Here is a 112,512-nt window from a genome sequence, read left to right as displayed (position 1 = left end):
GCGCCTGCTGCAAAGAACCGAACGCCTGGAACTCAAGGCACCCCGCGCCTTTTTGCGAACCATCGCCCGTGGCTTGGTCATCGACCATTGGCGCCGTGAGGAAATCGAGCGCGCCTACCTGGAAACCATCGCCCACTTGCCCGAAGCACACACCCCGAGTGCCGAAGCGAGGGCGCTGGTGCTCGAATTGCTGGAAAGCATCGCCCGCATGCTTGAAGGCCTGAAGCCGAAAGTGCGTCAGGCCTTTCTGTTGGCGCAGTGCGAAGGACTTACCCACAGGCAGATTGCCGAGCAGATGGGCTTGTCCCTGCGCTCGGTGGAGCGTTATGTCGCTGATGCGCTGTATCACTGCTATGCCTTGCGGTATGAAGCGTGATGCCTGTGGATAACTCGTCACTTCACCGGCGTGGCGAACCTCGTCAGAAGGTGGTCAAACAGGCCATCAATTGGCTGCTGCGGCTGCGCAACAACGCTGCCAATCCACGGTTGCGCCAGCAATGCGATGTCTGGCGCGCTGAGCATTTTGAACACGAATTGGCGTGGCAGCGGGTTCAGTCTCTGCAAGCCGAGTTGAGCAGGAATCTGCGCGCAGTGCCCGGCGCTCAAGTCGCGTTCAATACGCTGGAAAACAGCGCTCAGGGATTGGGACGACGACAAGCTCTGAAGTTGCTGTCGGGAGCATTGCTGATGGGTTCTGCGGGATGGCTGGGCAAGGATGCGGTGGGTTGGCAGCAGTGGACCGCCGACTTCGCCACCGCCACGGGCGAGCGACGTGGTTTCCAGTTGCCCGACGGCACACGCCTGGAGCTCAACACCGCCAGCGCGGCGGATCTCGATTACACCGCGCAGCAACGGCTGATCAAACTGACGCGTGGCGAGATCATTGTGACCCGCGGCGGGATCGACGAAGCGTCTTCATTTGATCGACCGTTGCGGGTGCACAGTCGTCACGGCGTGTATGAAGGTGTGGGGGCGCGGTTCATCCTGCGTCAGGAGGATGACTGCACACGACTCAGTGTCACCAGCGGCATGGTTGCGATTCATTCACCGCGGGCCGCCGACGGTGAGCCGATCCGGGTGCAGGCCGGGCAGAGTTATTTGATCGATCACCACCAGGCGAAGCTGGCTCCGTCGCTGGATATGGATGCCGGTTCGTGGGTCGACGGCCTGATTGTCACTCGCAACATGCGCCTGGGGGATTTTCTCAATGAAGTCGCACGTTACCGGCACGGTTATCTGACGTGCTCAGCGGACATTGCCGACTTGCGACTGTCCGGAGTCTTCCGTCTGGAGAACACCGATAAATTGCTGGCCATCCTCCCGCAGACTCTGCCCGTGCAGTTGCGGTATCGCACTCGTTGGTGGGTGACGCTGGAGCGGCAAGTCTGAATTATTTTTGGCGGGTTTTCCGTGCAAGACCGGCTTAGTCAGTAAGCACTTCAACTCTGACTTCAGCGACTTCCTACGGAAACCTACAATGACTGTGCGCGCCATCGGTAAGAACATTCCTTATTTCACTGCCGACACCTGCATCTTGCGACACGCCGTTCGCGCAGCGCTGTTCTCTAGCGCGCTGGGTGTCGGCTTGTTGCCAACACTTACCGTTGCGGCGCAGGGCAGTGAAGTCAGCAGCCATCGCTACACCATTGGCGCCGGTCCATTGAGCGATGTGCTCAATCAGTTTGCGCGTCAGGCCGGCATCACGCTGTCGACAACGCCGGCACAAACCAGCGGGCGTCAGTCTCCGGGTGTGCAGGGCGACTATTCGACCGATCAGGCGCTGAATCATTTGCTCAGCGGTTCGGGCCTGGAGGCCGCGAGCCAGGATGGCAGCAGTTATGTGCTGCGTCCTGCCGCTGAAACTGTAGCGCTGGCGCTGCCCACCACCGACATCAAAGGTTTTGCCCTCGGTAATGCATTGGGGAGCATGGACGGCTACAACGCGACTCACAGCCAGATTGCCACCAAGACCAGTACCGCGCTGCTGGAAACATCACAAAGCGTGTCGGTGGTCACCCGCGAGCAAATGGACGATCAGGGTTCGCAAACCGTCTCCCAGGCCATGCGCTACACCCCGGGCGTGCTGACCAACCCTTATGGCGCAACCCACCGTTATGACTACGTGGCGATGCGCGGCTTCAACGACGGCTCGGTGGATAACATCTACCTCGACGGCCTCAAATCCATGGGCGACAGCGGCACCTACAGCACCATGCAGGTGGACCCGTACTTCCTGGAGCGTGTGGATATTCTCAAAGGGCCTTCATCGGTACTTTACGGTCGCAGTTCGCCGGGTGGCCTGGTGGCGTTGACCAGCAAGAAACCGCTGTATGAGCCCTATCATCAGATCCAGACCACTGTGGGCAGCCAAGGTCAGCGCGGCATGGGTTTCGACTTCAGCGGCCCGGTGGATGACGACAAGCGCATGGCCTATCGTCTGACAGGGTTGGCGTATCAGTCCGACACACAGTTCGATCACAACAAGGAAAAGCGTTTCGCCTTGGCGCCTACGGTGAGCATCGACTTCACCGAAGATACCTCGCTGACCTTACAAGCCTATCTGCAACACGATCCCGACGGCGGTTATCACGGCGGCGTGCCGGCCGACGGCACAATTCATCAGCGCAACGGCAATCGCATCTCACCGCACTTCTTCGAGGGCGAGCCGGGCATTGATGGGTTTCAGCGTGATCAGCAATCCTTCGGTTATCAGTTTGAGCATCGTTTCAACGACGTCTTCACTGCACGGCAGAACTTCCGCTATCTCGATTCCAAGGTGAAGATCGATCAGGTCTACGCCTATGGCTGGACCACACCGAGCAGTAATGAGTTGAATCGTTATTACACCGGTGGCGACGAGAAACTTCATGCATTCATCGTCGATAACATGCTGCAAGCGGAGTTCTTCACCGGTGCAACCAAACACACGGTACTGATGGGCGCGGACTACCAGCGGCGCAAGACGGTCGTCGACTGGACCAGCGGCGCTCTTGCGCCGATTGATGCGTTCAACCCGGTGTATGGCAATTCGGACATCGACTTCTATGGCGCGACCAGCTATCTGCGTCGCCTGGAACAAACCGGCGTCTACTTGCAAGACCTGATCGAGATGCGCAAGTGGCGCTTCTCCCTCGGCCTGCGTCAGGACTGGGTCGAGACCTCCGATGAAAACCGACTGGCTGAAGCGCAGCGCCCCGTGGGCACCGAAATCAGCGACAAACGCACCAAGCTGACCGGTCGTGCTGGTGCGTTGTACCTGTTCGATAACGGCATTGCGCCTTATATCAGCTACTCAGAGTCCTTCAACCCGAATTCCTATTCGGACAGTGCCGGCAATCCTCTGGCACCGACCGACGGGAAGCAATGGGAAGTGGGCGTGAAGTATCAGCCACCGGGCACCGACAACTTGTTCACCGCGTCGCTGTTTCGCATCGATCAGGAAAACCTGGCGACCAAGCTGCCGCAAGAAAACTTCTACCGCGCTGTAGGTGCCGTCCGCTCCCAAGGCCTGGAACTGGAAGCGCACATGCAACTGACTGACCACTTGAAAGTACTCGGCAGCTACACCTTTACCGACATCGAATACTCGAAGTCCATGGTCAGCACCCTGAGCACGGCCACCGATGTCATCGAGAACAAGGGCAACTCGCCGACCCAGGCGCCGCGGCATATGGCTTCGGTATGGGCAGACTATAAATTCGACAGCGCAGCACTCGATGGCCTGCGACTGGGCGGTGGTGTGCGTTATGTCGGCTACAGCTGGGCCGATGCGGAGAACACCATGAAGGTGCCGTCGTACACGTTGTTTGATGCGTCAGTCGGCTATGACCTGGGCAGAATCGGGCTGAAGGGTATGGACGTACGCCTTAATGCGAACAATCTGACAAATGAGTCCTACGTTGCTTCCTGCGCCAGCCTGAACTTCTGCTACCTGGGCGAAGAGCGCAACGTCGCCGCCACGGTGAGTTACCGGTTCTAATCACTCGTTATTCCTGCAAAGCCAGCACCTGATTCCAGGGGCTGGCTTTGTCGTCTCTGGAGGAACACTTCATCGCTACATCGGTCTGGCCACGGCGTTATTTCTGCTGATGGCAGGGATCACAGGCTAGGACAGGAGATCGCGGGCAGGGCACCTGGGGAGAGCGTTTTTACAGGCTGCAATTGCCGGTACACGGCGGGCGAATCATTGGGTTCACTGGGCAAGTCATGATTGCCGTGTTGGGTGTTTTGATTGCAGTGCTGTCGGTGACCGGGATTTATATCTGGTGGCGCAAGCTACTGGGTCGCAGAAGCAGTAGGGAAGCTTTTAGAACTCCAGAACGACAAAACCCCTGTCTGCGTTAGCAGACAGGGGTTTCGGAATTCAATCTTGACGATGACCTACTCTCACATGGGGAAACCCCACACTACCATCGGCGATGCATCGTTTCACTGCTGAGTTCGGGATGGGATCAGGTGGTTCCAATGCTCTATGGTCGTCAAGAAATTCTGTGACCAGCCCGTTACAGCCGTAACGTGCCAGCAAAATTGGTGACTTCTACTAAAACAAAACCCCTACCTGCATACGCAGATAGGGGTTTCGGAATTTAATCTTGACGATGACCTACTCTCACATGGGGAAACCCCACACTACCATCGGCGATGCATCGTTTCACTGCTGAGTTCGGGATGGGATCAGGTGGTTCCAATGCTCTATGGTCGTCAAGAAATTCGGTAGCCAGGTCGTGGGCCTTTGCAGGTTCACGCTCCAGCGAATGGGTAGGTGATAGCTTTCGGTGTTTTGTGCTGCTTTTGTGAGTACAGTCGAACTTTCGGTTCGTTTCGTCTTCACACACCGCAATCTGGTGCCCTTTCGAGCTCACAAATTGCTTGGGTGTTATATGGTCAAGCCTCACGGGCAATTAGTATTGGTTAGCTCAACGCCTCACAGCGCTTACACACCCAACCTATCAACGTCGTAGTCTTCGACGGCCCTTCAGGGGACTCAAGGTCCCAGTGAGATCTCATCTTGAGGCTAGTTTCCCGCTTAGATGCTTTCAGCGGTTATCTATTCCGAACATAGCTACCCGGCAATGCCACTGGCGTGACAACCGGAACACCAGAGGTTCGTCCACTCCGGTCCTCTCGTACTAGGAGCAGCCCCTCTCAAATCTCAAACGTCCACGGCAGATAGGGACCGAACTGTCTCACGACGTTCTAAACCCAGCTCGCGTACCACTTTAAATGGCGAACAGCCATACCCTTGGGACCGGCTTCAGCCCCAGGATGTGATGAGCCGACATCGAGGTGCCAAACACCGCCGTCGATATGAACTCTTGGGCGGTATCAGCCTGTTATCCCCGGAGTACCTTTTATCCGTTGAGCGATGGCCCTTCCATACAGAACCACCGGATCACTAAGACCTACTTTCGTACCTGCTCGACGTGTCTGTCTCGCAGTCAAGCGCGCTTTTGCCTTTATACTCTACGACCGATTTCCGACCGGTCTGAGCGCACCTTCGTACTCCTCCGTTACTCTTTAGGAGGAGACCGCCCCAGTCAAACTACCCACCATACACTGTCCTCGATCCGGATAACGGACCTGAGTTAGAACCTCAAAGTTGCCAGGGTGGTATTTCAAGGTTGGCTCCACGCGAACTGGCGTCCACGCTTCAAAGCCTCCCACCTATCCTACACAAGCAAATTCAAAGTCCAGTGCAAAGCTATAGTAAAGGTTCACGGGGTCTTTCCGTCTAGCCGCGGATACACTGCATCTTCACAGCGATTTCAATTTCACTGAGTCTCGGGTGGAGACAGCGCCGCCATCGTTACGCCATTCGTGCAGGTCGGAACTTACCCGACAAGGAATTTCGCTACCTTAGGACCGTTATAGTTACGGCCGCCGTTTACCGGGGCTTCGATCAAGAGCTTCGCGTTAGCTAACCCCATCAATTAACCTTCCGGCACCGGGCAGGCGTCACACCCTATACGTCCACTTTCGTGTTTGCAGAGTGCTGTGTTTTTAATAAACAGTCGCAGCGGCCTGGTATCTTCGACCGGCATGGGCTTACGCAGTAAATGCTTCACCCTCACCGGCGCACCTTCTCCCGAAGTTACGGTGCCATTTTGCCTAGTTCCTTCACCCGAGTTCTCTCAAGCGCCTTGGTATTCTCTACCCAACCACCTGTGTCGGTTTGGGGTACGGTTCCTGGTTACCTGAAGCTTAGAAGCTTTTCTTGGAAGCATGGCATCAACCACTTCGTGTTCTAAAAGAACACTCGTCATCAGCTCTCGGCCTTAGAATCCCGGATTTACCTAAGATTCCAGCCTACCACCTTAAACTTGGACAACCAACGCCAAGCTGGCCTAGCCTTCTCCGTCCCTCCATCGCAATAACCAGAAGTACAGGAATATTAACCTGTTTTCCATCGACTACGCTTTTCAGCCTCGCCTTAGGGACCGACTAACCCTGCGTCGATTAACGTTGCGCAGGAAACCTTGGTCTTTCGGCGTGGGTGTTTTTCACACCCATTGTCGTTACTCATGTCAGCATTCGCACTTCTGATACCTCCAGCAAGCTTCTCAACTCACCTTCACAGGCTTACAGAACGCTCCTCTACCGCATCACCTAAGTGATACCCGTAGCTTCGGTGTATGGTTTGAGCCCCGTTACATCTTCCGCGCAGGCCGACTCGACTAGTGAGCTATTACGCTTTCTTTAAAGGGTGGCTGCTTCTAAGCCAACCTCCTAGCTGTCTAAGCCTTCCCACATCGTTTCCCACTTAACCATAACTTTGGGACCTTAGCTGACGGTCTGGGTTGTTTCCCTTTTCACGACGGACGTTAGCACCCGCCGTGTGTCTCCCATGCTCGGCACTTGTAGGTATTCGGAGTTTGCATCGGTTTGGTAAGTCGGGATGACCCCCTAGCCGAAACAGTGCTCTACCCCCTACAGTGATACATGAGGCGCTACCTAAATAGCTTTCGAGGAGAACCAGCTATCTCCGAGCTTGATTAGCCTTTCACTCCGATCCACAGGTCATCCGCTAACTTTTCAACGGTAGTCGGTTCGGTCCTCCAGTTAGTGTTACCCAACCTTCAACCTGCCCATGGATAGATCGCCCGGTTTCGGGTCTATTCCCAGCGACTAGACGCCCTATTAAGACTCGCTTTCGCTACGCCTCCCCTATTCGGTTAAGCTCGCCACTGAAAATAAGTCGCTGACCCATTATACAAAAGGTACGCAGTCACCCAACAAAGTGGGCTCCCACTGCTTGTACGCATACGGTTTCAGGATCTATTTCACTCCCCTCTCCGGGGTTCTTTTCGCCTTTCCCTCACGGTACTAGTTCACTATCGGTCAGTCAGTAGTATTTAGCCTTGGAGGATGGTCCCCCCATATTCAGACAAAGTTTCTCGTGCTCCGTCCTACTCGATTTCATGACTAAGAGATTTTCGCGTACAGGGCTATCACCCACTATGGCCGCACTTTCCAGAGCGTTCCGCTAATCTCAAAGCCACTTAAGGGCTAGTCCCCGTTCGCTCGCCACTACTAAGGGAATCTCGGTTGATTTCTTTTCCTCAGGGTACTTAGATGTTTCAGTTCCCCTGGTTCGCCTCTTAAGCCTATGTATTCAGCTTAAGATAACCATCTTATGATGGCTGGGTTCCCCCATTCAGACATCTCCGGATCAAAGTCTGTTTGCCGACTCCCCGAAGCTTTTCGCAGGCTACCACGTCTTTCATCGCCTCTGACTGCCAAGGCATCCACCGTATGCGCTTCTTCACTTGACCATATAACCCCAAGCAATCTGGTTATACTGTGAAGACGACATTCGCCGAAAATTCGATAATACTCAATTAAGAGCAACTCACAAATTTTACCTTAGCCTGATCCGTTACCAGTGAAAGTAACGTCCAGTCTATCTTTCTATCACATACCCAAATTTTTAAAGAACGATCTAGCCAAAGACTAGAAATCAACATTCACCATCATCACAATGGAATGCTCATTTCTAAGCTTTCAACAAACAGAAGCAGTAGTGGTGGAGCCAAACGGGATCGAACCGTTGACCTCCTGCGTGCAAGGCAGGCGCTCTCCCAGCTGAGCTATGGCCCCGTATTGCTACAGGTTCCCACACAAAAATTGGTGGGTCTGGGCAGATTCGAACTGCCGACCTCACCCTTATCAGGGGTGCGCTCTAACCAACTGAGCTACAGACCCAATTTCGGGCTGCTTCTTATCGTCTTCTTCAATGAATCAAGCAATTCGTGTGGGAACTTATGGAGCAGCTGATGTCGTCGATTAAGGAGGTGATCCAGCCGCAGGTTCCCCTACGGCTACCTTGTTACGACTTCACCCCAGTCATGAATCACACCGTGGTAACCGTCCTCCCGAAGGTTAGACTAGCTACTTCTGGTGCAACCCACTCCCATGGTGTGACGGGCGGTGTGTACAAGGCCCGGGAACGTATTCACCGCGACATTCTGATTCGCGATTACTAGCGATTCCGACTTCACGCAGTCGAGTTGCAGACTGCGATCCGGACTACGATCGGTTTTCTGGGATTAGCTCCACCTCGCGGCTTGGCAACCCTCTGTACCGACCATTGTAGCACGTGTGTAGCCCAGGCCGTAAGGGCCATGATGACTTGACGTCATCCCCACCTTCCTCCGGTTTGTCACCGGCAGTCTCCTTAGAGTGCCCACCATTACGTGCTGGTAACTAAGGACAAGGGTTGCGCTCGTTACGGGACTTAACCCAACATCTCACGACACGAGCTGACGACAGCCATGCAGCACCTGTCTCAATGTTCCCGAAGGCACCAATCCATCTCTGGAAAGTTCATTGGATGTCAAGGCCTGGTAAGGTTCTTCGCGTTGCTTCGAATTAAACCACATGCTCCACCGCTTGTGCGGGCCCCCGTCAATTCATTTGAGTTTTAACCTTGCGGCCGTACTCCCCAGGCGGTCAACTTAATGCGTTAGCTGCGCCACTAAGAGCTCAAGGCTCCCAACGGCTAGTTGACATCGTTTACGGCGTGGACTACCAGGGTATCTAATCCTGTTTGCTCCCCACGCTTTCGCACCTCAGTGTCAGTATCAGTCCAGGTGGTCGCCTTCGCCACTGGTGTTCCTTCCTATATCTACGCATTTCACCGCTACACAGGAAATTCCACCACCCTCTACCATACTCTAGCTTGTCAGTTTTGAATGCAGTTCCCAGGTTGAGCCCGGGGATTTCACATCCAACTTAACAAACCACCTACGCGCGCTTTACGCCCAGTAATTCCGATTAACGCTTGCACCCTCTGTATTACCGCGGCTGCTGGCACAGAGTTAGCCGGTGCTTATTCTGTCGGTAACGTCAAAACACTAACGTATTAGGTTAATGCCCTTCCTCCCAACTTAAAGTGCTTTACAATCCGAAGACCTTCTTCACACACGCGGCATGGCTGGATCAGGCTTTCGCCCATTGTCCAATATTCCCCACTGCTGCCTCCCGTAGGAGTCTGGACCGTGTCTCAGTTCCAGTGTGACTGATCATCCTCTCAGACCAGTTACGGATCGTCGCCTTGGTGAGCCATTACCTCACCAACTAGCTAATCCGACCTAGGCTCATCTGATAGCGCAAGGCCCGAAGGTCCCCTGCTTTCTCCCGTAGGACGTATGCGGTATTAGCGTCCGTTTCCGAGCGTTATCCCCCACTACCAGGCAGATTCCTAGGCATTACTCACCCGTCCGCCGCTCGCCACCAGGTACAAGTACCCGTGCTGCCGCTCGACTTGCATGTGTTAGGCCTGCCGCCAGCGTTCAATCTGAGCCATGATCAAACTCTTCAGTTCAAACATCTTTGGGTTTTTAAGAAACCCTAAACTTGGCTCAGCAATCGTTGGTTACATCTTTGATTTCTCGCGGAGTAACTTGTGATGCTGATAATCTTGTTGACTATCAGTCTGACTCCACAAGCACCCACACGAATTGCTTGATTCAGTTGTTAAAGAGCGGTTGGTTAAGATCTTTCGTCTCAACCGAGGCGCGCATTCTACAGCAGCCTCTGTTGCTGTCAAGCGGTTATTTTCAGAAGTTTTCAAAGTTTCCTTTGCAACTTCAACCACTTGCGCTTCCGATCTCTCGTTAGCGGGAGCCGAATTCTACAGCGTTACTCGCTGCTGTCAACACCTCTTTTTCTCCGCTTTCGACCGAGAAGATCGAACCGTCAATCAAGCCAAACAACCCTGCCTGATCAACTCCTTCTGGGCTTCGATGACCTGAAGCAACTCGCTGCCGAAAACTGCGTAACTCTTTGTTTACCAAGGAGTTTTCCGTTTCGACTGCGCCGGAAGTGGGGCGAATTATAGACTTCCAGAATCTGCCGTCAACCCCTAATTTGTCGTTTCAATCAATAACTTGCAGAAAGCCAGAAAACAGGCCGATTCCCTTCTATATAAGAGAGCAAAACCACTCCCTCTATATAGAAGAAGTCGTCAGAGCACCCCCGCCACTTTGAAAGCGGCGACCGCATCGGCGTCCAGACCCAACACCCGCTGTAAAACCTCCAGCGTGTGCTCGCCCAATAACGGAGGCGCATTACGATATTCCACCGGCGTCTCCGACAGACGAATAGGGCTCGCGACCTGCGGCACCATCCCTGCCAGCACATGGGGCAGCTCGATAGCCAACCCACGCGCCTTGACCTGCGGATCGGCAAACATCTGGGCCAAGTCATTGATAGGCCCGCATGGCACGCCGGCCTGCTCCAGTTGCAGCACCCATTCAGCCGTGGTCTTGAAGACCGTCGCCTGGCGGATCAGCGGAATCAGCACCGCACGATTCGCCACTCGCAATTTGTTAGTCGCAAAGCGGGGATCATCCGCCCACTGAGGCTGTCCAGCCACCTCCGCAAACTTGCGGAATTGCCCGTCGTTACCCACGGTGAGGATGAAGTCGCCATCCGCCGTAGGAAAATCCTGATAAGGCACGATGTTCGGATGTGCATTACCCAGGCGCTTAGGTGCATTGCCTGTAGTCAGATAGTTCATCGCCTGGTTGGCCAGGCACGCCACCTGAACATCCAGCAACGCCATGTCGATATGCTGACCGCCACCGTCATGATCCCTATGAGCCAGCGCTGCAAGGATCGCCACTGTCGAATAGAGCCCGGTAAGGATATCTGTCAACGCCACACCGACTTTCACCGGCCCTGCGCCCTCATCGCCTTCAGGTCGACCTGTCAGGCTCATCAGCCCACCCAAGCCCTGGATCATAAAGTCATAACCCGCGCGCTTGGCGTAAGGGCCCGTCTGGCCAAACCCGGTAATCGAGCAATAAATCAGATTCGGATTGATGGCCTTAAGCGACTCATAGTCCAGCCCGTAAACCGCCAGGCCACCGACCTTGAAGTTCTCGATCAGGATGTCCGACTTGGCCGCCAGGTCACGCACCAGCTTTTGCCCCTCTGGACGCGTGAAGTCGATGGTCACCGATTGCTTGTTGCGATTGGCCGACAAGTAATAGGCGGCCTCGCTGGTGTTCTCGCCATAGGCGTCTTTCAGAAAGGGAGGGCCCCAGGCGCGCGTATCATCGCCATTACCCGGGCGCTCAACCTTGATCACTTCGGCGCCAAGGTCCGCAAGGATCTGCCCGGCCCAAGGCCCGGCCAGCACCCGCGATAAATCCAGTACCCGTAGATGCGAAAGCGCGCCCATGGACGTTCTCCTATTAATAGAACGCCTGGATGCCGGTCTGCGCGCGACCGAGGATCAGTGCGTGGACGTCATGCGTACCTTCATAGGTATTCACCACTTCCAGGTTGACCAGGTGGCGAGCGACGCCAAACTCATCGGAAATGCCGTTGCCGCCCAACATGTCACGCGCCATGCGCGCGATGTCCAGGGACTTGCCGCAGGAGTTGCGCTTCATCATCGAGGTGATCTCGACTGCCGCAGTGCCTTCATCTTTCATACGCCCCAGACGCAGGCAGCCTTGCAGCGCGAGGGTAATTTCGGTCTGCATGTCGGCCAGTTTCTTCTGGATCAGCTGAGTAGCGGCCAATGGACGACCGAACTGCTGACGATCCAGGGTGTATTGGCGAGCGGTGTGCCAGCAGAACTCGGCTGCGCCCAGGGCGCCCCATGAAATGCCGTAGCGTGCGGAGTTGAGGCAAGTAAAAGGGCCTTTCAAACCGCGGACGTCAGGGAAGATGTTCTCTTCAGGGACAAACACATTGTCCATGACGATCTCGCCGGTGATAGATGCACGCAGACCCACCTTGCCGTGGATAGCCGGAGCGCTCAGGCCTTTCCAGCCCTTCTCCAGAACGAAACCACGGATGTCGCCCGCATCATCCTTGCCCCATACCACGAACACATCGGCGATCGGGCTGTTGGTGATCCACATCTTGCTGCCGGTCAGGCTGTAGCCGCCTTCCACTTTGCGTGCACGAGTAATCATCGCACCCGGGTCGGAACCGTGGTTAGGCTCGGTCAGACCGAAGCAACCAATCCACTCGCCCGAGGCCAGTTTCGGCAGGTACTTCTGCTTCTGAGCTTCAGTGCCGAATTCGTTGATCGGCACCATGACCAGGGAGGACTGCACACTCATCATCGAGCGATAGCCGGAGTCGACACGCTCGACTTCACGAGCGATCAACCCGTAGCTGACATAGTTCAGGCCACTGCCACCGTACTGCTCGGGAATGGTCGCACCCAACAGGCCCACTTCGCCCATCTCGCGGAAGATCGCAGGATCAGTCTTCTCATGGCGGAAAGCTTCAAGAACACGCGGTGCAAGCTTCTGCTGAGCGAATTGCTCGGCAGTGTCGCGAATCATGCGTTCTTCTTCGGTGAGCTGTTGATCCAGCAGCAGGGGATCGATCCAGTTGAAGCTAGCTTTACCGCCCATGAGTGTGTCCTCTCGAATCGGGTCAAATAACGTGGACTGATCCTAGGCGCGGTTTGGCGTTACGGCAAACGAGGATTTCGCATACTGTTGTGTTAATTTCTCACTCCGTAACGTCACGAGATAGCCTATATTCGAAGTATTAGTGAGGTTGAAGTACATGCGCCGGAAAATCCCTAGTACCACCGCCCTGATCAGCTTCGAAGCGGCAGCGCGCCACGAAAGCTTTACCAAAGCGGCGCAGGAGCTTTCGCTCACCCAAGGCGCCATTTGCCGACAGATCGCCAGCCTGGAGGAGTTCCTCAGCGTCGAACTTTTCCGACGCTCGCGGCGCGGAGTGAAGCTGACGGAAGCCGGACTTTCCTACAGCCGCCGTGTAGCCACCCAACTCGACGCGGTCGAACGAGACACCTTGTCAGTGATGGGGCAACAGGGCACCAACGTGATCGAACTTGCTGTGGTGCCGACCTTTGGCACTCAGTGGCTACTGCCACGGCTCAAGGACTTCCAGCACAAACACCCGGAGGTGACGGTCAACCTCACCAACCGCACACGCCCCTTCCTGTTTGCCGATACCGACTTCGATGCCGCGATTTATTTCGGCGATGCGGATTGGTCGGGTACCGAATCACACAGACTGATGGGCGAAAATCCGATGCCGGTGTGCAGCCCCACGCTGCTGGGCACAAAAACCAGCCTGACTCCCGATCAAATCGCCGAACTGCCCTTACTGCAACAAACCACGCGCCCTTATGCCTGGCGCCAGTGGTTCAACTCTCAGCACCTTAATGTGCCGCGAGACATGACAGGACCGCGCTACGAGCTATTCTCCATGCTTGCCCAAGCGGCGATGCACGACATGGGGATCGCGCTGATACCGCCATTCCTGATTCAACGCGAACTGGCGGAGAAGCGCCTGGTGATAGCCAACGCCCAAGCGCTGTCGAGCATCAAGGCCTATTACCTGATGATTCCAGAGCGAAAGGTCGAATCGGCGTCTTTACGGGCATTCCGCGATTGGCTAGTCACCCAGGCACAAAGCTACAGCCTAGAGGGATAAAGGCTTACGCTCACTAGCTGACCCCGTAGTCAGCAAAACAAAAGCCCTACAGATATACGTATTTGTCGCATATTCGTAGACTGTACCGACAAGCAGTACAAACGTCCCACAAGCGCCTGAATACGTGGCTTTGAGCCTTCATTTCGGGGATATGACACCTCATTCACCGTAACAATTTGTAATTTCTTAAAACCTGCCAAAAACCCTTACAAGTCACGTTCTACAAGGGATTGAACCGGTTAGTTGCGACATTCGGTCACGGGGTGACTTGTAGTTAATTTTCCGTCACCCGTCATAATCCCTTGAAGGGCACAAAGTTCGCCTGCAAAATGCCGCGCCCCGCCCAGATTTGGCGGGATCGTGCTGATCGGCCGCCCCAGCCGCACCATCCGAAGTGCCTGGGTTTACTCAATAAGATCACGCAGGAGATTTGACGTGCACATTGGTGTTCCTCTCGAAACCCAGACGGGTGAAACCCGGGTTGCTGCAACCCCGGAAACCATCAAAAAGCTGATCGGCCAGGGTCACAAGGTCACTGTTCAAAGCGGCGCCGGCATTAACGCCAGCGTTGTCGACAGTGCTTATGAAGCGGCAGGCGCAATGATTGGCAGCGCCAACGATGCGTTTGGTGCCGAGCTGATTCTCAAGGTGGTCGCCCCCAGCGACAGCGAGCTGACGCTGATCAAGAGCGGCACCGTTGTGGTGGGCATGCTCAACCCGTTCAGCAATGAAACCATTGCCAAGCTGGCTGAGTGCGGCATTACCGCTTTCGCACTGGAGGCCGCACCGCGCACCTCCCGTGCTCAAAGCCTGGATGTGCTGTCCTCCCAAGCGAACATCGCCGGCTATAAAGCCGTGTTGCTGGCCGCTCACCACTACCCCCGCTTCATGCCAATGCTGATGACGGCTGCGGGCACCGTGAAAGCGGCGCGCGTGCTGATTCTGGGTGCCGGCGTTGCGGGTTTGCAGGCGATCGCCACGGCGAAACGTCTGGGTGCGGTGATCGAAGCGTCTGACGTGCGTCCTGCGGTAAAAGAGCAGATCGAATCCCTCGGCGCCAAGTTCGTCGACGTGCCATATGAGACCGATGAAGAGCGCGAATGCGCTGTCGGTGTCGGCGGCTACGCCCGGCCAATGCCCGCCAGCTGGATGCAACGTCAGGCCCTGGCCGTGCACGAACGCGCCAAGCAGGCTGACATCGTCATCACCACCGCACTGATTCCGGGCCGCAAGGCACCGACGCTGTTGAGCGCGGAAACCGTGGCGCAGATGAAACCAGGCTCGGTGGTCATCGACCTCGCGGCAGCCCAGGGCGGTAACTGCCCGCTCACCGTGGCCGACCAGGTCGTGGTCGAGAATGGTGTGACCATTTGCGGCCCGACCAATCTGGCCGGCGCAGTCGCGGCAGATGCTTCGGCCCTGTACGCACGCAACTTGCTGGACTTCCTGAAGCTGGTCTTCAACAAAGATGGTCAGTTCGAGATCAACCTCGAAGACGACATTGTCGCCGCGTGCCTCATGTGCCGCGACGGCCAAGTCATCCGCAAAAACGCCTAAGCAGGGATTCAGACGATGGAAGAGCTTATCTCCCCCGGTATCTACAACCTGATCATCTTCGTGCTGGCGATTTATGTCGGTTATCACGTGGTCTGGAACGTGACACCTGCACTGCACACGCCGCTGATGGCGGTAACCAACGCGATCTCGGCGATCGTCATCGTCGGCGCCATGCTGGCGGCGGCTTTGACCGTGACGCCACTGGGCAAGACCATGGGCACCCTGGCGGTGGCTCTGGCGGCAGTGAACGTGTTTGGTGGCTTCCTGGTGACCCGCAGGATGCTTGAGATGTTCAAGAAAAAAGCCCCGAAAGCCGTAAAAGAAGAGGCGCCGAAGTAATGAGCATGAATCTTGTAACGACGCTCTACTTGATCGCGTCGATCTGCTTTATCCAGGCCCTTAAAGGCCTGTCGCACCCGACCACATCGCGACGCGGTAACGTGTACGGCATGCTCGGCATGGCGCTGGCGATCCTCACCACCGTGGGCCTCATCTATAAGCTGGGCGCTGAGCTGGCCACCGCTGGCATCGGTTACGTCATCGTCGGTCTGCTGGTCGGCGGCACTGCCGGTTCGATCATGGCCAAGCGCGTTGAAATGACCAAGATGCCGGAACTGGTCGCCTTCATGCACAGCATGATCGGTATGGCTGCGGTGTTCATTGCCATTGCTGCCGTTGTTGAGCCGCAATCCCTGGGCATCGTCAAGCAACTGGGTGATGCGATTCCTGCCGGCAACCGCCTGGAGCTGTTCCTCGGCGCCGCCATCGGTGCAATCACCTTCTCCGGCTCGGTGATCGCCTTCGGCAAGCTGTCGGGCAAGTACAAGTTCCGCCTGTTCCAGGGCGCACCGGTACAGTTCAGCGGCCAGCACAAGCTGAACCTGGTGCTGGGCCTGGCGACACTGGCGTTGGGCATCACCTTCATGCTGACCGGCAACCTCAGTGCCTTTGCACTGATGCTGGCCCTGGCCTTCGTGCTGGGTGTGCTGATCATCATCCCGATCGGCGGCGCAGATATGCCGGTGGTGGTGTCGATGCTCAACAGCTACTCCGGCTGGGCAGCGGCAGGTATCGGCTTCTCGCTGAACAACTCGATGCTGATCATCGCTGGCTCGCTGGTGGGTTCGTCCGGTGCGATCCTCTCGTACATCATGTGCAAGGCGATGAACCGTTCCTTCTTTAATGTGCTGCTCGGTGGTTTCGGCAACACGCCGGACGCTGCTGGCCCGGCGGGTTCGAAAGAAGCACGCCCGGTGAAGTCCGGTTCGGCTGACGACGCGACCTTCCTGCTGACCAACGCCGACACCGTGATCATCGTTCCGGGCTACGGCCTGGCGGTGGCACGCGCCCAACACTCACTGATGGAGCTGGCGGAGAAGCTGACTCACCGGGGAGTCAACGTGAAGTTTGCGATCCACCCGGTCGCCGGCCGGATGCCAGGGCACATGAACGTCCTGCTGGCCGAAGCCGAAGTACCTTACGAACAAGTGTTCGAGATGGATGACATCAACTCCGAGTTCGGCCAGGCCGACGTGGTGCTGGTGCTCGGCGCCAACGATGTGGTCAACCCGGCGGCGAAGAACGATCCGAAATCGCCGATTGCCGGCATGCCGATTCTCGAGGCTTATAAAGCCAAGACCGTGATCGTCAACAAGCGCTCGATGGCCAGCGGCTATGCCGGTCTGGACAACGAACTGTTCTACCTGGACAAAACCATGATGGTCTTCGGCGACGCCAAGAAAGTTATCGAAGACATGGTCAAAGCCATCGAGTAAAACCTACGGAAGCAGCAATACCCAAAACCTCAGCCTTTAGTAGGCTGGGGTTTTTTATTACCTGCAGAAACCCGACCAAAGGCTCTAAATCAAGGGTCTGCATTCGACCATGGTAGCGGGACGGATTTTTTTCAAATCACTAGACTGCACACCTTGCTTCCGTTGCCCGAGATAACCATCCATGTACCGTGATCGTATTCGCTTGCCTTCGTTGTTGGATAAGGTGATGAGCGCCGCTGACGCTGCCGCTCTGATTCAGGACGGCATGACCGTCGGCATGAGTGGTTTCACTCGCGCTGGCGAAGCCAAAGCCGTACCCCACGCATTGGCCGAGCGCGCCAAAATCACCCCGCTGAAAATCACACTGATGACCGGCGCCAGCCTGGGCAACGACCTCGATAAACAGCTCACCGAAGCCGGCGTATTGTCACGGCGCATGCCATTCCAGGTCGACAGCACGCTGCGCAAGGCGATTAATGCCGGCGAAGTGATGTTCATTGACCAGCATCTCTCGGAAACCGTGGAGCAACTGCGCAACCAGCAGCTCAAACTGCCGGACATCGCTGTAATTGAAGCCGTAGCGATCACCGAACAGGGCCATATCGTGCCGACCACTTCAGTCGGCAACTCGGCCAGCTTTGCGATTTTCGCCAAACACGTGATCGTCGAGATCAACCTGGCGCACAACCCGAACCTCGAGGGTTTGCACGACATCTATATCCCGACTTACCGCCCGACCCGCACGCCGATTCCGCTGGTCAAGGTCGACGATCGCATTGGCAGCACCGCCATCCCGATTCCGCCGGAAAAGATTGTTGCGATCGTGATCACCAATCAGTCCGACTCGCCCTCCACTGTGCTGCCGCCAGACGTCGACACCCATGCCATCGCGGATCACCTGATCGACTTCTTCAAGCAAGAGGTGGCCGCAGGGCGCATGACCAACAAGCTCGGCCCGTTGCAGGCCGGCATTGGCACCATCGCCAACTCGGTGATATGCGGCCTGATCGACTCGCCGTTCGAAGACCTGACCATGTACTCCGAAGTGCTGCAGGACTCGACCTTTGACCTGATCGACGCGGGCAAGCTGAGCTTTGCTTCAGGCAGTTCTATCACCTTGTCGAGCCGACGCAACGCCGACGTTTTCGGCAACCTGGAGCGCTATAAAGACAAACTGGTGCTTCGCCCCCAGGAAATTTCCAATCATCCCGAGGTGGTCCGGCGCCTGGGCATAATCGGCATTAACACCGCGCTGGAATTCGACCTGTACGGCAACGTCAACTCAACCCATGTCTGCGGCACGCGGATGATGAATGGTATCGGCGGTTCGGGGGACTTTGCGCGCAATGCGCACCTGGCAATCTTCGTCACCAAATCGATCGCCAAGGGTGGCGCTATTTCCAGCGTGGTGCCGATGGTCAGCCACGTCGACCATACCGAGCATGACGTCGACATCCTTGTGACGGAGATTGGTCTGGCGGACTTGCGGGGCTTGGCGCCGCGCGAGCGAGCACGGGTAATCATTGATAACTGTGTGCACCCGGATTATCGCCAGGCACTGGATGACTACTTTACGGCGGCTTGCGCATTGGGCGGACACACCCCGCATATCCTGCGCGATGCCCTGAGCTGGCACATGAACCTGGAAGAAACCGGGCGAATGCTGACGGTCTGATCCAGGTAAAAAACAGCTGACGCAAACACAATTGCGTCAGCTGCTCCTTGCAACATTCCGTTCTGTAAAAAACTGTACTGCTGTACCGGTCTTTTCCTACCGTATTTGCCTACCAAATCAAGTCAAAACACGAAAATCGCACCACTTTAGAGCGGACAGGTACAGTTGCCTCAATTTCGACCAGTACACCCCCTATTAACAGTTAACTGGTCCTTCACAATACAGGTGAACTGTATCTACAGAGACTAGCCAAACGAGAGGATCATTGGCATCAGTTAAACCACTACCTAATCCCGCCACAAGCGGAAGGATGTCAACCATGGAACGTACACTCAGTTCCGAACTGTTCTTCGAAGATACCGCTGCAAAAACCCAGGCTTCCATGCCTCTTCGCGTTATTGCCAACCTGATGCTGTGGCAGCGCCGCATCTCCAGCCGCCATCAATTGGCTCGTCTGGATTCGCGTCTGCTGGCTGATGCCGGGATTAGCGAAGCACAACGCTACGAAGAGCTGAGCAAGCCGTTCTGGCGCTAAGTTAGCGTCGCTGGCTCTGACCCACCGGGTCCACCGCCAGCACTCCAAATTGAAAAAACAAAGCCCGTCGTGGGAAACCACGACGGGCTTTGTCGTTTTCGGCCTTCGTCAGTGCCGGTACAAAAGGAATAGCTGGCGAAAGGTACAGTTCATAAAATTTGTAAATTGCATCAGTACAATTTCATGACGGTGTATCTGTAGGTCCAGAAATGAAGGGCTCAACATGGAAGTCTTGACTCACCGGCAAAAGGATTGCGCCATGAATAACCTACTGAATGTTTCCGCTCCCGCCCCTCAAACGAAGCCTCGATTCGAAAGGTTCAAACGAATGCTGAGGGTGCTCGCCGCCAGCCTTGAGAGAGCTCGAACCCGGCGTTTGCTGGGCCAACTCAATGATCAGCAACTCTCAGACCTGGGCATCAGTCACGCGGATCGGCTCAATGAATTGGATAAACCGTTCTGGCGCTAGGGTCCAGCTTTATCAGTAGGGGCTATTCGAACCGATAAAAGCAGGCCTAATATCAAACCAGAACGTGGCGAGCGCTGTACGACAGGCGTCTGATCCAACAGCTACCTCATCACCTTTCAATCGGTTATCCAAAGGAGTTACACCATGTCCCGTCTTCGTCTGCTCAGCGCTGCAGCCCTGCTTGCCGTGGCTGCCAATTCCCACGCGACCAGCTTTATCGTGACCACGGATGCCGTTGTCGGCGCTCTGAAGTCCAGTTCCGATGCAACCTCCGATGTCACTTCTTCCTTTCGCGATGACAAGATCGTACGCGCTGCCCGTGACGACGCCGCCAGCTTCGTCGCCAGCGAAGGCGCCATTCGTGGCGTGAAACTGGAAAGCGCACTCGACCACATTCGCCACCAGGCTCCTCAGCTGAACGCCACTGATGCACAACTGGCCCAAGCCATCCTGACGATCTAAGCGGCACTTCTCACATGGGACACGACGGTCGTGTCCCAATGTTTCAGCGCTGGCTCTAGCCCGGGCATTGCGCTAGCCTTTGGACTCGCTTTCAGCAATCGAGTCTCATGGATTTTCTTTCAAAACGGTTTTTCGCTTCAGTATTTCTCGCGGCCTGCTGGTCGGGCTCGGCCTATGCCTACGACGCGTTCAACCTGTCGACACAAGGCATCGTGGTCACCGGTTACGCCACCAGCATGGTGACCGCCGCCCCCTTCGACCGTAAGCTGCTGATCGCGGCACACGATGACGCTGCGGCGTTCATCGCCAGTGACGGCCAACTACGCGGGGCACAACTGGAATCCGCGCTGATTTACCTACGCCGGACCCAGCCAAAACTTCATGCAAGCGACCTTGAACTGGCGCAGGCAATTCTCGTCCAATAGTTATCCTTTGTCCTTGCGGAGTCGTTCCATGCGTAGCCCTCTGATTGCTGTTGCCCTTGGCCTGCTTTTATTGGCCGATGTGACCCAGGCGCACACCCTGGTCGCCACCAGTAACATCATCATCAATGCCACCCAGCGCACGCTCGATTTTACGTCCGATACCACCACCTCGATCCGTGATTCGAAGATCATCCGTGAAGCCCACGACGATGCGGCCAGTTTCGTTGCCAGCGACGGCGACATCCGCGGTGCGCACCTTGAAGCGGCCATCAACACGTTGCGCACGCGCGTGCCGGAAGCTCGGGATGCCAGTGATCAGGTGCTCGCCGAAGCCATCCTCGCACTGTGAGGTTGCCAAGCGCCTGGCTGCTGGCCGGGCTGATGTTGCTACTCTGCAACACGGCCCAGGCTGGCCTGGAATTACGGCTCAAGACCGAGGGTTTGAGCCCCGAACAACAGCAAGCCAGTCAGGCGTTGCTCGATGAAGCCATGCAGGCCTTGCCGCCACGCTTCATCGAGCGGCTGGACCGGCGTATTCACGTCGGCTGGACCGACGACATGCCGAGCAATGCCTATGGCCAGGCATCGCTGGTGTCCGAACTCGATCTGAACCGCAACTTGCTTGCCAGCCTCACGGACGGCAGCGCCGCCACCAAGAAAACCTATCGCCCCCATGGCACCGTCCGCCGCGAAATGCTCGCCACGGTGTTGCATGAACTCACCCACCTTTACGACCGTTCGCGCCTGTGGCCGGACGCGGAGCGCACGCTGATCCAGCGCTGCACCCGGCGCAACAACAGCTCAGGCCTGGTTGGCATTCCCGATCAATGCCGTGGTCAATCCGACCGCCGCTTTACCCTTAGCGATGACCCGCGCCTGCTCGACCTGGCGGGCTGGCCGCAATACGTCGGTCGCCGTGGCGAACGCGAACAGCACAACCGGCAAATCGCCCGCAGCCCGGACATCTACGAAACGAGCAGCCCCAAAGAGTTCGTCGCGGTCAACATGGAGTATTTCCTCCTCGACCCGAGCTATGCCTGCCGTCGCCCCGCGCTGTATCGCTACTACAAAGAACATTTCGACTGGGCACCCGCCGCCAAAGACACTTGCGGCAAGTCCTTTGCCTTCCTCAATGCCGGCAACGACTTCGCCAAACAACCGCTGGGCCAGGTCGATCCGGAACGGGTGTACGCCGTCGACTATCTGCTGGCCGAAGCCAATCAGAACTGGGTCAGCCGCTGGGGACACAGCATGTTGCGCCTGGTGATCTGCGCACCGGGTCGCCCCCGCGGGCCAGACTGCCGTCTCGATCTCGACCAGCATCTGGTCTTGTCCTACCGCGCCTTCGTCGGCGACGTACAGCTCTCGAGCTGGGATGGATTGGTGGGCAAATACCCGTCGCGGCTGTTTGTGCTGCCGTTGGCCCAGGTGATCGACGAATACACCAAGACTGAACTGCGCAGCCTGGCCTCGGTACCGCTGAACCTGTCTCGCAACGAAATTGAAGACGTGGTGGAACACGCCGCAGAGATGCATTGGAGTTACGACGGCAATTATTATTTCCTCTCCAACAATTGCGCGGTGGAAGGCCTGAAATTGCTGCGCAGCGGCAGCAACAACGCGAAACTGGTCGGGCTCGACAGCATCATGCCTAATGGTTTGCTGGAAGTGATGAAGGGCCGCGGACTGGCGAATACCAGCGTGCTGGATGACCCCCGCGAAGCGCTGCGCCTGGGCTATCGCTTCGATTCCTTTCGTGATCGTTATCAAGCGATGTTCGAAGTGTTGAAGAAGCACTTGCCGATCAAGCAGGAGAAAGTCGAAGACTGGCTAGCCTTGAAAGCGGAAGAGCGTCGGCAATGGTTTGAGCAGGCTGACTTGCGCACCAGTGCTGCATTGCTGTTGCTGGAGCAGGCAAGCTTCCGTCAGCAGTTAGTGTTGGCCCAGGATGAAGTGAAACAGCGTTATCTGGGCGCTCGGGAGTTGAAGAACGGCGGCATGGACAAGGCGAACGCGACCTTGCAGCAGATTCTCGCCAATAGCGGCTTCCTCAGCCGTCCGGCGGAGCTGCTCGGCACCGGCGGGTATGGATTACCTCAACCGAATGAATGGCAGCGCCTGGAATCGGAAAGCAACCTGCGGCAGAAACAGCTTCAAGTGCTGACCGGCGATCTCGACAAGGAAGTCAGAGCGCTGCTCGAACCGAGCCGGGCGGCCGAGATGGCGGCCAATGAAGCCAACCTGAAGCAGGTTGGCGAACATTTGCGCAAATTGCATAAAGCCGCGGGCGGATTGGAGTTGCCATAAACAAGAAGGCTTCGTGGATGATCCACGAAGCCTTCTTTTTGCCCGTACTTTAAATCAAAGCACGCCTTCCAGAATTTAATAGACGCTCTAATTCCTCTGTATCAGAAACTTTACCTTCAGCTGACGCGGGCCTTACGCACGCCTTCAGCCAGCGCCGAGCAAAGACTCAGCACGCCATCAACCGCCTGTTCCGGCGTGGTGGCATTGGCGATGTGATCGATCAACGCCGAACCCACCACGACACCATCGGCCAAGCGCGCGATGGCTGCGGCCTGTTCCGGTGTACGAATACCGAAACCGATGCTGATCGGCAGATCGGTGTGGCGACGCAGGCGGGCAACGGCCTCTTCAACATGCTCCAGGGTCGCCGCGCCCGCACCGGTCACACCGGCAACAGAGACGTAGTAGACGAAACCGGAGCTGCCATTCAGGACCGTCGGCAGACGCACATCATCAGTCGTCGGCGTGGTCAGGCGGATGAAGTCCAGTCCCGCTACCTGAGCCGGGTCGCACAGCTCGCCGTTATGCTCCGGCGGCAGGTCGACCACGATCAAGCCATCAACACCGGCTTCGACGGCGTCGGCAATGAAACGCGGCACGCCGTACATGTGAATCGGATTGAAGTAACCCATCAACACCAGCGGCGTCTCGGTATTGCCTTCACGGAACTCGCGAACCATTTGCAGGGTTTTCACCAGGTTCTGCTTGGCGCCTAAGGCCCGGATGTTCGCCAACTGAATCGCCGGGCCGTCGGCCATCGGATCGGTGAAGGGCATGCCCAGCTCGATCACATCGGCGCCAGCACCGGGCAAGCCTTTGAGGATCGCCAGGGAAGTGTCATAGCTTGGGTCGCCGGCGGTGACGAAAGTCACCAGGGCTGCACGATTCTGTTCCTTGAGTTCGGCAAAACGCGTTTGCAGGCGGCTCATCAGTGTTTCTCCTGCTTGGACTGCTCTTGTTGAGAGTTTTCCATGTGGTGCATCACGGTCTGCATGTCTTTGTCGCCACGGCCGGACAGGTTGACCACCATCAAGTGATCTTTCGGCAAGTTCGGTGCGCGCTTGAACACTTCGGCCAGGGCATGGGCGCTTTCCAGTGCAGGAATAATTCCTTCCAGACGGCAGCATTTGTGGAACGCATCGAGGGCTTCGTCGTCGGTCACCGAGGTGTACTGAACGCGACCGATGTCATGCAACCAGGCGTGTTCCGGGCCAATGCCTGGATAGTCGAGGCCGGCGGAAATCGAGTGAGCGTCGATGATCTGGCCATCGTCGTCCTGCAACAGGAAGGTGCGGTTGCCGTGCAACACGCCCGGAACACCGCCGTTCAGGCTGGCGGCATGCTTGCCGGTTTCTATACCGTAACCGGCGGCTTCCACACCAATGATCTCGACGCTTGTGTCATCGAGGAACGGGTGGAACAGGCCCATGGCGTTGGAACCGCCACCGATGCACGCCACTAAACTGTCCGGCAGACGACCTTCCTGGGCTTGCAGTTGGTCACGGGTTTCCTTGCCGATAACGGCCTGGAAGTCGCGAACCATGGCTGGATAAGGATGCGGGCCGGCCACGGTGCCGATCAGGTAAAAGGTGCTGTCGACGTTGGTCACCCAGTCACGCAGGGCTTCGTTCATCGCGTCTTTCAGGGTGCCGGTCCCGGCGACAACCGGGATCACTTCGGCGCCCAGCAATTTCATGCGGAATACGTTGGCTTGCTGACGTTCGATGTCAGTGGTGCCCATGTAGATCACGCAATCGAGGCCGAAACGCGCTGCCACGGTAGCTGTTGCCACGCCGTGCATGCCGGCGCCGGTCTCGGCGATGATGCGTTTCTTGCCCATGCGCCGCGCCAGCAGAATCTGGCCGATGCAGTTGTTGATCTTGTGCGCGCCGGTGTGGTTCAGCTCTTCGCGCTTGAGGTAAATCTTCGCCCCGCCGCAGAACTCGGTCAGACGCTCAGCGAAATAAAGCGGGCTTGGACGTCCGACGTAGTCGCGCTGGAAGTAGGCCAATTCTTCTTTGAACGCCGGGTCTTCCTTGGCCAATTCGTATTCACGGGCCAGGTCGAGGATCAACGGCATCAGGGTTTCGGCGACGTAACGGCCGCCGAACGAGCCGAACAGGCCGTTGGCGTCGGGGCCGTTGCGCAGATTAGTCTGGGTCATGGGTCGCTCCAGTGGGATTCGTGAGATGACAATGACGGTCACTCTACCCCTGACGCCCCAGCCTGAAAACCGATAAGATCGCCACAACCTGTCAGGAAAACTCACAGATCCCATGAGCCACGACCTTCCCCCGCTGAACGCCCTTCGCGCCTTCGAAGCCACGGCACGGCTGAACAGCGTCAGTCAGGCTGCCGAACAGCTGCACGTCACTCATGGCGCGGTCAGCCGGCAACTCAAAGTGCTTGAAGAACACTTGGGCGTGAGCCTGTTCATCAAGGATGGACGCGGCCTGAAACTCACAGATGCAGGTATCCGATTGCGCGATGCCAGCGGTGAAGCCTTTGAGCGTCTGCGCACGGTTTGCGCGGAGCTGACCCAAAGCACCGCCGACGCACCGTTCGTACTGGGTTGCTCGGGAAGTTTGCTGGCGCGCTGGTTTATTCCTCGTCTGGGACGATTGAATGCAGATCTGCCGGACCTGCGCCTGCACCTGTCGGCCGGGGAAGGCGATCTCGATCCGCGTCGGCCGGGGCTCGATGCCTTGTTGGTGTTCGCCGAGCCGCCCTGGCCGGCGGACATGCAAGTCTATGAGTTGGCCAGCGAGCGAATCGGCCCGGTGATGAGCCCACGCTTCGCGGGTTATGAAAGGCTGCAAGGCGCGCCGGCTACAGCGCTATTGAATGAGCCGTTGCTGCACACCACCTCGCGCCCACAAGCCTGGCCGAGCTGGGCACAGCAAAGTGGCCTCGACGCCAAGGGGTTGAAGTACGGTCAGGGTTTCGAGCATTTGTATTATTTGCTGGAGGCTGCAGTGGCGGGCCTGGGGGTGGCGATTGCACCTGAACCGTTGGTGGCCGAGGACTTAAAGGCCGGTCGCCTGGTTGCGCCTTGGGGATTCAGTGAAACCCCGGCGCAACTGGCTTTGTGGCTACCCAAGCGCGCCGCGGACGGGCGCGCTCGGCAGTTGGCGCAGTGGCTCAAGGCTGAGCTGCGCCAGGCAGATTAGTCGCCGCGCTTGAACAGCAGGTACGCCGCGAGCAGACCCAACGCACCCACAGCGACGCCCGCTGTAGTCCAAGGGTGTTCCTGGGCGTAGTCCCGAGTGGCAATCCCGGTTTCACGGGTTTTGACTTTGACTTCTTCATACGCATCGCTGAGCAGATGGCGCGAATGCTTCAGCGCGTTCTCGGCGTTGCCTTTCAGTGCTTTCAGGGTGTTACGCGACTCGTCCGAGGCGTCGTCTTTCAGGTTTTCCAAAGATTTCAGCAGACTCTCGATCTCGGCTTCCATGCTTTGCAATGAGGCTTTACGTAAAGAGGTGTTGGCCATGGTGGCTCTCCTTCATTGGTGATGAGTAGCGTGTGTTGGTTGGGACTTCAGGGGTTCGAGAAAGTGCAGTAAATCTGAACTTCTGCGATGCATGACCCGACAGAAGTAATACGAAAAATCACTGCTAGGCTGTATTTCACACCCTGAGGAGAACGCCATGACTGACCATCACACCTACAAAAAAGTCGAACTGGTTGGCTCGTCCACCAGCAGCATTGAAGATGCAATCAACAACGCGTTGGCCGAAGCCAATAAAAGCATCAAGCATCTGGAATGGTTTGAAGTGACCGAAACCCGCGGGCACATCAAGGACGGCCAGGCTGCCCACTTTCAGGTGACGCTCAAAGTCGGGTTTCGGATTGCCAGCAGCTGAGTTTGAGCCGGTGTTCTGAACTTGCGCACTGGCCGCGTGCCATAGGGAATGGCAAAGCGCTACATGAGTACGTCCGGCTGATGGCTGGATGCTCCCTTTGATCCGACCAGGGAATGCGACCGATGAAGCATTTTATTTTAGCGGTAGGTTTGTTAAGCCTTGCCGGAACAGCGTTTGCTGAAGGCAAGTCGTGCGAGGAACTGAAAGCCGAAATCTCAGCGAAACTTGATGCCAAGGGCGTTGCGGGCTATTCACTGGAAATCGTCGATAAAGGCGCTGCTGCCGGCGGTAAAGTCGTCGGCACCTGTGAAAAGGGCACCAAGGTCATCGTCTACACGAAGTAGGCTGATTCCTGCACAAATCAAAAAGCCGACGCACTGCGTCGGCTTTTTTGTGGGCGGCGTTTGAGTCTCAGCCCTTCATGACCTGCGCCAGCAGCTCATAGGAGTGCACGCGATCCGCATGTTCGTACAGGTCGCAGGTGAAAATCAGCTCATCGGCCTGAGTCTGCTCGATCAGCACCTCAAGTTTGGCGCGGATTTTCTGCGGACTACCCACCATCGCAAGACCGAGGAAATCTCCCACGGCCTCTTTCTCGTGTGGCAGCCACAGGCCATCCATGGTTTTCACGGGCGGGCGTTGCACCAGGCTTTGGCCGCGCATCAATGCCAGGATGCGCTGATAGACCGAAGTCGCCAGGTAATCCGCCTGTTCGTCAGTATCAGCGGCCACCAGCGGCACGCCGAGCATCACGTAGGGCTTATCCAACACCACTGAAGGCTTGAAGTGATTGCGGTAGACGCGAATCGCCTCATGCATGAAGCGCGGTGCGAAATGGGAAGCGAAGGCGTAGGGCAAACCGCGCTCACCGGCCAATTGAGCGCTGAACAGGCTAGAGCCCAGCAGCCAGACAGGGACGTTGGTGCCGGTGCCCGGCATCGCGATGATCCGCTGGTCCGGCGTGCGCGGGCCGAGGTAACGCATCAGTTCGGCGACGTCTTCCGGAAACTCGTCGGCACTGCCGGAACGTTCGCGGCGCAAGGCGCGGGCGGTCATTTGATCGGAACCGGGAGCGCGGCCCAGCCCCAGATCGATCCGCCCTGGATACAGACTTTCGAGGGTGCCGAATTGCTCCGCGATCACCAGCGGCGCGTGGTTGGGCAGCATCACACCGCCAGAGCCGACACGAATGGTCGAAGTGCCACCCGCCAGGTAGCCGAGCAGTACCGAGGTTGCCGAACTGGCGATGCCGTCCATGTTGTGGTGTTCGGCGACCCAGAAGCGGTTATAGCCGAATTTTTCGACGTGCTGCGCCAGGTCCAGGGAGTTGCGCAGCGACTGGGCCGCGCTGCCGTTCTCTCGCACGGGCACCAGATCAAGGGTCGAGAACTTGATATCGGACAGTCGTTTCATATGCCTGCTTCTCCAATTGTGGGCGCAGGTTTTTTCTCGCGAACGAAACCTGCCGAATCTATAAGCGTGCTTCATGCAATGTGGGCATATACCCGAGTTTCAATAGCCAGAAGAAAATTTCCTACGAAAACGGTAGGACTAATCAGATCAGGTGAACTTTGCACCGCCGTCTATCCTCAGAACCCTAGCAACCGAAAACCACGAAGGTGCGACATCTCGCACCGGATCTTGAGGAGGCAGACATGGCTATTACGAAGAAAGCATCGGCTCATTGGGAAGGTGACCTGAAAACCGGTATCGGCTCGATCTCCACTGAAACCGGTGTGCTCAGAGAAGCACCGTACGGCTTCAAGGCTCGTTTCGAAGGCGGCAAAGGCACCAATCCGGAAGAGCTGATCGGCGCAGCCCATGCGGGCTGCTTCTCCATGGCGTTTTCGATGATTCTGGGCGATGCCGGGCTCAAGGCTGACAGCATCGATACCAACGCTGAAGTCACTCTGGATCAGGTCGACGGTGGTTTTTCGATCACTGCGGTGAAATTGATCCTCAAGGCGAAAATCCCTGGGGCCACTCAGGCGCAGTTCGAGGAACTGAGCAACAAGGCCAAAGAAGGCTGCCCGGTGTCCAAAGTGCTGAACGCGAAGATCAGTCTGGATGCGACGTTGGTCAGCTGATAATCAGGCGCTGAATGGACTGACGCCTTCGCGAGCATGCTCGCGAAGGCAATCTTGTAAGCGACACATCCCAACGGTTAAACATGCGCTTTGTGAGTGATGTCAGAACTCGCTTTGCCAAACTGTGGTCGAATAAATGACAGCAGCTAAAACGCAGCCTCCTGCGCGCTGCCTCAATGGAGCTTCAACCATGAAACGTTTTGCCTTGGCGATTATCTGTTGTGCGCTGGCCACCTCGGCCCTGGCGGCACCGAAATCCTGTGAAGAGCTCAAGGCCGAGATCGAGGCCAAAATCCAGGCCAATAACGTCTCGTCCTACACCCTGGAAATCGTTACCAATGACGAAGTACACGATCAGAACATGGTCGTTGGCAGCTGCGAAAACGGCTCCAAGAAAATCATCTACCAGAAAAACGACCGCTGATTCATCTCACGGGACGCAATAGGCCTGCCGATCTTCAGCGACGATCTCCCGCTTGGCGTTGAACAATCGGGCCCCGGGGGTGAACGCTATCGAACGGCCCTCCAGCACATAGCGCTGGCCGGCCTCGAAATGATCGTAGTTGATGGTCAGGTAGCACAGCCGTTCCACGGGGGAGCTCATCATGCCCATCCCCCCACCACCGGGGACTTCAAAGTCGAATCTGACCACCAGCTCATGGCTGCCGGGCGTAACCTGGAAAAAACGCCCGTCGCGCATGCGCTGCTTGTCCAGTCGCTCCGCCATCAGCAATTTATAGTTGGGGAATGGCGTCGAGAACTCGATCCAGGCCATCTGCGGATTTACCGCCGGTAACGGACTCTGACAGCCAGCAACCACACTTGCAGCGAGCAACAGCATCAACCTGCGCATGATGAATGTCCCAAAGGATGGTCATCCAGCATAGCGCTGATCAGCTGCGTTGGCAGCCCGCCGGTGTGCCCTGGCCAATCACTTTTCGTTGCTGATCATAGAGCTTTGCCCACGGCCGGAAGCCAATATTCCCCGCTTGCAGCTGATAACGCTCACCGGCATTGAAGTCGTTGAATTTCACATTCAACTGGCAATCACGCCATAACGGTTGCGCGTCGGGCCCGATGTTGGTGGGCTGGACCGGAAACTGGTAACGAACCGTCAGCTCATGACTGCCCGGATGAACCTCGAAATAGCGCTTGTCGGAGGAGATCTTGTCATCGACTTCAAGCGCTTGCAGCGCGGTGTCTTCTTGCTTTGATTCCAGGTCGATCCACGCTTGAGCCGGATCATGGTGAGGTAATCCAAATCCAGCACAGCCGGTCAGCATCAACAAGCCTCCCGTTAGCATCAACTTGCGCATGGCGGAGCTCCAGTCAGGCGGGATAGTCTTGCGGGCAGACTTTCCAGGGATGATTTTATTTTGATCAGGCCGCTTCCAAGCCTTGGGTTACTTGATCGCGTTTTGCGCGTTTTGTTTCCGGGTGTGTTGCTTTTATTGCTCGGCGGTTGCGCGGGCGTCAGCTATTACAGCCAATTGGCCAGTGGTCAGCTGCAATTGCTGCGGGCCAGGGAGCCGGTGGCCGAGGTGCTTGCCGATCCGTCTCGCGATCCGATGCTGCGTGCGCATCTGACCCAGTCGCAAAAGGCCCGGACATTCGCCAGCCAACAACTGCATCTGCCGGATAACCAGAGCTACCGGTTATACGCCGACATTGGCCGACCGTTCGTGGTCTGGAACGTCTTTGCCACGCCGGAATTTTCCCTGACACCGCAAAACCATTGCTTCCCCATCGCCGGTTGCGTTGCCTACCGCGGTTACTACAGCCAGAGCGCTGCTCGCGGCGAGGCTGCCTTGCAGCGTTTGCAAGGTATGGACGTATCGATTGGCGGCGTCGAGGCCTATTCGACGCTCGGCTGGTTCAACGATCCGATTATCAGTTCAATGATGGGCTGGGGCGACGAGCGGCTGGCAACGCTGATCTTCCACGAGCTCGCTCATCAGCGCTTCTATGTGAAGGACGACACCGAGTTCAACGAGTCTTTCGCCACCTTTGTCGAGCAGGAAGGCACCCGGCAATGGCGCGCATCGCGCGGTCTGGCACCCGACAACGGTGCGCAGGTGCAGCAGCGGGACCAATTCATTCAGTTGGTTCTGGACACTCGTACGCGGCTTGAAAAGCTCTACGCCCTGCCGCTGCCCGCCGAACAGATGCGCCATCGCAAAGCGGCGGAGTTCGAACGACTGCGCCGTGAGTATCGGCAACTGCGCGACAGCCGATGGGCCGGGGACAAACGTTACGACGCGTGGATCAATGCACCGATGAACAATGCCCGGTTGTTGCCGTTTGGTTTGTACGACCAATGGGTGCCGGCGTTTGCGGCATTGTTCAGGCAGGTGGGTGGGAATTGGGTGAGGTTTTATGCGGCCGTCGAGCAGCTTGGTAAGTTGCCGGTGGTTGAGCGCAAGGTGGCTTTGAAGGCATTGGCTGGACCATATAAATTCGGCGGCTGAGCGGGCCTCTTCGCGGGCAAGCCTGCTCCTACAGGATTTATGTAGCCTCACCTGGCTCCTGTAGGAGCGAGGCTTGCCCGCGAAGGCGTCTTCAGACCTCACAACCAGATCGCATCCCACAGCGGATAATCCCCAACCCTCTCGACCAAGCCGACTCGCAACGGATTGGCGACGATGTAGCGAGCAACCGCCTGTAGATCCTCTTCCTTACGAATGGCGCGATCGTGATAGCCATGTTGCCAAACCGGACCTTGGCGTCCTGCCAAGCGATTAAGCGTCACTGCGATACGTGATTTGGTTCGAGCCATCAACTTGGGTAACTGGGTATTCTGTAACTCGATTAGCCAATGAAAATGATCGGGCATGACGACCCAGGCCACCAGTGACGTCGCAAACCCTTCTCGCTCGGCAGTTCTCAGGGCGTCTACTACCAATCGCCCACTCTTGAAGTCGCGGAATAACGGTTCCCGATTCAAAACCACGGCGGTCAGCAGGTAGATCTGCCCCGACTCTGAATATCGTCCAGTGCGTAATCGATGTGCATGTTTTAACTCTGGCAAAGATGATCCTCCTTGATCGTGACCTCAGCCTTTGAGGCTAGGACGATTAGAAGGGACTTGAGTGATAACTGTTGCTCAGGATGTGTCTGGAAGGACGCCTTCGCGGGCAAGCCTCGCTCCTACGGACCACATCGACCTGGAGCGAGGCTTGCCCGCGAAGGCGATCTAATTAGCGCTGCAAAAACGCCTGATGCATCTCTTCCAGCGTTTCGAAGTGATAGGCCGGCGCTTCTGCGCTCAATTCTTCCCGGCTGCCAAAACCATACCCAACCGCCGCCGCATCCAGCCCGTTGCTGCGCGCGCCGATCAAGTCGTGCTTTCGGTCGCCGATCATCAGGGTGTTGGCCGGGTCCAGGCCTTCTTCGGCCATCAGGTGGGCAATCAACTCGACCTTGTTGGTCCGTGTCCCGTCCAGTTCGCTGCCGTAAATCACTTTGAAGTGCTTGGCGAAGTCGAAGTGCCGGGCGATTTCCCGGGCGAAAATCCACGGCTTGGAGGTTGCGATGTACAACTGTCGCCCTTGCCCGCTGAGGGTTTCCAGCAGCGCGGTGACACCGTCGAACACATGGTTTTCGTACAGACCGGTGACCTTGAAGCGTTCGCGGTAGAAGTTCACCGCTTCCCAGGCCTTGGGCTCGTCGAAGTCGTAGAACTGCATGAACGCTTGCAACAACGGCGGGCCGATGAAGTGTTCGAGTTTGGTCAGGTCGGGTTCATCAATGCCCAGCTTGCTCAGGGCGAACTGGATCGAACGGGTGATGCCCTCGCGCGGGTCGGTCAGGGTGCCATCGAGGTCGAACAGTACGGTTTGGTAGTGCATGTTGAATCCTGAATAAGGGCGCAGGGTCAGAGCTGGTCGTAGCCTTCAGCCAGATGCAAATTCTTGAGCTTCACGTAATTCGCCGCGCTGTAGGTGAAAAAGGCATTTTCCTTGTCCGTCAGCGGCCGGATTTGTTTCACCGGGCTACCCACATAAAGGAAGCCGCTTTCCAGACGCTTGCCCGGCGGTACCAGGCTGCCGGCGCCGACAATCACATCATCCTCGATCACCGCGCCGTCCATGACGATGCTGCCCATGCCGATCAAAATCCGGTTGCCGACGCTGCAGCCATGCAGCATGACCTTATGCGCAATGGTCACATCGTCCCCGATCAAGCAGGGAAAGCCATCGGGATTGAACGGCCCGGCGTGGGTGATGTGCAGCACGCAGCCATCCTGAACACTGGTGCGCGCCCCGATTCGGATGCGGTGCATGTCGCCACGAATCACCGTCAACGGCCATACAGAGCTGTCTTCGCCGATTTCGACGTCGCCGATCACCACCGCCGAGCCGTCGACAAAGGCGCCTTTGCCCAGCAGCGGCGTGTGGTTCTGATACTTGCGAAGGGTCACGATAGGCTCTCTCTCTTTTGCTGATAGCTGCGGTGAGCGTCGATTGTAATTAAGATGGCCGCATGTTTCTTCCAGCCAAGGTGCCAACCGTGAGCGTGAACAACCCTCTTTTGCAGTCCTACGACCTGCCGCCGTTCTCGGCGATCCGTGCCGAACACGTGCAACCGGCCATTGAACAGATCCTGGCTGACAACCGTGCCGCCATTATCGAGATCCTCAACACCCAGGGCAAACAACCGACCTGGGCCGGCCTCGTGCTGGCGATGGACGAACTGAACGATCGTCTGGGCGCGGCCTGGAGCCCGGTCAGCCACTTGAATGCCGTGTGCAACAGTGCTGAATTACGCGAAGCCTACGAGTCCTGCCTGCCGGCCTTGAGCGCCTACTCCACCGAGCTGGGCCAGAACCGCGAGTTGTTCGAAGCCTTCGAAGCCTTGGCCAACAGCCCGGAAGCCGCCGGTTTCGACGTGGCGCAGAAAACTATCCTGGAACACGCCCTGCGAGACTTCCGTCTGTCGGGTATCGACCTGCCTGAAGCCGAGCAAAAGCGCTACGCCGAAGTGCAGAGCAAATTGTCGGAGCTGGGCAGCCGCTTCTCCAACCAGCTGCTCGACGCGACGCAAGCCTGGACCAAGCACGTGACCGACGAAGCCACCCTCGCCGGCCTCACCGACTCGGCCAAGGCGCAAATGGCCGCGGCTGCCCAAGCCAAAGGCCTGGACGGCTTCCTGATCACCCTGGAGTTCCCGAGCTATTACGCGGTGATGACCTACGCCCAGGACCGTGCCCTGCGCGAAGAAGTCTACGCCGCCTATTGCACCCGTGCGTCGGACCAAGGCCCAAACGCCGGTCAGAACGATAACGGCCCGGTCATGGAAGAAATCCTCGACCTGCGCCAGGAACTTGCAAAACTGTTGGGCTTCGCCAGTTTCTCGGAACTGAGCCTGGCCACTAAAATGGCCGAATCCAGCGATCAGGTACTGAGTTTCCTGCGCGACCTTGCCAAACGCAGCAAACCGTTCGCCGCTCAGGACCTGGAACAGCTCAAGACCTACGCCGCCGAACAAGGCTGCCCGGACCTGCAAAGCTGGGACAGCGGTTTCTACGGCGAAAAGCTTCGCGAACAACGTTACAGCGTTGCCCAGGAAGCACTGCGCGCTTACTTCCCGATCGACAAAGTGCTGGGCGGCCTGTTCGCGATCGTTCAGCGCCTGTACGGCATCGAGATTGCCGAGCTGAAAGGCTTCGACGCCTGGCACCCGGACGTTCGCCTGTTCGAAATCAAGGAAAACGGCCAACACGTCGGCCGCTTCTTCTTCGATCTCTATGCCCGCGCCAACAAGCGTGGCGGTGCCTGGATGGACGGCGCCCGTGACCGTCGCCGCACCATCAGCGGCGTACTGCAAAGCCCGGTGGCCAATCTGGTGTGCAACTTCACCCCGGCCGACAGCGGCAAACCGGCCCTGCTGACCCACGATGAAGTCACCACCCTGTTCCATGAATTCGGTCATGGCCTGCATCACCTGCTGACCCGCGTCGAACACGCTGGCGTATCGGGCATCAACGGCGTGGCCTGGGATGCGGTCGAGCTGCCAAGCCAGTTCATGGAAAACTGGTGCTGGGAGCCGGAAGGCCTGGCGCTGATCTCCGGTCACTACGAAACCGGCGAACCACTGCCGCAGGACCTGCTGGGCAAGATGCTCGCGGCGAAGAACTTCCAGTCCGGCCTGATGATGGTGCGTCAGCTGGAGTTCTCGTTGTTCGACTTCGAACTGCACGCCACTCACGGTGACGGCCGCAGCGTGCTGCAACTGCTCGAAGGCGTGCGTGACGAGGTGTCGGTGATGCGTCCACCGGCCTACAACCGTTTCCCGAACAGCTTCGCCCACATCTTCGCCGGCGGTTACGCGGCGGGTTACTACAGCTACAAATGGGCTGAAGTGCTGTCGGCCGACGCCTTCTCGAAGTTCGAAGAAGACGGCGTGCTGAATGCCGAAACAGGTCGTGCGTTCCGCGAAGCGATCCTGGCGCGTGGCGGTTCTCAGGAGCCAATGGTGCTGTTCGTCGACTTCCGTGGCCGTGCGCCATCGATTGACGCACTCTTGCGCCATAGCGGCCTGAGTGAGGACGCGGCAGCATGAGTGAGGGACCTGTGATCACGAAAAAGCGCTTTATCGCCGGGGCGGTCTGTCCGGCATGCAGCGAGCCGGACAAATTGATGATGTGGAACGAAGACGAGGTCCCGCATCGCGAATGCGTGGCCTGCGGTTATTCGGACACGCTCAATGAACAAGGTCTGTCGGTGCCCAAGGAATTGGGCACGCGGGTCAATACTTCGGCGCTGAAAGTACCGGATGCCAAGGTTCAGGCCGTGCAATTCTTCCCGAACCCGAAGCTGAAGAAAAAGCCTGACGAGCAACATTGAGTCGGCTCCACCTTCCACCCTTTGACGGGGTGGAAGGTGGTATCTATTTACCACCCTTCCCCTGCGCTTCCTCCTTAGGCTGATTCCTTCAGCCCTATTCAAGGAAGACGCCATGCCTGATACCAATCCGCTGTTACAGCGCTGGGACCTGCCGCCCTGGCCGGACATCCGTGCCGAACATCTGGTGCCCGCCATCGACACCCTCATTGCTGACAATCGCCAGGCCATTGCCGGGATTATCGCGAGCCAATCCGCGATCCCGACCTGGGACGATCTGGTGTTGGCCGTTGATGAAACCGATGCGCGCCTCGATGAGGCCGTGGGCATCATCGACACCCTTTCAACGGTGAAACATGAGGGCAAGACCTGGGAAACAGCGAGCGCCAAGTGCAGTGAAGCCATTGCGCAGTACAAGTCCGAAAAGATGAGCAATCAAGCACTGTTCCGGACTTATCAGCGGCTGGCGCAGAGTCCGGCCGCAGTAAATTACGATGAGCCGCGCAAAGCAGTCTTGAACAAGATTCTGCGCAGGTTTCGCGTGTCCGGCATCGACTTGCCTATCGAACAACAGCAGACGCTGGCCCGGCTGAATCGCGACATCGGTGTGCTGCGAAGCTTGTTCCTGACCAACCTGGAACGGGCCAGCGCAGCCTGGAGCAAGCGCATCGACGATGTCACGCAATTGAACGGTTTGTCCGCGGCGACCCTGGAGCGTCTGGCGCTCAACGCACAACAGACGGGGCATGAAGGCTGGCTGATGCGTCTGGACCAGGATACCTACACGCGTGTCATGGCCTATGCCGAAGACCGATCCCTGCGCGAAGAATACTTTGTCGCCTATTCCACCCGGGCTTCCGATCAAGGGCCCCACGCCGGGCAATTCGATAATGGTCCAGTGCTGGAAGCACTGTTGTCGCTGCGTCACCAGAAAGCCAGGTTGCTTGGGTACGAGAACTTCGCGCAACTCAGCCTCGTAACGGAAATGGCCGAATCCACCGAGCAAGTCACCGGTTTCCTGCGGCGGCAAATCATCCAGGCAACGCCGGGCTTCGAGACGGATGCACAGGAGCTCAAGGCGTTTGCCCTGGAGCGCGGCATGACTGAGGTCCACCCCTGGGACCACGAGTTTCTCGCCGAACAATTACGCCAGCAACGTCTGGGCGGGGCATTGAAAAACCTGCGAACGTACTTCCCGCTGGACGGTACATTGCTGCGGCTCTGCCTGTTCAGCGAGCGCATGTTTGGCATCCGGATCGTCGAGCAGACGATATTCAGCCGCTGGCATGACAGCGTGCGCCTGTTTGAGATCAGCGAGCATGGCCAGGTCGTCGGGCACATTTACCTCGACCCTTTTCATCGGGATGAAGCGCCGGACTTTGCCTGGACTGCCACGCCACGCAATCGGCGGATGGACGCCGAAGGTCGATTGACGCTGCCGATCGCGGTGCTTCATGGCAACTTCACGCCCGGGAATGCCGAGCATCCTTGCCTTCTCGCCCATAAGGACCTGCGCGTTTTGTTCCACGAGTTCGGTCATTGCTTGCAGCACGTTCTGACGCGCTCGCCTCACCATCGCCTGTCCGGTATTACCCAACTGGGGCGCGACACCGCAGAGTTCACGGGGCAATTGTTCGAGCATTGGTGCCTGTCAGGCGAGTTCCTGATTTGGCTGGCCGCTCACCACCAGACAGGCGAGCGTCTGAGCGAAGCGCGAGTCGACGCAGCGCTGACAGCCATTCACACCCAGACCAGTCGGCAAACCGCAGAGCTGTTAATGACCTCATTATTCGACTTCGAATTGCACCGCAGCCAAGGTGATGGCCGCAGCGTTCAGCAAATCTTCGACGACGTACTGCTTGAGACTCCTTACCTGCAACTGCCGCCCTACTGTCGGTACGCCAATAGCTTTGATTACATGGTGACCGGGTATGCGGCGGCGGTTTATGCCTACAAATGGTCGGGCGTACTGGCGACCGAGGCGTTCAAACGGTTTCAGCAGGAGTGGGTGTTCAACCCGCAAACAGGCAGGGCCTTTCGCGAAGCCTTTTTTTCACCGGGCGATTCGCGCTCGCTGCTGGTCGCCCTGGAAGAATTCCTCGGACAGCCGCTCGCCGAAGGTTTTTTCGCAACGCCACCCAGCAGTGGCTGCCGCTGAACTGATGCTTATTCGACGTGGGCAGATTTAAACCAACTCTTCATCGAGCAAGCCGCAAACGGGCTGGTGCTGCAATCACCGTTGGCTAGCGCGGTTCGAAGCTTGTCGGCATCGGCCTGCATCATGTAACGCACGCCATCCTTGAAATGGATGCTGTCGCCGAAGCCGCCCTGGGTCATTTCGCTCAAGGCGTCTTCCTTGCTCCAGCCTTGCACCACCACCCGATACATCGCCGCCATCAGGCCGGTGCGGTCCGAACCGTGTTTGCAGTGCATGAGCACCGGGCCATTGGATTCGGCGGTCTGGATGGCGCGAAGGGCTTTGAGGACTTGCGCATCGTCGACGTGATTGGTGCGATAGGGCAGTTGCACCTGCGCAATGCCCGGCGTGGACAACCAGCTTGAATCCGACTCGGGCAGAAAAGTGATCACGGTGGCGATGTTGAGTTTCTTCAATAACGGCACGGCACCTCTGTCAGGCAAGGCGCTGCGGTAAAGCGTCGGGGACATTTGATAGAGGTTGTATTGCACCTCGACCGATTGGGCCCATTCCGCCGGGCGGGGCAGGTCGGCGTCATCTGCACGGGCCAGGCTCAGATTGAGCAAAGCGATGATCGAAAGACACATCAAGGGGAAAAGGCGCGATAGGGACATGCTCAAGGGTGACCGTCAGGGAAGTTGAGGAAAGGCCCCCAGATTCAACCTTCAGCGGTCAAAGGCCTGTGAGGCCGCTGTCAAAGAATCGTAAACCCGACCCTGCAAATGCAGATGCCGAACGGCACTGGTCGCCGTGCCGGATCTCGAATACTGTATGCACATACAGCAAAGAGTATTGAGTCATGAGCACGCCCTTGCCCCCTCGCGGCCGCGGCACCGCAACCAACCCGCACAACCGCTTCGCACCGAATCGCTCGGTGGCCGAGGATGACGGCTGGTATCAGGAAGCGCCGGTCACGCAGGGCACGGAAGTACGCATCGAAACGGCGAAAACCATCATCACCCGCAACAATTCCCCGGACTTGCCGTTTGATCGCTCGATCAATCCCTATCGCGGCTGCGAGCACGGTTGCATCTACTGCTATGCCCGACCCAGCCACGCCTATTGGGACATGTCACCCGGGCTCGATTTCGAAACCAAACTGATCGCCAAGACCAACGCCGCCGATGTGCTGGAAGAACAGCTGTCCAAACGCGGCTATCAATGCGCGCCAATCAATCTGGGGTCAAATACCGATCCCTACCAGCCGATTGAGCGCGAACACAAAATCACCCGCAAGACCCTTGAAGTGCTGCTGCGTTATCGGCATCCGGTCACGATCATCACCAAGGGCTCGCTGATTCTTCGGGATCTGGACCTGCTGGTCGAACTCGCCGAGCAGAGGCTGGTGGCGGTGATGATCAGTCTCACCACCCTCGACGATGAACTCAAACGCATTCTCGAACCGCGCGCGGCTGCGCCCAAGGCCCGGCTGCGGGCCATCCGGGTGATGCGCGAAGCCGGGATCCCGGTGGGCGTGCTGTGTTCGCCGATGATTCCGATGATCAACGACAGCGAACTCGAAAGCCTGCTCGCCGAGGCGCATGCCGCCGGTGCCCAGAGTGCGGCCTACATGATGTTGCGCCTGCCGCTGGAGGTGGCGCCGCTGTTCGAAGAATGGCTGGCCGCCCACTATCCACAGCGTGCCGCTCATGTGTTGAGCCTGATCCGCCAGAGCCGTGGCGGGGAGCTTTACGACAGCCGGTTTGTTAGCCGGATGCGCGGTGAAGGGCCGTTTGCCGATCTGTTGGCGCAACGTTTTGCCAAAACCATCAAGCGCCTTGGGCTCAATCGGCGGGAAGGATTCGACCTGGACTGCGACGCCTTCTGTCCGCCGGGTCGCCAGATGTCACTGATTTGAGGACAATTGGCCTATTGTTGAGTAGTGGGAAAAGCGCTTGGCCATTACGCTGGTCACGTTTTTTGTTACCTGGAACACACGTTCTAGAGCGCTTGATTCAGTTTGAGTTAAGTTTCGACCGCTACCTTGCTCATCGAGTGACTGACGGGTCGATGTTTTTGACCTGGATGTTTTTTAAACAGCCACTGGCTTCACACCGGACAAAACGGGACAATTCCCTGACTCCGCCAAAGAGGATGAATCATGAGTGACAAGGATAAACAGCCGTTGGCTGCGTCGGCTTCAGCCCAACCCGAGGCGGAAACCGCCGATGCAGCGCTGAAGCACATCGTTGACGGCTTTTTGCATTTTCATCACGAAGTTTTTCCCCAACAGGAAGAGCTCTTCAAAAAACTCGCCACGGCCCAGAGCCCTCGAGCGATGTTCATCGCCTGCGCCGATTCGCGCATTGTTCCTGAGCTGATTACCCAAAGCGCCCCCGGCGACCTGTTCGTGACCCGCAACGTCGGCAACGTTGTGCCGCCTTACGGACAAATGAACGGCGGTGTTTCCACGGCCATCGAATACGCGGTCCTGGCCCTCGGCGTACAGCACATCATCATTTGCGGGCACTCGGATTGTGGCGCGATGCGCGCAGTGCTCAACCCGCAAAGCCTGGAAAAAATGCCCACGGTCAAAGCCTGGCTGCGTCATGCGGAAGTGGCGAAAACCATGGTCCAGGAAAACTGCCATTGCGCTGACGAAAGCGAAAGCATGCACGTCCTCACCGAAGAGAATGTGATCGCCCAGCTTCAGCATCTGCGCACGCACCCTTCCGTGGCCTCGCGCATGGCCAACGGTCAGCTGTTTATCCATGGTTGGGTCTACAGCATCGAAACCAGCGAAATCAAAGCTTACGACGCCGACAAAGGGTGTTTCCTGCCGCTCGATGGCAGCCATCCGATTCCGGTGGCGACGCCTAAAGCGCGCTTCTAAAAATCCCTGTGTGGTTTAACCAAGGCTGCTGACAAGCAGCCTGGCTTTGCCACGCCTGAAGAAAACTTCGGGAGAGTCACCATGCGTGCTGCTCAACTTAAAGCTGTTCTGCCACGGGAGCTGCTGGCGTCCGTGGTTGTGTTTCTGGTCGCCCTACCCTTGTGCATGGGCATCGCCATTGCCTCGGGCCTGCCGCCGGCCAAGGGTTTGATCACCGGGATCATCGGTGGCCTGGTGGTGGGCTGGCTTGCCGGCTCACCGCTGCAAGTCAGTGGCCCGGCGGCGGGTCTGGCGGTTCTGGTGTTCGAACTGGTGCGCCAGCATGGCATTGCCATGCTCGGGCCCATCCTGCTGCTGGCGGGTTTTCTGCAACTGATGGCCGGGCGCTTCAAACTGGGCTGCTGGTTTCGGGTCACGGCGCCTGCGGTGGTGTACGGCATGCTCGCCGGGATTGGCGTGTTGATCGTGCTCTCACAGGTGCATGTGATGCTCGATGCCGTGCCCAAGCCCTCGGGACTGGATAACCTCGCAGCCTTCCCGGCGGCCGTGCTCCAGGCCTTGCCTTCTCTGGGCTGGCAAGCCGGTTTACTGGGGCTGTCGACGATTGCGGTGATGTGGCTGTGGGAGAAATTCCGTCCTCATTCCCTGCGTTTCATTCCCGGCGCACTCCTTGGCGTAGGCCTGGCGACGGTCGCCAGCCTGATGCTCGCCTTGCAGGTCAAACGCGTGGAGGTCCCGGCCAACCTGGCGGAGGCCATCGACTGGCTGAAGCCTGCCGACTTGCTCAATCTCGCCGACCCGACCTTGCTGATCGCTGCTTTCGCCGTAGCCTTCATCGCCAGCGCTGAAACCTTGCTCTCAGCAGCAGCGGTGGACCGCATGCACAGTGGCCAGCGTTCCGACTTTGATCGGGAATTGTCAGCACAGGGTGTCGGCAACATGCTTTGCGGCCTGCTCGGCGCGCTGCCCATGACCGGTGTGATCGTGCGCAGTTCGGCCAACGTCCAGGCCGGCGCCACCACACGAATGTCGGCGATCTTCCATGGTCTGTGGTTGCTGGCTTTCGTGTTGCTGCTGTCCAGCGTGCTGCAAAGCATTCCGGTGGCGAGTCTGGCGGGTGTTCTGGTGTACACCGGTTTCAAACTGGTCGACCTCAAGGCCTTTCGCGGCCTGGGCCGATATGGCCGGATGCCGATGTTCACTTACGCGGCGACTGCCCTGGCAATCATCTTCACCGACCTGCTGACGGGCGTACTGATCGGCTTCGGGCTGACCCTGGCCAAACTGGCCTGGAAGGCATCGCGGCTGAAAATCAGCCTGATCGACCTGCCGGCGGAGGGCGAGATGGAGTTGCGACTGACGGGTGCTGCGACCTTTCTCAAGGTGCCGGCGTTGACCCAGGTGTTGGGGACCATTCCCGCAGGCGCGACGGTGCATGTGCCGCTCAATTACCTGAGCTACATCGATCATTCGTGCCTGGAACTGCTTGAGGAATGGGGTCGGGCCAATGCGGCCAAGGGGTCGAAGCTGTTGATTGAAGCGCGGGGGTTGAAGCGCAGATTGGAAGGCCGTTTACGAACCACAGTCGGAGTCGGTTCTGCGGCATAAAGCTAAATAATGTGGGAGCGAGCCTGCTCGCGATGGCGGTGCATCAGTCGACATTTATGTTGAATGACACACCGCCATCGCGAGCAGGCTCGCTCCCACAGGGGACGGTGTTGACTCTAAAGAATCAGGCGGCGGGCTGATCCAGCTCCAGGCCCACGCCTAACCGGCGGGACATGCACGGCCAGCGCTTCCACGCAGCGCCAGTATCCGGGCTGCTGAGCTTTTCACGGTAGGCCTCGACCGACTCCAGGGCGAAGCTTTCGTCGTTGAGCATGTTGTCCACCGCGTGGTGCACCACTTCATCCAGTTGGTTGGCGAACTCCTCACCGATGAGCTGGTGGGCGATCAGGTTGGCGACAGTCATGTCCAATGGGATCAGTGGCTGGCCAAAGTGCTTGATGTACAGGTCATTGACCTCTTCGACAAACCGATGCGCCAGATAGGCTTCGTCCAACAGGCTGTCGAGCCCGATGTGCCCCGCCATGATCGTCGGCGGCTGGAGAAAGTACTGTTCGGCAATTTTCAGTACCGGTTTGATCTGTGATTCGATACCCGCTTCCCTGGCGACTTCATTGGCTGCATCCAGCAGATCAGGAACTTCTTCGATGTAGGCGGCGACAAAACGCGTCAGCACGCCGTTGGCATCCGCCTCCGGCAATTGGATCGACGGGTGCAGATGAGGCAGTTTGCTTTCAAGCTGACGAGTCAACAGGCCAGTCTCGGCCTCGTGTTGTTGGGCTTTTTGGATCTGCTCGCGCAATGCGGCGGTGTTCATGAAAACTCCAGGAAACAAAGGCAATGAAATAGGGAAGACATAACTTAGCTGGCTTATGAAAAATGCTAAGACGCATTTGTCATAATTGTTTCATTCTTGAGACGCCTCCGTTATATCGATTTGCCACCACTCGTCTGCATCCTTCTCCATTCGTGACCTTGAACGCAAGTCCCAGCTGTTTCAGATCATTTACGCCATCACGTTGCGAGGTAGCAGTCGCTGTCTATACTCGGGTGGGAATGGAGTTAGCTGATGACGCCCGACTGCACACGCAGCAAGGCTCGGCGATTCAAGTTCGTAGTCTGAAAAAGCCGCTCCCTTGCCGCAGGTGAAAGCCGGCGGGATAACAAGAACGATAAGGGGAACCCGCAATGATGCGACATCCACACGTCTGGATGGGCCTCCTGTTGTGGTCGATTTTCAGTCAGGCGCAAGCCGCCTGGACTGTAAATATGGCGCCGGGAGCGACTGAAATCAGTCACGCAGTATTTGACCTGCACATGACCATCTTCTGGATCTGTGTAGTGATCGGCATCATCGTCTTCGGCGCCATGTTCTGGTCGATGATGGTCCACCGCCGCTCCACAGGGCAGGTGGCCGCAAAATTTCATGAAAGCACCACCGTTGAAATCCTCTGGACCATCGTGCCCTTCCTGATCCTGGTGGCCATGGCGGTTCCTGCGACGGCAACCCTGATCAAGATGTACGACGCCAGTGAGCCGGATATCGATATCCAGGTCACCGGCTATCAATGGAAGTGGCATTACAAATACCTGGGCCAGGACGTCGAGTTCTTCAGCAACCTGACGACCCCCGCCGACCAGATCCACAACAAGGAAGCCAAAAGCGAGCACTACTTGCTCGAGGTCGACAAGCCGCTGGTGCTGCCGATTGGCGCCAAGGTGCGCTTCCTCGTGACTTCCGCCGACGTTATCCACTCCTGGTGGGTGCCAGCCTTCGCGGTCAAGCGCGATGCGATTCCGGGGTTCGTCAACGAAGCCTGGACCCGCGTCGACAAGCCCGGCATCTACCGTGGCCAGTGCGCCGAACTGTGCGGCAAGGACCATGGCTTCATGCCAATCGTGGTCGAGGTCAAGGAAAAGGCCGACTACGAAAAATGGCTGGGCGAGCGCAAAGCCGAAGCCTTGCAGCTTAAAGAGCTGACCAGCAAGGAATGGACCCTCGACGAGCTCAAAGAGCGCGGCGACAAGGTCTATCACACCACCTGCGTCGCCTGTCACCAGGCCGAAGGTCAGGGCTTGCCGCCGATGTTCCCGGCGCTCAAGGGCTCGAAAATCGCCACCGGACCGATCAAGGATCACTTGAACATTGTCTTCCACGGCAAGCCAGGCACCTCCATGGCGGCTTTCGGCAAGCAGCTCTCGGAAGTCGATATCGCGGCGGTCGTGACCTACGAACGTAACGCCTGGGGCAACAACAAAGGCGACATGGTCACTCCTAAAGAAGTGCTGGAGCTGAAACAGGCGGAAAGCAAATGACCCGGTCTATTGCGCAACCAAGGAACCGGTCGGGGCTGCGCGCCCTGGCCTGCCCAGCCCATCTGTTTGCAGGAGACACGCCATGAGCGCCGTCATCGATGACCATGGTCATGCCGATCACGTCCACGGTCCCGCCAAAGGCCTGATGCGCTGGGTGCTGACCACCAACCACAAGGACATCGGCACGCTGTACCTGTGGTTTGCGTTCTCCATGTTCCTGTTGGGCGGCTCGTTCGCGATGGTGATTCGCGCCGAGCTGTTCCAGCCGGGACTGCAAATCGTCCAGCCGGAATTCTTCAACCAGATGACCACCATGCACGGTCTGGTCATGGTGTTCGGTGCGGTGATGCCGGCCTTCGTCGGCCTCGCCAACTGGATGATCCCGTTGATGATCGGCGCGCCGGACATGGCCTTGCCACGGATGAACAACTTCAGCTTCTGGCTGTTGCCGGCGGCGTTCATCCTGTTGGTGTCGACCCTGTTCACCCCCGGTGGCGGACCGAACTTCGGCTGGACGTTCTACGCCCCGCTGTCGACGACCTACGCACCGGAAAGCGTGACGTTCTTCATCTTCGCCATCCACTTGATGGGGATCAGTTCGATCATGGGCGCGATCAACGTGATCGCGACCATTCTCAACCTGCGCGCCCCCGGCATGACGTTGATGAAAATGCCGCTGTTCGTCTGGACCTGGCTGATCACCGCATTCCTGCTGATCGCGGTGATGCCGGTGCTGGCCGGGTGCGTGACGATGATGCTGATGGACATCCACTTCGGCACCAGCTTCTTCAGTGCCGCCGGTGGCGGTGATCCGGTGTTGTTCCAGCACGTGTTCTGGTTTTTCGGGCATCCCGAGGTGTACATCATGATCCTGCCGGCCTTCGGTGCCGTCAGCTCGATCATTCCGGCCTTTTCGCGCAAGCCGCTGTTCGGCTACACCTCGATGGTCTATGCGACAGCGAGCATCGCGTTCCTGTCGTTCATCGTCTGGGCGCACCACATGTTCGTGGTCGGCATTCCGTTGGTGGGCGAGCTGTTCTTCATGTACGCCACGCTGCTGATCGCGGTGCCGACGGGCGTGAAGGTGTTCAACTGGGCCAGCACCATGTGGCAGGGCTCGCTGACCTTCGAGACGCCGATGCTGTTCGCGGTGGCGTTCGTGATCCTGTTCTCGATTGGCGGGTTCTCAGGGTTGATGCTGGCCATCGCCCCGGCGGACTTCCAGTACCAGGACACGTATTTTGTGGTCGCGCACTTCCACTACGTACTGGTGCCGGGTGCGATCTTCGGAATCTTCGCCTCGGCTTACTACTGGCTGCCGAAATGGACCGGCCACATGTACGACGAAACCCTCGGCAAGCTGCACTTCTGGCTCTCGTTCATCGGCATGAACATGGCGTTCTTCCCGATGCACTTCGTGGGGCTGGCAGGCATGCCGCGGCGGATTCCGGACTACAACCTGCAATTCGCCGACTTCAACATGGTGTCGTCGATCGGTGCGTTCATGTTCGGCGCTACGCAGATTTTCTTTCTGTTCATCGTGATCAAGACCATCCGCGGCGGCGCGCCAGCACCGGCCAAACCGTGGGATGGCGCGGAAGGCCTGGAATGGAGCGTCCCGTCACCGGCGCCGTATCACACCTTCACCACACCGCCGGAAGTGAAATGAACACCTTCGGCCTCGTGGCAATTCCTGTGGGAGCTGGCTTGCCAGCGATGAAGTCGACGCGGTGTGCCAGACATACCGCTATCGCGGGCAAGCCCGCTCCCACAGTGTTCGGCGGTGAGGGTTGGAATCATGGCTGACTCGATTTCGATGAAGAAGCTGGTCACGCGTCTGCTGCTGGTGGTGGTGGCGATGTTTGTCTTCGGGTTTGCCCTGGTGCCGATCTACGACGTGATGTGCAAGGCGTTCGGCATCAATGGCAAGACTGGCGGGCAGTACGAAGGCGAGCAGACGGTCGACACTTCGCGTCAGGTGCGCGTGCAGTTTCTGTCGACCAATGCCGCGGACATGTCCTGGGATTTCTATCCCAAAAGTGACGAACTGACGGCCAACCCCGGAGCCGTGAACGAGATGATTTTCATCGCGCACAACCCGACCGATCGCCCGATGAGTGCCCAGGCGGTGCCGAGCATCGCGCCGAGCAATGCAGCGGCGTATTTCCACAAGACCGAATGTTTCTGCTTTACCCAGCAAGTGCTGCAGCCCGGTCAACGGATCGAGATGCCGGTACGTTTCATCGTTGACCGCGACATGCCCAAGGAAGTGAAGCACCTGACGCTGTCCTACACGCTGTTCGATATCACCGCCCGACATCCACCGGTGGCTGTAAACACTGGCGGCTGAGCGTGCCCGATAAGGAGAACAATAAATGGCAACTCATGAACACTATTACGTACCGGCCCAGAGCAAATGGCCGATCATCGCCACCGTCGGTATGTTCGTCACCGTGTTCGGCCTGGCTACCTGGTTCAACGACCTGAAAGCTGCGCGCCCCGAATCCCATGGCCCGCTGATCTTTTTCGTCGGCGGCCTGCTGCTGGCCTACATGCTGTTCGGTTGGTTCGGGACGGTGATCAAGGAAAGTCGTCAGGGGTTGTACAGCGCGCAGATGGATCGCTCGTTCCGCTGGGGCATGAGCTGGTTCATCTTCTCGGAGGTGATGTTCTTCATTGCCTTCTTCGGCGCATTGTTTTATGTGCGCAACATCACTGGCCCATCGCTGGGCGGTGACGGCGCCAAAGGCCTCGCCCACATGCTGTGGCCGAACTTCGAGTTCGTCTGGCCGCTGCTGAACAACCCGGACCCGAAACTCTTCCCGGCACCCAAGGACGTCATCAGTCCATGGGGCCTGCCGCTGCTCAACACCGTGTTGCTGGTGAGTTCCAGCGTCACCGTGACCATCGCCCACCACGCCTTGAAAAAGGGCCATCGCGGGGCACTGAAAATCTGGCTGGCGATCACAGTATTGCTCGGCTGTGCGTTCCTCGGTTTTCAGGCCGAAGAATACATCCACGCCTATCAGGAACTGGGCCTGACCCTGGGTTCCGGCATCTACGGCGCAACATTCTTCATGCTCACCGGCTTCCACGGCGCCCACGTGACCATGGGCACCATCATTCTGTTTGTGATGCTGATGCGGGTCCTGCGCGGGCACTTCGATAACGAGCACCAGTTCGGGTTTGAAGCGGCGAGTTGGTATTGGCACTTCGTGGACGTGGTGTGGATCGGGCTGTTCGTTTTCGTCTACGTGCTTTAAGAGCAGCTACAAGCTTCAAGCTTCAAGCTTCAAGCTTCAAGCTTGTAGCTACCACGGAACGTGGGACACCAACTGGCCGCTGAAAAAACCCCAGGCGATCAAGCCGACGGTAATGGCGGCCAGCGCAACACGAACACTCAAGGCAATGACGAGGCGGTTCGAGCTGCTGTCGTCCTTGACCAGAAAAAACAGGCCGCTGAACAGGCTGACAACCGTGGCAATCAGCATCAGGACGATGGCTGCTTTGAGCATGGTGAGACTCCGGGGGAAAGGCGATGCACTTGAGTATAGCTATCGCGACTAGCGACTTTCTGGCGACGCCATGAAGCGCTTTCAGCCGGGCATCGTGCCGACCCTGGTGGTCGCGTTGTTGCTGCCCATACTGGTGTCACTCGGGTTCTGGCAACTGAGCCGGGGCGCGGAGAAAAGCGCGCTGTTGCAAAGCTACACCGAGCGCCGGGCGGCTGAACCGATGGCCAGCACCGCGCTGCAACACACCGAGGATCCGGCCTTTCGCCGGGTCCGTCTGCACGGCCAGTTCGATGCCGCACACAGCCTGCTGCTGGATAACCGCCAACGTGACGGCAAGGTCGGTGTCGAACTGCTGCAACCGTTTCAGGACCAGGCGACCGGGCTCTGGCTGCTGGTCAATCGTGGCTGGCTGCCATGGCCCGATCGGCGCACCCCGCCGCAGTTCACTACCCCGACTCAGGCCCTGAGTCTCGATGCCTGGATCTACGTCTCCCCCGGCGCCACTTTCCAATTGCACGCCGATCCGAGCACCACCACCTGGCCACGACTGATCACTGCCGTCGAACCGGTGAAGCTGTGGACGGCGCTCGATCGTGACGGTTTTGCCTACGAATTACGCGCAGAAACCGGTCCCGCGTCCTACCAGGCCGATTGGCCGGTGGTGGCCATGGGGCCGGAAAAACATATCGCTTATGCCGTGCAGTGGTTCGCGATGTCGATCGCCCTGTTCGGCCTTTATCTCTATCTCGGCTGGCACAACGCAAAGGAGAAACACCATGGGAGCGGCCATGAATCCACCCAGCATGTCTGAGGCGAAAACGCCGGCGAGTCGGCGCAAGGGCCGCTTGCAGTTATTGCTGATCGTCCTTGGGGTGATCGGTCCGATGATCCTCGCCACCGGCATGTACAAATTGCAATTCTGGGTGCCGGAAGGTCGCAGCTATCACGGCGAGCTGATCGGCAACGGCCAGACCCGTGCCGACCTTGGCGTGCAGGCGCAGGAGGACCGCTGGCAGTTGCTGGTCACGGCGCCGAAAGATTGCTCGGTGGACTGCCAGCAACTGGTGTACCTGGCGCGGCAGATCCAGATCGGCCTCGGCCGCGATGCCGGGCGCGCCAGTCACGCGTTGGCCGCGGCGCAACCGCTGACGGCTGATTACGACGCCAAGCTGACCCGCGAATATCCGCAACTGCAACGTTACCCAATGGACCTGACCACCTTCAGCAAGACCACCGGCGACAAAGCCGTGCCCCAGCTGTGGATCATCGACCCCCACGGCAATCTGGTGTTGCGCTACGACCCGACGGTGAAGGGTAAAGACCTGCTCAACGACCTGCGTCATCTGCTGAAACTGTCGAACATCGGATAAGGGCATCGTCATGGCCAAACCTGGATTTCGCCTCGCGCTGTTTGCCACCTTGCTGGCACTGATTGTGGTGCTGCTCGGCGCCTACACCCGCCTGACCCACGCCGGCCTCGGCTGCCCGGACTGGCCGGGTTGCTACGGCTTTATCAGCGTGCCGAAAAGCGAAGCCCAGCTGGCCCATGCCGAATTGCACTTTCCCGATGCGCCCGTCGAAGCCCACAAAGGCTGGAACGAAATGGTCCATCGCTATTTCGCCGGCACGTTGGGGTTGTTGATTTCGGTGCTGGCCGGGCGCGCCTGGGTGCATCGGCGTCATCCGGGGCAACCGGTGAAGTTGCCGCTGTTGCTGCTGGCGGTGGTGATCGCCCAAGCGGCGTTCGGTATGTGGACGGTGACGCTCAAGCTCTGGCCGCAGGTGGTGACCGGGCATTTGCTCGGCGGTTTTGCGACCTTGAGCCTGCTGTTTTTGCTGACCTTGCGCCTGTCCGGCGTGTTGCCGGCGCTGACCGTGCCACGGCGTTTGCAGCACTGGGCGACCGCCGGGTTGTTGCTGGTGATCCTGCAAATCGCCCTCGGTGGCTGGGTCAGTTCCAACTACGCGGCGGTGGCCTGTATCGACTTTCCGACTTGCCACGGGCAATGGCTGCCACCGGCTGATTTCGCCAACGGATTTCACCTGACTCAACACATCGGCCCCAATTACCTCGGCGGGCAACTGGACAGCGATGCCCGCACCGCGATTCACCTGACTCACCGTATCGGCGCATTGCTCGTGACTCTGGGGTTGCTGGGCCTGGCCTGGCAACTGAAGGTCGTCGGCATGACGCGCCTGGCCGGGCTGGTGCTGATCGCCCTCGCGGCGCAGATCACGTTGGGCATCAGCAACGTTCTTTTTCACCTGCCGTTGCCAGTCGCCGTCGCCCACAACGCGGGCGGCGCGGCACTGTTGCTGACGTTGGTACTGGTCAATTATCACGCGCGAACCAGCCTGGTTCGGGTCAAACAGCAACACCCTGCGCGCTGGCGACTCAGCCCGCGTAAAAATTCAGCCGGGCCCATAACAATAAAAGGAGAGATGCCATGGCGACTCTGATCGGCGAACGTCACAGCCAGGCGATCTGGCGTGACTACCTGGAGCTGACCAAGCCGAAAGTGGTGGTACTGATGCTCATCACTTCGTTGGTCGGCATGTTTCTCGCGACCCGCGCCGGGGTGCCGTGGACGGTACTGGTGTTCGGCAATCTGGGGATCGCATTGTGTGCCGGCGGTGCGGCGGCGGTGAACCATGTGGTGGACCGGCGTATCGATGCGGTCATGGCCAGAACTCACAAACGTCCCTTGGCAGAAGGTCGGGTGTCACCGGCGGCGGCGCTGACGTTTGCCTTGGTATTGGCGGTGCTTGGGCAAGCCATATTGCTGGCCTTCACCAACGCGCTGACGGCTTGGCTGACCCTCGCGTCCTTGCTCGGCTATGCGGTGGTCTACACCGGCTTCCTGAAACGCGCGACGCCGCAGAACATTGTCATCGGTGGCCTCGCCGGTGCTGCCCCGCCATTGCTGGGCTGGACCGCTGCAACCGGTCATATCAGCGCCGAACCCTTGCTGCTGGTGCTGATAATCTTCGCCTGGACCCCGCCGCACTTCTGGGCCCTGGCCATTCACCGCAAAGAGGAATACGCCAAGGCCGACATCCCGATGCTGCCGGTGACCCATGGCGAGCACTACACCAAGGTCCACATCCTGCTTTATACCTTCGCGCTGCTGGCAGTGAGCCTGATGCCGTACGTGATCCACATGAGCGGCATGCTCTACCTGATTTGTGCCCTGGGACTGGGCGCAAGGTTTCTGCAATGGGCCGTGGTGCTGTACCGTGGCACTCGGCCGCACGCGGCGATCAACACCTTCAAGTACTCTATCTACTACTTGTTCCTGCTGTTTATCGCGCTGCTCGTAGACCACTACTTACTGTTGAACCTATGACTCGAACTCAGAAAACCGTCTTTATCCTCGTCGCCCTGATCGCGCTGGTTCTGGGCCTGACCATCAATAAAGTGCTGTCCGGCAAAGGCCAGGGCGATCCGACGGCCCTGATCGACGCCGGGATCATTTTGCTGCCGCAAAGCCGCAACTTGCCGAACGTGACGATGACCGATCAGGACGGCAAGCCAGTGGCGGTCAACGAGCTGAAAGACAAATGGTCGCTGCTGTTCTTCGGCTACACCTTCTGCCCGGACATCTGCCCGACCACCCTCGCCCAGCTGCGCCAGATCAAAAGCGAACTGCCGCCGGAGGCTGCGGCCAAGTTGCAGATCATCCTGGTCAGCGTCGACCCGAACCGCGACACGCCCAAGCAGCTCAAGCAGTACCTGGGCTACTTTGATCCGCAGTTTCAGGGCCTGACGGCTGCGTCGGTGGAAGACATTCAGAAACTGGCCAACGCGGTGAGCATTCCGTTCATTCCGGCGGACACCAGCAAGCCGAACTACACCGTCGATCACAGCGGCAACCTGGCGGTCATCGGACCGGACGGGACACAGCGTGGTTTCATTCGCGCACCGTTGAACAACGCCAAGTTGGTGGCGCAGTTGCCGGTGATGCTTAACCGCAAATAAGCGACCTGCTCGTGTAGGAGCCAGGCTTGCCGGCGAAGGCGCCCGTAAGATCGCCTTCGCCGGCAAGCCTGGCTCCTACAGGGGATGGTGTTTCGGGCATAAAAAAATGGGGCGCATTCGATGCGCCCCATTTTTTGTTAGAGCTTCAGATCAAAACGCCGGCAATACCGCGCCTTTGTACTTCTCGAGAATGAAGGCCTTCACTTCCGGGCTGTGCAGCGCAGCAACCAGTTTCTTCATGGCTTCGCTGTCCTTGTCGTCCGGGCGGGCAACGAGGATGTTCACGTACGGCGAGTCGTTGCCTTCGATAACCAGCGCGTCCTTGGATGGATCGAGTTTGGCTTCCAGCGCGTAGTTGGTGTTGATCAGCGCCAGGTCGACCTGGGTCAGCACGCGCGGGATGGTCGCGGCTTCCAGTTCACGGAACTTCAGGTCCTTGGAGTTCTCGGTGATGTCCTTGACCGTCGCGAGGATGTTGTTCGAATCCTTCAACTTGATCAGGCCAGCCTTGGCCAGCAGCAACAGCGCACGGCCGCCGTTGGTGGCGTCGTTCGGGATCACCACGTTGGCGCCGCCTGGGAGCTCGGTCAGCGCTTTGTATTTGCTGGAGTAAGCGCCCAGCGGTTCCAGATGCACGCCGGCAACGGCAACCAGATTAGTGCTCTTGGCCTTGTTGAACTCATCGAGGTACGGCTGGTGCTGGAAGAAGTTGGCGTCCAGACGCTTCTCGGCAACCTGCACGTTCGGCTGGATATAGTCGGTGAAGACCTTGACCCTCAGGTCCACGCCTTCTTTGGCCAGGGCCGGTCTAACGAATTCGAGGATTTCCGCGTGCGGAACCGGGGTGGCTGCGACGGTCAGGGTATCCGCGTGAGCGGAAAACGCTGCAACGGCTGCGAACGCGACGAGTAGTTTTTTCATTCAGCTAACTCCATGTGAGGCGCCTGTCTTCGGCGCCTGCCAGCGAATGGCCGGCTCAATTGTCATTTACGAGAGAAGTGGACAACCAGCTTGTCGCCAACGGTTTGCAGTACTTGAACCAACACCAGCAGCAACATCACGGTCACGACCATCACATCAGGCTGGAAACGCTGATAACCGAAACGGATCGCCAGGTCGCCCAGACCACCCGCGCCGACCACACCGGCCATTGCCGTGTAGGACACCAGTGTAATCGCTGTCACCGTAATAGCCGCGAAGATGCCTGGACGGGCTTCCGGCAGCAAGGCATTGGTGATGATCTGCCGTGTCGTGGCGCCCATGGCCTGGGTGGCCTCGATGATGCCGCGATCCACTTCACGCAAGGCGGTTTCCACCAGTCGCGCGAAGAAAGGCGTAGCGCCAATCACCAGCGGCGGAATCGCACCAGCAACCCCGAGGGACGTGCCGGTGATCAACACGGTGAACGGGATCATCACGATCAGCAGAATGATGAACGGCAGTGAACGCAGGATGTTCACCATCAGCGACAGCATCGCGTAGACGCCTCTGGCTTCCAGCAACTGACGCGGGCTGCACAGGAACAACAGCACGCCTAACGGCAGGCCGAGCAAAACGGTGAACAACAACGAACCGAAGAGCATCAGCAGGGTGTCGCCAGTGGCCAGCCAGATTTCGAACCAGTCAATGTTGACGAAGAAACTTGTCAGGACTTCCATCAGCGCAGGACCTCCATGTGAACGTCAGCTGCGGTGAAGTGGGCGAACGCCGCTTCCATGTCGCCACCGGTGACGGCCAGAGTCAGTTGCCCGTATGGGATGTCTTTGATGCGGTCAATACGACCGGCCAGGATGCTGTAGTCCACACCCGTTTCCCGAGCGACGGTACCCAGCAACGGCGCGTAGGTCGCTTCGCCCTGGAACGTCAGACGCACGATGCGGCCCGGCACGTGAGAGAAGTCGTCACGCTGTTCGCTTTCATCGATCTGTTCATCTTCTTGCACAAAACGTTTGGTGGTCGGGTGCTTGGGATGCAGGAATACCTCGGCGACCGAACCTTGCTCGACGATCACACCCGCGTCCATGACCGCCACTTGGTCGCAGACCCGGCGGATCACGTCCATCTCGTGGGTGATCAGGACGATGGTCAGTTTCAACTCGCGGTTGATCTCGGCCAGCAATTGCAGGACCGACGCAGTGGTCTGCGGGTCCAGGGCGCTGGTGGCTTCATCGCACAGCAGGATTTTTGGCTTGGTCGCCAGGGCGCGGGCAATGCCGACACGCTGCTTCTGGCCACCGGACAGCTGCGCCGGGTACTTTTTGGCATGGTCGGACAAACCAACCCGCGCCAGCAACTCGGCGACACGCTGGTCAATCTCGCTACGCGAGAGTTCACCGGCCAGGGTCAGCGGCAACGCGACGTTGTCGGCCACGGTCTTGGACGCCAGCAGGTTGAAGTGCTGGAAAATCATCCCGACCTGCTGGCGGAAGCGGCGCAGGCTGTTGGCGTCGAGCGCCGTGACTTCTTCGCCGTCGACGATGATCTTGCCGCCACTGGACTCTTCCAGGCGATTGATCAGACGCAGCAGGGTACTTTTTCCCGCACCGGAATGACCGATCAGACCAAAGACCTGACCGTTCTCAATCGTCAGACTGGTCGGGTGCAGGGCGGGGATATCCTTACCGGCGACGCGGTAGGTTTTGTGGACGTTTTGAAACTCGATCACGTAGCGAACCTTGTGGGGCGCGTTGGAATAGGGTCAGCGGTTAGCCGGGCGCGCATTTTAGCCTGTCCGTATAGAGGTTATTAGCATTTATTCCGCATTCAACCTTCCATTTGGCAATAACGCGATCAAAGGTTAGAAAAAAGGAACGGCTGAATTCCTCGCCAGTCACTAATTAAGCAACTCGAACCGCCAGGTGCCGTGCCTGGAACATTGCTCACAAGTCCGGCTAGGACGAGATCGCAACGAGGAGTTTAAGACTGATGAGTACCAAGAAGCCTGCCGCACCTAAAAGCGCACTGGCCGGGACCAACACCCTGGACCGCGGCAACACCAATGCCAAGCTCGATAGCCTGGAAAAATTCCGCTCCGACGCCACCGAACAAGCCCTGCGCACCAATCAGGGCGTGAAGGTTTCGGACAACCAGAACACCTTGAAGGTCGGTGCTCGCGGGCCGTCGTTGCTGGAAGACTTCATCATGCGTGAAAAAATCACGCATTTTGACCATGAGCGGATCCCGGAGCGCATCGTTCACGCCCGCGGCACCAGCGCCCATGGCTTCTTCCAGGCCTATGAAAACCATTCGGTACTGACCAAGGCTGGATTCCTACAGGATCCGGGCAAAAAAACCCCGGTCTTCGTGCGCTTCTCCACGGTGCAGGGCCCGCGCGGGTCGGGTGATACCGTGCGGGACGTACGAGGTTTCGCCGTGAAGTTCTTCACTGACGAAGGCAACTTCGACCTGGTGGGCAACAACATGCCGGTGTTTTTCATTCAGGATGCGATCAAGTTTCCCGACTTCGTGCACGCCGTGAAGCCCGAGCCGCATAACGAGATTCCTACCGGCGGCTCGGCTCACGATACGTTCTGGGACTTCGTTTCCCTGGTGCCGGAATCCGCGCACATGGTGATCTGGGCCATGTCCGACCGGGCGATCCCGAAAAGCCTGCGCAGCATGCAAGGCTTCGGCGTGCATACGTTCCGGTTGATCAATGCCGAAGGAAAATCACGCTTCGTCAAATTCCACTGGCGCCCTACCGCCGGTACCTGCTCGCTGGTGTGGGATGAAGCGCAGAAGCTCGCCGGTAAAGACACCGACTATCACCGTCGTGATCTCTGGGAGTCGATCGAGATGGGCGACTACCCGGAATGGGAACTAGGCGTGCAGGTCATCGAGGAAGAAAACGAACATAAATTCGACTTCGATATCCTCGACCCGACCAAGTTGATCCCGGAAGAGCTGGTGCCGATCACCCCGTTGGGCAAAATGACCCTCAACCGTAACCCCGACAACTTCTTTGCGGAAACCGAGCAGGTTGCGTTCTGCCCTGGCCATATCGTGCCGGGAATCGACTTCTCCAACGATCCCTTGTTGCAGGGGCGACTGTTTTCCTACACCGATACCCAGATCAGCCGACTTGGCGGGCCAAACTTTCACGAGATCCCGATCAACCGTCCGGTGGCACCGTTCCATAACGGCCAACGGGATGCACTGCATCGCACCACCATCGACAAGGGCCGCGCGTCCTACGAGCCGAACTCCATCGATGGCGGTTGGCCGAAAGAAACGCCGCCCGCCGCGCAGGACGGTGGATTCGAGACCTACCCTGAGCGCATAGACGCCAACAAGATTCGCCAGCGCAGCGAGTCGTTCAGCGACCATTTCTCCCAGGCGCGGCTGTTTTTCCACAGCATGAGCAAGCACGAGCAGGAACACATCATCTCGGCTTACAGCTTTGAGCTGGGCAAGGTCGAGCGGGAGTTCATCCGTGCGCGTCAGGTGAATGAGATTCTGGCCAATATCGACCTGGAACTGGCCAAGCGCGTGGCACAGAACCTCGGCTTGCCGGCGCCAAAGGCTGGCACCGTCGAAGTGCGTAAAACCTCGCCTGACCGCTCACCCGCCTTGAGCCAGGCCAACCTGCTGCCAGCAGACATCAAAACCCGCAAAGTGGCGATTCTCGCGGCCAACGGTGTCGATGGTGCTGCGATTGATGCGATGAAGAAGGCGCTGAAGGCCGAAGGGGCGCACGCCAAATTGCTCGGCCCGACTTCCGCGCCCGTGACCACTGCCGATGGCAAGACACTGCCGGTTGATGCGTCGATGGAAGGCTTGCCGTCAGTGGCATTCGATGCGGTGTTCGTGCCCGGTGGCGCGGCGTCGATCAAGGCGTTGAGCACCGATGGCGTGGCGCTGCATTACCTGTTGGAGGCGTACAAGCACTTGAAGGCGATTGCGCTGCATGGCGAAGCGAAGCAGTTGCTGGATGTGTTGAAGCTTGAGGTGGATGCGGGGTTGATCGTGGGGACGGATGCCAAATTGATCAAACCGTTTTTTGCGGCGATCGGACAGCATCGGGTTTGGGATCGGGAGCCGAAGGCCAAGGCGATTCCGGCTTAAGGATTTGTATCGATAGCAAGGACGCCTTCGCGGGCAAGCCTCGCTCCTACAAGTATCGTGTCGTTCGCTTGTGTGATGAACGACGCGACCCTGTAGGAGCGAGGCTTGCCCGCGAAGCTTTTAGGGTTTACGCGGGCTCAAGACGATCTGCGCCGGAACGTTGCGCAGGATCTGCTTTTGCAGGTTCAAATCAAACCCCGAATCCAGTTTCTTCACCCGCTTGGTCAGCAACGTAGCCAACCACGGGTAATCCTGGGTGCGCGGCGCCTGAATACTCACGTCGCACTGGTAATTGACCACATCAGCGGCGATCGCATCCAATTGACGGCGAAGCTTGGCCATATCGGTGAGGTTCAACGCAACCGTGGTGCTTTCGGCGGTCGGATCAATCACTTTCGCCTGCGGTTTGGCTTCAGCAGCCAACAGCGCCGCTTCAGCCCTGTCCAGCTCGGCTTTACGGGCATCGACGATGGCGTTGTTGAGCCCACCGGTCAGCGCCGGAGCCTTTGGCATCAACGCCCGAGCCCGAGCCAGCGCCGTGGCGGCCGCATTCACGTCGCCCTTTTGCAACACGATCTGGCTGCGGCGCAGATAGGCTTCAGCCAATTGCCGTTGATATTGCACAAGGGAAGGGTCGTCGGGCGACTGGGCCTGCAAGGTTGCCAGTTGGTCCTCGGCGGTGGCCAGCTCGCTACTGGCCAGGTTTTGTTCCAGCTGCGCGATGGCCGCGGCCCGTGCACCGGTCGCCTCAGTAGTGGCCGATGGCGTGCTTTGGCAAGCGCCCAGTAGCAGCGAAAATGCGACAAGGAGCAGATAACGGGAGGCTAACAGCTTCATTCCTGCGACTCTCTATTTGCGCAAAAAACGAGCAAGTCTACACCCCTCGACGGGGCAGGACAAAACTCAGCAGAAACAGTGCGGCGGCCGTCACAACAATCGACGGGCCTGCCGGTGTGTCCTTGAACCACGACAACGCCAACCCGCCACAGACCGCGAGCATGCCCAGCAGGCTCGCGCCCAGTGCCATCTGCTCCGGCGAACGGGCGTGACGTTGTGCCGCAGCGGCCGGGATGATCAACAACGAAGTAATCAGCAACACACCGACGATTTTCATCGCCACAGCGATCACCACAGCGATCAGCAACATCAGGGTCAGGCGCAGTGCCGGCACAGGCAAACCTTCCACTCTGGCCAGTTCTTCGTGCACCGTGATTGCCAGCAATGGCCGCCACAATGTCACCAACAAGGCTAGAACGGCCGCGCTGCCGCCGAGTATCCAGGCCAGATCGGTCGGGCTGATCGCCAGCAAGTCGCCGAACAGATAAGCCATCAGGTCGATCCGCACTTCGTGCATGAAGCTTAGTACGACCAGGCCAAGAGAGAGCGTGCTCGGTGCGAGAATTCCCAAAAGCGTGTCGGACGCCAGCGGCTGGCGCTGTTGCAACGTCACCAGCAGCACCGCCAACAGCAAGCAGCCGACGGTGACGGCCACGGTCGGGCTGACATCCAGCAAAAAGCCCAATGCCACGCCGAGCAAGGCCGCGTGGGACAAGGTGTCGCCGAAATAAGCCATGCGCCGCCAGACCACAAACGAACCCAGCGGTCCTGCGACCAGCGCCAAAGCCAGACCTGCAAGCAGGGCGTAGAGCAGAAAATCAGCCATGCTTGCAGCTATCTCCATGGACATGGGGTTGGGCCGTCGTGGCCGCACTGACCACCGAACCATGCAGGTCATGGGCGTGGTCGTGGTGGTGGTGATAAATCGCCAGGCTTTGTGCGTTCTTTCCGAACAGCTCGACGAAAGCAGGATCGCCGCTGACCTGTTCCGGGTGCCCGGAGCAGCAGACATGACGATTCAGGCAAACCACCTGGTCGGTGGTGCTCATGACCAGGTGCAAATCGTGGGAGACCATCAACACGCCGCAGCCGTGACGGTCGCGCAGACGCGTGATCAGGCTGTAGAGCTCGGCCTGACCGGCCACGTCGACGCCTTGCACCGGTTCGTCGAGCACCAGCAGTTCCGGCTCACGCAACAAAGCCCGAGCCAGCAGCACGCGCTGCATTTCACCGCCGGAAACACTTTGCACCGGGCTGTCGATCACCTGCTCGGCGCCGACTTCCTTGAGCGCCGCCAAGGCCCTGGCGCGATCCACGCCCGGCACCAGACGCAAGAAGCGCAGCACGGACAGCGGCAGCGTCGGATCGACGTGAAGTTTTTGCGGCATGTAACCGACCCGCAGTTTCGGCTTGCGCCAGACGCTGCCGCTGTCCGGCTTCAACAGACCGAGCACGGCGCGTACCAGCGTGGTTTTGCCCGCACCATTCGGACCGATCAGGGTAACAATCTGTCCCGGCTCGACGCTCAGTTCGATGTTATCCAGCACGTTTTGCCCGGCAAAGGTGACGGCAACCTGCTCGAGGCGGATCAGCGCGTTGCTCATCAAGCCCCCTGGCAACCCGAGCAGAGACCGACGACTTCAACGGTCTGGCCTTCGACGACGAACCCGACATCCTTGGCGCTGCTGATGATCGCGTCACTGATGGATTTCTGTTCGAGCTCGATGGCGGCGTGGCATTCGCGGCAAATCAGGAACTGGCCCTGGTGGGCATGCTCAGGGTAATTGCAGCCAATGAAGGCGTTCAGCGAGGAGATGCGGTGGACGAGGCCGTTTTCCAGCAGGAAATCCAGCGCGCGGTACACGGTTGGCGGCGCGGCGCGACGGCCGTCCTGCTCGCTGAGTACCGCGAGGATGTCGTAGGCACCCAGCGGTTTGTGACTTTGCCACACCAGTTCCAGCACCCGCCGACGCAAGGCGGTCAAGCGCAGGCCTTGACGTGCGCACAAGGCATCGGCCTCCGACAGAGCGCTATGTACGCAATGAGAGTGATCGTGGGGACGGCTGGCAATCGGTGTTTTAGGCATGAGCGGAGACGAGTTTTGTGAGAGACGTTATTATGTTACCCGTTCTCGCCTCTTCGAGTGGTCATCGTGTCCCGACTTTTTTCTATCTTTGTCGCATTTGTCGCAAGTTTTCTGTTGATGGGTTCGGCCCAGGCCGACGTCAAAGTCCTCACCAGCATCAAGCCTCTGCAGCTGATTGCCGCTGCGGTGCAGGACGGCGTGGCGATTCCGGAAGTGCTGCTGCCGCCCGGGGCTTCGCCGCATAACTATGCCTTGCGCCCTTCCGACGTACGGAAGGTGCAATCGGTGGATCTGGTTTACTGGATCGGTCCGGCCATGGAAGGTTTCCTGCCTCGCGTGCTGAACGGTCGTACGCTGCCGAGTGTTGCGATCCAGGATTTGCCGGGGCTGAAACTGCGCCATTTCGCCGAAGACAGCCATTCCCACGCGGAAGAAGCCGACGAGCATGATCACGATCATCGCCCGGGCAGCCTGGACGCACATTTGTGGTTGTCCCCGGTCAACGCTCGCGTAATTGCCAGCAAAATGGCTGCGGACCTGAGTGCAGCCGATCCGGCCAATGCGGCGCGTTATCAGAGCAACCTCAAGGCGTTCGATGAGCGTCTGGATGCGCTGGATCTGCGATTGAAGGCACGCCTGGCCGGTATCACCGGTAAACCTTACTTTGTGTTCCACGAGGCGTTCGACTACTTCGAAGAGGCTTACGGCCTCAAGCACACCGGCGTGTTCAGCGTCGCCGCCGAAGTCCAGCCGGGTGCTCAGCATGTCGCGGCGATGCGCACGCGCTTGCAGGAGGTCGGCAAGACGTGTGTGTTCAGTGAGCCGCCGTTGCGTCCGCGCCTGGCGGAAACGCTGGTGGCCGGACTGCCGGTGAAACTGGCGGAGCTGGATGCGCTGGGCGGGTACACGCCGGCGACTGCTCAGGGGTATGAGCAGGTGTTGGAGAAGTTGGGGAATGATTTGGCGGGGTGTCTGGAGTCGTTGTAATTCCAGAATTGCGGCGCCCCATTCGCGGGCAAGCCTCGCTCCTACAGATCACACCAACCTGTAGGAGCGAGGCTTGCCCGCGAAGCTTTTAGAGGGCGAACGGTAGCGGTGTACTAACCTTCTGCCGCTGCGCCAATCGCTGCTGGAACTCCATCGGGTCGTGAATCAACACGTCCTGCCCGGCGAACGACTCCGCGGCGATCAACCGTGACAACCAAAACCGCACACACGCCACACGCAGCATGGTTGGCCACAGCTCGGCTTCAGTTGCCGTGAACGGCCGCAACGCCGCATAAGCCCCGAGCAGCGCTCGCGCTCGCGGCCCGTCGATCAGCCCGTCGTCTTCCGAACACCAGTCATTCAAGGCAATCGCCACGTCGTAGAGCATCGGTCCCGAGCAGGCGTTGTAGAAGTCGATCAACCCGGTCAGGTGCGTGCCTTCGAACATCGCGTTATCGCGGAACAGGTCAGCGTGGATGTTGGCTCGAGGCAGCGCCAGAATTTTCGTCTTCTGCTGAGTGATTTCGTCCAGCGCCCGTTGCAGCAGATCGCTTTGCTCGGCATTCAGGTGGGACAGCAACTGCGTGCCCTCCTCCAGCATCCAGTCCAGGCCACGATCGGTTTTGCGCTTGATCATGTTGGCCTGGGTCGCCAGGTGCAGATGGCCCAGCAACTCGCCGACTTGAGCGCAATGCTGCGCGTTGGCGACCTTGATGTGCTTGCCGGCCAGACGTGGTTGCAACAGCGCAGGCTTGCCGGCCAGTTCGCGCAAGGCAACGCCATCGGTGGTACGCAGCGCGTACGGCACCGGCAGGTCCGCCTCGTGCAGCACATCGAGCAGTTCGATGAAGAACGGCATCTCCTGAACCGGACCGCGCTCGACCAGGGTCAGGACGAATTCGCCCTGCTCCAGGCTGATGAAGAAATTGGTGTTCTCACTACCGGCGGCAATCCCCTGGAAATCAAGCAGGCGGCCGAGCCCGTATGGGGCGAGAAAGGTTTCCAGCTCGGGCCGAGCCAGCGGGGTGAACACAGACATGTTTAAACTGCCAGTACGGGCGCCGCTGCTTGAGCCAGCGCCGATTGAAATTAAGAAACTACTTCCACTCGAAAATTTTCCACGACGGAATCAGCATATCCGGCTGATCCGAGCGGATGAAGTTTGCATCGGTACCGTCCGCACGCACCAGAAAATAGGGCGGTGCACCCTTCGGCGTGACCTTGATCGCGTACAGGAAACCGTTTTGGCGGTACTCCTGAATGACCTTGTCCCCTTCCGTGCGGATCGTGACTTCCGGCTCCGGTGTCGGCGCATCGTCCGCCGCCATGACAGCCAGGGGAACGGTTGCAAACAAGCCAGCCAGCAACAGGCGATTTAGTGTGCGCATGATAACCTTGTCCCTTTGTCGTCAACGGTCCCGCTATTCTAGCGCCGGACCCGCCGAAAAGGTTGATCCTGCTCATGAGCCAAGCCCCCCTCGTCCTGGTGGACGGTTCTTCTTACCTGTACCGCGCCTTTCACGCCCTGCCGCCGCTGACCACTTCCAAAGGTCTGCCGACCGGAGCGGTCAAAGGCGTGCTGAACATGCTCAAGAGCCTGCGCAAGCAGTACCCGGACAGTCCGTTCGCCGTGGTGTTCGACGCCAAGGGTGGGACGTTTCGCGATGACATGTACGCCGAATACAAGGCCAACCGTCCGAGCATGCCGGATGACATGCGCGTGCAGATCGAGCCACTGCATCAGAGCGTAATCGCGCTGGGCTTCCCGCTGCTGTGCGTCGAAGGCGTCGAGGCCGATGATGTGATCGGCACGCTGGCCCGCAGCAGCGCGGCGGCTGACCGCCCCGTGGTGATCTCCACCGGCGACAAGGACATGGCGCAACTGGTCGACGGCCACATTACCTTGGTCAATACCATGACCGGTAGCGCGCTGGACGTGGAGGGCGTGAAGGAGAAATTCGGCGTCGCTCCCGAGCAGATCATCGACTACCTGGCACTGATGGGCGACTCTTCCGACAACATTCCGGGCGTTCCGGGCATTGGTCCGAAGACCGCTTCCGGCCTGCTGGTCGGTGTGAACGGCGGCCTGACCGAGCTGTACGCACAGCTCGACATCGTCCCGACCCTGCCGATTCGCGGCGCCAAGACCCTGCCGGCCAAACTCGAAGAGCACAAGGAGATGGCGTTCCTCTCGTATCAACTGGCGACCATCAAGATCGACGTACCGCTGGACATCGGCCTCGACGACCTGCAAATGGGCCAGCCGGATCACGACAAACTCGCCGAGCTCTACACCCTGCTGGAATTCAAGAGCTGGTTTGACGAGAACCAGCGCGATGCCAAGCGTTCCGGCCAGGAGATTGTCGAGGTCGTTCAGGAGCAGCCGGGCGCTGTCGAACCGAAGTATGAAACCATCCTTGACGCTAAGCGCTTCGAAGCCTGGCTGGACAAACTCGACAAGGCGCCTCTGATCGCCTTTGTCACGGAAACCAACGGCACCGACGCTCAGCACGCGCAACTGGTGGGGCTGTCGTTTTCCGTAGCAGCCAACGAAGCGGCCTACATTCCGCTGACCCATTCCTACATGGGCGTGCCAGAACAGCTCGACCGCGATACCGTGCTGCTGGCATTGAAACCGTTACTGGAAGATCCGAAAAAGCTGAAAATCGGCCAGAACGCCAAGTTTGAAACCAACATCCTGGCCAATTGCGCCATCGGTGGCGACCAGAACCACGGGATCACTGTTCAGGGCATTGCTTACGACACGATGCTTGAGTCCTACGTGCTCGACTCGACCGCCACCCGGCACGACATGGACAGCTTGGCACTGAAGTACCTGGGCGAAAGCAAAACCGACATTCAAGGGATCGCCGGCAAAGGCGTCAAACAGCTGACCTTCGACCAGATATCCCTGGAGCTGGCTGGTGACTATGCCGCGGAAGATGCCGATGTCACCTTCCGCCTGCATTGGGCACTACAGGAAAAACTGGCGGCGACGCCAAGTTTGATTCAAGTACTCAGCGACATTGAAATGCCCCTGATGCCAGTACTGGCCCGTATCGAACGTCAGGGTGCGCTGGTGGACGCGAACTTGCTGGGCATCCAGAGCGTGGAGTTGGGCGAGAAACTGGTCGCCCTGGAACGTGAGGCGTTTGCCATTGCGGGCGAGGAATTCAACCTCGGCTCTCCAAAGCAATTGGGCGTAATCCTCTACGAAAAGCTCGGTTTGCCAATACTCAGCAAAACCGCCAAAGGCCAGGCTTCGACGGCCGAAGCGGTGTTGGCCGAACTGGCGGAACAGGACTATCCACTGCCCAAGGTGTTGATGCAGTACCGCTCGCTGAGCAAACTCAAAAGCACTTACACCGACCGTCTGCCTGAGCAGATCAATACTCGTACTGGTCGCATCCATACGAACTATCAGCAAGCCGTCGCTGCCACCGGACGCTTGTCGTCCATCGATCCGAACCTGCAGAACATTCCAATCCGTACCGCCGAAGGGCGTCGGATTCGTCAGGCGTTCGTAGCGCCGAAAGGCTACAAGCTGCTGGCGGCGGACTATTCGCAAATCGAACTGCGGATCATGGCGCACCTGGCCAAGGACGAAGGTTTGCTGCACGCGTTCCGCAATGACCTGGATGTGCACAAGGCCACCGCCGCCGAAGTGTTCGGCGTGGAACTGGCCGATGTCACCACCGATCAGCGTCGCAGCGCCAAGGCGATCAACTTCGGTTTGATCTACGGCATGAGCGCGTTTGGTCTGGCCAAGCAGATCGGCGTTGATCGCAAGCAATCCCAGGCGTACATCGACCGTTATTTCGCCCGCTACCCGGGTGTTCTTGAATACATGGAACGCACCCGCGCCCAGGCGGCCGAGCAAGGCTTTGTCGAGACCATCTTCGGTCGTCGCCTGTACTTGCCGGAAATCAACGCGAAAAACCCGGCCCTGCGCAAAGGTGCCGAACGCACGGCGATCAACGCCCCGATGCAAGGCACGGCGGCGGACATCATCAAGAAAGCCATGGTGGCAGTGGATAACTGGCTGACTTCCTCGGGCCTCGATGCCAAGGTCATCCTGCAAGTGCACGATGAATTGGTGCTTGAGGTGCGTGAAGATCTGGTCGACCAGGTCCGCGATGAAATTCGCGCGCACATGAGCGATGCCGTGGAGCTTGATGTGCCGCTTCTGGTCGAGGTTGGCGTAGGCAATAACTGGGATGAGGCTCACTGAGCCGTCTGAAAAGGCGTTTTCTGCTGCGGCATAGCGCCGCGGCAGAAAGGTCGAAGGGCTGTTATTTCGAAATATGCTTGGGGTTATTCCGAATGGATTTTGACCCACTCAGGAACTAAACCCGTGAACCGCCACTCAGAGTTACTGAATGGCTGGTGAAGCCCTTCGATGCTCCTATGTTGTGTTAAGTGTTGGCAGATATCTGGACCCCGCCCTAACGGTCCGGAACTTGAACCCCGGAACTTCCCCCTCCCCATAAGAAGTCCGGGGTTTTTTTTGCCTGCGATTTATTGCCCGGCAATCTCGGAGCCTTTGTCTGCCAATTCCATCCAGCCTGCCAGTACAGTGTAGGCGTCTTCCAGGCCCATGCGTTTTGGCGCCGAGAACAGCTGGATACTGATCGCATCGCCCCACCCTTTGCGGATGTCTGTCTGGACTTTGAGCAGGACGTTTTTCGCTGCGCCGTAGGTCAGCTTGTCGGCTTTGGTCAGCAAAATGTGCATCGGCATGCCGCTGGCGACGGCCCAATCGAGCATCAACAGGTCGAAGTCGGTCATTGGATGACGGATGTCCATCATCAGAATCAGACCTTTCAAACTCTCGCGACCACCCAGATAAGCTTCCAGGTGACGCTGCCAGTGCAGCTTCAACGGGATAGGTACTTTCGCGTAACCGTAACCCGGGAGGTCGACCAGACGACGATCATCGTCTAGCTTGAAGAAGTTCAAGAGCTGCGTGCGACCCGGAGTTTTCGAGGTCCGCGCCAGGCTGGCGTGCGTCAAAGTGTTCAACGCACTGGACTTGCCGGCATTGGAACGCCCGGCGAAAGCTACTTCAAAGCCTTCGTCGTCGGGACATTGGTCGACTTTGGCAGCGCTGAGCATGAAGGTGGACTGTTGGCACAGGCCGAGGATGGGGTTCTTGAGTTGCATGGGATTTCCGATGTGGGCGGCGCCGGGAATGGACGCGGCAAGCGGTGTCGTTTCCGTTTCAGTGACGCCAGTATATAATGCCGCAGATTTTGTGTGCGCTTTGTCCCAGCGTAGGATGAAGTTCACGAGAGCGATTGACCTTGATTGCGCATTAGAACGCAGAACGCTCTCAACCCTGAAAAGGTCGTTTTATGACGAAATGGCTGCTAGCTGCCGGTGTCTTGATGCCGCTTTACAGCGCTCAGGCTACACAGGATCCGGAAGCTGTGTACAACCGTGTTTGTGGTGCCTGTCATTCCGGCCAACTACCCATGGCGCCCAAAAAGGGCGATCAGGAAGCTTGGACGCCGAGGTTGGCGAAAGGTATGGAGACGCTGGTGCAACACGTGACCCAGGGTTTCAAGGCGATGCCGCCGCGTGGTTTGTGCATGGACTGCAGTGCCGAGGATTACCAAGCCATCATCCACTGGATGAGCGAGTGATCCCGGTCCATAACTCTTTAACCCTTAGCCGTAGTTGGATTAGCTGATGAACAAATTGATCGTGAGTCTGCTGTTGACCGTGGGGATCTCCGGCATAGCCCATGCTGCAGGTGATGCAACTGCTGGTCAGGCGAAAGCCGCAGTATGTGGTGCCTGTCATGGCCCGGATGGCAACAGCATGGCGCCTAACTTTCCGAAACTGGCAGGCCAGGGCGAGCGTTATCTGAACAAGCAGCTGCACGACATCAAGTCCGGCAAGCGCACCGTTCTGGAAATGACCGGCCTGCTGACCAACCTGAGCGATCAGGACCTGGCTGATATCGCCGCCTACTACGCCAGCCAGAAAGGCAGTGTTGGCGCCGCCGACCCGAAAGTCGTGTCTCGCGGTGAAGCATTGTTCCGTGGCGGCGATCTGGCCAAGGGTTTGCCAGCCTGCACCGGCTGCCACTCTCCGGACGGCAAGGGCAACGCGGCTGCCGGCTTCCCGCATCTGGGCGGTCAGCATGCTCAGTATGTTGCCAAGCAATTGACCGACTTCCGCAAAGAGGAAGGCGGTCGTGCCAACGATGGCGATACCAAACCGATGCAGAGCATTGCCAAAAAGCTGAGCGACGAAGATATCGCAGCGGTGTCCAGCTACATTCAGGGCCTGCACTAAGACCGACGAATAGGGCGTCGCGCGGGGCGTACATCTCCTGCAACGTTAACGCTCTATTAATCCGTCGCAGCAAGTATAAAAAGGGTGGCTCAGGCCGCCCTTTTTTGTGGCCGCTGCCGTTACACTACAGAACTCAAGCCCGCCAGGACCTGTCTGAAAACAGGTCGCGCGAGGCGACCAAAATTGTCCAGGAGTAAAGCATGCGTAATCTGATCATCAGCGCCGCACTCGTCGCTGCCAGCCTGTTCGGCATGACTGCCCAAGCCGCCGAAGCACCCGCCGCCCCTTATGTCGAACTGAGCAACCCGGTTCCGGTCGCCGTGCCTGGCAAGATCGAAGTCGTGGAGCTGTTCTGGTATGGCTGTCCGCATTGCTACGCTTTTGAACCAGTGATCAATCCTTGGGTTGAGAAACTGCCTTCCGACGTGAACTTCGTACGTATTCCTGCCATGTTCGGCGGCCCATGGGACGCACACGGCCAGATGTTCCTGACCCTTGAAGCGATGGGCGTCGAGAACAAGGTTCACGCTGCGGTGTTCGAAGCGATCCAGAAAGAACACAAGAAGCTGGTCGACAAGAATGAAATGGCCGACTTCCTCGCGACTCAAGGTGTAGACAAGGACAAGTTCCTGGCGACCTTCGACTCCTTCGCCATCAAGGGCCAGATCACCAAGGCTCGTGAACTGGCCAAAAAGTATGAAATCTCCGGCGTTCCAACCATGATCGTCAACGGCAAGTATCGCTTTGACGTGGGCTCTGCCGGCGGCGCCGAACAAGCCCTGCAACTGGCCGACAAACTGGTCGACAAAGAGCGAGCGGCTAATAAGGCTGCCGCCAACTAAGCGCGGCGACTGCCATGCGCCGCTGGGGTACTGAACGCGTCGTTGGCCTGCATGATCCGCGGGTCAACGAGCATCATCTGGAATCGACGGGCTTGCCCGCAGACAGTCGTCTGCGTTTGCTCAGTTTCAATATCCAGGTCGGCATCAGTACCGAGCGCTATCGGCACTACCTGACCCGAGGCTGGCAGCATCTGTTGCCGCACACCGGACGTGCCGACAACCTGCAAAAGATCGGCAATCTGCTGGGCGACTTCGACTTGGTCGCCTTGCAGGAAGCCGATGGCGGCAGCATGCGATCAGGCTACGTCAATCAGGTTGAACACCTGGCGCAGCTCGGCGCCTTCCCCTACTGGTATCAACAACTCAATCGCAACCTCGGTCGCCTCGGCCAGCACAGCAATGGCGTGCTCAGCCGCCTGCGCCCGTGGGCGATTGAAGATCATCCGCTGCCGGGGCCCAAGGGTCGCGGAGCGATTCTGGTGCGCTTTGGCGAGGGTCCGGAGGCGCTGGTAGTGGTGATGATGCACCTGGCGCTGGGCGCTCGGGCCCGCACCATGCAACTGGCTTACATCCGCGAGTTGATTGGCGGTTACAAACACCAGGTGCTGATGGGCGACATGAATACCCACGCCAGTGACTTGCTGCAAACCTCCCCGTTGCGTGACCTCGGCCTGCTCGCGCCGCAGTTGGAAGCGACCTTCCCCAGCTGGCGCCCACAGCGTTGCCTGGACCATATTCTGCTCAGCCCCACCCTGACCCTTGAAAAGGTCGAGGTGCTGGCACAACCGATTTCAGATCACCTGCCCGTCGCGGTAGAGATTCGTCTGCCGGGTTCGCTCACGGCCGATGCATTCCCCGCGTTGAGTCCTGCACCTTCGCGGATCCCATGAATGAGCGACGAAACACAGCGCTGGAAAGAGAAATACCTCAAAAGCATCGAACAACAGGAAAAGCTCGAACGCCGATGGGATGCCCGGCTCGACTTGCTGCGTCGCGGGCTGGTGCGCAGCACGCTGGCCGCAGAAGGCACCGATCGCGCCGTTGACCTGTGCATGAAGGAAATGCGCGAAGTCGTGCGCACCGATGACATGGACGCCGGCCTGGCCGCCCTGCTTCCGCGACTGGAAAAAGCCGTACTCGATTCCGAGCAACGTCGGGAAACCCGGGTCAATCAGACCAGCGCTGCATTGACAGCACTGGTGACTCAGTTGCAAACACTGCCGCTGCCTCGCGAAGTCAGCCGACCACTCAAGAACTTTGCCAAACAACTGGATGGCCGAGTCAGTCAGGCGCGTGAGATTCCGTTGCTACTCAGCGAACTGAGTGGCCTGCAAGGCAAAGCCTTGCGTCAACTTGATACTCCGGCAGAACCTGATCGTCCCGGTTTTCTGCAGCGACTGTTCGGTAACCGGGAAGCGGATGAGGCCGCGCCGCAGATCGCGACCCCTGCGGTACAAGCAGCGCCCCAACAGACTGTCGAACCGATTGCTGAAGCCCCGCGCGTAGCGGTTGACGTCGCACCCACGGCCGAGCTGTCGCCTGTCATCCAGCCAGACGCCGAACCCGCCGCTGTAACCCCTGATTCACTGGAAATACACGCCACGGAACCTGCTCCTGTAGTGGTGGCGTTTGTCCCGCTTGTGCTTCAGCCAGAAACTCCGTCTGTGCCAACTGCTGAGCCTCTGCCGAACATCGAACAACTGGCAGAACCAGCGCTTGCGGATATAACGCCAACCGAACGTGTGCAACAGGCAATCAATCCGGATGAACTGATCCCGGTGGCCGCTGAAGCGGAGCATCTCGAGCCAGAGGATATTCTTTACGCCCTGCCCGACTCGCCCGAGCCGTCCTACAGCTCGGTTGCCAAGCATATCGAAGATACGCTTCTGGGCCTGCTCGACGACCTGACGTTGCCCGAACGCCATCGACCGCAAGCCGAAGCAATGCGTGATCGCCTGCAAAACGGTTTGAATTGGTATGAATTGATCCCGATTCTCGACGATCTGGCGACTTTGATGCTGGCGATCACCGACAGCGGTCAGCACGAATTCGAAGCATACCTGCAGCAACTCAACGAACGCCTCGAATCGTTTCAGAGCAATTTGCAGGCCGCCAGCGACGGCCATGCCGATAACCGCTCCGCTGCGCGCGAAATGGATACGCAGATCCGCGAGCAAGTCGATGGACTGCAGAGCAGCATGCAGGAAGCGGCAAACCTGGACGACCTCAAGCACGTCCTGGAGAACCATCTCGAAGGCCTGCTCGGCACCATGGATCAACACCAGAAGCAGCGTGACGAACGTGAGCAGGAAGTCGCAGGACGCTTGCAAAGCCTGGCCGAACGCGTGGCGCACATGGAGCAGGAAGCGCTGGGCTACCGCGAACACCTTGAAGAACAGCGCCAGAAAGCCCTGATCGACCCACTCACCAGCCTGCCCAATCGAGCGGCCTGGACTGAAAGGCTGGAGCACGAAGTCCGCCAATGGCAGCAACACGGCAACACCCTGTTGCTGGCGATGCTCGATCTCGACCATTTCAAGCGCATCAACGATAACTACGGCCACCTGGCAGGCGACAAGGTGCTGAAAATTATCGCCAGCGTGCTGCGCAAACGCCTGCGCGGAACGGATTTCATTGCGCGGTTTGGCGGTGAGGAATTTGTCCTGTTGATGCCCGCCATGCCACTGGCAGCCGGAGCGAAACTGCTGGAGTCCTTGCGCGCATCAATCGAAGCCTGCCCTTTTCACTTCAAGGGCGAGCGCGTGACCATCACCATTTCAATGGGTGTGACTGCATTTAAAGCCGGCGAACATAGCGATCTGGTGTTGAAAAGAGCCGATCAGGCTCTATACCGCGCAAAAAATGCCGGTCGTAATCGGGTAGAGGCAGGCTGACAGCCAATTGTTCCATTTTGTTTAAAGCCGCGCTTTTGCGCTCGGCGCGCAAGGCAGTACGTTACACTGTTGCATTACTGTCTTGCGTGTATGCCTTCTTGCCATGAAATGTCTTGCCCTTATTGTGTCGCTGCTTCTGTTGGCCGGTTGTGCCGGCGGCCCCCGGATCGACACCAGCCACCCGTCAGCCAATCACGACAGTCGTATTCAGTTCGTGGTGGTGCATTACACCTCCGCTTCGCTCGAGCGTTCGCTGCAATTGCTGACCCACGGCGAAGTCAGCAGTCATTACCTGATCGGCGACAACAAAGGCGCCACCATCTATAAGCTGATGGATGAAAATCTTCGGGCCTGGCACGCAGGCGAAAGCGAATGGCAAGGCCGGACCTGGCTGAATTCCAGCTCGATCGGCATAGAAATCGTCAATCCTGGCTTCAAAGACACGCCGACCGGGCGCCTCTGGTACCCCTACAGTGAAGATCAGGTTCAGTCGTTGATCTTCCTGCTCAAGGACATCAGCAAGCGTTACAACATCAACCCACATTCCATCATCGGCCACAGCGACATCGCGCCGCTGCGCAAGCTCGACCCCGGCCCGCTGTTCCCCTGGAAGCGCCTGGCTGCAGAAGGCATCGGTATCTGGCCAAACGAGCAGGCCGTCGCCCGCCAGCAAACCCGGTTTGCAACAGAACTGCCGAGCATCAGTTGGTATCAAGGACAGCTGGCTCGAATGGGTTACGCCACGCCACAAACTGGCGAGCTAGATGTGGCCACGCGTCACGTACTGGCGGCCTTCCAGATGCATTTTCGCCCCTCCCGATTCGACGGTACACCGGACGCTCAGACTGCCGCACTCTTGCAAGTCTTGAATCAGACAAAATAATGACGCCCGCCCGACGGTAAGGGCTATTTCTCAATCAGCAGCTATAACTCATTGGTAATTCTTCGGATATCCATAATGACTGTAGCTCGAGAGACGCTTCGTAGCTGGTTCTATCGCCCTTGGTTTTTGGCGATGCTGGCTGCTGCCTTGAGCGCAACGCTATTGATGGCCGCCAGCCTGTTCATAGCGATGAATCAGGTCGAGCAGAGGGAAAGCCAGGAAATGAACGCTCAGGGCGAGCGCTTCCTCGCCCGGCTGGAGCAGCTGTTCGGGCAGCTACGGGAAAGCCTCGACGATCTGGAAGCCCAGCCCCTGAGAGGCTGCGACGACGAAATGATCGCGACCTTGCAACAGGTCAGCTTCAACTACCGATTCGTTTACGAAGCCACTTACATGGACGCGTCGCGGATCTGCTCGAATCGCCCTCGCCAGGGAGGGCAGTCGATGATTCGCACCCCGGACATCAAGGGCCCTACCTACAGTTTCTGGCTGAATACCACCACCGAACCCGATGAAAACCGTGCCGCGCTGATGCTGGGCCGCGGCAATTTTCGGGTCGCAACGTCTCGCGGCCATTTGACCGACATGGTCGATCTGTCGCCGGGAAGCAGCCTGCTGGTGGTACTTGATCATGGCACCCGTGCGATTCCTGTTCTGGGTGTCCCACAGGCCTGGCCACCCAAAGAGTCCTTGCCCCTGACAAGCCGCGACGCCTTGCAAGTGACACAAACCCGCTTGATTTACCGCATGCCCACCAACAATCCCGAATACCAATTAGTGCTGATTACCCCGCGCACGGGCATGCATGTGCCGGGAGTGTGGTGGTGGCTGCTGCCGGCCAGTCTGGCGCTGGGTGTTTTAGTCGGTTTCATGGTGTTTCTGCTGGTGCGCCAGCGACAGTCACTGGATGCTGAACTGAACGGCGCCATTCGACGAGGCGAATTACAGGTGCTGTATCAGCCAATCTTCGATCTCGACAGCCGCAACTGTGTCGGGGCCGAAGCCTTGCTGCGCTGGCGAAGGCCGGACGGCACGCTGACCAGCCCCGACCTGTTTATCCCGATGGCGGAGAACACCGGCCAGATCCGCCAGATGACCGACTTCGTATTGCAGCGACTTCTCGAACAGCTAGGGCAACTGCTACGCGCCAATCCGCAGTTGTATATCTCCGTCAACCTTGCAGCTTGCGATGTCATGGTGCCGCGTATCGGCCAGGTGATGGCACGTCTGCTGACCTTGCACCGGGTCGCTGCGCAGCAGATTTCCTTTGAGGTGACTGAGCGTGGCTTGATCGATGTGGTGGTGGCCAGGGAAAACCTGCAAGCCTTGCGCGATGTCGGGCATCAGGTGCTGATCGATGATTTCGGTACTGGCTATTGCAGTCTTGCCTACCTGCAAACCCTGCCGGTGGACTGCCTGAAAATCGACAAGGCGTTCATTGATGCGTTAGGCCATGACGCCGCCAGCAGCGGCGTGGCGCCGCACATCATTCACATGGCCCAGGCCCTGCAACTCAGGGTGATTGCCGAGGGCATTGAACATGAAGCCCAAGCGGCGTTTCTGAGCAGCGAAGGGGTGAAGTACGGTCAGGGCTGGCTGTTCGCCCATGCGCTGAGCGCCGTGCAGTTCATCGAACTGATTACCCGTGGTCGCCGAATGAGCAATCGACGTATTGATGATGAAGCCTGAGGAGGCTGCTGCGGCTCAAACCGCCAGCGCCATGTAGAACTGCGTACCCTGCCCCGGCCGCGAATAGACGCCCATCCGCCCGCCATGCAACTGTACGATTTCCTTGCACAACGCCAAACCAAGCCCGGCACCGCCCTTCTTTCGGCCAACCTGGACAAAGGGTTCGAAGATCCGACCCTGCTGACCGTAGGCAATGCCTTCACCGTTGTCTTCCACGCTGATAATCACCCGCTCCCCATGGCGTCGCGCCTGCAAACGTATCAGTCCATCCGGGGCGGTATGGCGCATAGCGTTATCGATCAGGTTATCGAGCACCCGGTCCAATTGCGCCTGGTCGGCCTGCAATCGGGGTAACGGCCCCTGCACTTCCACCAGCAGCTCGATACCCTTCTGCGCCGCAGCCCCGGCAAAACGCGCCTGAGCCTCCCCCAGTAAATCTTCGATGGAACACGGCGCCAGCGTGAGCTTCTGCAATCCGTTCTGGTAGCGAGAGAAATTCAACAGGTCGTTGATCAGCTGCATCAAGCGCTGCATTTCTTCGTTCACGGTGTCCAGCAAGTCGGCTTCGCGGGAGTCCTCGGGAAATTTCGCCCGCTCGCGAAACAGGCCGAAGGCCATGTGCATCCCGGTGACCGGGGTGCGCAGCTCATGGGAGGCGCGCAAGACAAACTCACTGCGCACCCGCTCGAAGGCACGCTGTTCGGTGACGTCATGCAACACCATCACTGCGCCGAGAATGTGGCCCTGCGTGTGGCTGACCGGGGTCAGGCTGTAGGTCAGCAACCTCGATTCACCGTCGACCTCAATGCTCAGGTCTTCCGGCGCCCGCTCCAGCGTCCCGCCGCGCAGCACCAGTTGCAGCTGCTCATCGAGTTCGGGACGTTCAAGCGCCGTACCTAGCCCTTGACCGAGGCGATCGGTGTCCCAACCCAACTGGCGCTGCGCAACTGGATTGAGGTGCTCCAAATGGCCTTCGCGGTCGATCATCAACAACCCATCGTCGATGCCGTCGAGTACCGCCTGCAAACGTTGCTGACCGGCGAGCAGTTCGTCGATGTTCATGGCCTGGTGCTCACGCAACGCCTCGGCCATGATGCCGAAGCGCTTGGTCAGCTGGTTCATTTCCTCGGCGGAGGAAATCGGCAGGGTCACTTCGAAATTACCCTGGCCGATGTTGTCGGCGGCCTGGACCAACGCTTCGATCGGGGCACCAAACCGCCGGGCGATCGCATGGGCGGTCACGAAACCGATGATCAGCACCGCCAACCCCACCAACCCGAGCAGGCCGGCAATCAGCAACGCGCGTTCACGGGCCTTACGCTCGGTATCGTTGATGTTATCCAGTGCGCGCTTTTGTTCAGTGACCAGACCGTTGCGCAAAATATTGAATTTTTCCGTCAGCGCCTCATTGCCGCTCAACGCAGGCGTCGGCGCTTGTGTCTGATCGTAGACCTGAAGAAAGTCGAGGTAATCAGCCTTGGCCTGTATGAAACCGTAGCCGCCGTTGCCGGATTGCTGAAGGGTGATGCCTTCTTCGAGCAACTCGAGGTAGTGCTTCCTGGCAGCCTCGAATGCCGCGGGATCAGGCTTATCGTCAATCATGATCATGAGCTGATCGCCCAGGGTCTGACGCAATTTCAACCCCAGGTCCAACGTGACGAAGTTGTTGCGAACCAGCACTTCCTGGGTGCCGGCCATCTGCATCACGCTGACCAGCCCGAGCAAGAGCCCGAGCAGTGCCACGGTGATCAGTGCCGAAATACTCAGAAACAGCCGAGTCCGCAGCTTCATCGCCAGTTTCATCGCAGGCTCACAAGTTGTACTGCTTGCGTTTGCGGTAGAGGGTCGAGGCATCGATGCCGAGAGTCTTGGCCGCCTGGTCCAGTGTGTCGGCGGTGGCGAGGACGGCACCAATGTGGGCTTTCTCCAGCTCATCCAGACTCAACGCCGCACCAATACGCGGCGCGTTGTTGGTCGGAGTTTCGGCCATGCCCAAGTGGCTGATTTCGACCCGTTCCTGGGGACAGATAATGCTCGCGCGCTCCACCACGTTCCGCAGTTCGCGAATGTTGCCGGGCCAGCGGTAACCCAGCAACGCTTCGCGGGCCTCGTCGCTGAAGCCCCGGGCCGGACGCGCGTACTCCTTGACGAAGCGAGCCAGGAAACGGTCGGCCAGGTTCAGAATGTCTTCGCGGCGCTCGCGCAGTGGCGGCAAGTGCAACGTGATGACGTTCAGGCGATAGAGCAGGTCTTCACGGAAACGACCGTCGCGCACCATGTCTTCGAGGTTCAGGTTGGTCGCCGCGAGGATTCGCACATCGGCACGGCGGGTCACCGGATCGCCGACGCGCTCGTATTCCTTGTCCTGAATGAAACGCAGCAACTTGGGTTGCAATGTAAGTGGAAAATCGCCGATCTCGTCGAGAAACAACGTACCGCCATCCGCCTGATTGACCCGCCCCAATGTGCTCTCACTGGCACCGGTGAACGCGCCTCGGCTGTGGCCGAAGAGTTCACTTTCCATTAATTCCGCGGTCAGTGACGGGCAGTTGATGGTGACGCAGGATTTCTTCTGGCGCTTGCTCCAGCCGTGAATGGCATGGGACAGCTCGCCTTTACCGGTGCCGCTCTCGCCTAGGATCAGAATGTTGGCGTCAGTGCTGGCGACCTGGCGTGCGGTTTCGAGTACCACTTTCATGGCCGGGCTATGGGAATCCAGACCGTCCTTGGGTTTACGCACTTCGCCTTCAAGCGCTTCCAGGCGGGCCGAAAGCTGCCGCACTTCCAGCTGCTTGGCGGTGGCCAGGCGCAGTTGGTCGGGACTGCAAGGTTTGACGAGGTAGTCGGCGGCACCGGCCTGGATCGCATCCACGGCGGTGTCCACCGCCGAGTGAGCGGTGACGATCACCACCCGCATCCATGGGGCCTGGATGCGCATTTGGGCCAGAACATCCAGGCCATTGTCTTCACCCAGGCGCAGATCCAGGAAGCACAGATCGAACACCTGACGTTGCAGCAAAGCATCGGCCTGCGCCGCGCTGTTCGCGGTGGCCACGCTATAGCCTTCATCTTCGAGGCAATAACGGAAGGTTCGCAGAATGGCGGATTCGTCATCCACCAGCAGAATGCGGCCTTGATGCTCAGTGGCTGATTCCATGTTCCTGCGCTCCTTTAATGAATGATCTTGGTCAGTAGTCTAATGAATGATCTGGGTTAGTCCCGGAAAAATCGGGCAAGTTGCATGGTTGATTCTGATCCTTTCCAGCCATGGCAGGGTAGCTGTCTACTCACCCATTAGCTAATGGGCTGATTTCCCTGGCTTTTTACCAAAAGAATAGCTTTACGGCGACTTCCCACGTCCTTTTCTGACATCTACGCCCTCCTCTCAATTCAAAAATATTCAAAGTTCCTGGCAATTGATCGTGCAATACGCACGACCCTATACGACCCATCGTGCAGGATGCGTCCGACGTGATTTTCGCACTTGAACTAACTTATTGATTTAAAACGTTTTTTTTCTAATAAAAAGCTGGCATGCAGGCTGCAATAGTCTGGGTAATCAGGGCCATTTTGAATCGACGCCCACTAACAAGATCACCACCAGAGTGGGAGGAGTTTCAGGATGAATCGCCAACGTGTCGCCCCATTGCGCATCTCGCCTTTGCATATTCAACAAGGACTGTTTGGCGTTCTGGCGCTGTTGATCACGCTGATCGCTGGCCAGCAGTTCCTTCTGTGGGAACAGAGCCAGCAACCCGAGGCGCCGCACGTGTCGATTCAACGCGCAACCCAGACCCACTTCAGCGCCGTCAGCAGCAACCAGGCTGACCTCGCCCCGATGCGAATGATGGACGTCGACCAGGCCCAGCCTGTGGATGAGATGCCTCGTCAGGAACGTTGGGTGTTCTGAGCAAACGAACTTGGCGCGTTCGATGCGCCGGGAAAAGCACCACAAGCAGCATCTCTAATATAGAAGCGTAAGGAGAATCACCATGTTGAGCTGGGCAATCACATTCTTGATCATTGCCATCATCGCCGCCGTACTGGGCTTCGGTGGTATCGCGGGCACCGCCACGGGTATCGCCAAGATTCTCTTTGTCGTGTTCCTGGTGATGTTCATTGCTTCGTTCTTCTTTGGCCGTCGCGGTCGAGGTTGAATATGAGCGTTTTGTTTAAGACTCTGGCAGCCGCCCTGCTTCTGGGCGGTAGTGCCATGGCGATAGCGGCCAATGATGGCCAGACGCGGGTCAGCGAATTGCTGAATTCGAACCCGCAGTACCGTGAAACCTGGACTGAAGTCGTTAAAAAGGAAGAACGACTGCCGGAATGGGTGATGAACCTGTCTGGCGATGCAGAGCAAATGAATGCGGTTGAAGAAGATGGCGACAAGTACCTGGTCGGGCCGCTTTGCGAAACGCAAACGACGTGCCTGAACAAGCGCTTGATCGTGGCCTTCAGCTTCGACAAAAAGGACGCCTACGCCATGCTGGTCGAAGTGCCTGCAGGACTACCGGCCGACAAGTCGCCCACGCGACATGCCGATTACCGCTTCCTCGGGAAACCTGACCAAGGCATGCAGGACCTGTTGATGGAACAACTCAAGAAAGATCCGAACTGGTACTGAGTTTGTAACACGAGAGGAGCAGCATGCTCCTTTCCAGTGCGCCACCCGAGGAAGGCAGGCGCATGACCAAGGGGTCGGGACGTTCTGACTGTTTCAGGGTCGGAGTGACCTACGGGCACATGGAGTGTCTGCGTAAGGGCCGGGTCAGGTATAAAGCTGCGACGCAAGTTCGCCAGCCCCAAGTGGCTCGACGGACTTGCGAAGAGCTTCAACGTGCAAAACGTTGATCCAGAGCACTTCGCTCATTCCCCTCTGCTGCATATTCCCCGCAAAACCGTTTCGCGGTGTTTCTTCACGACCGTATATCGAGAAACCTCCGACTTTCTGCATAAGAGTTTTCGCTGCGAAACGTAGGCTTTTTCCCAAGTTTTGCTAAGAAATCAACTGTTTAAAAAACAACCAGCCTCCTCTGAAATGGCCGGTTCACGGCACTTATGCCTGCCGAAATGTCGTATTCGAACCGATTGGGACGCGAGTTTCAATTGAAAAAGCTCATGCCGATTCGGCATAGGGTAGGCGTTTACGGCATTAGACGTCGCTTCCTTGCATCGGAATAGTTGCGCCTTTTTTCGCCTGCCAGAGAGCCGTAATAAAGCGCTCCGGGGCACCTTATACGGGGGCAGATGCACAGACTTTTTCGCCACAAGCGTTCCAGTTCTTGCATTCGCCTGAGTCAAACGCAAGTAAGGGTAAAGATATGAAGAAGGCAAAGCTCAGCCTCGCCTGGCAGATCCTCATTGGTCTGGTTCTGGGGATAGCAATCGGTGCGCTGCTCAACCATTTCAGTGCCGAAAAAGCCTGGTGGATCAGCAACGTCCTGCAACCGGCAGGCGATATCTTTATCCGTCTGATCAAGATGATCGTGATTCCGATCGTCATCTCCTCGCTGATCGTCGGCATTGCGGGCGTAGGTGATGCGAAGAAACTCGGGCGTATCGGCCTCAAGACCATCATTTACTTCGAGATCGTCACCACCATCGCCATCCTGGTCGGTCTGGTGCTGGCCAACGTGTTCCATCCGGGCACCGGCATCGACATGAGCACCCTCGGTACGGTGGATATTTCCAAGTACCAGGCGACGGCTGCCGAGGTTCAGCATGAACACGCGTTCATCGAAACCATCCTCAACCTGATTCCGTCGAACATCTTCGCGGCCATGGCCCGCGGCGAAATGCTGCCGATCATCTTCTTCTCCGTGTTGTTCGGTCTCGGCTTGTCGAGCCTGCAATCGGACCTGCGCGAGCCGCTGGTGAAGATGTTCCAGGGCGTCTCCGAGAGCATGTTCAAAGTCACCCACATGATCATGAACTACGCCCCGATCGGCGTGTTCGCACTGATCGCGGTGACCGTGGCCAACTTCGGTTTCGCTTCCCTGGTACCGCTGGCCAAACTGGTGATCCTGGTTTACGTCGCCATCGCCTTCTTCGCCTTTGTGGTGCTGGGCCTGATCGCCAAGCTGTTCGGCTTCTCGGTGATCAAGCTGATGCGCATCTTCAAGGATGAGCTGGTACTGGCTTACTCCACCGCCAGCTCCGAAACCGTGCTGCCGCGCGTGATCGAGAAAATGGAAGCCTACGGCGCGCCGAAAGCCATTTGCAGCTTTGTGGTGCCGACCGGTTATTCGTTCAACCTCGACGGTTCGACCCTGTACCAGAGCATCGCGGCCATCTTCATTGCCCAGCTCTACGGCATCGACCTGTCGATCAGCCAGCAACTGCTGCTGGTGCTGACCCTGATGGTGACCTCCAAAGGCATCGCCGGTGTACCGGGCGTATCCTTCGTGGTGCTGCTGGCCACTCTGGGCAGCGTGGGTATTCCGCTCGAAGGCCTGGCGTTCATCGCCGGTGTCGACCGCATCATGGACATGGCACGTACCGCGTTGAACGTGATCGGCAATGCCCTGGCCGTGCTGGTCATCTCCCGTTGGGAAGGCATGTACGACGACGCCAAGGGCCAGCGCTACTGGAACTCGCTGCCGCACTGGCGCAGTAAGGAAAAACTGCCTGCTGGCGAGATTTCCAAGGGCTGATGCTCTGCCCTTGTAGGAGCGAGGCTTGCCCGCGAAGAGGCCGGAACATTCAACATCTATGTTGATTGACACACCGCCTTCGCGGGCAAGCCTCGCTCCTACAGGATTCAGGTGCGACCAGCGCTCGTTAAAACAAACCCCGGAGAAATCCGGGGTTTGTCGTTTCTGGCTACCCCGCTATCATTCGCGGCATTCTTCGGGAGATTTAACTGATGCTCAATGGCCTGTGGCTTGGCTTCTTCATCGTGGCTGCCGTTTCGGCGCTGGCGCAATGGCTGATCGGCGGTAATGCCGGGATCTTCGCGGCGATGGTGGAAAGCATTTTCGCCATGGCCAAGTTATCCGTCGAGGTCATGGTCCTGCTGTTCGGCACCCTGACCCTCTGGCTGGGCTTTCTGCGAATCGCCGAGAAGGCCGGGATCGTCGAATGGCTGGCCAAGGCGCTGGGCCCCTTGTTCCTGCGCCTGATGCCGGAAGTGCCGGCCGGTCACCCGGCCATTGGCCTGATCACGCTCAACTTCGCCGCCAATGGCCTGGGGCTGGACAACGCCGCCACGCCGATCGGCCTTAAAGCCATGAAGTCGCTGCAAGAGCTCAACCCCAGCGACACCATCGCCAGCAACGCGCAGATCCTCTTTCTGGTACTCAACGCCTCATCGCTGACCCTGCTGCCGGTGACGATCTTCATGTACCGCGCCCAGCAAGGTGCGCCTGATCCGACGCTGGTGTTTCTGCCCATCCTGCTGGCAACAAGCTGCTCAACTCTGGTCGGCTTGCTGTCGGTGGCGTTCATGCAGCGTCTGCGCCTGTGGGACCCAGTGGTGCTCGCCTACCTGATTCCCGGTGCCCTGGCCCTCGGTGGCTTCATGGCGCTGCTGGCGACGCTCTCGGCGACCGCTCTGGCCGGCCTGTCATCGATCCTCGGCAACCTGACGCTGTTCGGGCTGATCATGCTGTTTCTGGTGATCGGCGCATTGCGCAAAGTGAAGGTCTACGAAGCGTTCGTCGAAGGCGCGAAAGAAGGCTTCGACGTGGCCAAGAACTTGCTGCCCTATCTGGTGGCGATGCTTTGCGCCGTCGGTGTACTGCGGGCGTCCGGGGCGCTGGACTTCGGTCTGGACGGGATACGGCATCTGGTGGAGTGGGCCGGTTGGGACACGCGCTTCGTCGATGCCTTGCCAACAGCAATGGTCAAACCATTCTCCGGCAGCGCCGCGCGGGCAATGTTGATCGAGACCATGAAGACGTCAGGGGTGGACAGCTTCCCGGCGCTGGTGGCGGCGACGATTCAGGGCAGTACTGAAACGACGTTCTATGTACTGGCGGTGTACTTCGGTGCGGTGGGGATTCAGCGGGCACGGCATGCGGTGGGGTGTGCGTTGCTGGCGGAGCTTGCCGGTGTCCTCGGCGCAATCGGCGTTTGCTACTGGTTCTTCGGTTAAGCGCACATCCCTGTGGGAGCGGGCTTGCCCGCGATAGCGATTTATCCTTCAGCATAAATGTTGTTTGACACTACGCCATCGCGGGCAAGCCCGCTCCCACAGGGATCATGGTTGGCTTCAAGGGCGAGGAGGCGGGGCGACTTTCTGGCCTTGCTCAACCGCCCAACGCACCACCTGCGCCGTCAACTGATCATTGGCCTGGCCAAACCCGGCTACCACCGCCGGCACCTTCACATCGTTCAATGGCTGACGCACTTCAAAGCGTCGGCTGGCGAGGATGCGCTGGTCATACCCGCGCACCAGCAACGCATCCAGCCGCACGACCACGCTCGCAGCGGTGCCTTGGTACTCCGTCTGGAACGCCTGCAGGCTTCCGCCCAACTCCAGGTCTGCCTGGAAGTTGCTGTCATCCGTGCTCAGCAACGGCACCCGACCGTCCCGCTGGAAACCATCCAGCAGCCGATTGCGCAGCAACACCGGCGCCGGATCGCTCCAGCGCGAGGCGGTGTAGCTGCTGATCAGGTCTCCTTGCGGGATCACGGCAATTTTCGGGCTGTTCAACGCTTCGCTGGCCTGAGGTTTGGTCAGGCGCAGCGACCAGCGTTGTGGTGCGCCGGGATTGGCCGATACGCTGCTCTGGGCCGATGGCAAACGATAGACATCCGACGGCTCGGACTTGGGCAAGATCGAGCAAGAGCTGACCAACGTGAAGCTGGCGAGGAGGGCGAGGTGCGCAAGCTTCATGGCGTGAACTCCTTGTTCTTGTCATTGCCCAGCAAGTAACCGCTGGGGTTGGCTTCCAGGCGTTGGGAAATGGCCCGTAACGACGTCAGGGTATCGCGCAGTTCACGCACCGCCGGCGCCAGGCCATTGAGGCCCTGCATGCCGCTGTTCAGAGAATCCTGATTGGTCGTGAGCAACTTGTTGATGGTCGCGCTGCTTTGCTCCAGCGATTTCATCGCCTGCTCGGCGCTGCCGAACATCTGCTTGCCCTGATCGTTGAGCAGGCCGTTGGCGTTACGCATCAACGCCGACGTCTGCTCCAGCATGGCGCCAGCCTGCTTGCCGACCGACGCCAGTTGCTGCATCGCCTGACGAATATCGCCGCGCTGGTCGGCGATGGTGCCAGTGGTTTGTTCCAAGTGTTCCAGTGTCTTGCTGATGCGCTCGACGTTATCCGTGGAAAACATCAGGTTGGCGTTATGCATCAGCGTGTTCACGCCAGCCATCAGGTCGCCGCTGTCGTTCAGCAGTCGGGCGATGGGCGAGGGCGACGCGATAATCACCGGCAGATGGCCGTCCTTGCCCTTGAGGTTCGGACTTTGCGGCGTACCGCCGCTGAGCTGGATGATCGAAGTGCCAGTGATCCCGGTCAGTGCCAATATGGCCCGGGTGTCTTCCTTGATCGGTGTATCGCCGCCCAGGCGAATTCGCGCCAACACCCGGCGCGGGTCTTTCGGGTCCAGGCGCAACGTCACGACGTCGCCGACTTTGATCCCGCTGTATTGCACCGCGCTGCCCTTGGACAAGCCGCTAACCGCCTCATTGAAGACGACTTCGTAATCCTTGAATTCGGTGTCGACGCTGGACTTGGCCAGCCACAGACCGAAGAGCAGGGCGCCTGCCACCACAATCACGGTGAACAGGCCGATCAATACATGATGGGCTCGGGTTTCCATGTCAGACCTCGTTCAACTGTTGAGCGGCCGTCAGTGCCGCGCGGCCGCGAGGGCCATGGAAGTATTCGTGAATCCACGCATCGTCGGTTTCCGAGACTTTGTCGATGGCATCCGCCACCAGCACTTTCTTCTGCGCCAGCACCGCCACCCGGTCGGTGATGGTGTAGAGCGTGTCGAGGTCGTGGGTCACCAGAAACACACTCAGGCCCAAGGCATCGCGAAGTGTCAGGATCAATTGATCGAAGGCCGCGGCGCCAATCGGATCGAGGCCGGCAGTGGGTTCGTCGAGGAACAGGATGTCCGGGTCAAGCGCCAAGGCGCGGGCCAGCGCCGCACGCTTGATCATGCCGCCGGACAGCGAAGCCGGGTATTTGTCCGCCGCCGACAGCGGCAGCCCGGCCAAGGCCAGTTTCACCGCCGCCAGGTGCTCGGCGTCTTCACGGCTCAGCCCGGCGTGTTCGATCAAGGGCAGGGCGACGTTCTCGGTCACGGTCAGCGAAGAGAACAGGGCGCCTTTCTGGAACAGCACGCCGAAGCGCCGTTCGACCATCGAGCGCTCGTGTTCGGACAGCGTCGGCAGGTTCTTGCCGAAGACCTTGACCATCCCTTCGCTGGGCTGGCGCAAGCCGACGATGCTGCGCAGCAGCACCGATTTGCCGCTGCCGGAACCGCCCACCACGGCGAGGATTTCACCTTTGTACAAATCGAGATCGAGGTTCTCGTGCACGCTCTGGCTGCCGAAGCGATTGCACAGCCCACGGACTTCGATCACCGCCTCGGAGGGCGCTCGGGGTAGACGACTCACCAGCCCATCTCCATGAAAAACAGCGCGGCCACGGCGTCGAGCACGATCACCACGAAAATCGACTGCACCACGCTCGACGTGGTGTGCGCGCCAACGGATTCGGCGCTGCCACTGACCTTGAAGCCTTCGAGGCAACCGATCGCGGCGATCAGGAAGGCGAAGATCGGCGCTTTGACGATCCCCACCAGAAAGTGCTGAACGCCAATATCGGTTTGCAGCAGCGACAGGAACATAGCGGGCGAAATATCCAGCGACACCGCGCACACCACGCCGCCGCCGATAATCCCCGAGAGCATCGCCAGAAAGGTCAGCATCGGCAGCGCCACGAGCAACGCCAACACCCGCGGCACCACCAGCAACTCCATCGGATCGAGGCCCAACGTGCGGATCGCGTCGATTTCTTCGTTGGCTTTCATCGAGCCGATCTGCGCGGTGAACGCACTCGCCGTACGCCCGGCCATCAGGATCGCGGTCAGCAACACACCGAACTCACGCAGGAAGGAGAACGCCACCAGGTCCACGGTAAAAATACTCGCACCGAAACTCGCCAACACCGTCGCGCCGAGAAACGCCACTACGGCGCCGACCAGAAAGGTCAGCAGGGCCACGATGGGCGCGGCGTCGAGGCCGGTCTGTTCGATGTGCGCAACCATTGGTGTGATGCGCCAGCGCTTGGGGCGAAACAACCCGCGAGCGATGGTTTCGAGGATCAGACCGACAAAGCCCAACAGTTGCAGGGTGTCCTGCCAGACCGTATCGACCGCGCGACCGATGCGGGTCAGCAGCTGAATGCCGACGCTGATTTCCGGTTCCTTGATCGGCACACAAAAGTCGCTGAGCGAGCAATAGACCGTCTGCAACAAGGCGCGGTCGGCAGAGGACAGCTTGCAATCGGGATGTTCGGCGGATCGGCCCAAACGCTCGGACCCAAGCAATTCGACCAGCAGCGACGCACCGGCAGTGTCGAGCGCACCGAGGCCATTGAGGTCGATGTGCGTGCTGTCGTCGTATTGGTCGCGGAGTTTTTCGCTCAGGTCTTTGAGATCGGCGTAATGGGCGAGCGTCCAGTCACCCGTGACCCGCAGTTGTGCGGGTGAGTGAGAGGCGTCTAGCTGGGCATTACCGGCCATTGTGCTGCTGGTCATAAGCTCCGTGCTTGTTCGGCTATTTGCGCAGATCTACGTAATAGCACGAACCGGATTACTTTTCTTTGATCGGTGTGCTGTCCGTGATTTTGAAGCGCAACACACCGATCAACTGGCCGTCTTCGGTGAGCACCCGGACCTGCCACTTACCCGCAGGGTTACCGGGGAAGTTCTGCTTGTGGGTCCAGGCCCTGTAGCCTTCCTTGCGCCCGCCGTGGATGTCCAGCGGGATGCGATCGACCTCTTTGCCGTTGAACGTCCACACGTGATAAATCCGTTCGTCCAGACCGCGTGGAGCGTTGATCGCGGTGTAGGCGTACAGGCCGTCGCCACGGATCTGCTCGGCGCTGACTTCTTCCAGGCTTTTGCCTGGCGTGCGGTCCTGCAGCTGAGTGCTGATCGCCACATCGGTCATCCACAGCGTTGCAGGCGGCACCCATGAGCGCAGCACCCAACCCACGCCGCCGATGCCGACGGTGATACTCAGGATCGCCAACGCGTTGCGCACCGTGCGGATCGGGAAGATCGACGCCAGGCTCGGGAACGACAGGACAACGGCCGTGCCCAGCGCCAGTTTGAAGCTCTGGGAGGTGGTCAGGTGTAGGATGACGGGCAGGGCGGTCAGCAGCGCCGCGAACAAGGTCAGCGTATGTAACGCCAGGAACGCCCAGCGCCGCGGCGCCAGCCATTTGTAGTAGAGCGGGTCGATGATGGAAATCAGCGCCGCCATGCTCAGCAACCCGGTGAAGAACAACTGGGCGCTGTTCCAGGTCGTGGTGATGAAAAAGAACGGCAGGACGAAAAAAAGGCTTTCCTGGTGGATCATCTGCGTGGCGTAACGCAGCAAAGGCTGGGGGATTTCGCGCTTGAAAAGCCTGGCGAATAACTTGGTGAGGCTGTTTTCCAGCATCAGCCAGATCCAGCTGAGCACCATGATGATGGTGATCCAGGTCGCCAGGCCCTGTTGACGATCCACCAGAATGAAGCTGCCGACCCCGGAGATAAAACCACCAAGCGCAATGACCCCTGGATAGCGCTTCATCAATTCCAGGATGCGCTGGACGTACAGGGTCAGAGTAGGCATTCGGCGGTTCACAATAGTCGTGGGGAAAATCCTCGACAGAGTACCGCCCGTGGAGCGGTGTGGCGAGGTCCGCAATCCGATCATAAAACCCTGCAGCTGGCGTAGCCTGCGTTCGGCTGCGCAGCAGTCGCCAAACCATTCACCGCGGTGTATCAGGTGCATGTGACAAAACGAATTGGCGACTGCTTCGCAGTCGAACGCAGGCTACGCCAGCTGCTATGTATGGACTCGCCCCCACTGTCTACCCGCTTTTGAAAAACCGCCGCCCCGTTGCATCTATGTATTAGGCCTATTCGAGGAAGCCGTCTTCGGCTTCTGGCCAAAATTGGAAGAGCTCGTGGTATGCCGATTACAGTCAGGCCTCGAAGGCCAGTAGCAGCTTAGGCATCAATCCACGCCGGTCTTACCTGGGGTCAATTTTTTTTCAGCAAAGGGCCGGACAGTTAGTACCTCGGTGGCAGAACTCTGTCGCTCAGTGGCTCATCGTCGCTTGCTGGCCATCACCCGCCTGGCGACGATAAGTCTGGTCATTCTGTAGAAGCACCCAGACGATTCGCAGGTTGCGGTTGGCCAACCTGACCGCAGCCTCCTTACGGCCCAGTCGGCTCATCCAGCGCAACAAGCGGCGGTCATCGGGTTGCTGGGAATCAGGTCGTAGTTGTTGCAGCACGGCATGGGCTCCCTGGATCATCAGGCTGCGTAAATAAACATCGCCTCGCTTGGTCATGTCCCCCAGCCGGACCGTCTGCCCGCTGCTGTGCTGGTCAGGCACCATGCCAAAGTACGCGGCAAACTTGCGGGCATTGGGAAATCGCTCAGGCTTGGTTTCCTTGGCCACCAGTGCCGTGGCAGTGACTGGGCCGATGCCGCGCACAGTCATCAGTCGCTTCGCCGTCATGTCGGCGTTGGCGGCCACTTCCAGGCGCCCCGTCAGCACGCTGATGCGTTCGCCCAAATGGCGCCACTCGGCCAACAGTTCGTCGATCAGTTCACGCAGCACGCCCGGCACCGGCTGGGTGGCATCTTCCAGTACCCGCGGAATTTTCTGGCTGATCGCAACATCGCCCTGCGCCAAGGCCACGCCATGCTCGAGCAGCAGGCCGCGCATCTGATTGCTCACCGCCGTGCGTCGACGCACATAGCCCTGGCGGGCGCGATGCAACGCCTGCATTGCCAGCGCCGCAACGCTTTTGACCGGCACTGCGTAGATCTTTTCATCGCGACCAGCCCGCAGAATCGCCAGCGCATCGTTGCGATCATTTTTAGGCCCGCTGCGATGTGTGGCCACCAAACGGGCTGGAAGAATCCGCGCCAGATTGCCTTGGTCTTGCAGCTGCCGGGCCCAGGCTTGAGCACCCGGACCGGTCTCCATCAGAACCACGACATGAGGCGGCAACTGGCGGAGAAACGCATAAAACGCCTCGCGCGACTTGATCCGCTGCTCGTAGTGCACCTGGCCGAGGACATCCTCCCCGGCGACCTGAAAGACCTGCTTGGCCAGATCGACCGCTACGGTTGTGCAGGCCGACAAATCGGAAGAAGACAGGGATTGATCAACCGAAGTATGCTTTTTCATGGACTCGCCCTCGCTGTCGTTGGCTGTTTAGACTGCCACCGTGGCGCATTGACGCCTCGGCTTGGGCGAGTCCATCCAATTACACGGTTGGTGGCGCTTTTCGGTGCAAGCGCCAGCCCAGCAGCATCAACACGACAAGGCCAAACACCCCGGCCATCGCCCACATCAACTGGTCATAACTCATCAGCGGCTTCTCGATCCGCAGATACCCCGGCTGCATGAGCAACTCACGCATGGCCTTGTTCGCTTCCGCTAGCGTCACGCTTTGCAGTTCCCTGACCGGGTCGGCGAAGCGCCCGTCCTGGTAGTCCCCAAGCGCGCTCCAGTAATAATCGGCCAGCGCGCTGTTGCCTTGCACGGCCCAGGCCTGTCGGGCGATGACGGCCTGTTTGAGGCGGTTGAAGGTGTCTGCGTTGAGACCGTCCTTGAGCAAACCGGCCTTCAAATCCTCCAGCACCTGTTCGGCTTCAGGCACGTCGTCGCGTTCAAGGTCCGCGTTCAGGCTCATGAAGCCCACTCCGCCAAACACCTCGCGCTCGGCCGAGGGACCGTAGGACAAACCGTGGGACAGGCGTAATTGGCGATAGAGCGCCCAGTCCAGATAATCCTTGAGCAGGTCGAAGGTTTCGTCGTGCTGATCCTCTAGCACCGGTTCCGGCACCAGCCAGTGCAACTTGGCACCACCGCCGACAAAGCCGTTGCTCAGCGTGCGCTCATGGGTTGCGCTGGCCTGGATTTCCGGCAAGGGCAGGTGATCGCTGGGGTCGACGGCTTCAAGTGCGCCATACGAGCGTTCCAGAAACGCCGGCAACAGCTTGTCGAGCTCTCCGACCACGATCAGCGTCATGTTGTTGGGCGCGTACCAGGCCTTGCGCACCGCCTCGAGTTGCTCGCGGGTCAGGTGATCGACCTCGGCCCGCTCGGGGCATTTGAGGCCCAGTTCCACCGCCAGCTGATTGCTCGCGGTGTGGCCCAGGTCCTGACGGTCCAGCCATCGCTGCAAATGAGAGTAATGGCCACCGTCTTCGCGCTCGACCACTTGTTTGGCCGCGTTAATGGCGTTGTCGTCGATTCGGGTCTGCGTCAGCAGCGCCAGCAGCAGGTCGAGTACCTTGCGCTGGTTTTTCGCCGGGGCTTCGATGACGAACGTGGTGTCGGCGTTGCTGGTGAACGCGTTCCACTCACCGCCCAAGGCCTGCATCCGCTCTTCCAGGCCACCTTCGCCAGTGGCATCGATGCCGCTGAACAGCAAGTGCTCAAGCAGATGCGGCAGCTCCTTGTCGGCGCAGCTGAAATCATCCAGCCCAACGCCGACCACCAGACGGATCGCCACATGCCCGCGCTCGGTGCCGGGTTTAAGCAGCAATTGCAGGCCGTTGGGCAGCGTATAGCCCTCGACCTGAAAGCGATCCAGGGCAAACGAAGGAAATGAGCCAAGCAATAGACAGACGAACAACAGACAACGCATAGCAAGCTTCCAGGCAACCAATCGGAGATCCGTGTCGCTTTCCAGGCAGCCATCGCAAGCAGGCTCGCTCCCACAGTGGTTTTGTTGGCACCGCAAACCACTGTGGGAGCGAGCCTGCTTGCGATGATCTTGAACCGGAACCAATGTTACTGACTGACCACACCGCCAGACGTTCAAGGCGAATGCGTGATGTCAGCCATATCGTCGACCGCGAGTGCACCAGTGTCCGACGTTTCCAGCACCACATAAGCGCTGCTGCAGAACAGCGAATTCAAGCGCTTCATGTCGGCGATCAGCTCCAGGTGCAGTGAACTGGTCTCGATACTCTGCACGATCTTACGTTGCAACCGGCTGACGTGAGCATGGGCCAGGCGGCGTTCCTGTGCGCGGAAGCGACGTTTCTCACGCAGTAACTGGCGGGCGCTTTCCTTGTCGGCGCTGAGGAATACCGACAACCCTAGACGCAGGTTGGAGATCAACTGGCTGTGCAACCCGGCCAATTCTTCCAGCCCGACCTCGGAAAAAGACCGGCGCTGCGAGGTTTTCTGCTGCTGCACCTTGCGCAGCATGCGTTCGATCAGGTCACTGGCGAGCTTGAGGTTGATCGCCAGTTCGATGATTTCCGCCCAGCGCCGGCTGTCTTGCTCGCTCAAGTCTTCGCGGGGCATTTGCGCCAGATAGAGCTTGATCGCGCTGTAGAGCGCTTCGACATCATCCGTCAGTTTGCGCATTTCCTGGGTGATGGCGGATTGATTCCCGCGCAGCACGTCGAGCATCGCTTCGAGCATGTTGTCGAGCAGATCGCCCATGCGCAGGGTTTCTCGCACAGCGTTGGCCAGTGCCAGGCTGGGGGTGACCAGCGCTGTCGGGTCGAGGTGCCGGGGTTTCGCCATGCCGTTGAGCTCCGGCCGCTCCGGCAGCAGCCACGCGCAGAGCCTGGCCATCGGGCCGACGCTGGGCAACAGGATCAGACAGCGCGCGGTGTTGTAGAGCAGGTGAAAGCCGATGACCATTTCCTGAGGGCTGAAGTCGAGGCTGTCGATCCAGTGCACCAACGGGTCCAGCACCGGAATGATCAGCAGCAGGCCGATCAGTTTGTACAGCAGGCTGCCGAGCGCCACCTGCCGACCGGCGGCGTTTTGCATGCTGGTGCTGAGGAAAGCGAGGACGCCGCTGCCGATGTTGGCACCGATCACCAGGCCGATGGCCACCGGCAGACTGATCACGCCGGCGCCCGCCAGGGTCGCGGTCAGCAGGACGGCGGCCAGGCTGGAGTAGGAAATCATCGCGAACAACGCGCCCACCAGGGCATCAAGCAGGATGTCACCGGTCAACGAGGCGAAAATCACCTTCACGCCCTGCGCCTGGGTAATCGGCGCGGCGGATTCGACGATCAGTTGCAGCGCCAGAATGATCAGCCCGAGGCCGATGCTGACGCGGCCCATCTGACCCAGTCGGGTCTGCTTGCGGGACAGGAAGAAAATCACCCCAAGAAAGATCAGCAGCGGCGACAGCCATGACAAATCGAGCGTCAGCACCCGTGCCATCAGCGCGGTCCCGACATCCGCGCCGAGCATGGTCGCGAGAGCGGGAGTCAACGCCATCAGGCCCTGACCGACGAAAGAGGTGACCAGCATGGCGGTGGCGTTGCTGCTCTGAACCATCGCGGTGACGACGATCCCCGAGATGAACGCCAGCCAGCGTTTGGACATGTTCTGGCCGATCACATGGCGCAAATTGGAACCGTAGACCCGCAGGATGCCGGTTCGGACGATGTGCGTGCCCCAGATCAACAAGGCCACGGCAGATAACAAATTGAGCAGGGTGAGCATGCAGGCCCCCTGTGGTGGTAGCGCCCCAAAGGGGCAAATTGACGGTGCCGCGTGACGTTCTACGTTCTGTACTTAAGCTGTAGTTGGCTAACGGTCTGGGCGCCAGCATCGCATAGCTAAAGAAGTGTTTGAAACAAAACTGTCATGAAAACAGGTTCATGCAGAAATGAAAAAGGGACCCGAAGGTCTCAGCCACTCAATTGAAAAGGTGCGCGAACACAAAACCTGTGGCGAGGGAGCTTGCTCCCGCTGGGCTGCGCAGCAGCCTCGTCTGGAGCGACTCTTCATTCGCTGTAGTAATCCGAACCGACACTGACATCAATCAGATACTTCGCCGTTTTCGGGTCTCTCTCATCACAGCGGGCGTAGCATTTGACGTTAAGCGCAAGACTGTACTTGTGAGGTATAAGTAGCATCACAATAACAACCTGATCGAACAATTTACTTTGAAGCGAATTTCTTTCAGTTTCATTTGTTGTTACCAGCCAAGCATGATAACTGGTGTCTCGCAGTGTCCAACCTGCTTCTTTCAACATGGTCTGCATTTTGTCTAGAAGGGGCATGAGCTCCTCAAATGTCAAAGTCTCTAGCATTGGAGATGTGGTAAGGGTTGCAACTTTGCTCTTGTTGTACGTCACGGCACCAAATTTGGTTGGTGGCAAGGTGAAGCCATGCTCGGGATCATCAAACCGGATTACAACAGGACTGCTGATCCAGGTTGAACTTGGATGAGGTGGATCTTTAGCGTCGTTAAAATCCCCAGGATAAATTGCCGTGTTGCCATGAACAGGGAATGTCGAGTCTCGTGCGACTTCTCTGTATGACTTCCCGATATAAACGTTCAAAAAATCAACCGGGTGGTGAAAGGAAGTCAGACAAATGAACAGCATAAAAAATGCTGCTCTTTGCAAAAACCGACGCCGCCTTCTGGAGCGACTCTTCATTCGTTGTAGTAATCCGAACCGACACTGACATCAATCAGATACTTCGCCGTTTTCGGGTCGCGCTCATCACAGCGAGCGTAGCATTTGACGTTAAGCGCAAGACTGTATTTGTGGGGTATCAAAAGTACGGTCACCACCACGTGGTCAAACAACTCAGCCTGAAGCTCTCTTTTATCATCCTCGGTCACGGTTTCAATCCAAGGATTTCTTTCGGCATTCCACGGTGCCCAACCAGCATTTTTTAGCTGGCTCTGTAACTGATCGAGCACCACAATCAATTGGTCGAACGGCAACGTTTCAAGCATCGGAGAAGTCGTCATAGTCGAGACTTTTCCTTCATCAAATCCAATTGCACCAAACTTGGTAGCGGGCAGTGTAAAGCCATGCTCAGGATCATCAAACTGGATGATCACCGGCTCGGATATCCAAGTAGAGCTAGGGTGTGGTGGGTCGCTAGGATAAACAGCCGTATTGGCGCTTACCGAAAATGTAGAGTCAGCAACGGTGTCCTCGTAGGTTTTTCCAATATGGACACTCAGAATTTCTGGGCCCCAGTTGAAATAGGCGATACAAGTGCCTACAAAAATTGTGCAGAGACTTATCAGCACGACCCTATTGAAAAAACGCATCATCGAATTCCCCCACCTTGGGAGATTTCTGTGATGGATTGTTTGAGTTGCGCTCGTGAGGCTGGACTCTTTAGAAGCATATCGAATTGGGTCGCCGCTCGTAGCACAAATTCCATGCGTTGATCTTTGTCAGCCAAATTGGCCAATGGGTTACTACCAAAGGCCACTTTTCGACCGTCTGGGGCTTTGCATTGACTTGCCAATGTCAATTGAATTTCTTCTGCGGCACCAGACAATATTCCTGTAACCACAGACACAACATCACCAGCATGAGTACCGCGCATCAGCAAAGCGAAGTGTGAGTTGTCGTACATGGCTGGTTGCAGAATGTTCAGCTGTTCGTGACGGGCCATGAATTCGACGCTTTTAGCAATCTTTCCCTCATCGATCGATCGAAACGTATCGCTCACTTCAGCGTGAAGGGCACCAAACTCCACTTTGTCGGCGATAGGCCAGAAGACTTCATTTTTAAGCTTGTTGCGCTGAGGAAGGCAGGCTTGCATTTCTTTGAAGCCTCGCACCATAAAAAACCGATGCAGCGGATAAACATCCAGAAACAGCGAGGTATTACCGAGGGCCAGCATTTCATACACGTAGTCCAACTGCTGCTGAACAGCGGAACGAGAGTTGTCGCCGAACGTAATATCTTCAGTAGGAAGAGGATTGGCCGCTTTGGCGTTCGCTAACTCTTTCTCGATTTCTGGATCAGTCTTGCTGAGCTTGAACCCAAACCCTTCGAAAAGGGTTTCCGACTTCCCCGTCCGCAATTTCTCCTGCGCCGCCTTCTGCGCCGCAATAGCCGTTTGCAACTTGGTGGCATGAATCAACCCACACCCCACCTGCTTCGAAGCAAACGCCGCCAACCCCGCCCATTGAAACCGGTTATCCGCCAGCCACAACTGTGCGTAGGCCGCGTTGATCTTGCGGTTGCGCACTTGCGGGTCGGCAATCAACACGCCGCCCGGTGCGACCCATTCTTCGGCTTCTTTCTGAAACCTGCGCCACAGGCAGTTACAGGTCAGCAATGGCACTTCGACGCGGGTTTTCGGGTTGGGGCCGGCCTTGGTAGTTTCGCGCTGGCAGGCGGGGAGTTCGCAGGTGCTGTCCCAGAGTTTCTTCATGTCCAGGTCGTCTGGTGCGATGCATTGTCCAGTCATTTAATTCTTCCTTGAGGCGTCAACAGTCCAGCGGACTACGGCGAGGTCGGGCTGTAGGGTAGCGACGCTTTGGGTCATGCCCTCAGCGTTGGTCTGGCCTTTGACGATGCGGCCTTCGGCGGTTTCGATTTCGTAGTCCTGTTGGGCAATCGGCTCGCCGTTGCCGGCGCTGACGGCTTTGAACTCGACCAAGGGCTGACCAATGATCGGCAGGGGCGGAATGAATGGCGTGGGGGTATGAGAGCTGCCGATGATGACGTCGCCGGAGCCGCCGATCACCACGCCGCCATGGCTGGTGGTGCTATCAAGCGTCATGGCGTTCAGACCGTTGATGAACACGGTTGAAGAGAATCCGCCGTTCAAGACCTGGCCGCAGGTGCATGTGTCGCTGACCCGAGCGGCAGCAAGGCCGTTGAAAAAGACGTCGGGAGAACCGCTGGCAATCGGGTTGGTGCCGTGGCCGGGGAGGGGACAGGTGGTGGGGTCCGTGAGGCGTGCAGCCGGTTTTCCTGACATATGCATTCCTTGTCATTGTCGGTTGAAGCGAGCGAGGGACGCTAACCACCAGAGCTCGGTGCGTCAACCTTTGGAAAAAAAGCAGTCGGCTGTTTTGATGTGATTCACGCGTTTTTGCAGTGCGTGTTTAAAGATACCCGGCGTTACTTCTCGGAGGCTACAACACCTTGCGTCGTTGCCTACGGCTACGCCAGAATCCGCCGGCTTGTGCGCCTTTGCCTTGGCTTCTATCGTTTGCCTGCCACTGCTTATCAGTGGTCGGGTTTAGTAGCCTGAGGTGTTTTCAGTAAGGTGCAGAAGCGCTGTCAGTCAGTTTTATCTGAGCTTGATGGTGGCTGTGCGCAGGGCGCTTCGGCGCGCCGGCAATGCTGATTCTCCCCGGTCTACTAACCTGCGCATGGCCGCCACCCTTCTTGTAGTAGAGATCGGTAAGCGGCTCCACTCAGGAGTAAATCAGCATATGTTCAAAGTTACGCCCAACCCACCGGACACCGATCCGGTCGCTCACGACTTCCCACCGCGCAAACCCAGCACGATCTTCTTCATAGACCCCAAGGTCGACAACGAAACCCTGCTCGCTCACGCCTGCGAATCGTTGGCGTCGGCCAGTGTCATGGCCAGTGATCTCGCCGCACGAATGGAAGGCACACACCGCAACACCCTGCTGGGGATTCAGCAAAACATCATGTTGGGGGAGTTGGCGGTGAATCGAGTGCTGGATAACCTCGATCCGCCTGGCTAAATACTGAGCAAAAAAATGTGGGAGCGAGCCTGCTCGCGATGAGGCCGTCACATTCAACGTTGATGTTGACTGACAGGCCGCTATCGCGAGCAAGCTCGCTCCCACAGGTTTTGTGCACTGACTGACACCAGCCAGTGCACAGGTTCGGGTTACTGCCCCGGAATGTCCTTGCGCAGTTTCACCGGATCTTGCTGTTTGCGTTTTTTCGCAATCGCGGTGCGCATCTTGATGTTGATCGCTTCCACCGCCAGCGAGAACGCCATGGCGAAGTAGACGTAGCCTTTTGGCAAATGCACTTCGAAGGACTCGGCAATCAACACGGTACCGACCAGCAACAGGAACGACAGCGCCAGCATTTTCAGCGACGGGTGCTTGTCGATGAATTCGCTGATGGTGCCAGCCGCCAGCATCATCACCAGTACGGCGACGATGATCGCAGCGACCATGACCGGCACATGGGAAACCATACCCACGGCGGTGATCACCGAATCCAGGGAGAACACGATGTCGATAATCGCAATCTGGATGATGGTGTACAGGAAGCTGCCACCCTTGGCGGTCGGTTCCTCGTGGGTCTCATCCTCGCCTTCCAGTGCGTGGTACATCTCTTGCGAGCTCTTCCACAGCAGGAACAGACCACCGAAGAACAGGATCAGGTCTCGCCCGGAAATACCCTGGCCGAACATTTCGAACAGGTCGGCGGTGAGGCGCATGACCCATGTGATCGACAGCAACAACAGGATCCGCGTGACCATGGCCAGCGCCAGGCCGAAGATCCGGGTGCGTTGCTGCATGTGTTTGGGCATGCGGCTGACCAGGATCGAAATCATGATGATGTTATCGATACCCAGGACGATTTCCAGGGCGGTCAGGGTAAAGAAGGCAACCCAGATTTCAGGGTTGGTCAGCCATTCCATGTGTATTCCTTTGAGCGAGTGTTAAACCACAAAAGGCCCGGGCTTCAAACAGCGAAGCCTGGACCCGTTGTGGTGAGTCTTGGGCTTATAGAGTGCTGAACAGCGGAAAGATCCCCATCAGCAATGCTGCAACCAGTATGCACATGCACACCAGCACTGCCCATTTCAGGGTGAAGCGCTGATGGTCACCGAAATCGATACCGGCCAGGGCCACCAACAAGTAAGTCGATGGTACCAGCGGGCTCAGCAAGTGGACGGGCTGACCGACGATCGAGGCACGTGCCATTTCAACCGCGGTTATACCGTAATGACTGGCTGCTTCGGCAAGTACTGGTAACACGCCGTAATAAAATGCGTCGTTCGACATGAAGAACGTAAACGGCATGCTCACCAGCGCGGTGATCACGGCCAGGTACGGACCGAGGAAATCAGGGATCACCGCCAGCAGGCTTTTCGACATGGCATCGACCATGCCGGTGCCCGTCAGGATACCGGTGAAAATGCCCGCGGCAAAGATCAGACCGACCACCGCCAGCACGCTACCGGCGTGAGCCGCCACGCGATCCTTCTGCTGTTGCAGGCAAGGATAGTTGACGATCATGGCAATACTGAACGCCACCATGAACAACACCGGCAGCGGCAACAGACCGGCAATCAGGGTGCACATCAGTGCGAATGTCAGGGCACCGTTGAACCAGATCAGCTTTGGACGACGGGCATCCGGGAACTGCGAAACGCTGATTTCGCTGTGGTCGATTTCGTCGCCCACCAAGTGCAGTTCACCCAGACGCGCACGTTCACGTTTGCCGTAGAAGTACGCGATGGCCAGAATGGCCAGGACACCGAAAGCCATCGCCGGAATCATCGGTACGAAGATGTCCGACGGGTCCACGTGCAGCGCACTGGCCGCACGCGCAGTCGGGCCGCCCCACGGGGTCATGTTCATCACGCCACCGGCGAGGATGATCAGACCGGCCATGATCCGCGGGCTCATGCCGATACGGCTGTAGAGCGGCAGCATGGCGGCCACGCAGATCATATAAGTGGTCGCGCCGTCACCATCGAGGGAAACGACGAGCGCCAGCACGGCGGTGCCGACCGACACTTTCAACGGGTCGCCCTTGACCAGTTTGAGGATCTTGCGCACGGCCGGGTCAAACAGGCCGGAGTCGATCATCAGGGCGAAATACAGAATGGCGAACATCAGCATCACGCCGGTCGGCGCAAGCTTGGTGATGCCTTCGAGCATCATCGGGCCGATCTTCGGCGCGAAACCACCGAACAGGGCGAAGACGATTGGGATGATGATCAGGGCGATCAGCGCCGACAGGCGCTTGGTCATGATCAGGAACATGAACGTGATGACCATGGCGAAGCCAAGGAAAGTCAGCATGGGAAATACTCCAGGCGTAGCGCGGCTAGGGAATGGGCGAACCGGGTGGGGTCAGCGCAGAACGGGAAGCACGAGGCGTACGGGCGGAGTTGCAGCGAAGCGGCGGGTAGCAGAGGACATCAGAATCACCATTGTTGTTGTTAAATGGGCTGTGCGAGCGATAAAACACTGGCATTGGCCGACCGGTCTTTTGCCGGCAGTGGGGGCGATCCTAATCGGGGAAGCTTTCAGCCAGCTTTCGCTGGTGAAAGCATTGACCGGATGTGCAACCGGTCGTCGGACTGGGGCAGGGTGTTAAACCGAGTTGAGGCCATCGCGAGCAGGCTCGCTCCCACAATGATCTGTGTGTACCGCAGATAGCAGCTTCGCCGCAAAAACCTGTGGGAGCGGGCTTGCCCGCGATGGCGTCGGTACAGACACAACAGGAGGATATGTAATGAACGAACTTCACACAGGCGGCTGCCACTGCGGACAGCTGCGCTATCAATTCAGTGGTCCATTGCATGACATCGCCCACTGCCATTGCTCAATCTGCCGGCGAGTCAGCGGCGGGATCGTGACGACCTGGATAACCGTACCCGCGTCAGCCTTCAAATGGCTGACAGGGACACCGGCGCAGTACGAATCTTCAACAACCTGCGTGCGCTATTTCTGCCCGACCTGTGGGGCACAACTTGCCCTCACCACGCACCTCAGCCCCGAGAGCATCGACGTGACCATCGCCACCCTCGATCACCCGGAGCAGGCCCCGGCCGAGCGGCATATCTGGACCGACAGCCAATTGCCCTGGCTGCACCTGGACGAGCATTTGCCGAGTGAGGCCGAAGAAAACCTCTGATCAAAAAATGGACAGATCCAGCGGCCGGATCGCGCCCATCCAGATCGCGTGCTCGGTGTGGTCCAGCAAATCGTCGCCGGTGTCCGGGTGCAGGAACACCACCAAACCCTTGCGGTTAAGCGCCAGCCACGGCAGCACGTCACCGATGAGCTCCGGCCCGAACGCCAATTGGCAACTCCAGTCCGGGTGCGGGCCCACCGGGCGTTCGTGCACGCGGCCCATTTTCAGCGGGAACACGTGCGTGGCTTGCTCACACAGCGCTCGCGCCTGATCAATGCTGCCGGCGTCGAAGTAGACATGGGCGTGGTAACCCTTGATCTCTTGCATCTGAAACCCTCTGAAACCCAGTCGAACCCTCACCGATGTCTACAGGTCACACGCCATATAGAACAAGGAATCTCAGCCATGAAAAATGCCGAAACCCCGGTGGTGAAGGTGGTGCTTTATGGTGCCATGAGTAGCCTGGGCAGTGCGCTGATGGCTGAAATGCTGCGGCGCCAACATGAAGTGATCGCGATTCTGGATGACCTGACGGCGCTCCCACCGCGCCCGGGTTTGCGCACCAAGACCGGCGATCTGTTCGAACCTGAACGGGTCAAGCAAAGCGTGGCGGGCAGTTCGGCGGTTATTTGCCTGCTGGACGCACCAGGGCTGCCATTCAACAGCGAGTACGTGGAAAAAACCATCGTGCCAGGCCCGGTCGAGCAGGTATTGGCAGTGGATGCCCTGATCGAGGGCATGCAGGCGGCGGGCATTGCCCGACTGTTCCTGGTGGGGGATTTCGCCGAACTCGACGAAACCGAGGCTGAAGCGCTGAATCCCCTTCAGCGGCATGCCGCTGAAGAAATCCTTGAGGCGCTGCAAACCAGTGCCTTGCACTGGACCCTGGTGAATGCGCCTCGTGGCGTGCCGGGGCTGACGATCGAACATTTCAGCCACATCAGCAGCAGCCTTGAGCCGGGTCTCGCTGAACCGCTTGAACGGTTGAACCGCGTGGCGGTGGGGATTGCCGATGAGCTGCAGCTCAATCTTCACGTTCGCGAACACGTGAACTTCGTTTCGACCGACCCTACACCGCGATAGACGGCAGCGGTAAACCGTTCAGGGATTGGGCGCTGCTGGCCTGTTCAGCCATCAACCAATCCACAAACTGTTGAATCAGTGCCCCACGCCGTTTTCGCTGGGGCAAGACCACGTAATAGCCGAGCCTGGAGATCACCGTGTCGGCAATCGGTCGACACAACAGACCTTGCGCCAGCAAGTTATCCACAAGGTGCCGCCAGCCGATCGCAACGCCCTGGCCGCCGATCGCCGCTTGAATCAGCAACGTGTAGTTGTCGAAGCGCAATTGCCCGGGGGCCGGCGCCGACGTGATCCCTAACTCACGAAATACGCCGCTCCAGTCGAACCAGTTACTGCTGTTTTCACCCCGCAAATGTAGCAACGGGAATTCCAGCAATGACTGGGCCGGCAAGGGCAGGGGGCGGTCTTTCAATAACAGCGGGCTGCACACCGGAAACACTTCTTCGCTGAACAGCCAGTGACTTTCACCCTGTTTGAATCGCCCCTCGCCGAACAACACCGCGACATCGATATCCGTGCGCAGCATGTTGTGGCTGCGCTCGCTGGTGACCAGGCTGACATCCACCTGAGGATTGGCAGCATGAAACCGGTGCAGACGCGGCATCAGCCAATACGCGGCGAAGGCGAAATCGGTCGCTACCTGTAAGACCTCATGTTGATGCTGTGCGCTGATTGCACTCAAGCCTGCGTCGATATTCTGCAAACCGAGCTGAACCTGCTCGAAAAGTATGGTTCCAGCTTCCGTCAGTTCAATGCCGCGATAGATGCGATCAAACAGGCGCGTGGCGAGTTGTTCTTCCAGTCGTTTGATCTGCTGGCTGATAGCCGGCTGCGTGGTGCCGAGTTCGACCGCAGCGGCGGTAAAGCTGCGCTGACGGGCCGCCGCTTCAAAGGCACGAAGCAGGTCCAGGGACAAATCACCAAGGGCGTCATACATAAGCTGTGCTTATCCTAGTCATTGCCGTGCATGGGCTTTACCACAACGTGAGTGGACTCCATGCTCGATCGCAGCACTCTCGCATAAATATTCACTATGGAATGTCGCGATCACATGAAGCGCAAGAATATTCTTTTCATCATGGCCGATCAGATGGCCGCGCCAATGTTGCCGTTCTACGGTCCTTCGCCCATCAAATTACCTAATCTCAGCCGCCTCGCCGCCGAAGGCGTGGTGTTCGACGCCGCTTATTGCAACAGCCCGCTGTGCGCGCCGTCGCGTTTCACCCTGGTCAGCGGTCAGTTGCCGAGCAAGATCGGCGCCTACGACAACGCGGCCGATTTCCCCGCCGATGTACCGACTTATGCCCACTACCTGCGTCGACTCGGCTACCGCACCGCGCTGTCGGGCAAGATGCATTTTTGTGGTCCGGATCAGCTGCACGGCTATGAAGAACGCCTGACCAGTGACATCTACCCGGCGGATTACGGCTGGTCTGTGAACTGGGATGAGCCGAACGTGCGTCCGACCTGGTTCCACAACATGTCTTCGGTGCTGCAAGCCGGGCCGTGCGTGCGCACCAATCAGCTGGATTTCGATGAAGAGGTAGTGTTCAAGGCCCAGCAATACCTGTTCGATCACATCCGCGAGGAGGGCGATCAGCCGTTCTGCCTGACCGTGTCGATGACTCACCCACACGACCCGTACACGATTCCCAAGGCTTTTTGGGATATGTACGACGACGCCGACATCCCTTTGCCCGAAACCCCGGCGCAAACCGAACTCGATCCGCACTCCCGGCGTTTGCTCAAGGTGTATGACCTGTGGGACAAGACGCTGCCTGTGGATAAGATTCGCGATGCGCGCCGTGCGTATTTCGGTGCGTGCAGCTATATCGACAGCAACGTCGGCAAACTCCTGCAAACACTCGAAGAAACCGGGCTGATCGACGACACCATCATTGTTTTCTCCGGCGACCACGGCGACATGCTCGGCGAGCGCGGGCTCTGGTACAAAATGCACTGGTTCGAAATGGCCGCTCGCGTGCCACTGTTGATCAGCGCTCCGGGACAATTCGGGGCCGGCCGAGTCAGCGCCGCCGTTTCCACTGCCGACCTGCTGCCCACCTTCGTGGAGCTGGCCGGCGGTTCGCTGGAGCCAGGCTTGCCGCTGGATGGCCGCTCGCTGGTCTCGCACCTGCAAGGGCAGGGCGGTCACGACGAAGTCTTCGGCGAATACATGGCCGAAGGCACCATCAGTCCTTTGATGATGATCCGGCGCGGCGCTTACAAATTCATCTACAGCGAAGACGACCCTTGCCTACTCTTCGATGTACACAACGACCCGCGCGAACAAGAAGAACTCAGTCAATCGGCGCAACATCGGCTGCTGTTCGAAGAATTTCTGGCCGAAGCACGAGCCAAATGGGACATTCCGGCGATTCACCAACAGGTGCTCGACAGTCAACGGCGCCGGCGTTTCGTCGCCAACGCACTCACCATCGGCAAGCTGAAGAGCTGGGATCACCAGCCGCTGGTGGACGCCAGTCAGCAGTACATGCGCAATCACATCGACCTCGACGATCTGGAGCGCAAAGCACGTTATCCACAACCCTGCCAAAACCAATAATGTTAAGGGGAAGTCCATGCAAAAGTTATCCACAGTACTGACGGTCGGGCTACTGGCTCTAGGCAGTGCATCGGCGTTTGCCGACGAGAGCTGCGACACGGTGAAAATGGCCGACCCAGGCTGGAGCGATATCGCCGCGACCAACGCCATTACCGGGTTTCTGCTGGACGGCATGGGCTACAAGGCCAAGGTCGACACCCTCGCGGTGCCGATCACCTTTGGCGGGTTGAAGGATGGCCAAGTCGACGTGTTCCTCGGTAACTGGATGCCGGCGCAGCAGGGCTTCTACGACAAGTTCGTCGCCACGGGCGATGTCACTCAACTGGCGAAGAACCTCGACGGCACCGAATTCACCCTGGCGGTCCCGGATTATGTGTGGGACGCGGGTGTGCATAACTTTGCCGACCTGAACAAATACGCCGACAAGTTCGACAAAAAGATCTACGGCATCGGCTCGGGCGCCCCGGCGAACATCTCGCTGCAAGAGATCATCAAGAAGAACGACTTCGACATGGGCCAGTGGAAACTGGTGGAGTCCAGCGAGCAGGCCATGCTGGCCGAAGTGTCCCGCGCGGTGAAGAAACAGAAGTTCGTGACCTTTCTCGGCTGGACGCCGCACCCGATGAACGTGCAGTTGAAAATGCATTATCTGAAGGGCGGCGAGAAGTACTTCGGCGACACCGGCAGCGTTTATACACTCACCCGCAAAGGTTATGCACAGGCCTGTCCGAACGTTGGCAAGCTGCTCACCAACCTGAGTTTCACCCAGGAGATGGAGAACAGCATCATGGCCGAGGTGGTGAACAAGAAAGTCAGCAATGCCGATGCGGCCAAGGCGTGGATCAAGGCCAACCCCGCCGTGCTGGATAAATGGCTGGATGGCGTGAAGACCGTGGATGGGAAGGATGCGTTGTCGGCTGTAAAAGCCAAACTCTAACCAGCCCTTGTAGGAGCGAGGCTTGCCCGCGAAGAACGATAACGCGGTACTTTTGAAAAACCGCGTTATCGTTCTTCGCGGGCAAGCCTCGCTCCTACAGGGGGAAGGATCGTTGTCTGTCCTGATACCCTTGCGCAAAATTCTCAACCGAGAGGACCCATGGCCTTCCCCAGCCGCCATTCACTCTTCCCCTTCCTTTCCTGGTTGCCACGGCAAACCCGTGCCAGCGTCGGTCGTGACCTGATCGTTGGCCTCAGCGGCGCCATTCTTGCGCTGCCGCAATCCATTGCCTACGCCCTGATCGCCGGTCTCCCGCCGGAATACGGCCTGTACGCCGCAATCATCCCGGTGCTGATCGCTTGCCTCTGGGGTTCGTCGTGGCATCTGATCTGCGGTCCTACAGCGGCGATATCCATCGTCCTGTACGCCAGTGTCAGTCCTCTGGCCGTTCCCGCGTCAGAGGACTACGTCACCCTGATCCTGCTGCTGACGCTGCTCGCCGGCATTTTCCAGTGGCTGCTCGGTTTGCTGCGTTTTGGCGCTCTGGTGAATTTCGTTTCGCACTCGGTGGTGCTGGGCTTCACCCTCGGCGCAGCGGTGGTGATTGCCATCGGCCAGTTGCCGAACCTGCTGGGGCTGGACCTGCCCAATCAGTCCACCGCACTGGACAGTTTTTTAATGGTGTTCAGACATCTCGGTTTTGTGGATAAACCTTCGCTAATACTGGGGCTGGCCACCGTCGGGGTGGGCGTGGTCCTGAAATTACTGCTGCCACGCTGGCCGACGCTCTTGATCACCTTGGTGCTGAGCGGACTGCTGGTGTGGTTGTGGCCGTCGATGTTCGGCCATGTGAAGTTGGTCAGCGCGTTTGTCGGGCGGTTGCCGCCCTTCAGTCCGCTGCCGCTGGACCTTGATCTGATCCTGCGCCTGCTGCCCAGCGCCGTGGCGGTGGGGATGCTCGCGCTGGTGACGAGTCTGTCGATTGCCCGTTCCTTGTCGTCGCGCTCACAGCAATTGCTCGACGCCAATCAGGAAGTCCGCGCCCAGGGTTTTTCGAACATGGTCGGGGCGTTTTTTTCTGGTTCGCTGTCAGCCGGTTCTTTCACCCGCTCGGGCTTGAGCTACGAAGCGGGCGCCTGCTCACCGATGGCCGGCGTTTTTTCGGCGATGTGGGTGGCGTTGTTTGCGATCTTCGGCGCGAAGTTGATTGCGCACATTCCGATCCCGGCCATGGCCGGCAGCATTCTGTTGATCGCCTGGGGATTGGTGGACCATCGGGGTATTCGCGCGCTGTTACGGGTCAGCCGCGCCGAGTTCCTGGTCATGGCGCTGACCTGTGTCGCCACGCTGTTGCTGGAGTTACAGACCGCGATCTATGCCGGGGTCTTGGCTTCGCTGTTCTTCTACCTCAAGCGTACTTCGCAACCCCGCGTGCAGCATTGGCGCGAGGGCGATGAAGATATTCTGCGGGTCGGCGGTTCGATCTTTTTCGGCGCCAGCCATTACCTGCAAGTGCGCCTGCAACGAATGCACGGCGCGCGCGTGGTGATCGAGGCGCAGCAGATCAACTTTATCGACTATTCAGGGGTGGAAATGCTGCATCAGGAAGCGCGACGGCTGCTCAAGCAGGATCGCAGCCTGACCTTGCGGCGCGCGCGGCCGCAGGTGGTGGAGGAGTTGCGCAAGCTTGAAGGCGCAGAGAAATGCCCGATCCGATTTGAGGATTGAAATACCGTCCTGTAGGAGCGAGGCTTGCCCGCGAAGCCTTTGGCATTCTTGAGGACGCCTTCGCGGGCAAGCCTCGCTCCTACAAGGTTTATGCGGCGAGCTGACGGCGTAGTTCTGCCAGGACCGGCGCGGTGTCCGGGCGCACGCCGCGCCACAGGAAGAACGCTTCCGCCGCTTGTTCAGCGAGCATCCCCAGGCCGTCCATCGCCACCGCCGCGCCGTGTTCACTGGCCCAGCGGCAGAACGAGGTCGGTTCCTTGCCGTACATCATGTCGTAGCACACCGTCTTGCCCGGCTCGATCAGGCTGCTGGCAATCGGCGGTACATCCCCCGACAAACTCGCGGACGTCGCGTTGATGATCAAGTCCACCGATTCCCGCAGCCAGTCGAAACCGCTGGCCGACACCGGCCCCAGGTCCGCGAACAACTCCGCCAGCAGTTCGGCTTTCTCTACCGTGCGGTTGGCGATGATCACCGACTCCGGAAACTCGGCCAGCAACGGTTCCAGCGCACCCCGCACCGCACCGCCAGCACCGAGCAGCAGGATGCGTTTGCCCTTGAGGCTGAAGCCGGCGTTGACCGTCAGATCCCGCACCAGCCCGGCGCCGTCGGTGTTGTCGCCCAGCAAACTGCCGTCGGCGAGTTTGCTCAGGGTGTTGACCGCGCCGGCGCGCTGCGCACGCTCCGTCAGACTGTCGGCCAGGCGATAGGCCTCTTCCTTGAACGGCACCGTCACATTCGCCCCGCGACCTTCGAGGAAAAACGCTCGGGCGAAGTCGGAAAAGTCGTCGAGTGGCGCCAACGAGGTGCTGTAGTCCAGTTGCTGAGCGGTTTGCTCGGCGAACAAGCGATGGATCAGCGGCGATTTACTGTGGCCAATCGGGTTACCGAATACGACGTAACGATCCATCAGAATTCCTCGTTCAGGCCTTGGCCAACCAATCGCGGTCTTGTAGGAAGTATTCAGTCAGGCGTGCTTCTTCGCTGCCCGGCTCGGCCTTCCAGTCGTAGCCCCAGCGCACTTGCGGGGGCAGGGACATGAGGATCGACTCGGTGCGCCCGCCCGATTGCAGGCCGAACAACGTGCCGCGGTCGTAAACCAGGTTGAACTCGACGTAGCGGCCACGGCGGAATTCCTGGAATTCGCGCTGCTTGGCGGTGAACGCATCGTTCTTGCGGCGCTGCACGATCGGCAGGTAAGCCTCGATGTAGGCGTCACCGATGGCGCGCATGAACGCGAAGCTGGTGTCGAAGTCCCATTCGTTCAAGTCATCGAAAAACAGACCGCCGATGCCCCGCGGTTCGTGGCGATGCTTGATGTGGAAGTAGCTGTCGCACCAGGCCTTGTAACGCGGATAGACGTCCGGACCGAACGGCGCGCAGGCCTGCTCGGCGACGCGGTGCCAGTGCACGCAGTCTTCTTCATTGCCGTAATAAGGGGTCAGGTCGAAACCGCCGCCGAACCACCAGACCGGCTCTTCGTCTTCTTTTTCAGCGATGAAAAAGCGCACATTGGCGTGGGAAGTCGGCACCTGCGGGTTGTGCGGGTGAATCACCAGCGACACGCCCAAAGCTTCGAAGCCACGGCCGGCCAATTCGGGTCGGTGGGCGCTGGCGGACGGTGGGAGACCGCTGCCAAACACGTGGGAAAAATTGACGCCGCCCTTTTCGATCACAGCGCCGTTTTCGATCACTCGTGTGCGACCGCCACCACCGGCAGGCCGGGTCCAGGCGTCTTCGACGAATTGCGTGCCACCGTCTTCAGCTTCCAGGGCAGCGCAAATACGGTCTTGCAGGTCGAGCAGGTAGGCTTTTACGGCCTCGGTGCGGGTCGTCATGTCATCACCTTGAATCGGGCAAAGCTGCGCGGCGTTTAACGGCCGGCGGCAAATTGCTGCGTAGGATAACACTGCACCTTGCACCGCCGCAGTTGACGAAGATCAAGCTTAGGAGTCCGATAGGGAGCTTGGCAAAATGATCTAAGGAGAGTTCGGATGGCAAAGCGTATCCAGTTCAGCGCCCATGGCGGCCCCGAAGTGCTTGAGTATGTCGACTATCAACCCGCCGAGCCCGGCCCGCAGCAGGTTCGCGTGACCAACAAGGCCATCGGACTCAACTTCATCGACACCTACTTCCGTAGCGGTCTCTATCCGCCGCCCGCCCTGCCATCGGGCGTGGGCTCGGAAGGTGCGGGCGTTGTCGAGGCAGTGGGCAGCCAAGTGACCCGCTTCAAGGTCGGCGATCGCGTGGCTTACGGCAGCGGCCCGTTGGGCGCTTACAGCGACGTTCACGTTTTACCTGAGGCCAATCTGGTACACCTGCCGGATGCCATCAGCTTCGAACAGGCTGCCGGCGTGATGCTCAAAGGCCTGACCGTGCAATACCTGCTGCGTCAGACCTATGAACTCAAGGGCGGCGAAACCATCCTGTTCCACGCCGCTGCGGGCGGTGTCGGTTCCCTGGCCTGTCAATGGGCCAAGGCCTTGGGCGTGAAGTTGATCGGCACGGTCAGCTCGCCGGAGAAAGCCGCGCTGGCCAAGGCCAACGGCGCGTGGGCGACCATCGACTACAGCCACGAAAACGTCGCACAACGCGTACTGGAATTGACCGACGGCAAAAAAGTCCCGGTGGTGTACGACGGCGTCGGCAAAGACACTTGGCTGACGTCGCTCGACAGCGCAGCACCACGGGGTCTGGTGGTGAGCTTCGGCAATGCTTCCGGGGCAGTGGATGGGGTGAACCTGGGGATATTGTCGGCAAAGGGTTCGTTGTACGTGACCCGGCCGACACTCGCGACTTACGCAAACAATGCGGAAAATTTGCAGCGTATGGCGGATGAGCTGTTTGAAATGATCATCAGCGGCAAGCTTAAGGTGGACATCAGCCAGAAGTATCCGTTGGCTGAAGCGGCGAAGGCGCAGACCGAGTTGTCGGCGCGGCGTACCACTGGCTCGACTGTTTTGTTGCCTTGAGGGCATCTTCGCGGGCAAGCCTCGCTCCTACAGGCCTGCGGTCGAACACGAATTATGTGAACGACCGGGGTCCTGTAGGAGCGAGGCTTGCCCGCGAAGAACGATGACGCGGTCTCAATCCGGGCGAATTACATTCCCCGTTGCGAGATCGCGAATCACGCTCGGATTTTTGCGCCCGCCCAGGTTACCGCCGAGGATAAAATCCACCTGCCCACGGAAATACTGCTCGACACGAATCCGCGTCCGCGCCGCCGGCCGGCCCTGAGGGTTAGCCGACGTCGACACCAACGGCCCCACCATCGCACACAAATCCCGCACCTGCGGGTGGTCGCTAACGCGCAGCGCCACCGTTTCATGCATACCGGTAATCCACAGGGGCAACAAATTCTGATGCGGCACCAGCCAGGTGTTCGGCCCCGGCCAAGTGCTGGCCATCCGGTCCATCCACAGTTCGGGAAAGTCTTCGAACAGGAAGTCGAACTGACGAATATTGTCGGCCACCAGAATCAGGCCCTTTTCCATAGACCGGCCCTTGATCATCAGCAGACGAGAAACCGCGGCTTCGTCCCACGGATCGCAACCCAGGCCCCAGACCGCTTCGGTTGGATAGGCAATCACCGCCCCTGAGCGAACGGCTTGTGCGGCTTGTTGCACACGCCAATTGTTGACCATGAAAAACTCTCCGGAATAAGGCTCTGAGCAGTTTACCGATCTTCCTTATAAAACCTAGCTCACCCGAGCAAACCAGCGCCCGCTTTCGCACACTGCCTGGCCATCCATTTCCAGTTCTGTCAGCGCTGCCAAGACTTTGGACAAGGCCCAGCCACTGCTGACCGACAACGCTTCACTGGTGTGGGGCGCGGCGTGAAGCAACAGAAGCAGTGGATGAGTGGGTGCTTGCAGCGTCTCTGTGGATAACGGCAGCCTTTGCCAGCCGCGCAAGGCTTCGAGGATATGCTCGATGGTTTCCACCAGCATTGCCCCGTCGCGGATCAACTGATGACACCCCTTGGCGCCAGGGTGATGGATCGACCCTGGAATCGCGTACACCTCACGCCCCTGTTCCGCTGCCAGCCTCGCCGTGATCAATGAGCCGCTGGCGACACTTGCCTCGACCACCAACACTCCGAGGGATAAACCGCTGATGATCCGGTTGCGCCGAGGGAAGTTGCTGGCGCTGGGGCCGGCGTCCAGCGGGAACTCGGAAAGCACCGCGCTGCCCGACGCGATCATGGCATCGGCCAGCCGCCGATTGCGCTGTGGATAAAACTTTTCAAGTCCCGTGCCAAGTACCCCGACCGTTCGCCCGCCGACGTCCAGCGCGGCTTGATGCGCAGCGGCGTCGATGCCCAGCGCAAGACCGCTGGTAATGACGAAACCGGCGCTGGCCAGGCTGCGCGAAAACGCAGCCGCGGTGTCCATGCCCGGCCGCGAGGCGCGACGACTGCCGACCATCGCCAATTGCGGTTTTTCCAGGATGCCCGGATCACCTGCCACAAATAAAAGCGGCGGCGCATCACTGATTTCCGCCAGCAACGCCGGGTACTCAGGCTGGTCCCACATCAGTAAATGCTGGCCCGGACGCTCTAGCCAGGCCAATGCGTGGCTCGCGCCATCGCGCACTTCACTGGCACGGCGAGCCTCGGCGCACGTCAGTGGCAAACCCAGCGAACGCCAAGCACTGGCGGGCGCGCTGATGGCTTTTGACGCCGAGCCGAAGGCCTCGAGCAATTTCTTGAAACGCGCCGGGCCGAGTTCCGGCAACCGATGCAGACGTAGACGAGCTTCCAGTTCCGCGGGGGAAACCGGTGTGACGGCAGACAGCGACATGGATCATCCTTGATCGTTATGAGCCCCGTTCAAACGGGAATAAGCTGTGGATAACTCTGTTGGTAACTTGTGGAGCCTGCTTACGGATTTCGCACCTTGTCCATGACGGCCAGCGAGCGCGAAGCGTGGAGTACCAACCCGTAACTGAGCTTGTCGTAGGTGCGGAAAACCATCAGCAAACCGGCACGCTCATCGGGAATTTTCAGCGGTTGGCCGGTGATCCGGTCACGTACGGTTTCACCGGTTTTCATCACCACCAGCACGTTGCCTTCAGCCAGGCCATCGCGTTGACCCTTGTTCAGGGTGACGACATCCAGCGCGCCGATCTGGGTGACCCCACGCGGCACATCGATGATCAAGCCATTGATCTGGGTTCTTGGCGCACTGGGCATGAAGGTCGAGTTGATGGATCGCTCTTCACCGCTGAACAAACGGTCACCGAGGCGCACTTCCTGAGTCGTGCGTTGCAGGGCCAACGTGGCGACGTCGCCTTCGGTGGCCACAATCTCGCCGCCGCCGATGTCATCGGCATTGATCCCCAAAAACTCTTTGCTGTCGGGATCGGTGTAAACCTTGCCCTGACGGAAGATGCCGTAGACCGGTTGATTCGGGTCGAAATGACCGCGGGCGAAGATGCGGTCACCGGTGCCGCTGAGCACGCGTTCGGCATCGCCAGCGACAATGTAAGGCGCCTTGTCGAAGTCCTCGACCTTGTCGACGATGCGGTTGCTCAGCAAAAAGCTGTTGATCGATTGCAGCGGAATGCTCGGGATCGCATCGGCCACCGGCGAGCTGCGCACCCGTGGCGAGAGCTTGATGGTGCCGCGCGAAGCCCCGCGATTGAGGGTCAGGCGCGGCTGGCCGTTGACGTAGACCAGCGACAACGAGTCGCCGGGGTAGATGAGATTGGGGTTTTCGATCTGTGGATTGGCTTGCCACAGCTCAGGCCATTTCCACGGCTCCCGGAGGTATTTTCCCGAAATGTCCCAAAGTGTGTCGCCCGCCACCACTGTGTATTGCTGTGGAAAACCTTCCTTGAGTTGCACTTGCCCGTGCGCCAAACCGGCCGAGGCCAGAAGGAGCAAGGCGAGTAGTGATTTCCTCATGCGGTGAATCCCTTTATTATGTGCGTTCGCGTGAAACGCCAGAGCCCTCGTGGCTCGCTCCTCGTTTCTGAAAAGAAAAGGGAGCTACGCTTCACAACGGTAGCCGGCATCTTCGGACCCGCCAGGCCATCGCCCGACTTTACCTCACACGTGCAGCAATTAAGCTTATGGCCATTTTAGACATCCTCGAATTTCCCGACTCGCGCCTGCGCACTATCGCCAAACCTGTGGCTGTAGTGGACGACGAAGTGCGTCAGTTGGTCGATGACATGTTTGAAACAATGTATGAAGCGCCAGGCATCGGCCTCGCCGCGACCCAGGTCAACGTGCACAAACGTATCGTCGTGATGGACCTCTCCGAAGACCGCAGCGAACCACGGGTGTTCATCAACCCCGAGTTCGAACCGCTGACCGACGAGATGGAGCAATACCAGGAAGGCTGCCTCTCGGTGCCGGGCTTCTACGAAAACGTCGATCGCCCGCAGAAGGTCAAGGTCAAGGCCCTGGACCGCGACGGCAAGCCCTACGAGCTGATCGCCGAAGGCCTGCTCGCCGTGTGCATCCAGCACGAATGCGACCACCTCAACGGCAAATTGTTCGTCGACTACCTGTCGAACCTCAAACGCGACCGAATCAAGAAGAAACTGGAAAAGCTACATCGCCAGAACGCTTGATGCCCTTCTTTCAAAGGCTTGCTGCGGCAAGCCTTTTTCTTTTCAGAGATTGCTCCCATGACTGAGCCACTGCGCATCGTCTTTGCCGGCACCCCGGAATTCGCCGCCGAACACCTCAAGGCCCTGCTCGACAGCCCTTACGAGATCGTCGCGGTTTACACCCAGCCGGACCGTCCGGCGGGCCGTGGGCAAAAGCTGATGCCGAGCCCGGTCAAGCAACTCGCATTGGAAAACAACATCCCGGTGTTGCAGCCGCCAACCCTGCGCAACGAAGACGCTCAGGCTGAACTGGCCGCACTCAAGCCGGATTTGCTGGTGGTGGTCGCCTACGGCCTGATCCTGCCGCAAGCGGTTCTGGATATTCCGCGCCTGGGTTGCATCAACAGCCACGCCTCGTTGCTGCCACGCTGGCGCGGAGCGGCGCCGATCCAGCGTGCCGTCGAAGCGGGCGACAGCGAAAGCGGCGTGACCGTGATGCGCATGGAACTGGGCCTCGACACCGGGCCGATGCTGCTGAAAGTCACCACACCGATCACCGCTGAAGACACCGGCGGCAGCCTCCACGACCGTCTCGCTGAAATGGGCCCACCAGCCGTGATTCAGGCAATTGCCGGCCTCGCCGCCGGAACATTGGAAGGCGAAGTGCAGGACGACCACCTCGCCACCTATGCTCACAAATTGAACAAAGACGAAGCGCGCATCGACTGGAGCCGTCCGGCCGTTGAGCTGGAACGGCTGGTTCGCGCCTTCAACCCATGGCCGATCACCCACAGCACGCTGAATGGCGAAGCGCTGAAGGTGCTGGGTGCGAGCCTCGCCAAAGGGCAGGGCGCACCGGGCCAGATTCTCAGCGCCAGCAAGGACGGT

The 112,512-nt window shown here is 58.6% G+C and carries 106 protein-coding genes, 2 tRNA genes, 4 rRNA genes and 1 pseudogene (2 of these 113 running past the window's edge); 60 read left to right on the top strand and 53 right to left on the bottom strand.

The features are described 5' to 3' along the window. The 4 genes and pseudogenes from ACYZT6_RS27970 to ACYZT6_RS27955 form a co-directional block, all read left to right on the top strand. On the top strand, positions 1-376 hold the 3' portion of the coding sequence (locus tag ACYZT6_RS27970; RefSeq protein ID WP_462029454.1) for a sigma-70 family RNA polymerase sigma factor. 125 nt of this gene lie to the left of the window's left edge; the window shows 376 of its 501 coding nt (coding positions 126-501); its start codon lies off the left edge, out of view; the stop codon is at positions 374-376. Beyond that, a complete protein-coding gene (locus ACYZT6_RS27965; RefSeq protein ID WP_462029453.1) occupies positions 376-1,389 on the top strand; it encodes a FecR domain-containing protein in 1,014 nt (337 codons plus the stop codon). Before ACYZT6_RS27970 ends, ACYZT6_RS27965 begins: the two co-directional genes overlap by 1 nt. An 88-nt stretch (positions 1,390-1,477) precedes the next feature. Further along, entirely contained in the window at positions 1,478-3,979 is a 2,502-nt protein-coding gene (locus ACYZT6_RS27960) for a TonB-dependent siderophore receptor (RefSeq protein WP_462029452.1), read from the top strand. Between the two features lie 111 nt (positions 3,980-4,090). Continuing rightward, positions 4,091-4,344, top strand: a pseudogene (locus ACYZT6_RS27955) (PepSY domain-containing protein); the annotation flags it as partial. 23 nt (positions 4,345-4,367) lie between these two features. Here the strand turns inward: ACYZT6_RS27955 and rrf (ACYZT6_RS27950) are convergent. The 8 genes from rrf (ACYZT6_RS27950) to ACYZT6_RS27915 form a co-directional block, all read right to left on the bottom strand. Then, a 5S ribosomal RNA gene (rrf, locus tag ACYZT6_RS27950) occupies positions 4,368-4,483 on the bottom strand. Positions 4,484-4,590: 107 nt separating this feature from the next. Beyond that, a 5S ribosomal RNA gene (gene rrf / locus ACYZT6_RS27945) occupies positions 4,591-4,706 on the bottom strand. A 174-nt stretch (positions 4,707-4,880) separates the two neighbouring features. Next, positions 4,881-7,772 (bottom strand): 23S ribosomal RNA (locus ACYZT6_RS27940). A gap of 249 nt (positions 7,773-8,021) precedes the next feature. Further along, a tRNA-Ala gene (locus tag ACYZT6_RS27935) sits at positions 8,022-8,097 on the bottom strand. Positions 8,098-8,125: 28 nt separating this feature from the next. Then, positions 8,126-8,202, bottom strand: a tRNA-Ile gene (locus ACYZT6_RS27930). An 82-nt stretch (positions 8,203-8,284) separates the two neighbouring features. After that, positions 8,285-9,823 (bottom strand): 16S ribosomal RNA (locus ACYZT6_RS27925). The 16S, 23S and 5S rRNA genes sit together here with 2 tRNA genes alongside, the layout of an rRNA operon. Before the next feature lie 642 nt (positions 9,824-10,465). Continuing rightward, positions 10,466-11,686: a CaiB/BaiF CoA transferase family protein gene (locus tag ACYZT6_RS27920; protein WP_462029451.1), complete on the bottom strand. Its 1,221-nt coding sequence runs from the start codon at positions 11,684-11,686 to the stop codon at positions 10,466-10,468. 13 nt (positions 11,687-11,699) lie between these two features. Then, positions 11,700-12,881, bottom strand: coding sequence for an acyl-CoA dehydrogenase (locus ACYZT6_RS27915; RefSeq protein WP_010465741.1), 1,182 nt, complete (start codon positions 12,879-12,881; stop codon positions 11,700-11,702). A 157-nt stretch (positions 12,882-13,038) separates the two neighbouring features. Here ACYZT6_RS27915 and ACYZT6_RS27910 point away from each other — a divergent pair, with 157 nt between their 5' ends. The 11 genes from ACYZT6_RS27910 (at position 13,039) to ACYZT6_RS27860 (ending at position 23,143) form a co-directional block, all read left to right on the top strand. After that, positions 13,039-13,938, top strand: coding sequence for a LysR family transcriptional regulator (locus ACYZT6_RS27910; protein WP_462029450.1), 900 nt, complete (start codon positions 13,039-13,041; stop codon positions 13,936-13,938). A 435-nt stretch (positions 13,939-14,373) separates the two neighbouring features. After that, entirely contained in the window at positions 14,374-15,495 is a 1,122-nt protein-coding gene (locus tag ACYZT6_RS27905) for a Re/Si-specific NAD(P)(+) transhydrogenase subunit alpha (protein ID WP_462029449.1), read from the top strand. A 15-nt stretch (positions 15,496-15,510) separates the two neighbouring features. Further along, positions 15,511-15,834, top strand: a complete 324-nt coding sequence (locus ACYZT6_RS27900) for an NAD(P) transhydrogenase subunit alpha part 2 (RefSeq protein WP_003187010.1) — start codon at positions 15,511-15,513, stop codon at positions 15,832-15,834. After that, complete coding sequence (locus ACYZT6_RS27895) at positions 15,834-17,270, top strand: NAD(P)(+) transhydrogenase (Re/Si-specific) subunit beta (RefSeq protein WP_462029448.1); 1,437 nt, start codon at positions 15,834-15,836, stop codon at positions 17,268-17,270. Before ACYZT6_RS27900 ends, ACYZT6_RS27895 begins: the two co-directional genes overlap by 1 nt. A gap of 181 nt (positions 17,271-17,451) precedes the next feature. Beyond that, entirely contained in the window at positions 17,452-18,945 is a 1,494-nt protein-coding gene (locus ACYZT6_RS27890; RefSeq protein WP_462029447.1) for an acetyl-CoA hydrolase/transferase family protein, read from the top strand. A 319-nt stretch (positions 18,946-19,264) separates the two neighbouring features. Next, complete coding sequence (locus tag ACYZT6_RS27885; RefSeq protein WP_007902752.1) at positions 19,265-19,480, top strand: DUF1127 domain-containing protein; 216 nt, start codon at positions 19,265-19,267, stop codon at positions 19,478-19,480. A 259-nt stretch (positions 19,481-19,739) separates the two neighbouring features. Then, positions 19,740-19,949 carry a DUF1127 domain-containing protein gene (locus ACYZT6_RS27880; protein ID WP_462030025.1) on the top strand — a complete coding sequence of 70 codons (210 nt, stop codon included), beginning with the start codon at positions 19,740-19,742 and terminating at the stop codon, positions 19,947-19,949. Positions 19,950-20,093: 144 nt separating this feature from the next. Then, positions 20,094-20,411: a DUF2388 domain-containing protein gene (locus ACYZT6_RS27875; protein WP_010465729.1), complete on the top strand. Its 318-nt coding sequence runs from the start codon at positions 20,094-20,096 to the stop codon at positions 20,409-20,411. Positions 20,412-20,518: 107 nt separating this feature from the next. Further along, the gene (locus ACYZT6_RS27870) at positions 20,519-20,836 is read left to right on the top strand and encodes a DUF2388 domain-containing protein (RefSeq protein ID WP_462029446.1); all 318 of its coding nucleotides are present in this window, start codon (positions 20,519-20,521) and stop codon (positions 20,834-20,836) included. 28 nt (positions 20,837-20,864) lie between these two features. Continuing rightward, entirely contained in the window at positions 20,865-21,185 is a 321-nt protein-coding gene (locus ACYZT6_RS27865; protein WP_094469762.1) for a DUF2388 domain-containing protein, read from the top strand. Further along, entirely contained in the window at positions 21,182-23,143 is a 1,962-nt protein-coding gene (locus tag ACYZT6_RS27860) for a DUF7844 domain-containing protein (RefSeq protein ID WP_462029445.1), read from the top strand. Before ACYZT6_RS27865 ends, ACYZT6_RS27860 begins: the two co-directional genes overlap by 4 nt. A 116-nt stretch (positions 23,144-23,259) precedes the next feature. Here ACYZT6_RS27860 and trpA read toward each other — a convergent pair whose 3' ends face one another. Further along, a complete protein-coding gene (gene trpA / locus ACYZT6_RS27855) occupies positions 23,260-24,072 on the bottom strand; it encodes a tryptophan synthase subunit alpha (protein ID WP_462029444.1) in 813 nt (270 codons plus the stop codon). After that, positions 24,072-25,307, bottom strand: a complete 1,236-nt coding sequence (trpB, locus tag ACYZT6_RS27850; RefSeq protein WP_462029443.1) for a tryptophan synthase subunit beta — start codon at positions 25,305-25,307, stop codon at positions 24,072-24,074. Before trpB ends, trpA begins: the two co-directional genes overlap by 1 nt. Positions 25,308-25,419: 112 nt before the next feature. Here trpB and ACYZT6_RS27845 point away from each other — a divergent pair, with 112 nt between their 5' ends. Next, a complete protein-coding gene (locus tag ACYZT6_RS27845) occupies positions 25,420-26,313 on the top strand; it encodes a LysR family transcriptional regulator (protein WP_462029442.1) in 894 nt (297 codons plus the stop codon). Here ACYZT6_RS27845 and ACYZT6_RS27840 read toward each other — a convergent pair. Beyond that, entirely contained in the window at positions 26,310-26,636 is a 327-nt protein-coding gene (locus ACYZT6_RS27840) for an ElaB/YgaM/YqjD family protein (RefSeq protein WP_462029441.1), read from the bottom strand. The genes ACYZT6_RS27845 and ACYZT6_RS27840 overlap by 4 nt on opposite strands. A 157-nt stretch (positions 26,637-26,793) precedes the next feature. Between ACYZT6_RS27840 and ACYZT6_RS27835 the strand changes: the two genes are divergently transcribed. Together ACYZT6_RS27835 and ACYZT6_RS27830 are read left to right on the top strand one after the other, a co-directional pair. Next, positions 26,794-27,009 (top strand): dodecin, encoded by a 216-nt coding sequence (locus ACYZT6_RS27835; RefSeq protein WP_462029440.1) that lies wholly within the window; start codon positions 26,794-26,796, stop codon positions 27,007-27,009. A 122-nt stretch (positions 27,010-27,131) separates the two neighbouring features. Continuing rightward, positions 27,132-27,353 (top strand): DUF1161 domain-containing protein, encoded by a 222-nt coding sequence (locus ACYZT6_RS27830; RefSeq protein ID WP_462029439.1) that lies wholly within the window; start codon positions 27,132-27,134, stop codon positions 27,351-27,353. Positions 27,354-27,420: 67 nt separating this feature from the next. Here ACYZT6_RS27830 and ACYZT6_RS27825 read toward each other — a convergent pair whose 3' ends face one another. After that, positions 27,421-28,422, bottom strand: coding sequence for an LLM class flavin-dependent oxidoreductase (locus tag ACYZT6_RS27825; protein ID WP_462029438.1), 1,002 nt, complete (start codon positions 28,420-28,422; stop codon positions 27,421-27,423). 242 nt (positions 28,423-28,664) lie between these two features. Here ACYZT6_RS27825 and ACYZT6_RS27820 point away from each other — a divergent pair, with 242 nt between their 5' ends. Both ACYZT6_RS27820 and ACYZT6_RS27815 read left to right on the top strand, forming a co-directional pair. After that, positions 28,665-29,096, top strand: coding sequence for an OsmC family protein (locus ACYZT6_RS27820; protein WP_131059128.1), 432 nt, complete (start codon positions 28,665-28,667; stop codon positions 29,094-29,096). 190 nt (positions 29,097-29,286) lie between these two features. Then, positions 29,287-29,520 carry a DUF1161 domain-containing protein gene (locus ACYZT6_RS27815; RefSeq protein WP_462029437.1) on the top strand — a complete coding sequence of 78 codons (234 nt, stop codon included), beginning with the start codon at positions 29,287-29,289 and terminating at the stop codon, positions 29,518-29,520. Positions 29,521-29,526: 6 nt separating this feature from the next. Here ACYZT6_RS27815 and ACYZT6_RS27810 read toward each other — a convergent pair whose 3' ends face one another. Then, positions 29,527-29,949: a PA0061/PA0062 family lipoprotein gene (locus tag ACYZT6_RS27810; RefSeq protein ID WP_462029436.1), complete on the bottom strand. Its 423-nt coding sequence runs from the start codon at positions 29,947-29,949 to the stop codon at positions 29,527-29,529. Between the two features lie 40 nt (positions 29,950-29,989). Then, complete coding sequence (locus ACYZT6_RS27805; RefSeq protein WP_462029435.1) at positions 29,990-30,412, bottom strand: PA0061/PA0062 family lipoprotein; 423 nt, start codon at positions 30,410-30,412, stop codon at positions 29,990-29,992. 60 nt (positions 30,413-30,472) lie between these two features. Between ACYZT6_RS27805 and ACYZT6_RS27800 the strand changes: the two genes are divergently transcribed. Then, positions 30,473-31,564, top strand: a complete 1,092-nt coding sequence (locus ACYZT6_RS27800; protein WP_462029434.1) for an aminopeptidase — start codon at positions 30,473-30,475, stop codon at positions 31,562-31,564. A gap of 98 nt (positions 31,565-31,662) precedes the next feature. Here ACYZT6_RS27800 and ACYZT6_RS27795 read toward each other — a convergent pair whose 3' ends face one another. From ACYZT6_RS27795 to ACYZT6_RS27785, 3 genes are all read right to left on the bottom strand, one after another. Next, positions 31,663-32,124 carry an REP-associated tyrosine transposase gene (locus tag ACYZT6_RS27795; protein ID WP_462029433.1) on the bottom strand — a complete coding sequence of 154 codons (462 nt, stop codon included), beginning with the start codon at positions 32,122-32,124 and terminating at the stop codon, positions 31,663-31,665. Between the two features lie 169 nt (positions 32,125-32,293). Beyond that, positions 32,294-32,944 carry an HAD family hydrolase gene (locus ACYZT6_RS27790; RefSeq protein ID WP_462029432.1) on the bottom strand — a complete coding sequence of 217 codons (651 nt, stop codon included), beginning with the start codon at positions 32,942-32,944 and terminating at the stop codon, positions 32,294-32,296. Between the two features lie 26 nt (positions 32,945-32,970). Beyond that, the gene (locus ACYZT6_RS27785; protein WP_010465689.1) at positions 32,971-33,516 is read right to left on the bottom strand and encodes a gamma carbonic anhydrase family protein; all 546 of its coding nucleotides are present in this window, start codon (positions 33,514-33,516) and stop codon (positions 32,971-32,973) included. A gap of 89 nt (positions 33,517-33,605) precedes the next feature. Between ACYZT6_RS27785 and prlC the strand changes: the two genes are divergently transcribed. The 3 genes from prlC to ACYZT6_RS27770 all read left to right on the top strand — a co-directional run bounded on the left by prlC (position 33,606) and on the right by ACYZT6_RS27770 (position 38,096). Further along, positions 33,606-35,657: an oligopeptidase A gene (prlC, locus tag ACYZT6_RS27780; protein WP_462029431.1), complete on the top strand. Its 2,052-nt coding sequence runs from the start codon at positions 33,606-33,608 to the stop codon at positions 35,655-35,657. Beyond that, a complete protein-coding gene (locus tag ACYZT6_RS27775) occupies positions 35,654-35,941 on the top strand; it encodes a YheV family putative zinc ribbon protein (protein ID WP_008152496.1) in 288 nt (95 codons plus the stop codon). The genes prlC and ACYZT6_RS27775 overlap by 4 nt, the downstream gene beginning before the upstream one ends. Positions 35,942-36,053: 112 nt before the next feature. Next, positions 36,054-38,096: a M3 family metallopeptidase gene (locus tag ACYZT6_RS27770; RefSeq protein ID WP_462029430.1), complete on the top strand. Its 2,043-nt coding sequence runs from the start codon at positions 36,054-36,056 to the stop codon at positions 38,094-38,096. An 8-nt stretch (positions 38,097-38,104) separates the two neighbouring features. On the opposite strand, the gene ACYZT6_RS27765 is transcribed toward ACYZT6_RS27770, so the two are convergent. Further along, a complete protein-coding gene (locus ACYZT6_RS27765; RefSeq protein WP_462029429.1) occupies positions 38,105-38,749 on the bottom strand; it encodes a phosphatase domain-containing protein in 645 nt (214 codons plus the stop codon). Positions 38,750-38,934: 185 nt separating this feature from the next. On the opposite strand from ACYZT6_RS27765, the gene ACYZT6_RS27760 reads away from it, so the two are divergent. The 3 genes from ACYZT6_RS27760 to ACYZT6_RS27750 all read left to right on the top strand — a co-directional run bounded on the left by ACYZT6_RS27760 (position 38,935) and on the right by ACYZT6_RS27750 (position 42,576). Continuing rightward, positions 38,935-39,993, top strand: a complete 1,059-nt coding sequence (locus ACYZT6_RS27760; RefSeq protein WP_462029428.1) for a PA0069 family radical SAM protein — start codon at positions 38,935-38,937, stop codon at positions 39,991-39,993. Positions 39,994-40,236: 243 nt separating this feature from the next. After that, positions 40,237-40,968, top strand: coding sequence for a carbonic anhydrase (locus tag ACYZT6_RS27755; RefSeq protein WP_131059115.1), 732 nt, complete (start codon positions 40,237-40,239; stop codon positions 40,966-40,968). An 81-nt stretch (positions 40,969-41,049) separates the two neighbouring features. After that, a complete protein-coding gene (locus ACYZT6_RS27750; RefSeq protein WP_462029427.1) occupies positions 41,050-42,576 on the top strand; it encodes a SulP family inorganic anion transporter in 1,527 nt (508 codons plus the stop codon). 124 nt (positions 42,577-42,700) lie between these two features. Here ACYZT6_RS27750 and ACYZT6_RS27745 read toward each other — a convergent pair whose 3' ends face one another. Then, entirely contained in the window at positions 42,701-43,351 is a 651-nt protein-coding gene (locus ACYZT6_RS27745) for a hypothetical protein (protein WP_462029426.1), read from the bottom strand. A 371-nt stretch (positions 43,352-43,722) separates the two neighbouring features. Between ACYZT6_RS27745 and coxB the strand changes: the two genes are divergently transcribed. From coxB to ACYZT6_RS27725, 4 genes are all read left to right on the top strand, one after another. Further along, a complete protein-coding gene (coxB, locus tag ACYZT6_RS27740; protein WP_461978232.1) occupies positions 43,723-44,850 on the top strand; it encodes a cytochrome c oxidase subunit II in 1,128 nt (375 codons plus the stop codon). 82 nt (positions 44,851-44,932) lie between these two features. After that, complete coding sequence (ctaD, locus tag ACYZT6_RS27735) at positions 44,933-46,519, top strand: cytochrome c oxidase subunit I (RefSeq protein WP_462029425.1); 1,587 nt, start codon at positions 44,933-44,935, stop codon at positions 46,517-46,519. A 129-nt stretch (positions 46,520-46,648) separates the two neighbouring features. After that, complete coding sequence (locus ACYZT6_RS27730; protein ID WP_462029424.1) at positions 46,649-47,200, top strand: cytochrome c oxidase assembly protein; 552 nt, start codon at positions 46,649-46,651, stop codon at positions 47,198-47,200. A 25-nt stretch (positions 47,201-47,225) separates the two neighbouring features. After that, positions 47,226-48,113, top strand: coding sequence for a cytochrome c oxidase subunit 3 (locus tag ACYZT6_RS27725; protein WP_462029423.1), 888 nt, complete (start codon positions 47,226-47,228; stop codon positions 48,111-48,113). 48 nt (positions 48,114-48,161) lie between these two features. Here the strand turns inward: ACYZT6_RS27725 and ACYZT6_RS27720 are convergent, their stop codons facing one another. Continuing rightward, complete coding sequence (locus ACYZT6_RS27720) at positions 48,162-48,365, bottom strand: twin transmembrane helix small protein (RefSeq protein ID WP_008152470.1); 204 nt, start codon at positions 48,363-48,365, stop codon at positions 48,162-48,164. A gap of 70 nt (positions 48,366-48,435) precedes the next feature. Here ACYZT6_RS27720 and ACYZT6_RS27715 point away from each other — a divergent pair, with 70 nt between their 5' ends. From ACYZT6_RS27715 to ACYZT6_RS27695, 5 genes are read left to right on the top strand one after another with little or no spacing between them, the layout of a single operon-like run. Beyond that, positions 48,436-49,176 carry an SURF1 family protein gene (locus ACYZT6_RS27715; RefSeq protein WP_462029422.1) on the top strand — a complete coding sequence of 247 codons (741 nt, stop codon included), beginning with the start codon at positions 48,436-48,438 and terminating at the stop codon, positions 49,174-49,176. Then, positions 49,142-49,735: a hypothetical protein gene (locus ACYZT6_RS27710; RefSeq protein ID WP_438660416.1), complete on the top strand. Its 594-nt coding sequence runs from the start codon at positions 49,142-49,144 to the stop codon at positions 49,733-49,735. The genes ACYZT6_RS27715 and ACYZT6_RS27710 overlap by 35 nt, the downstream gene beginning before the upstream one ends. Positions 49,736-49,745: 10 nt before the next feature. Further along, on the top strand, positions 49,746-50,825 hold the full coding sequence (locus ACYZT6_RS27705; protein WP_462029421.1) for a COX15/CtaA family protein: 1,080 nt from the start codon (positions 49,746-49,748) through the stop codon (positions 50,823-50,825). After that, complete coding sequence (gene cyoE, locus ACYZT6_RS27700; protein ID WP_462029420.1) at positions 50,813-51,712, top strand: heme o synthase; 900 nt, start codon at positions 50,813-50,815, stop codon at positions 51,710-51,712. Before ACYZT6_RS27705 ends, cyoE begins: the two co-directional genes overlap by 13 nt. After that, positions 51,709-52,344 (top strand): SCO family protein, encoded by a 636-nt coding sequence (locus tag ACYZT6_RS27695; RefSeq protein ID WP_462029419.1) that lies wholly within the window; start codon positions 51,709-51,711, stop codon positions 52,342-52,344. Before cyoE ends, ACYZT6_RS27695 begins: the two co-directional genes overlap by 4 nt. A gap of 150 nt (positions 52,345-52,494) precedes the next feature. On the opposite strand, the gene ACYZT6_RS27690 is transcribed toward ACYZT6_RS27695, so the two are convergent. The 3 genes from ACYZT6_RS27690 to ACYZT6_RS27680 form a co-directional block, all read right to left on the bottom strand. Further along, a complete protein-coding gene (locus ACYZT6_RS27690; protein WP_462029418.1) occupies positions 52,495-53,265 on the bottom strand; it encodes a MetQ/NlpA family ABC transporter substrate-binding protein in 771 nt (256 codons plus the stop codon). A gap of 62 nt (positions 53,266-53,327) precedes the next feature. Beyond that, on the bottom strand, positions 53,328-54,002 hold the full coding sequence (locus tag ACYZT6_RS27685) for a methionine ABC transporter permease (protein WP_461978216.1): 675 nt from the start codon (positions 54,000-54,002) through the stop codon (positions 53,328-53,330). Next, positions 54,002-55,009 carry a methionine ABC transporter ATP-binding protein gene (locus ACYZT6_RS27680; protein ID WP_109627091.1) on the bottom strand — a complete coding sequence of 336 codons (1,008 nt, stop codon included), beginning with the start codon at positions 55,007-55,009 and terminating at the stop codon, positions 54,002-54,004. Before ACYZT6_RS27680 ends, ACYZT6_RS27685 begins: the two co-directional genes overlap by 1 nt. A gap of 260 nt (positions 55,010-55,269) precedes the next feature. Between ACYZT6_RS27680 and katE the strand changes: the two genes are divergently transcribed. Continuing rightward, positions 55,270-57,408 carry a catalase HPII gene (gene katE, locus ACYZT6_RS27675; protein WP_462029417.1) on the top strand — a complete coding sequence of 713 codons (2,139 nt, stop codon included), beginning with the start codon at positions 55,270-55,272 and terminating at the stop codon, positions 57,406-57,408. A 120-nt stretch (positions 57,409-57,528) separates the two neighbouring features. Here katE and ACYZT6_RS27670 read toward each other — a convergent pair whose 3' ends face one another. Genes ACYZT6_RS27670 through zur form a run of 4 tightly spaced genes read right to left on the bottom strand, consistent with a single transcriptional unit; the run spans position 57,529 to position 60,331 of the window. Continuing rightward, positions 57,529-58,245 (bottom strand): PA5502 family lipoprotein, encoded by a 717-nt coding sequence (locus ACYZT6_RS27670; RefSeq protein WP_462029416.1) that lies wholly within the window; start codon positions 58,243-58,245, stop codon positions 57,529-57,531. Between the two features lie 37 nt (positions 58,246-58,282). Next, the gene (gene znuB, locus ACYZT6_RS27665) at positions 58,283-59,071 is read right to left on the bottom strand and encodes a zinc ABC transporter permease subunit ZnuB (protein ID WP_017341765.1); all 789 of its coding nucleotides are present in this window, start codon (positions 59,069-59,071) and stop codon (positions 58,283-58,285) included. Further along, a complete protein-coding gene (znuC, locus tag ACYZT6_RS27660) occupies positions 59,064-59,849 on the bottom strand; it encodes a zinc ABC transporter ATP-binding protein ZnuC (RefSeq protein ID WP_462029415.1) in 786 nt (261 codons plus the stop codon). The genes znuB and znuC overlap by 8 nt, the downstream gene beginning before the upstream one ends. After that, on the bottom strand, positions 59,849-60,331 hold the full coding sequence (zur, locus tag ACYZT6_RS27655; protein WP_461956472.1) for a zinc uptake transcriptional repressor Zur: 483 nt from the start codon (positions 60,329-60,331) through the stop codon (positions 59,849-59,851). Before zur ends, znuC begins: the two co-directional genes overlap by 1 nt. A gap of 66 nt (positions 60,332-60,397) precedes the next feature. Here zur and ACYZT6_RS27650 point away from each other — a divergent pair, with 66 nt between their 5' ends. Continuing rightward, complete coding sequence (locus ACYZT6_RS27650; RefSeq protein WP_462029414.1) at positions 60,398-61,318, top strand: zinc ABC transporter substrate-binding protein; 921 nt, start codon at positions 60,398-60,400, stop codon at positions 61,316-61,318. An 88-nt stretch (positions 61,319-61,406) separates the two neighbouring features. Here ACYZT6_RS27650 and ACYZT6_RS27645 read toward each other — a convergent pair whose 3' ends face one another. Further along, the gene (locus tag ACYZT6_RS27645) at positions 61,407-62,357 is read right to left on the bottom strand and encodes a homoserine kinase (protein WP_462029413.1); all 951 of its coding nucleotides are present in this window, start codon (positions 62,355-62,357) and stop codon (positions 61,407-61,409) included. Positions 62,358-62,415: 58 nt separating this feature from the next. Next, complete coding sequence (locus tag ACYZT6_RS27640) at positions 62,416-62,706, bottom strand: DUF2782 domain-containing protein (protein ID WP_034149452.1); 291 nt, start codon at positions 62,704-62,706, stop codon at positions 62,416-62,418. A 74-nt stretch (positions 62,707-62,780) separates the two neighbouring features. Here ACYZT6_RS27640 and polA point away from each other — a divergent pair, with 74 nt between their 5' ends. After that, positions 62,781-65,549 carry a DNA polymerase I gene (polA, locus tag ACYZT6_RS27635; RefSeq protein WP_462029412.1) on the top strand — a complete coding sequence of 923 codons (2,769 nt, stop codon included), beginning with the start codon at positions 62,781-62,783 and terminating at the stop codon, positions 65,547-65,549. Between the two features lie 287 nt (positions 65,550-65,836). Here polA and yihA read toward each other — a convergent pair whose 3' ends face one another. Next, on the bottom strand, positions 65,837-66,481 hold the full coding sequence (yihA, locus tag ACYZT6_RS27630; protein WP_462029411.1) for a ribosome biogenesis GTP-binding protein YihA/YsxC: 645 nt from the start codon (positions 66,479-66,481) through the stop codon (positions 65,837-65,839). A 191-nt stretch (positions 66,482-66,672) separates the two neighbouring features. On the opposite strand from yihA, the gene ACYZT6_RS27625 reads away from it, so the two are divergent. From ACYZT6_RS27625 to ACYZT6_RS27595, 7 genes are all read left to right on the top strand, one after another. After that, on the top strand, positions 66,673-66,963 hold the full coding sequence (locus tag ACYZT6_RS27625) for a c-type cytochrome (RefSeq protein WP_060540368.1): 291 nt from the start codon (positions 66,673-66,675) through the stop codon (positions 66,961-66,963). Between the two features lie 46 nt (positions 66,964-67,009). Continuing rightward, complete coding sequence (locus ACYZT6_RS27620) at positions 67,010-67,621, top strand: c-type cytochrome (protein ID WP_462029410.1); 612 nt, start codon at positions 67,010-67,012, stop codon at positions 67,619-67,621. A 200-nt stretch (positions 67,622-67,821) separates the two neighbouring features. After that, positions 67,822-68,463: a thiol:disulfide interchange protein DsbA/DsbL gene (locus tag ACYZT6_RS27615; RefSeq protein ID WP_462029409.1), complete on the top strand. Its 642-nt coding sequence runs from the start codon at positions 67,822-67,824 to the stop codon at positions 68,461-68,463. Between the two features lie 14 nt (positions 68,464-68,477). Then, complete coding sequence (locus tag ACYZT6_RS27610) at positions 68,478-69,353, top strand: endonuclease/exonuclease/phosphatase family protein (protein ID WP_462029408.1); 876 nt, start codon at positions 68,478-68,480, stop codon at positions 69,351-69,353. Then, positions 69,354-71,357 carry a GGDEF domain-containing protein gene (locus ACYZT6_RS27605; protein ID WP_462029407.1) on the top strand — a complete coding sequence of 668 codons (2,004 nt, stop codon included), beginning with the start codon at positions 69,354-69,356 and terminating at the stop codon, positions 71,355-71,357. It abuts the gene before it with no gap. Between the two features lie 103 nt (positions 71,358-71,460). Further along, positions 71,461-72,240: an N-acetylmuramoyl-L-alanine amidase gene (locus ACYZT6_RS27600; protein WP_462029406.1), complete on the top strand. Its 780-nt coding sequence runs from the start codon at positions 71,461-71,463 to the stop codon at positions 72,238-72,240. A gap of 75 nt (positions 72,241-72,315) precedes the next feature. Next, entirely contained in the window at positions 72,316-73,929 is a 1,614-nt protein-coding gene (locus tag ACYZT6_RS27595; protein WP_462029405.1) for an EAL domain-containing protein, read from the top strand. Between the two features lie 15 nt (positions 73,930-73,944). On the opposite strand, the gene ACYZT6_RS27590 is transcribed toward ACYZT6_RS27595, so the two are convergent. Together ACYZT6_RS27590 and algB are read right to left on the bottom strand one after the other, a co-directional pair. Beyond that, complete coding sequence (locus ACYZT6_RS27590; protein WP_462029404.1) at positions 73,945-75,732, bottom strand: ATP-binding protein; 1,788 nt, start codon at positions 75,730-75,732, stop codon at positions 73,945-73,947. Positions 75,733-75,739: 7 nt separating this feature from the next. Then, positions 75,740-77,086 carry a sigma-54-dependent response regulator transcription factor AlgB gene (gene algB / locus ACYZT6_RS27585; RefSeq protein WP_462029403.1) on the bottom strand — a complete coding sequence of 449 codons (1,347 nt, stop codon included), beginning with the start codon at positions 77,084-77,086 and terminating at the stop codon, positions 75,740-75,742. Between the two features lie 465 nt (positions 77,087-77,551). Here algB and ACYZT6_RS27580 point away from each other — a divergent pair, with 465 nt between their 5' ends. The 5 genes from ACYZT6_RS27580 (at position 77,552) to ACYZT6_RS27560 (ending at position 82,024) form a co-directional block, all read left to right on the top strand. Then, entirely contained in the window at positions 77,552-77,839 is a 288-nt protein-coding gene (locus ACYZT6_RS27580) for a hypothetical protein (protein ID WP_462029402.1), read from the top strand. 82 nt (positions 77,840-77,921) lie between these two features. Beyond that, complete coding sequence (locus ACYZT6_RS27575; protein ID WP_003177151.1) at positions 77,922-78,086, top strand: DUF1328 domain-containing protein; 165 nt, start codon at positions 77,922-77,924, stop codon at positions 78,084-78,086. A 2-nt stretch (positions 78,087-78,088) separates the two neighbouring features. Next, entirely contained in the window at positions 78,089-78,553 is a 465-nt protein-coding gene (locus ACYZT6_RS27570; protein WP_462029401.1) for an inhibitor of vertebrate lysozyme family protein, read from the top strand. Between the two features lie 697 nt (positions 78,554-79,250). Beyond that, positions 79,251-80,582 (top strand): glutamate/aspartate:proton symporter GltP, encoded by a 1,332-nt coding sequence (gene gltP, locus ACYZT6_RS27565; protein WP_462029400.1) that lies wholly within the window; start codon positions 79,251-79,253, stop codon positions 80,580-80,582. Between the two features lie 212 nt (positions 80,583-80,794). Continuing rightward, complete coding sequence (locus tag ACYZT6_RS27560) at positions 80,795-82,024, top strand: nucleoside recognition domain-containing protein (protein ID WP_461956458.1); 1,230 nt, start codon at positions 80,795-80,797, stop codon at positions 82,022-82,024. Positions 82,025-82,141: 117 nt separating this feature from the next. Here the strand turns inward: ACYZT6_RS27560 and ACYZT6_RS27555 are convergent, their stop codons facing one another. The 12 genes from ACYZT6_RS27555 to ACYZT6_RS27500 form a co-directional block, all read right to left on the bottom strand. Beyond that, on the bottom strand, positions 82,142-82,768 hold the full coding sequence (locus ACYZT6_RS27555) for an ABC-type transport auxiliary lipoprotein family protein (protein ID WP_462029399.1): 627 nt from the start codon (positions 82,766-82,768) through the stop codon (positions 82,142-82,144). Then, positions 82,765-83,703 (bottom strand): MlaD family protein, encoded by a 939-nt coding sequence (locus tag ACYZT6_RS27550; protein ID WP_462029398.1) that lies wholly within the window; start codon positions 83,701-83,703, stop codon positions 82,765-82,767. The genes ACYZT6_RS27555 and ACYZT6_RS27550 overlap by 4 nt, the downstream gene beginning before the upstream one ends. 1 nt (position 83,704) lies before the next feature. Next, positions 83,705-84,508 carry an ABC transporter ATP-binding protein gene (locus ACYZT6_RS27545; protein ID WP_462029397.1) on the bottom strand — a complete coding sequence of 268 codons (804 nt, stop codon included), beginning with the start codon at positions 84,506-84,508 and terminating at the stop codon, positions 83,705-83,707. Continuing rightward, a complete protein-coding gene (locus ACYZT6_RS27540; RefSeq protein WP_462029396.1) occupies positions 84,505-85,653 on the bottom strand; it encodes an ABC transporter permease in 1,149 nt (382 codons plus the stop codon). The genes ACYZT6_RS27545 and ACYZT6_RS27540 overlap by 4 nt, the downstream gene beginning before the upstream one ends. A 55-nt stretch (positions 85,654-85,708) precedes the next feature. Further along, positions 85,709-86,737 carry a DUF5924 family protein gene (locus tag ACYZT6_RS27535; protein ID WP_462029395.1) on the bottom strand — a complete coding sequence of 343 codons (1,029 nt, stop codon included), beginning with the start codon at positions 86,735-86,737 and terminating at the stop codon, positions 85,709-85,711. 472 nt (positions 86,738-87,209) lie between these two features. After that, positions 87,210-88,268: an IS110 family RNA-guided transposase gene (locus ACYZT6_RS27530; protein WP_462029945.1), complete on the bottom strand. Its 1,059-nt coding sequence runs from the start codon at positions 88,266-88,268 to the stop codon at positions 87,210-87,212. 124 nt (positions 88,269-88,392) lie between these two features. After that, complete coding sequence (locus tag ACYZT6_RS27525) at positions 88,393-89,781, bottom strand: M16 family metallopeptidase (protein ID WP_462029394.1); 1,389 nt, start codon at positions 89,779-89,781, stop codon at positions 88,393-88,395. A 173-nt stretch (positions 89,782-89,954) separates the two neighbouring features. Further along, positions 89,955-91,613, bottom strand: coding sequence for a Na/Pi cotransporter family protein (locus ACYZT6_RS27520; RefSeq protein ID WP_462029393.1), 1,659 nt, complete (start codon positions 91,611-91,613; stop codon positions 89,955-89,957). A 284-nt stretch (positions 91,614-91,897) separates the two neighbouring features. Further along, complete coding sequence (locus ACYZT6_RS27515; RefSeq protein WP_462029392.1) at positions 91,898-92,557, bottom strand: hypothetical protein; 660 nt, start codon at positions 92,555-92,557, stop codon at positions 91,898-91,900. Next, positions 92,554-93,189, bottom strand: coding sequence for a hypothetical protein (locus ACYZT6_RS27510; protein WP_462029391.1), 636 nt, complete (start codon positions 93,187-93,189; stop codon positions 92,554-92,556). Before ACYZT6_RS27510 ends, ACYZT6_RS27515 begins: the two co-directional genes overlap by 4 nt. Then, a complete protein-coding gene (locus ACYZT6_RS27505; RefSeq protein WP_462029390.1) occupies positions 93,186-94,343 on the bottom strand; it encodes a DUF2515 family protein in 1,158 nt (385 codons plus the stop codon). Before ACYZT6_RS27505 ends, ACYZT6_RS27510 begins: the two co-directional genes overlap by 4 nt. Continuing rightward, positions 94,344-94,859, bottom strand: coding sequence for a PAAR domain-containing protein (locus ACYZT6_RS27500; RefSeq protein ID WP_462029389.1), 516 nt, complete (start codon positions 94,857-94,859; stop codon positions 94,344-94,346). A gap of 460 nt (positions 94,860-95,319) precedes the next feature. Here ACYZT6_RS27500 and ACYZT6_RS27495 point away from each other — a divergent pair, with 460 nt between their 5' ends. Further along, positions 95,320-95,601: a DUF6124 family protein gene (locus ACYZT6_RS27495; protein WP_462029388.1), complete on the top strand. Its 282-nt coding sequence runs from the start codon at positions 95,320-95,322 to the stop codon at positions 95,599-95,601. Between the two features lie 149 nt (positions 95,602-95,750). Here ACYZT6_RS27495 and ACYZT6_RS27490 read toward each other — a convergent pair whose 3' ends face one another. Beyond that, positions 95,751-96,518 (bottom strand): TerC family protein, encoded by a 768-nt coding sequence (locus ACYZT6_RS27490; protein ID WP_131059072.1) that lies wholly within the window; start codon positions 96,516-96,518, stop codon positions 95,751-95,753. Positions 96,519-96,603: 85 nt separating this feature from the next. Further along, complete coding sequence (locus ACYZT6_RS27485) at positions 96,604-97,911, bottom strand: CitMHS family transporter (RefSeq protein WP_461956445.1); 1,308 nt, start codon at positions 97,909-97,911, stop codon at positions 96,604-96,606. A 436-nt stretch (positions 97,912-98,347) separates the two neighbouring features. Between ACYZT6_RS27485 and ACYZT6_RS27480 the strand changes: the two genes are divergently transcribed. Beyond that, positions 98,348-98,749: a GFA family protein gene (locus tag ACYZT6_RS27480; protein WP_462029387.1), complete on the top strand. Its 402-nt coding sequence runs from the start codon at positions 98,348-98,350 to the stop codon at positions 98,747-98,749. Here the strand turns inward: ACYZT6_RS27480 and ACYZT6_RS27475 are convergent, their stop codons facing one another. Continuing rightward, positions 98,750-99,076, bottom strand: coding sequence for a DOPA 4,5-dioxygenase family protein (locus ACYZT6_RS27475; RefSeq protein WP_462029386.1), 327 nt, complete (start codon positions 99,074-99,076; stop codon positions 98,750-98,752). A 78-nt stretch (positions 99,077-99,154) separates the two neighbouring features. Here ACYZT6_RS27475 and ACYZT6_RS27470 point away from each other — a divergent pair, with 78 nt between their 5' ends. After that, on the top strand, positions 99,155-99,832 hold the full coding sequence (locus tag ACYZT6_RS27470; RefSeq protein ID WP_462029385.1) for an NAD(P)-dependent oxidoreductase: 678 nt from the start codon (positions 99,155-99,157) through the stop codon (positions 99,830-99,832). On the opposite strand, the gene ACYZT6_RS27465 is transcribed toward ACYZT6_RS27470, so the two are convergent. Further along, positions 99,819-100,769 carry a choline sulfate utilization transcriptional regulator gene (locus ACYZT6_RS27465; RefSeq protein WP_462029384.1) on the bottom strand — a complete coding sequence of 317 codons (951 nt, stop codon included), beginning with the start codon at positions 100,767-100,769 and terminating at the stop codon, positions 99,819-99,821. The two genes, ACYZT6_RS27470 and ACYZT6_RS27465, sit on opposite strands and share 14 nt — an antisense overlap. 114 nt (positions 100,770-100,883) lie before the next feature. Between ACYZT6_RS27465 and betC the strand changes: the two genes are divergently transcribed. The 3 genes from betC to ACYZT6_RS27450 all read left to right on the top strand — a co-directional run bounded on the left by betC (position 100,884) and on the right by ACYZT6_RS27450 (position 105,063). Then, positions 100,884-102,398 carry a choline-sulfatase gene (gene betC / locus ACYZT6_RS27460; protein WP_462029383.1) on the top strand — a complete coding sequence of 505 codons (1,515 nt, stop codon included), beginning with the start codon at positions 100,884-100,886 and terminating at the stop codon, positions 102,396-102,398. A 16-nt stretch (positions 102,399-102,414) separates the two neighbouring features. Next, entirely contained in the window at positions 102,415-103,335 is a 921-nt protein-coding gene (choX, locus tag ACYZT6_RS27455; RefSeq protein ID WP_462029382.1) for a choline ABC transporter substrate-binding protein, read from the top strand. Between the two features lie 159 nt (positions 103,336-103,494). Then, positions 103,495-105,063 carry a SulP family inorganic anion transporter gene (locus ACYZT6_RS27450; protein ID WP_462029381.1) on the top strand — a complete coding sequence of 523 codons (1,569 nt, stop codon included), beginning with the start codon at positions 103,495-103,497 and terminating at the stop codon, positions 105,061-105,063. A gap of 88 nt (positions 105,064-105,151) precedes the next feature. Here ACYZT6_RS27450 and aroE read toward each other — a convergent pair whose 3' ends face one another. Together aroE and hemF are read right to left on the bottom strand one after the other, a co-directional pair. After that, complete coding sequence (gene aroE / locus ACYZT6_RS27445; protein WP_462029380.1) at positions 105,152-105,973, bottom strand: shikimate dehydrogenase; 822 nt, start codon at positions 105,971-105,973, stop codon at positions 105,152-105,154. A 13-nt stretch (positions 105,974-105,986) separates the two neighbouring features. Then, positions 105,987-106,901 carry an oxygen-dependent coproporphyrinogen oxidase gene (gene hemF, locus ACYZT6_RS27440; protein ID WP_462029379.1) on the bottom strand — a complete coding sequence of 305 codons (915 nt, stop codon included), beginning with the start codon at positions 106,899-106,901 and terminating at the stop codon, positions 105,987-105,989. Positions 106,902-107,057: 156 nt separating this feature from the next. On the opposite strand from hemF, the gene ACYZT6_RS27435 reads away from it, so the two are divergent. Continuing rightward, a complete protein-coding gene (locus ACYZT6_RS27435) occupies positions 107,058-108,035 on the top strand; it encodes an NADPH:quinone reductase (protein ID WP_462029378.1) in 978 nt (325 codons plus the stop codon). 114 nt (positions 108,036-108,149) lie between these two features. Here ACYZT6_RS27435 and ACYZT6_RS27430 read toward each other — a convergent pair whose 3' ends face one another. From ACYZT6_RS27430 to ACYZT6_RS27420, 3 genes are all read right to left on the bottom strand, one after another. Beyond that, positions 108,150-108,707, bottom strand: a complete 558-nt coding sequence (locus tag ACYZT6_RS27430) for an L-threonylcarbamoyladenylate synthase (RefSeq protein ID WP_462029377.1) — start codon at positions 108,705-108,707, stop codon at positions 108,150-108,152. A 54-nt stretch (positions 108,708-108,761) separates the two neighbouring features. Next, positions 108,762-109,865, bottom strand: coding sequence for a DNA-processing protein DprA (gene dprA / locus ACYZT6_RS27425; protein ID WP_462029376.1), 1,104 nt, complete (start codon positions 109,863-109,865; stop codon positions 108,762-108,764). An 80-nt stretch (positions 109,866-109,945) separates the two neighbouring features. Continuing rightward, positions 109,946-110,971 (bottom strand): LysM peptidoglycan-binding domain-containing protein, encoded by a 1,026-nt coding sequence (locus ACYZT6_RS27420; RefSeq protein ID WP_462029375.1) that lies wholly within the window; start codon positions 110,969-110,971, stop codon positions 109,946-109,948. Between the two features lie 167 nt (positions 110,972-111,138). Between ACYZT6_RS27420 and def the strand changes: the two genes are divergently transcribed. Together def and fmt are read left to right on the top strand one after the other, a co-directional pair. Next, on the top strand, positions 111,139-111,645 hold the full coding sequence (def, locus tag ACYZT6_RS27415) for a peptide deformylase (RefSeq protein ID WP_010465519.1): 507 nt from the start codon (positions 111,139-111,141) through the stop codon (positions 111,643-111,645). 57 nt (positions 111,646-111,702) lie between these two features. Beyond that, positions 111,703-112,512, top strand: the 5' portion of a protein-coding gene (gene fmt / locus ACYZT6_RS27410; RefSeq protein WP_462029374.1) for a methionyl-tRNA formyltransferase. It continues 150 nt past the right edge of the window; only the first 810 of its 960 coding nucleotides appear in the window; its start codon is at positions 111,703-111,705; its stop codon lies off the right edge, out of view.

The organism is Pseudomonas sp. RT6P73, assembly GCF_054897715.1.
The sequence above is the reverse complement of the archived record's forward strand: the minus strand, read 5'-3'. Positions and strand labels throughout refer to the sequence as shown.

Bases quoted from the DNA above. Each gene is read 5' to 3' on its own strand.
- ACYZT6_RS27820 (WP_131059128.1), top strand. From the start codon at position 28,665: ATGGCTATTACGAAGAAAGCATCGGCTCATTGGGAAGGTGACCTGAAA.
- betC (WP_462029383.1), top strand. From the start codon at position 100,884: ATGAAGCGCAAGAATATTCTTTTCATCATGGCCGATCAGATGGCCGCG.
- ACYZT6_RS27710 (WP_438660416.1), top strand. From the start codon at position 49,142: ATGGGAGCGGCCATGAATCCACCCAGCATGTCTGAGGCGAAAACGCCG.
- ACYZT6_RS27625 (WP_060540368.1), top strand. From the start codon at position 66,673: ATGACGAAATGGCTGCTAGCTGCCGGTGTCTTGATGCCGCTTTACAGC.
- trpB (WP_462029443.1), bottom strand. From the start codon at position 25,307: ATGACCCAGACTAATCTGCGCAACGGCCCCGACGCCAACGGCCTGTTC.
- ACYZT6_RS27805 (WP_462029435.1), bottom strand. From the start codon at position 30,412: ATGCGCAAGTTGATGCTAACGGGAGGCTTGTTGATGCTGACCGGCTGT.
- ACYZT6_RS27485 (WP_461956445.1), bottom strand. From the start codon at position 97,911: ATGCTGACTTTCCTTGGCTTCGCCATGGTCATCACGTTCATGTTCCTG.
- coxB (WP_461978232.1), top strand. From the start codon at position 43,723: ATGATGCGACATCCACACGTCTGGATGGGCCTCCTGTTGTGGTCGATT.
- ACYZT6_RS27590 (WP_462029404.1), bottom strand. From the start codon at position 75,732: ATGAAACTGGCGATGAAGCTGCGGACTCGGCTGTTTCTGAGTATTTCG.
- ACYZT6_RS27885 (WP_007902752.1), top strand. From the start codon at position 19,265: ATGGAACGTACACTCAGTTCCGAACTGTTCTTCGAAGATACCGCTGCA.
- ACYZT6_RS27910 (WP_462029450.1), top strand. From the start codon at position 13,039: ATGCGCCGGAAAATCCCTAGTACCACCGCCCTGATCAGCTTCGAAGCG.
- ACYZT6_RS27615 (WP_462029409.1), top strand. From the start codon at position 67,822: ATGCGTAATCTGATCATCAGCGCCGCACTCGTCGCTGCCAGCCTGTTC.
- ACYZT6_RS27815 (WP_462029437.1), top strand. From the start codon at position 29,287: ATGAAACGTTTTGCCTTGGCGATTATCTGTTGTGCGCTGGCCACCTCG.
- ACYZT6_RS27505 (WP_462029390.1), bottom strand. From the start codon at position 94,343: ATGACTGGACAATGCATCGCACCAGACGACCTGGACATGAAGAAACTC.
- ACYZT6_RS27600 (WP_462029406.1), top strand. From the start codon at position 71,461: ATGAAATGTCTTGCCCTTATTGTGTCGCTGCTTCTGTTGGCCGGTTGT.
- ACYZT6_RS27500 (WP_462029389.1), bottom strand. From the start codon at position 94,859: ATGTCAGGAAAACCGGCTGCACGCCTCACGGACCCCACCACCTGTCCC.
- katE (WP_462029417.1), top strand. From the start codon at position 55,270: ATGAGTACCAAGAAGCCTGCCGCACCTAAAAGCGCACTGGCCGGGACC.
- ACYZT6_RS27920 (WP_462029451.1), bottom strand. From the start codon at position 11,686: ATGGGCGCGCTTTCGCATCTACGGGTACTGGATTTATCGCGGGTGCTG.
- ACYZT6_RS27580 (WP_462029402.1), top strand. From the start codon at position 77,552: ATGAATCGCCAACGTGTCGCCCCATTGCGCATCTCGCCTTTGCATATT.
- ACYZT6_RS27510 (WP_462029391.1), bottom strand. From the start codon at position 93,189: ATGATGCGTTTTTTCAATAGGGTCGTGCTGATAAGTCTCTGCACAATT.
- ACYZT6_RS27845 (WP_462029442.1), top strand. From the start codon at position 25,420: ATGAGCCACGACCTTCCCCCGCTGAACGCCCTTCGCGCCTTCGAAGCC.
- ACYZT6_RS27550 (WP_462029398.1), bottom strand. From the start codon at position 83,703: ATGGAAACCCGAGCCCATCATGTATTGATCGGCCTGTTCACCGTGATT.
- ACYZT6_RS27620 (WP_462029410.1), top strand. From the start codon at position 67,010: ATGAACAAATTGATCGTGAGTCTGCTGTTGACCGTGGGGATCTCCGGC.
- ACYZT6_RS27765 (WP_462029429.1), bottom strand. From the start codon at position 38,749: ATGTCCCTATCGCGCCTTTTCCCCTTGATGTGTCTTTCGATCATCGCT.
- ACYZT6_RS27900 (WP_003187010.1), top strand. From the start codon at position 15,511: ATGGAAGAGCTTATCTCCCCCGGTATCTACAACCTGATCATCTTCGTG.
- ACYZT6_RS27750 (WP_462029427.1), top strand. From the start codon at position 41,050: ATGCGTGCTGCTCAACTTAAAGCTGTTCTGCCACGGGAGCTGCTGGCG.
- gltP (WP_462029400.1), top strand. From the start codon at position 79,251: ATGAAGAAGGCAAAGCTCAGCCTCGCCTGGCAGATCCTCATTGGTCTG.
- ctaD (WP_462029425.1), top strand. From the start codon at position 44,933: ATGAGCGCCGTCATCGATGACCATGGTCATGCCGATCACGTCCACGGT.
- ACYZT6_RS27895 (WP_462029448.1), top strand. From the start codon at position 15,834: ATGAGCATGAATCTTGTAACGACGCTCTACTTGATCGCGTCGATCTGC.
- ACYZT6_RS27770 (WP_462029430.1), top strand. From the start codon at position 36,054: ATGCCTGATACCAATCCGCTGTTACAGCGCTGGGACCTGCCGCCCTGG.
- ACYZT6_RS27640 (WP_034149452.1), bottom strand. From the start codon at position 62,706: ATGCGCACACTAAATCGCCTGTTGCTGGCTGGCTTGTTTGCAACCGTT.
- ACYZT6_RS27525 (WP_462029394.1), bottom strand. From the start codon at position 89,781: ATGCGTTGTCTGTTGTTCGTCTGTCTATTGCTTGGCTCATTTCCTTCG.
- ACYZT6_RS27730 (WP_462029424.1), top strand. From the start codon at position 46,649: ATGGCTGACTCGATTTCGATGAAGAAGCTGGTCACGCGTCTGCTGCTG.
- ACYZT6_RS27705 (WP_462029421.1), top strand. From the start codon at position 49,746: ATGGCCAAACCTGGATTTCGCCTCGCGCTGTTTGCCACCTTGCTGGCA.
- ACYZT6_RS27960 (WP_462029452.1), top strand. From the start codon at position 1,478: ATGACTGTGCGCGCCATCGGTAAGAACATTCCTTATTTCACTGCCGAC.
- ACYZT6_RS27865 (WP_094469762.1), top strand. From the start codon at position 20,865: ATGCGTAGCCCTCTGATTGCTGTTGCCCTTGGCCTGCTTTTATTGGCC.
- ACYZT6_RS27830 (WP_462029439.1), top strand. From the start codon at position 27,132: ATGAAGCATTTTATTTTAGCGGTAGGTTTGTTAAGCCTTGCCGGAACA.
- ACYZT6_RS27685 (WP_461978216.1), bottom strand. From the start codon at position 54,002: ATGGAAGTCCTGACAAGTTTCTTCGTCAACATTGACTGGTTCGAAATC.
- ACYZT6_RS27465 (WP_462029384.1), bottom strand. From the start codon at position 100,769: ATGTATGACGCCCTTGGTGATTTGTCCCTGGACCTGCTTCGTGCCTTT.
- ACYZT6_RS27720 (WP_008152470.1), bottom strand. From the start codon at position 48,365: ATGCTCAAAGCAGCCATCGTCCTGATGCTGATTGCCACGGTTGTCAGC.
- yihA (WP_462029411.1), bottom strand. From the start codon at position 66,481: ATGCAACTCAAGAACCCCATCCTCGGCCTGTGCCAACAGTCCACCTTC.
- ACYZT6_RS27595 (WP_462029405.1), top strand. From the start codon at position 72,316: ATGACTGTAGCTCGAGAGACGCTTCGTAGCTGGTTCTATCGCCCTTGG.
- ACYZT6_RS27745 (WP_462029426.1), bottom strand. From the start codon at position 43,351: ATGAACACCGCCGCATTGCGCGAGCAGATCCAAAAAGCCCAACAACAC.
- ACYZT6_RS27965 (WP_462029453.1), top strand. From the start codon at position 376: ATGCCTGTGGATAACTCGTCACTTCACCGGCGTGGCGAACCTCGTCAG.
- ACYZT6_RS27560 (WP_461956458.1), top strand. From the start codon at position 80,795: ATGCTCAATGGCCTGTGGCTTGGCTTCTTCATCGTGGCTGCCGTTTCG.
- ACYZT6_RS27470 (WP_462029385.1), top strand. From the start codon at position 99,155: ATGAAAAATGCCGAAACCCCGGTGGTGAAGGTGGTGCTTTATGGTGCC.
- ACYZT6_RS27695 (WP_462029419.1), top strand. From the start codon at position 51,709: ATGACTCGAACTCAGAAAACCGTCTTTATCCTCGTCGCCCTGATCGCG.
- ACYZT6_RS27540 (WP_462029396.1), bottom strand. From the start codon at position 85,653: ATGACCAGCAGCACAATGGCCGGTAATGCCCAGCTAGACGCCTCTCAC.
- ACYZT6_RS27555 (WP_462029399.1), bottom strand. From the start codon at position 82,768: ATGAAGCTTGCGCACCTCGCCCTCCTCGCCAGCTTCACGTTGGTCAGC.
- ACYZT6_RS27575 (WP_003177151.1), top strand. From the start codon at position 77,922: ATGTTGAGCTGGGCAATCACATTCTTGATCATTGCCATCATCGCCGCC.
- ACYZT6_RS27520 (WP_462029393.1), bottom strand. From the start codon at position 91,613: ATGCTCACCCTGCTCAATTTGTTATCTGCCGTGGCCTTGTTGATCTGG.
- choX (WP_462029382.1), top strand. From the start codon at position 102,415: ATGCAAAAGTTATCCACAGTACTGACGGTCGGGCTACTGGCTCTAGGC.
- ACYZT6_RS27890 (WP_462029447.1), top strand. From the start codon at position 17,452: ATGTACCGTGATCGTATTCGCTTGCCTTCGTTGTTGGATAAGGTGATG.
- ACYZT6_RS27870 (WP_462029446.1), top strand. From the start codon at position 20,519: ATGGATTTTCTTTCAAAACGGTTTTTCGCTTCAGTATTTCTCGCGGCC.
- ACYZT6_RS27810 (WP_462029436.1), bottom strand. From the start codon at position 29,949: ATGCGCAGGTTGATGCTGTTGCTCGCTGCAAGTGTGGTTGCTGGCTGT.
- ACYZT6_RS27760 (WP_462029428.1), top strand. From the start codon at position 38,935: ATGAGCACGCCCTTGCCCCCTCGCGGCCGCGGCACCGCAACCAACCCG.
- ACYZT6_RS27835 (WP_462029440.1), top strand. From the start codon at position 26,794: ATGACTGACCATCACACCTACAAAAAAGTCGAACTGGTTGGCTCGTCC.
- ACYZT6_RS27495 (WP_462029388.1), top strand. From the start codon at position 95,320: ATGTTCAAAGTTACGCCCAACCCACCGGACACCGATCCGGTCGCTCAC.
- polA (WP_462029412.1), top strand. From the start codon at position 62,781: ATGAGCCAAGCCCCCCTCGTCCTGGTGGACGGTTCTTCTTACCTGTAC.
- hemF (WP_462029379.1), bottom strand. From the start codon at position 106,901: ATGACGACCCGCACCGAGGCCGTAAAAGCCTACCTGCTCGACCTGCAA.
- ACYZT6_RS27605 (WP_462029407.1), top strand. From the start codon at position 69,354: ATGAGCGACGAAACACAGCGCTGGAAAGAGAAATACCTCAAAAGCATC.
- ACYZT6_RS27535 (WP_462029395.1), bottom strand. From the start codon at position 86,737: ATGCCTACTCTGACCCTGTACGTCCAGCGCATCCTGGAATTGATGAAG.
- ACYZT6_RS27490 (WP_131059072.1), bottom strand. From the start codon at position 96,518: ATGGAATGGCTGACCAACCCTGAAATCTGGGTTGCCTTCTTTACCCTG.
- ACYZT6_RS27775 (WP_008152496.1), top strand. From the start codon at position 35,654: ATGAGTGAGGGACCTGTGATCACGAAAAAGCGCTTTATCGCCGGGGCG.
- ACYZT6_RS27645 (WP_462029413.1), bottom strand. From the start codon at position 62,357: ATGTCTGTGTTCACCCCGCTGGCTCGGCCCGAGCTGGAAACCTTTCTC.
- ACYZT6_RS27755 (WP_131059115.1), top strand. From the start codon at position 40,237: ATGAGTGACAAGGATAAACAGCCGTTGGCTGCGTCGGCTTCAGCCCAA.
- ACYZT6_RS27450 (WP_462029381.1), top strand. From the start codon at position 103,495: ATGGCCTTCCCCAGCCGCCATTCACTCTTCCCCTTCCTTTCCTGGTTG.
- algB (WP_462029403.1), bottom strand. From the start codon at position 77,086: ATGGAATCAGCCACTGAGCATCAAGGCCGCATTCTGCTGGTGGATGAC.
- ACYZT6_RS27840 (WP_462029441.1), bottom strand. From the start codon at position 26,636: ATGGCCAACACCTCTTTACGTAAAGCCTCATTGCAAAGCATGGAAGCC.
- trpA (WP_462029444.1), bottom strand. From the start codon at position 24,072: ATGAGCCGCCTGCAAACGCGTTTTGCCGAACTCAAGGAACAGAATCGT.
- cyoE (WP_462029420.1), top strand. From the start codon at position 50,813: ATGGCGACTCTGATCGGCGAACGTCACAGCCAGGCGATCTGGCGTGAC.
- ACYZT6_RS27420 (WP_462029375.1), bottom strand. From the start codon at position 110,971: ATGAGGAAATCACTACTCGCCTTGCTCCTTCTGGCCTCGGCCGGTTTG.
- ACYZT6_RS27670 (WP_462029416.1), bottom strand. From the start codon at position 58,245: ATGAAGCTGTTAGCCTCCCGTTATCTGCTCCTTGTCGCATTTTCGCTG.
- ACYZT6_RS27915 (WP_010465741.1), bottom strand. From the start codon at position 12,881: ATGGGCGGTAAAGCTAGCTTCAACTGGATCGATCCCCTGCTGCTGGAT.
- ACYZT6_RS27875 (WP_010465729.1), top strand. From the start codon at position 20,094: ATGTCCCGTCTTCGTCTGCTCAGCGCTGCAGCCCTGCTTGCCGTGGCT.
- dprA (WP_462029376.1), bottom strand. From the start codon at position 109,865: ATGTCGCTGTCTGCCGTCACACCGGTTTCCCCCGCGGAACTGGAAGCT.
- znuB (WP_017341765.1), bottom strand. From the start codon at position 59,071: ATGGCTGATTTTCTGCTCTACGCCCTGCTTGCAGGTCTGGCTTTGGCG.
- ACYZT6_RS27515 (WP_462029392.1), bottom strand. From the start codon at position 92,557: ATGAAGAGTCGCTCCAGAAGGCGGCGTCGGTTTTTGCAAAGAGCAGCA.
- ACYZT6_RS27570 (WP_462029401.1), top strand. From the start codon at position 78,089: ATGAGCGTTTTGTTTAAGACTCTGGCAGCCGCCCTGCTTCTGGGCGGT.
- ACYZT6_RS27480 (WP_462029387.1), top strand. From the start codon at position 98,348: ATGAACGAACTTCACACAGGCGGCTGCCACTGCGGACAGCTGCGCTAT.
- ACYZT6_RS27435 (WP_462029378.1), top strand. From the start codon at position 107,058: ATGGCAAAGCGTATCCAGTTCAGCGCCCATGGCGGCCCCGAAGTGCTT.
- ACYZT6_RS27715 (WP_462029422.1), top strand. From the start codon at position 48,436: ATGAAGCGCTTTCAGCCGGGCATCGTGCCGACCCTGGTGGTCGCGTTG.
- ACYZT6_RS27790 (WP_462029432.1), bottom strand. From the start codon at position 32,944: ATGCACTACCAAACCGTACTGTTCGACCTCGATGGCACCCTGACCGAC.
- ACYZT6_RS27430 (WP_462029377.1), bottom strand. From the start codon at position 108,707: ATGGTCAACAATTGGCGTGTGCAACAAGCCGCACAAGCCGTTCGCTCA.
- znuC (WP_462029415.1), bottom strand. From the start codon at position 59,849: ATGAGCAACGCGCTGATCCGCCTCGAGCAGGTTGCCGTCACCTTTGCC.
- ACYZT6_RS27475 (WP_462029386.1), bottom strand. From the start codon at position 99,076: ATGCAAGAGATCAAGGGTTACCACGCCCATGTCTACTTCGACGCCGGC.
- aroE (WP_462029380.1), bottom strand. From the start codon at position 105,973: ATGGATCGTTACGTCGTATTCGGTAACCCGATTGGCCACAGTAAATCG.
- ACYZT6_RS27725 (WP_462029423.1), top strand. From the start codon at position 47,226: ATGGCAACTCATGAACACTATTACGTACCGGCCCAGAGCAAATGGCCG.
- zur (WP_461956472.1), bottom strand. From the start codon at position 60,331: ATGCCTAAAACACCGATTGCCAGCCGTCCCCACGATCACTCTCATTGC.
- ACYZT6_RS27610 (WP_462029408.1), top strand. From the start codon at position 68,478: ATGCGCCGCTGGGGTACTGAACGCGTCGTTGGCCTGCATGATCCGCGG.
- ACYZT6_RS27880 (WP_462030025.1), top strand. From the start codon at position 19,740: ATGAATAACCTACTGAATGTTTCCGCTCCCGCCCCTCAAACGAAGCCT.
- ACYZT6_RS27825 (WP_462029438.1), bottom strand. From the start codon at position 28,422: ATGAAACGACTGTCCGATATCAAGTTCTCGACCCTTGATCTGGTGCCC.
- def (WP_010465519.1), top strand. From the start codon at position 111,139: ATGGCCATTTTAGACATCCTCGAATTTCCCGACTCGCGCCTGCGCACT.
- ACYZT6_RS27690 (WP_462029418.1), bottom strand. From the start codon at position 53,265: ATGAAAAAACTACTCGTCGCGTTCGCAGCCGTTGCAGCGTTTTCCGCT.